We start from the raw sequence: 115,343 nt of genomic DNA, 5'->3' as shown, positions 1-115,343 counted from the left end.
ATGGGCAGCAACTTCGCTGTAGGTTTATAAGTTGGCTTTATTGCCCCAATTACCGCATCGGCCTGACCGGTACGTTTCAGGTTAAACCAACGGAAACCTTGCTCAACGAAAAACTCTTTGCGGTTTTCCAGTGCGATCTCCTCCAGCAAGGTATTCTGCACCGTGCTGGTGCTCAATGCAGCCTGGGCGCGGCTGCGGATCACATTCATGTCATCCCTCGCACCGCTGAGGTTTGTTCCAATTCTGGCCCTGGCTTCGGCACGAATCAGGTATTGCTCTGCAAGGCGCAGGATCAGGGTTTGCTCAGCCACGTTGGCCGCTAGTGCAAGCGCATTGGTGCGGTATTTGTACTTAAAAGGGAGGCTATAAACCTCTGTTCCGATTGTCACATTGTTCATCCAGCGCAGGTAACGCAGGTCTGTCAGCGCAAAGCGGTCAGTTAAATCTTTACTTATCCTGTACTGAATATTTGCTACAGTATAAGTAGAGGGCAACAGTGTACCTGCTTCAGCAGTGTACTGGTTGGTAGCAGTCAATGGCGGCGACAATTGCCAGATGCATTCCGTACTATTTTTTATGAAAACCTTCGTACCCATATCTGCGGCTTCTACAACCTTGTAAAGACTGGAAGCAATCACTTCCGAAGCACTGGCTTCGGCATCTGCATAGCGGCCCACAAACAGGTACACCCTGGCCAATAAAGCACTGCAGGCAAACTGATTGACACCACTGCGGTCGCCAGAGGATGCACTGTAATCTGGTAAAAGCCCTGATTTAGCTTCTGTAAGATCCTTCAGCATTTGTTGGTAAATATTTGCTACAGTCTCTCTGGGCTGAAATGCAGTCTTGGTCACGTCTGTTTCCAGTATCAAAGGGACGTCGCCAAACATGTTTACTAAATTGAAGTAGGAATAGGCACGCACAAACTTAGCCTCGGCAATTAATCGGGTTTTTAAAGCCGGTGTAACAGTGCTTGATTTTTCCAGCCCGATGACGATCAGATTCGCCTGATAAATGATGTTGTACCAGGTACTCCAATGATCATTAGACAAGCTGCTTATGCGGGTATAGCTGTTGTTCATGATTTCCAGAGGTTGGGTACTTACACCAAGATAGCGCAGGTCATCTGCCTGCAGCGAGGGCTGCACGGTTAGATTGATGTTCTGAGCAGCACTTTGTGCCAGGGTAGCAAACATACCCGCTATGGTACTTTTCGCACTATTGTCTGTTGCAAAAGCCAGTGTAGAAGAGGTTTCATTCAAAGGCGGATCAATTTCTATTAACTTTTCGCAACCTGTACTCATCAGTGTTGCGGTAAATAAACAGAAGACAGTCAAGTTATATATAATCTTTTTCATGGAATTCCTGGTTAAAATGAAAGTTGAAGACCGGCTACGATAGTACGCAAGGGAGGAGTTGCCAGACCTTGCGATTCAGGATCAATGCCTTTATAATTGGTGATTGTTAACAGATTCTGTGCCTGTGCGTACACCCTTAGGTTCTGCGCTTTAATCTTGGACAACCAGCTTGTCGGCAAAGTATAAGACAGACTTACGTTCTTCAACCTGATAAACGAAGCATCTATTACCGAAGCATCTGAGAAGCTGTAATTAGAGTAGGCAGTATAAGCTGCCGCATATCCCGTGGTCGCCAGTTTCTCCAAAGAACTCAAAGCAAGATATTCTTCTGTTACGTTTGCAGCCGTGTTGGACATAAAACCCGGAGGGTAGAATGAAGATGCGATCAAACTACGTCCTTTCTGTTTAACGAACTGAAATGTAAAATCAAGGTTGATCTTTTTATAGGTAATTGAGTTGTTTACACCACCGAAAAATTTAGGATATCCTGTACCCACGTAGTAACGGTCGCCTGCACCAGTAGGTAAAAAACCACTGTTCAGTGCACCGCTGTTGTTGAGATCGGCAAACTGAGGTAAGCCTGTGGTCGGATTAATGCCATCATATTTGTAATAATAGAAAGCACTCATTGGTGAGCCTACAACGTACCTGGTGTAATAAGGTGATTTCTCGATATTAGGGAAAGAAACCAATTTGTTGCGGTTCTGAGTAATGTTAAATGAGGATGTCCAACTCAAGTCCTTATTCCTGATATTGGTGCTGGTGGCACTGAACTCCCATCCGGAATTTTGTATAGTAGCCGGAAGGTTGGCTTGATAACTGGAGAACCCAGCCTGCGCACTGATTCCGAAATCAAGCAATTGGTTACTGGTTCTGTTTCTATAGGTTGAAGCGGTCAGGGATAGCCTGTCCTCGAAAAACCCAAGTTCCAGGGCAAGCTCAAGCTTGCGTGTAGATTCCCATTTATAATCATTGTTTGCAATTCGGCTAGGTACCAGGCCGGAGCTACCATTGTATACATAAGTATTTGTCCTGTAGCTATCATAATACTGGTAATTTCCAATCTCATCACTACCGATAACACCATAACTGCCCCTCAGTTTACCGAAGCTAAACCATTTAAACTTGTCTTTCAGGAAACGCTCTTCCGAGAAAACCCATGCACCCGCTACTGAACCAAAATTACCAAAGCGGTTGTTGGGGCCGAAACGGGATGAACCGTCGCGCCGGAACGTGAAATTTGTAATGTATTTATTTTGAACATTATAAGTAGCTCTGGCAAATACAGAGGTGTATTTATAATCGGTAGATGCCGTGGATATTGACCGGTCAGAAGCTGCAGAGATATTGGTCAGGAACTCGTCTGAAACGAATCCGGATGCACTGATGTAATACGGTTGTCTGGACTGTCTGTATTGCCATGTTCCACCCGCCAAAAAGTCGAGGCTCCCTTTCCAGATGTCGCGTTTGTAGGTCAGCTGAGGCTCTATAATGTAGTTGGTTGAAAAGTTGTAGGCACTATTTACCGTTCCTGTAGTTGGAGCAGGTGCGCCATACATCGGTGTTGGGTTCATGGACGACAATGGACGTATGTACATTTGCTCCATATCTGTTTTGCTATAACCAAAGGTGGCTTTCACATCCAGTCCCTTAGCCAGGGTATATTTAGGGGTCAGACTACTGAGCAGGTTCGAAGTTTTATTGTCGTTTGTCTGGAGCAGATATCCGAGTGGATTATTTAACGCGGTAGACCAGTTCAAAGTACCATCTGCCTTATACAGGGCATAATTTGGTGGTAAACTGTATGCCCAGCTGGCCATATCCGTACCCGATATGTTGTTTTTATCACCAGAATAGATGGTCGAAAAAGCCAGTGAAAAACGTTGATCTGCAGAGCTATGGTTCAAACTGAAGTTTGCAGCTCCGCGGTGATAACCTTGTTTACCCGGAAACACATTATACTCCTTATGATAGGTTCCACTCAGGTAAAAATTGGTCCTTTGGTCCCCTCCCGAAAGGTTCACATTGGCATCATAGGTGCGGGCAGTATTCCCCAGAAATTCTTTTTGAAAGTCGGTATTCAGGTTCTGATCCCAAACGGTTAAGTCCGGGGCATTCGCGGCAGTCGGTACGATGTTGTCATTGATAAAAGCTTGTCTGCGAATCTCCAGATAACGTTCTGTACTGAGCGTTTTTAAGAATCTGGTCACCCTGGAAGCACCCGTTGAAACATTGGCACCAAAGGTCGTTTTACCAGCTTTGCCTTTTTTGGTGGTGATGAGTACCACACCATTTGCACCTCTTGAGCCATAAATAGCGGTGGCATCCGCATCTTTCAGGATGTCTATGCTTTCAATATCGGCCGGATTAATCGAGTTCATTGGACTCGTACTACCTTCTGCGGAAGGTAGTGTAGCTCCCGGAGTTGCGGTATTGATCGGCGTAGAAAGAAAAGGAACCCCATCGATCACAAACAAAGGTAAATTACTCTTGGCTAATGAATTGGCACCCCTGATCTGTACAGTAATGCCCGCACCAGGTAAGCCATTGCTTTGCACAACGGAAACCCCTGGCAATCGGCCTTGCAAAGTCGACAATACATTGGTAACCGGTTGGTTTTCGATATCTTTGGCAGTAATCCCAGCTTGGGAACCGGTCGACAACCGTCTTGTAGTAGTACCGTAACCGATCACCATCACTTCATCCAATTTCGCGGGATCGAGTGCCATGCTCACATCGAGCTTTGCTTCTGCGACCACTTCCTTAGTTTTATAACCTACATAACTGAACACCAAAATCGGATTCTTATCGTCAGTACGGATATAATAGCGTCCGCTGAGACCTGTGGTAGTAGATTTATTGCTGCCTTTGACCTTCACGTTTACACCCGGCATCGGCTGACCGTTTTCATCCAGTACGGTACCAATGACCTCAATATCCTGAAAGTAGCTAGCCACATCGTCCAGAAAGGACTTTTCTTTTATAATAACGGTCTTGTCTTCGATCGTATAGGTAAATGCCTGATTGGCAAAACAACGCTTCAATGTTTCGGCAAGACTAGCCTCGGTAACATTAAGACTTACGGGCTTCGCTGTCTCCATCAGCTTCATATCGAACACGAAATCGTAGCCACTCTGGGCACGGATAGACTTAAATATAGACCTCAGGTCCGCATTGCGTTCACTGATCGTAATCTTCTGTGCTACTGAAGCAGCGGTTACCTGCATCATCACGCCAAATAGTAGAATGGTTATTAAACGCATAGCACGAAGAATTAATTGGACATGACCCGAAGGCCCATCCGGTTTGATGGTATAAATTTTGTACATTTGAATGGTTTAAGTTGAATAGTTTGTCAATTAATGGCTTTAAACCAAACTCAGCCAGAGGTGTTCCCGCACTTCTGGTTTTTTAGTTTAAGCCGGTATATGATGTAGTAGTTATTTACTTACAGTCACCCTCCTTCCTTCCAGCTTAAAGTGGACTTTACCAGTTTCCTGCATGATATTTAAAACCGAAGAGATGTTCTTAGTTCTGGAAATCCATCCGCCCAGGTTTTTGACCCGCTCCGGTGCGGTTTCATCATAGACAATTTCAACATCATACCAGCGTGCGATTTTACGCATCACCGTTCTGAAATCTCCACTGTTCAGGTTGAATTCACCGGATTTCCAGTCGACATAATCCGAGGCCACAACATTTCTAAGCCTGATCTCAGTACCCTCGCCCCTGGCCTGTTGCCCGGGAATCAATTTGAATCGACCATTGACCTCCACACTTCCTTCTAATAACGTAGTGGCTGTGCTGCGTTCGTCTTCGTAGGCGTTTACATTGAAATGCGTACCCAAAACCCGTATTTCCTGATCTGTCGTCTTTACAATAAACGGAATATGTCTAGCAGCACTCTGCAATTTCGCCACTTCGAAATAACCTTCCCCTTTCAATTCCACCGTACGGAAATCTGCATTGGCAAACGAAGTAGGATAGGTAAGTGAGGAGGATGCATTCAGCCAGACCTGCGTGCTGTCTTGCAAAACGACTTTATATTTCCCTCCGGCGGGGGTACGAATGGTATTGTAGCGTGTTACCTGCTGAGCGGTTGTTTCGGTATCTGACAATTCATAAGTCAGTTCGCCATTTGCAGACTTGGTGATCTTCAGACCTGTCTGTTCAGCCGACAACTGTCCATCTGCCGCATTCGTCAGGTCTATTTCCTTTCCATTAGCCAGGATCAGTGTTGCACGGTCTGCACCAGCCTTTATATCTTTGGTGCCCGCGACAATTTCAATATGCTGGTCTGTTTTAAACTGATCTATAAATAGCCAGCTCAACAAAGAGACGAGCAGCAATACCGCAGCTGCAGTGCTGATCCTGGTCCAGATTCCCATTGCCGGTCTTGGTTTGGTTGCCGACATCACCTGCTGGCGGATCGCAATCAAGGCGGGATTCAATACCTCATCCGAAGGAACTACACGTTCATCTTCATTCCAGTTCAGGTAAGCACGCTCCAGCCAGGCTTCCTCATCAGGACTGGCTATTCCTTGCGTATACTTTTCTAAAATTTCTTTAAAGTCCTGATCTTGCATTTTTCCCTCGGTATATGTGTAATACAACGCTGAACTATAGATTGGGGATAGCCTTTGAATCTTTTTCTAAAAACAAAATACAAACAACTGATTTACAAATATATAAAATCAAAGAACCAGGTTCATCCCCAGCTTCGACCGCAGTATTTTCAAGGCCTTTTTCATTTGATCTGCAGCAGTAGATTCGGTAATCTCCAGGCGTTCTGCCACTTCTTTATTGGATAGGTGTTCATTTCTGCGCAATTCAAAAACCGCCCGCATGCGGGGAGGCAGTGCAGAAATTTCGGCTTCAATAAATGCTTTGAGCTGCTTCTCCCGGATGAGGTGATCCGTACCCCCGGACTGATAAGGAACCCGACTAAAAGCATCGGCGTAATTCGTTATCACCTTTTTATGCTTCAACAGGTTGAAGATCCCGTTCATGACCGATCTGTATAAATAACCAGAAAGGTTGTTTCCTTCATCTATCAGCGTCCGTTTGTCCCACAATCGAATGAACATCTCCTGCACCACATCACGGGCCTCGGTATCATTCCTCAGTTTATTATAGGCATGAAGATAAAGCAAATTGGTATAACGATTGAAGATTTCAGTAAACGCAGCATGGTCACCCTGCTTCATTAAAGCACTCAGTTGCTCATCCTGAAATTCGCTATAATTTGTTTCCTTCACCAATCCGGCCGATATGCTAGTAACAATCGTGATACCTACTCAAAAATACGAAGTTGTTTAGCTAATTACAATTTTCGGCCAATTTAGTTATGCAAACCGAACAATCACTGCTTATAAATCATGATCTGATCCAGAATCATCCCTTCATCCAATGTGCTGACTTCAACGCTGATTTTATGGCCGCTTACCTTTTCCAAAATGCTCCTTACAGTACGATTAGTCAATACATTTTTCTTCCATTCTTCCGTTCGGCCTTCGGTATAGATATTTAAGAGCTGTTCTTTTTTCCCATCAATAGTGACTTTGCAGCGCAACTGCTTGCCAGATACCGGATGACTGGGTATAAAGGCCAGGTCGATTCTGATGCGATCACCAGGACTGACCGCGAATTCATAACTCAGCGTACCAGCTGGTGACAGACTGACCGCCCCATTCTGATAACCGAGGCCATGTCTCAAGGGCTCCGTACCGCTAAAGCTTTTATAAGCTACCCCATCCTGAATCTGAAGCGGTTGCTCATCGGCAATCATCTCCGCCCCTGTCGTATCTTTCGGCAGCTGCTGAAACACAGCCAGGTCCCTGGGCTTATCATTCATGATCCCTTTCCACTTTCCATTGTTCATGGTATTGTAACGCGCCGTCAATTCCCTGATCGACTCAAATGCGCGCTCACTGAGTTCCCAATCTGCTTTGCCATGCCGCGCCAACTGGGCATACAAAAGTTTTTTATTCATTTCCGCAGCAGCACTGACCGGATACTCCAGCAACTGAAAAAAGGCATCCCGTTTCGAGAGGGGAATTTTCACCGAGATGGCGCCAATTTGATCTTCCAGTTTGCCATAGTCCGACAGGCGCTTCCTGATCTCCCTTTCAGTCCAGGGCAGATCCGACACCATTTTATATTTCGGGTCTTTCTCTTCAGTCCGGGAATTGCCCATAAACTCGGGCTTCCGGATAAAAGCCAGTCGGTAGTGCTCCTGCATCACCTTTAACAACTGGGCCGCATTCACTTTTCCAAATTCCCGCTCCAGCCAATTGCCCAGGTGTCCTGAGCTTCCCTTTCGCCTGACATCGTCGATGTCCCAGGCCATATCCAGGAACAGTTCCATCTGGTATTCTGTAGGCTTGATGTCGCCCACGTTTACGATCCATTGTTTGCGCGCCCCCTTTTCATAGGCAAGTTGCATCTGCTGTGCTAATAATGCCGGACTTACAGTCCCCAGCCAAAGGTAATCATGGGGCCTGCCCCAATAGGACAAATGATAGTAAATCCCATTACCACCACTGCGCTTCCGCTCATTTTCGTCAGGGAAATGGGTAAGGTAGCCGTAATTGTCGTCGCACCAGATCAGGGTTACGTCATCCGGCACCTGGAGACCATTATTGTACACATCCAGGACCTCCTTATAGGGGATAAATACCTGTGGAACTTTAGTTAGGTCTTTGTTGACGTAAGTAGCCAGCAAATCACGCTGATCTTTGATGACCCGGGCCAATACCTCCTGATGTTCTTTCAGTCCCTTTACACCCTGCATCATGCCATCATGCTTTCCACGGAGCCCAATGGTGTAAATGTTCTCCGAACCTTTCAGTTCTTTCAGACGCTCGGTCCAGTAAGAAAGGATCGCATCCTTATTGCTCTTGTAGTTATAGTCCCCTTTTCCGGCGATGTCCCATTCTGTTGCACTGTTCCGCATCAGCGGCTCACAATGTGAGGTACCCACAACGATCCCATATTGATCAGCCATTTCTTTGTTGCCCTTAGAAAAATAAAAAGGTACCGTCACTTCATGCATCGCCGGCCAGATGGTATTTGCACGAAGCCGCAACAGCAGTTCAAAAATCTTTGCGTAGCTCTTCGGGCCTATTGCCCCTTTTGTTTTTCCTACAGTAGCCAAACCAGGCTCATAGGTTTTACTGCTCCAGGGCATCAGCCCCCAGTCTTCATCATTTAAGAATATACCCCGGTATTGAACCGAGGGCGATCTGCTAAGCAGCGCTTTCGGAAAAGCGAAAAATGCTCGTTTTTCCGGTGTGGCATCAGCCCACCATTCCCAGGGTGATACACCAAGGAGCCTCGACAGTTCCATCAGTCCGTAAGCTGTGCCCCGACTATCACTTCCAATGATCAGCAATTTCTTCCGTCCCTGATCTGTTATGGTTTTCAGGATAAAGGATTCCCATTTGCCCCGGATTCCGGACACGGTTATGTTTCCCGAGCGAACCAGCCGGTCAATTGCTTCATTCCGGCCGAGGGTCCCGGCTATGATGGTTGCCTCTTTAGCTCCATTTTCGGGTTGGAGTTCCGCGTCAAATACCGCCCGAACATCTTTTTGCAACAGCGATAAAGCAGTTTTCAGCACTGCAGCTTCAGTGCGGTCGACATTGATCCGGACGGTAAGCCCAGGTCTGAACAAAACTTCCTCACCAGACTTTAGTCCTTGTTTCGATGTCTCCGATTGTGCCATTGATGTAGTGCTGATCAACAGCAAACACAATACGACAAACCTGTAACTTCTCCATGCCTTCATCATCATTATACGCCGCTTGATGTAGAAAAACCACCGTCGATGTTGATGATGGTACCCGTGACAAACCTGGATTCCTCGCCCAGCAACCAAAGTAATGCACCATTGAGTTCTTCAGGTATTCCAAAACGCTTCATGGGTGTATGACCGATTACCAGATTTCCGCGCTGTGTATAGCTGTTGTCTTCATTGGTCAGTAAAGTCCTGTTTTGTTCCGTCAGGAAAAAGCCGGGCGCAATGGCATTCATGCGGATTTTGTCGCCATAACGGTTAGCAAGCTCCACAGCAAACCACTTTGTGTAACAATCGATTCCGGCCTTACCCAGGCTATAGCCCAATACTTTAGTGATCGCCCGTTGCGAACTCATGGAAGAAATGTTTACGATGCTTCCTCCCCCGGCATCAACGATGGCCTTCCCGAAAACCTGGGTGGGCAGGAGTGTACCCCAAAGGTTCAGTTCAGCTACCCGCTGCATACCGCTTAAGTTCATCTCAAAGATATTTTCATCAGGTTGCAGAATGCCCTCAGGCATGTTGCCGCCAGCAGCGTTGACCAGCCCGTGGACAGCGCCGAACTCCTGCAGTATTTTTTCTCTGGCCGCAACCAATTGAGCTTCGTCCAGTACATCTGCTACAAGGGCAAGCGCCGATCCACCTTTCTTGTTGATTTCCGCAGCACGTTGCGCTGCGACCGATGCATTCCTGCCCAAAATGCCCACTTTAGCCTCTGCGCCGCAAATGGCATCAATAAAAGATCCTCCGAGGATCCCCGTTCCACCTGTCACTACAATTACTTTTCCTTTTAAACTCATATGTTGAATTTTACGAATTACGCGATTAATGTTCTTTTGATCCCCATCTCCAGTCCCCTGAGTTCTGCAAGGCCCTTCATCCTGCCGATCAGAGAATATCCCGGATAGGTATTGAAATTCCTGTCGGTCCAGAGCAAGTGCCCGTGATCCGGACGCATTGGGATCGCAATGTCTTCCCTGCCCTGGTCTTTTCTCCTCTGTTGTTCCAGGATAATGGCTTTCATAACGAGGTACATATCCGTGCTTCCCGCCAGATGCTCCGCTTCATAGAAACTGCCATCCGGTTCCCTGCATACGTTTCTCAGGTGCAGGAAGTGGATGTGTGAACCCAGGCGCTCAACGATTCCCGGAAGATCATTCGCAGGGTTTGCCCCGAGGGAGCCTGTGCACAAGGTAATTCCATTTGAAGGAGAAGGGCACATGTTCAGCACCTCCAGCAAATCCTGTTCCGTGCAGACTACCCTGGGCAGGCCAAGAATTGGAAAAGGAGGATCATCGGGATGGATACACATGTTGATGCCAAGGGCTTCGGCAACCGGGATAATGGCACGCAGAAAATACTGAAGGTTGGCTTTTAGCGCTGCCGCACCTATAGATTGATACCGCTCTAAATGCGCCCTGAACTGATCGATGGTAAACACCTCATCTGTTCCGGGCAAACCTGCTAATATCGTACTGACGAGCTGATCTTTCTCATCTGCAGATAGCCCTTCCAGATAAATTTTCGCCGCCAACTGCGCTGCTTCGCTGAAATCCTGAAATGCTCCCGGCCGGGCAAGGATAAACAGATCGAAGGCAGCAAGAGCCGGAGCATCATAACGCAGGGCCGAAGCCCCGTTTGACAAGCCGTAATCCAGGTGTGTCCGGGTCCAGTCGAGCACCGGCATAAAATTGTAGCATACCGTACGGATCCCAGAGGCAGCGAGGTGTTTTAGGGTGGCTATATAGTGTTGAATTTTCTCCTCCCTGAGGGGGCCGGCTGTTTTGATGTCTTCATGAATATTTACACTTTCCACGACTGACCATTTTAAACCTGCATTTTCAATCAGGGCTTTGCGTTCTTTGATGGCTTCAAGTGGCCATACTTCCCCACAGGGGATGTCGTGAAGTGCAGTCACGATTCCGGTAGCCCCAGTCTGCGCAATGGCATTCAGCGTAACAGCATCATTGGGGCCAAACCACCTGAAAGTTTGTTCAAGATTGTCGATCATTCAGTTTTTATTATTTGGTTGTACAAAACAATATTAGCCATTTCCGGAGCAGATCTGTTTTCCTAAATTTGCCAATAACAGTTCTATATTTGCAAATAGCCAACCTGCACTGCGATGAAGAAGACCAGCCCACAGATCAAGAATATCATGAATGAGCAGCTGTCCATTTCAGCATCCTATCCGCTCAAAGCCAGGCATTACGACTACAAACACTTCAGCTATCCCTGGCATTTCCATCCGGAATATGAGATCATTTATGTAAAAGAAAGCACCGGAACCAGATTTGTGGGCGACAGTATAGACCGCTACGGTTCCGGTGATGTGCTCTTGCTGGGTTCAAACTTGCCGCATTACCTGAGCAGCGACGATTGTTATATGAATCCTGAGGAAAGCCGCCGCGTGAAGGGAACGATCATTCAATTTGAACAGGACTTCATGTACTATTCCATCAGGAATTATCCGCATTTCCTCAAGATCAGGAAATTGCTCGAAGAGTCGCAGCATGGAATTTATTTTCCGGAAGGCGGTTCTGAAACGCTGATCGGCCTGCTCGAGTCCCTGCCCTCCAAGGCAGGCATCGACCAGATCATTACCTTGCTGCAGGTACTGCACGAACTATCAGAAATCCCTTCGCGGCAGGTCATCTCCAGTCCGGGCTTTGAACGGCAGACGATAACCGAAAGCTCCAGGATCGACAAAATCATTTCCTACCTCAACCAGCATTATACGCGACTGGTACCCCTGGAAGAGATTGCTTCTTTCTCTGCCATGAACCCATCGGCATTTTGTCGTTTTTTTAAGAGCAAAACCGGCAAATCATTTAAGCATTATATCCTGGATATGCGGATTGCCTATGCCTGCAAATTGTTGCTGATGAACGACCTTCCCATTTCAAAAATCAGTTCCGAATGCGGATTTGATACCCTGTCGCATTTCAACAAATGCTTCAGAAAGAATACTGGTCAGAGCCCAACGGAATACAAGCGTCTCATGCTAAATATTTGAGGGATATGGTCCCTGATGATAGCAAATTGCATGTTAGTTCGACGAAATGTGCATTTCGCCGAACCAACATGCAATTGGATCAGAACAGAAATTCAAGATAGGGGCTTTACATCCCCGGACTTAACGAGACAAGTCTATCATAGTAGAAAGCTCCTCAACAGCGGCTTCGTCCGGCAACACCAATCCACTCGCCTTAAAGCGGATTTTCCCACTGCCGTCAATGACAAACTTTGCCGGGATTCCATCTACACCAAATGAAGATACCGCGGGATTCTTTTTCGTATCCGGATTTTTAAGGTCCATGTACAAAGGCAAATCCAGCTTGTGGGTCAGTAAGTAGTTCACAGCATCCGATGTAGGGTCTGAAACAGTTTCCCAGGTATGTATAAACAGAAACTTTACATTCGGGTCTTTCCGATACTTGTTGACGAGCATCTGCATCGCCGGAAGAGATTTCTTACAAGGTCCACACCATGTGGCCCAAAAATCAAGAACAACGACTTTACCCTTAAAATCTGACAGAGACACTTTCTTACCTTTAATATCCGTAACATTAAAATTCGGTGCCTGTTCGTCGAGCATTTTAGCTGCTATAGCGGTCCTGTATTTCCCTTCAAACTGACTAATTAGTGCTGCCAGATAAGCATTTGAATCTTTACCAGGGTTTACTTTTGCATAAGCGCTCTTTAATTCGGCCTTATAGTTATCATCAGCTAAACCTGCTAATACTGCTTTCTCCAGCTCTGGAAGTGCTTCCTTGTATCCACCTGTTTTGCTCATGAGGTAGTAATATTCAGCAGTCAAACCAGTAGTCTTTCTTACTGCATGTTCGTAACATTCTTTGATGGCCGCAAAGGCTTTTTTGTAGTCTCCTTGCTTAGCCATCACCTGACTATAAAGATGCAACAGGAACTGTCGGTCTTCCGGAGCATTCGTTGAATTACTCAGTTCTTGCTCGACTAAATTTTCTGCAGCTTTCAAATCGAAAGCCATGATTCCCGTCGCCACCGATCCTACATACATGATCCTTGCGGTTTCTGCAATCTGATTGAAATGAAATAAAGCTTTCGCCGAGTTTTTCGCGATGACAAAGTTATCTACAAGTGTCGCTCTGTATTGGTCAAAACTATCTCGTGGATGGTTTTTCACTAGTCGTTCAAGAATTGCTTCCTTTTTCAAAGGATCAATGAAGATCTTCAAAGAATCAAGGCTTGCTTTATAGGCCGGTACTTCCTGCTGACTGTATCCTGATAGCCCTATGAGCAGAATCGGAGTAAGCAATATTATTTTTCTCATTTTGATTAGCTATTATTGATGTTCTTTAAATTAAAGTAAAATCTACAGATTTTGTCTGGCGGCGGCAACTTGTACAATTTCCCCGAAGCCGGTAAACTTCTTAGCATAGGTCCCATTGTTAAATTCCCCCTGAGCGTTGATGTCGAAATAATAAACTTCACCTGCTGCACCATTATTCACACCGATCACCAATCGTTTACTGGTGCTCCGTTGCATTTCAATATCCTTAATTACATACCCAGCCGGGAAAGTGTAGATAAGTCTTGCTGATTGCGCAAGCATGTCGTATAAATACACCCTGTTGCCAACGGTATAATAAAGTTGTTTTAAAATTGATGATGTTGCAAAGTTAGTTGCGCTACCAATTTCCGGGCTATTTGTCATTTGTTGATTCACTCCAGGAAGGGTGCTACCGAATCTATCATAGGTCAACGACATTAAATAGCGGCCGTTATTGTCTTGCATGACGAAATACCATTCGATTTCTTCCTCAAACAATGTCGATATGCCACGATCATACGCAATCATTTTTCTGCCCACACTTGCCATATCAAAAGAGCCTGTTGTTCTAGGTGCATCTTCCAGAACCCTTGAAAATATAGCCATTCGCATAAAGCGCATGTTGGCGTTATCATAAAAATAGGTTAGGTCATAAGTGTTAGGAAACACGCCGGGAAACAAGTCATAATTGCCAGGAATGCGTTGGGTAAATGGTTTGATGTTATCTGAAGTCGAGCCTGAAATACCAGCATATAAGCCGCCGTCTGCAACAATAAACTGATCAAATTTCGAGGCGTTCATGATAAATGCCGGCGCAGCTTTAAAAGGAAGCGGTGTAGCCAAGTTTGGAAGTATCGAACTTTTGTCGCCGAGCTCAATCCAATCGTTCATGTTAAACCGATATACATTCACATCGGTGAAATAGTAGAAGAAACCGCCTTTCCCAAAGTTATATAAGGCTAGTGGCTTTCCTGAATAGGTTTTATTATTAGCCACTTCCATAGGATTGTCAAAAATCACATCATCCGTCCTGATCAGAGAAACTTTGCCCTTTGCATCCTTGCTATTGACTACATACCATCCGTCCGGGTAAATTCCGGTTACCGTAATGACATAACGCTGGAGCGTGTAAATAGCATTTATCTTACTTGTGACCTTATATGTCATGGTGTAGGTACCGGGACTTAAGGTTACCTGAATCCTCAAATTTTTGGATTCAGCGATTACCTTCGAATCAATCGTCCAGCTGTAGGTAAATGAATCGCCAGCAGGCATGGTTTCTACCAATGTTGGCGTAATGATCAGCGAATCCCGCTGAGCTACCGTGAAGGCAGTAGTTGCGTCAGTAATCTTGATGTCATTGATCTGTTTATATTTAAAGAGTTGATTATCTTTAGTGCAAGCAAGTGTTAGCATGATTGCGATAATCAGGCTAAGCTTAAAAAAATGTTTTAAATGCATAATATCTAAATTAAGGGAAAGAAATCTTGTTACGGTTCTCATCCAACAATGGACCATTTGCAGCTTCATAAGCGGCCAGTGCATTCCTCAGTGTCACCGGGAAATTGATAAAACCGTCGAACCCGATATTATCATAAGAGAAATCTGTTATACCCAATACCTTAACCATGAACTTGTACTTTTCAGCACTAAATTCTCCAAAATCTTCATCAAGAAGATTCCAATAAGCAGGTCTGACATACATACCGGATACATCGATCTTCAGGTATCTAAAGTTCTCCTCCGTACCCAGATTAGCCGTGGTAGCGGGTGTCTGTCCTAACGTGCCCAAAGTAAAGTCCTTGGTTTCCGCTGGTTCCAACACGATTCGATAAACATTACTCGCCATTCCAGCAGAATTGATCAGCACAAGGGGATAATTAAACATAGAAACCCCTGGCGGAATGGTCACTTCTTTTAGCTCGAAATCTACACCCGCGGTTGCCGTAGTTCCTTCGGCAACCTTTAGCAGTACCGTGCGCGGTTGATCCGATAACTTGCCTGTAAGTCTCAAAGGGATATACATGGTGTCCCTTGCTTTTACCTTACTCTGAAAAGCAAAAGAGTAACTTCTCGTTGCTGTGGCATGTAATTGTTGATAGGTATAAGCAAAAAAACTAATGCCATTTTTTCCTTGATACGTTTCTACCGCTTCTTTCTTACAAGAAAAAAGGGAGAAGACCATCGTCACATATAATAAGTATTTCATAACAGGAGTGTGATTAATTTCCATAATTCGGATTAAATTGAAGTTCAGCATCTGGGATTGGCAGTACATATTGTTCCGGTGCCACGTCGATATTACGGAATTGCATTCTCAGTGCTTTAGTACGTTTATAGTAGAAGAACAATTGGCCTTCCGCATAAAATTCCTTTTGGTACTCCTTCGTGATCGCCGCTGTGAGCGCCGTAGCTGTAATCGTTGTTGCCAGATTAGAAAGCCCTCTATTTTGGCGAACCATATTTAGATATCCAACACCGATCGCAGGACTCTCCGCAGTTTCAGCGAGGATGTAATACATTTCGGCGAGGCGAATACCAGGTACATATTGGTCCAGTAGATTGTCTGTAATTGTCGTTGTAGCGGTTGAGGTCTGCCAGAACTTAGATGGGAACAAATTTCCGCCATCTTGTTCCAGGCGGTAAAGGAACCTAAAGTCCGTACCGCCACCCGATGCGGTTTCATACAGCGTAGCAAAATTAGTCGCGGTACGTGTCAGGGTTTGTCCTACAGCACCCCTAAATCTAAAATAACGTTGTGCAGTTGGCAATATGTCCCTAACCCTGATCATAAACACCTGTTCATTAAAATATAAGCGGTCGCGTACCAGTAATCCTGTGCTGACCGCTCCTGCCGCCGCTTGGGTAACAAACGTATATTTTGCAGAGTTGATCACTACATTTGCTGCTGCAGCAGCACCGGCTTTATCTCCGCTGTATAGTTTGATTCTTGCTTCCAGTGCTTTTACACCATAGTAATTCAGCTTGTTCCGTCTGGTACGTAAATCGCTGGTCACAATCGGATCAACGGGCAACAGCAAACTCTCCGCTTCCTTCAGGTCAGCTAATGCAAATTTGACTACATCTGCAGTTGTAGATGGGATTTCTGCATTTTCATTGACTTCTTTTTTGTAAGGGATGGCCTTTAAATTGGCACCTGCAGTATATTCAGGGCCGAACATCCGTAATAGATCAAAATGTATGAAGGCCCTTAAGGCTAAAGCCTCACCACGCAATAGTGCATACGAATTGTTGCTCAGCACAGACCTATTTGTCTCCGCATTCTGAATGATTTTATTGGCTGCGGCAATCGCACTGTAACTTGAAGACCAAATGGCATTGGTATACCCTTTGACTTCTGTTGAGGCATAGTTCAAGACTTGTGATTGTTGCAGTGAAACATCTGCGTTGGTATTGAGTGTTGAATAATTCTGTGCCAGCGCAGATACAAAACCCATAGAAAGGTTATCTCCGTAAAGACTGCTACTCGCCATCTGGCCGTATACTCCCGACAAGGCTTGTTGAAAACCAACTTCTGAAGTAAACAACTGTTCCTCAGATAAATTTGTTTTGGGCTGTACATCCAAAAACTTTTTACAACTGGAAAACATCGCAACTATTGCAAGAATTCCTATAATTAATGTTGTTCTTTTCATTGGGGTATGAATTTGTCTTTTCAATTTAAAATCTTGCATTCAGACCAAATGTGTATTCTCTGGCAAATGGGTTATCTGTACCACGTTCAACTCGAATGGTGCTTAATGTGACCACATTGTTTGTTGTTGCACTAACGCTCAAGTTCTGCAAGCCTAACTTTTTAACGAATGGCATTTTGAACTGGTAGCTTAAGTTAACTGAGCTGAGCTGAATGTTATTGTCACGCTGAACAAAACGTGAGGTAAGCTTCGTGAGCGTTGGTGAACCTGTAATCCTTCGATAAGGACTGATGCTACCTGGTCCGGTCCAACCCAGGTCATAGGCTCTTCGGTCAACATTGTTGCGTGCATCGACACCTTCCACCCGATTCAACAACGTACTGTTGTACAGATCCGCACCGTAGTTATAGGCAATGCTAAAGCTGAAGGTAAAACCTGCATATACTAAATTCGAATTCACAGCACCGGTCCAGACTGGACGACTATCACCAACGTAAGTCTTATCGTTCACATCCCAGACAAAAGTTGGAGTGCCATCCGATTTTAAATAAACTTCCTGACCAGTAATGGGATCAATACCGAGGGATCTGACGGCATAAATTCCAGTTGTTGATCTCCCTTCAATAAACTGGGCATTTTCAACAGTTTGATTGGCGTTATTGGTATTTAGCGCTGCATTAAAGGCCCTAAGTTTATCAGAAAGTTCCTTTAAGACAGATTTATTAGTAGCCGCATTCACTGCAAGATTCCATTTTAAGCCCTTACGGGGTTCAGATAATATAGTGTAACCCAAATCGAGCTGTAATCCTTTGTTCTGAATTTTGCCTAGATTTTCGGTATACGACGGAAAGCCAGTACTAGGTGCCAGGGAAACTGTAGTCAAAGCATTCTGGGTTACTTCGTTATAGAACTCCGCATTGAAAGTTAGACGGCTATTAAAAAATGCGGAAGCAATACCAAGATTTGACTTCAACACCTGCTGCCAGCTCAAATTGGGGTTTCCTAATCCGCCGGGGAATGCACCCACTTCACCGAAGTAGCCCGTATTTGTCCCCAGATTATACCTGAACTGTGCTGCGTAAGGATTCTGTACAGATGTACCAGTAGAACCGTAGCTGCCACGAAGCCTCAGCAGGTTGATCGTTTCGCTATCCCTCAGAAAATGTTCGTTATTGATATTCCATCCCAATCCTGCAGACCAGAAATTGCCAAATTTGTTATTTTCTCCATAGGCCGAGGAGCCATCCCTGGTGTAAGTGAAATCCGTAAAATACCGGTTATCATAAGAATAGTTGGCGCTTCCGGTGTACGAAAGGTTATTGATTGTACTCTCGCTACCTGTAGGCCTGCTGTTTAAATACTGCGCGGCAAACAGGATGTTATCTAAACGGTCAAAAGGGAAACCCTGTGTAGAGACCGCATAAGAATTGACTTGTGCACTCGCTAGCCTGAAGCCTGCATATACGGTAACACCGTGCGCTCCGAAATTCTTGTTGTAATTTACAGATCCTGTCCCATCCATAGCAAAAGAAGAACTGTTATCAATAGAATAGCTACCCTTAGCACTCAAATCTGCGACACCATTGAAACGGCTGTCTAGTGCAGAATAGAAATTATCTATCGTACCGTTTACTTTTGTGATTCCCAGAGCCCCGTTGAACCACAAAGAATTATTGACATCGTAACGAACAGTCGTATTATTCCTTAGATTGAAATTCTTGTTTCTGTTATTAATGGTGTTATATGTGATGTCCATCAATGGATTCAATACAACTGAACTACCTACTCCGAAGCCCATGTTGATATTCTCCAGGTATTGATTAACATTACCATTTTCATCATAAGGCTTCCAATAAGGATTCAAATCCAGGTACTGACCAAATTCTCCATAAGGCGAGTCATTAGAAATGACCTGTGTTGCAATACTATTGTTTTGAAATGTTAGTTTATTCGTCCTATAACTCAGCGTAAAACTTCCAGCATAATTTTTTCTGTCCTGACCTTTCATGACCCCCTGTAAAAGGTTTCCACTAAATGTGAGGTTAAAGGTCAGCGACTGGTCACCGCCCCTTAAAGACAGATTAGTTCTATTGTTGATACCCGTTTGAACAGGAATAGATTTCCAGTCGGTGTTCACTCCACTTACCACCGCTTTATACCTTTCCGAATTGATGAAATCACCTCTATAGCTATTGGTGAATCCTACACGCCGTTCAAAATCCAGCTTTTCTGCTGAATTCAGCATGTTGTAGACAGACAGGTCTGGCGAGGCTAAGGTAAAATTGTTGTTTAGGGATACTTCTACTTTCCCTCTTGGCGGCAGGATTGTGGCTACAACCATAACCCCATTACCCCCACGGGAACCATACATCGCCGTAGCCGAAGCATCCTTTAACAAAGTTACCGAAGCAATCTGATTCATGTCCAGGTCTACAATTGCCTGCAATGAAACCTGAAATCCGTCGAGAATAAATAAAGGCATATTTGGGTTCCCAGCGAGTTCCGCTCCAAGAGTCGGATATGAAGTCTGCCCACGCATGGTAACCTCCGGAAGTACGTTAATATTCCCTCCGATTTTGTTATTGGGAATTATTCGGAAAGATGGATCTAGAGCAGCAATACCAGCGAAAACATTTACAGGATTTACAGCCTTAAGTTCGGCAGCAGTCATGGTCTTCGCAGCTCCCGTATAGGTACTGACTTTTCTATCGACCATCCCCGTAATCACAGTCTCGTTCAGTACCAGCTGCTCTTGTGTCATGTAGATTGTATAATTCGAGTTTGCTGAGATGGGTACTTCAACTGTTTTATAACCCAAAAATCTAAATTCTAAAGATTCAGCACCTTTGGATATACTGATGGTAAATTTGCCATTTTTGTCGGTCTGTACCGCAGATTTCGTTCCTTTGATAGATACCGTAACGCCAGGGATACCCAAGCGATCATTAGCATCACCTACAAAACCAGAAATCACGTCCTGTTTCTGAGATTTAGATGCCTTGACGACGACGGTTTTGTCCCGAATCAAATAGTCAAGGTTCTGTCCTTCAAAAATCAGATTGAGCACATCTGCCAATTCTGAGTTTTTGACATTAATACTTACGTCCTGGGTATTTTCCAATAAATTATCGGTATAAAAGAAGTTATAACCGGTTTGCGCCTTCAGCGCTTTAAAAATTGACTTCAAAGGTGCACTTGTTTTAGACAAAGTTATTCTCTGGGCGAGGCTGGAAGCACTGACCTGCATGAAGCATGCTATTAATATTACGATGGTTAAGCGCATAGTTAGCAATAATTTTAGGTACAGCCGTTTAGGCTTACCAAATTTCCTGGAATTTTGATACATTAGTGGTTGGTTTGGTTGAGCAGGTTCCCTCTCTTTCGACGGTGTGGGAGCTTGCGGTTTTAACGTTTGATTTTTAAATTGAATGTTCCAAACTGTAACCAGGTCCTGATTTCAGGTTAGGATCTGGTTTCGTATATATGGTCTTCCTTTATTGTAACTTTATTCTCATATGTTTTAGTTAAGGGTAAATATTCCTGTTAGTTATCGGTTTAGGCATTTCTATTTAGAGACGTATATTTTCCTTCCTTTAATTTCAAAATGGGCTTCTCCGGTAGATTCCACAATGTCCAGCACTTTAGATATCTTGTCGAAACGTGATACCCCACCACTAAATCTTTCATTTGTCTGAGGACCTACATAGATCACCTCAACATTATACCAGCGTTCTACCATTTTCATGATGTTTTCTATAGGCTCACTTTCCACTACAAACTCATTGTTTTTCCAGGCCACAGCTACATCAGTGTCTACTTCCGCAATCCGGATTTTACCTACACCCAATCTGGCTTGCTGACCGGGTTTCAATATCCTGGTCAAACCAAAAGCACTCAACTTCACGCTTCCCTCCAGGAGCGTGGTTTTGGTTACGTCATCATCTACATAGCTGTTGATGTTAAAATGAGTACCCAGTACCTCTACATCCTCTTTATCTGTTTTTACTATGAATGGGTGAACTTTATCCTTTGCAATCTCGAAATAGCCCTCGCCACTCAGTTTAACTACACGCTTTCCATTTTCAATTAATGAAGTATTATAAGTTAGACTCGAAGCGGCATTTAAATAAACAAGAGAGCCATCCGGTAAATGGATCTGGTAAGTTTCTCCTCTCGCTGTGCTTAGTGTATTTACATGACCTATCTCTGAACCATTTCCCTCGATATGATAAATCAACTGTCCATTTTCAGATTTAGTGATCACCACACCAGCTTCTTTGGCCAGTTGCCCTTTTGCCACGTCAGCCAGCCTGATTTTCTTACCATTTGCTAAAGTCAGGGTCGCCCCAACTTTTCCTGGTATGATCTCTTCCTTTTTCGCAATCTGCGAACCGTTATCTTGTCCGATTTCAGGAGCGTTGAAGAAATATACTCCTATTACAATAAAGGCTACAGCAGCAGCAACGGCTGCCAGATAGCTATAAAGTGACTTACTGGCTGGAGGCTGCTTCAACTCCAGTGATAAACGCGACCATATCGCCGCCTTCGCCGAACTCATATCATGATCAACAGCTTGTTTCAGTTCCGCCTTAGTAATGTGATTGTACCATTCGTCAACGATCAGTCTTTCTTCCTTGGTAGCGGTTCCATCCTGATATTTTGCAATTAACTGTTTGACACTTTCATTATCCATTTTACGCGATTTTCTTGGAGTATATTGGTAAGACACCTGCTTATCGGCAAAGGACTAGTCTAAGAGAAAAAATATTTTAAAAAATTCAGCTTAGTGGGAAAGGCATTCGAAAAGAAGCAAATTTTTTATTGGCATTCGAGATTCAGGGCCTTAATAGAAATAGAATCAACAATGAAGGCAGGTCTAATCTGTCCCGCAAGATATCTTTAGCTCTTTTAATTTGATTTTTGACAGTAGACTCTGATTTATTCAGCTCCAGCGCGATTTCGGCATTACTCAAATGCAGTTTCCGGCTCATTTCGAATACTTTTCGTATTTCGTCAGGCAGATTCTGGATCTCCTGCTCGATCAATGCCTGCAATTCTTTCAAATGCATGAGCTCATCTGTAGAGGTGGTACCCTCTTCATAGAAACGTTTCAAATCATTGAGGTAGTTGGCGGCAACCCGCTCATGGCGGATGTCATTCAAGATTGCGTTTTTAACTGCACGGTATAAATAAGAGTTGAGGCTGGTAGTCAGTTCGAAATCCGCTGCTTTTCTCCAGAGTGTTGCAAATACATCATGCACAGCATCCTGAGCCAGATCGTCATCATGTAGAAGACGTTTTGCGTGCAGGTACAGAACCGACCAATAGCGCTCATAGATTTCCGTAAAAGCATGATCATCTTTACTCTTTAGTAAAGTAACCAATTGCTGATCCGTGTAATTGCTATAATCTTTCATGAGATTCACCTGACTCTAAAATACAAATATAAAATCAAATATAGCTGGACACTACTTCTATCATTCTATTTCATCCCAATTTTGACCTGATTACGCGTTTATTTACTGAATCCAATCCCCATTCCCTTTAAGGCACTCAAAACTTCTTTTGCGATAATCGCGTTCCCCTTATCGGAGGGGTGTAAACCATCATAAGTCATATTGATGGCCGCGCTGGGATAAGGATATTCATCATTTATGGGATCGAAAGGCAAATCTATAGATTTGGGATAAATGTGGTTTTTGTACTTATGGGTTTTCGGATCTTTAAGCCGTTTTAAATTAACAAGGTTTTCCATTTTCAGTAATGGATGATGATACAAATCTACCACCGGAAAACCTTCACAAATTACCAGCCTGGATTTTGTTGTTTTCCACCTGCGGAGGTCATCATAGCGAGCCCCTCCAGCGCCAGTTCAACCATTCTTTCAAAGTACCATCTGCCGGAACCACCGACTGGATGCATAATGAAAGCGCAAACTAATATAGGGACTTATTTAATGCTAGCTGAACTCCTGCTTTATTAGGTTTTGAAACGGGAATTTTATCTCCTGTAACGAGTAATAAGGCTCCTCCGTCTTCTTTAATCCAGCTTTTTACATAGCTGATATTGACCATATGGCTTTGATGGGTGCGCAAAAAACCGATAGGCTTTAAAAGATCCGTGTATTCTTTGATCGATCTGGAGACTACGATCCGATCACCGTTAATCAAGTAGAAAGACGTATAGGAATTGTCGGCTTCACACCGCACAATGTCGGCCACCTCTACGTACCGTATTTCGTGCAGTTGCTGTAACGCAATTTTACTGGGTTTTGATCCGTCATTATTGATATGACTTAATAAAAAAGTCAGCTGTTGATTTCTCTCCCGAGCCAGCATTTTCTCTTCTGCCTTATTCACTGCAACGATCAATTCAGGTATAGCAACGGGCTTAAGCAAATAATCAAGGGCGGCGAACTTTATGGCCTCAATCCCGTATTTGTCAAATGCGGTTATAAAAACCACCTCGAAATTCTTCATCGGTAATAGTCGAAGTAATTCAAAGCCAGAGCGATTGCCTAACTGTATATCAAGGAATAAAACATCTGGCCTATGTAGCGTGATTAACTCAACAGCAGTATCAATTTCCGTGGCGGTGCCAAGCAAATTTACTTGTGGACAATACTTTTGGATGAGCAATGCCAGATTTTCGATGTTTGTTTGCTCGTCGTCAACTATTATTGCTTTCATGAATTATAACCATTGAGCTAATGTGATTTTTACTGTCGTATTTCCGGGGTCTGAAGCTATTGACAACGTAATAGGACACTCGATATATATTTTATTTAATAAAGCTATTCTTTTTTTACTCAACTTCAATCCCAAGCCAGGATTTTCGTGTGAAACATCAAATCCGTCTCCATTATCACTCACTATTAAAATAAGGTCTTTAGCATTTTTCAAAAGCCGGACAATAATCCTCCCATCGCTCTTTACAGATGCCATCCCATGTTTTACTGCATTTTCCACAAAAGGCTGCAAAAGCATCGCCGGAATTTCTACATTACTAAAATTTAAACTCTCTTCTACTTGTATATCAAAGTCAAAAGAAAAACGCAATTGCTCCATTGAAAGATAGTCCTGAAGTAGTTCAACTTCCGCATTTACACTAATCAAAGCATCGTCATCCAAAACATTCCGTGTGAGTCTTGCGAATTTATTAAGATAACCGTTTGCTTTTTCAATCTCATTCTTATTCATTAAACTCTGGATTCCGCTCAAAGCATTGAACACAAAATGGGGATTGAGTTGAGACCTAACCACGTTCAGTTCACTCTGAGAGATCTCTGTCTGTAGATTGGCAAGTAATAACTTATTTCTGCTCTTCTTTTTTACTGAATAAATAACGACAACAGCTACAATGCTTAAAAAACCGAATCCAGCGAGACCAATTAGAAATACTTCCTTACCAGTGTAGGTTCTGGGAGAAGTTAAAACATTGAAGGAGAACCTGGCTGTGTTGCGGTTAGCGTCCTTTGTGGCCTCAAGATAGCTGGAATGAGGAGAAACAATCACCTCGTACTCCCCCGGCTTCTGGAAATAATCTGCGTCAATAGTATAATTAGGAATCCCCCCGTAAGAGTTATAAGACCAATTGTTTGAATGCAGCAAAGGACTTCTCCCATCTTTATCTTTGTATATCAAGTAGATGAAATATGCAAAATCGAGGTCTGTTTTATCCATAGAAATATACACCCCTTTATTTTTCCTGCTGATCTTAAACTCTGCATCTTTCTTTAAATCAATTATATCATGGCGATAGGCTTTGAGATTCTTATTGAAATCACCCTGCTTCACTAATGCCTTCTCGATGATCTTAGCGGCAATCAAAGGTTTATTATAGATAATAATCGTTGTCACCTGGCTTGCGTCCGGCAACCTATATATCTTAACCGTCAGCTTTTTGTTGGCTATGTTTTCGATCCCAAAGTCCATGGTTAAATAGCCCGGCCAGCTACTTCGATTATTCCATATGAAATTAATTTTTGTGAGTAAACCATTTGATACAATTGTATTAGTATCATTTTCTACAACCGTATATCGGTAATAGCTAAGACTGTCTTTTCTTAGTCGGGTAGTAAGCAGAATTTTACTGGCCCCTTCCAGGTAAACAACAGTTCCCAAAGGGTCGTTTGTTATGGGGTTAAAAGGACTGATCGATTTTGTGTTAGGATCAACTTGCAGTGTCACCACAATCTTCGAGTTTAAGGAATTTACCCCGTAATTAGCGGGTGTTCCGGTTTCAGTATCTATAACTGGTAACTTTCGCTGTGCCGAAGAACTAGCCGAAAGCAAGAAAAAAAGGAATATAAAAAACTTTGTTTTCATCTCTAATAGGAATTGCGGTATTACTGTTTTATAAGTTCTTGAAATCTTTTTCTTAAACTCTCAGGATCAGTCTGTCGGACATTAGCATCAATCACATTTCCTTTTTTATCAATCAAAGCAGCATGCGGAATACCGCCAACCTTGAATTTACTGCTCAAAATATTCCATTCATCGGTACTAATCCTAAAATGTTCACCTTTTATAGCGGGTATCCTATTGTTGTAGGTGGTCAAGGGCGAAGTTTGATTTGTGACATAAACAAAGGCGATTTTTTCATTTTCAAATTCCTTCTTCAAGGGTTCAATACGTTCTATACCATCAATGCAGGGAGCGCACCATGTAGCCCAAAAATCCAGGTACACCACTTTACCTTCAAACTTCCGCATCATTTTTTCATATAGGCTGTCGGCTGGGTTTTTGCCCGTTTGGTTGACCACAAATCCTTTTTTTATCAGGCTATTTTCTTCAATCTTTTTCTTTACCCGTTCGTTTGACCGGATAATATAAGCATAAAAGTAAGGTTCATCCATGTAGATTTTTATCTGATTTAGCCGATCCTTATTGTACGGAAGAAAAAAGTCTTCCATATTTTGTAAAATATCCTGTGTTTTCATGATATCTATAGCCAAACCATCCGGGACGTTCAAAAGTTGTTTTAGCCTTGAATATCTCTGTTTCTGATTATACTCCCAGGCTACCGCAATCATTTGCTGCTCATATTTTTCCAGGAATTTCTTTTGTTTGTCCCCGATGTTTATAGCCTTACCGATTCTACTTGCTTCATCAAGAAAATCGATGGTCTCTGGAAAGCCGGCCATCACTTTCAGTTCCTCCTGTGTAAACGACAGGTATGTCTTCAATTTATTTAAAAGCGAGGAAGTGGAAATCGTCTGAAACTTTTCGAAGCCAGGTAGATCAATAAATTTCAGCCGATTTATAAAGAATCGAAAGAATGTTGATTCACAGTTGTAAGGATCATTGATGTTTAAGTCTTTTAAGAATTCCCGGTAATAATTCGCGTCTGGGGAAATAACTGGATGACCATGTCGCGTACAGTAGTCCTTATATTCAAACAACTGCATAGCGATTTTAAAAACAATTGTCGATTTGAGTAGCCGGTAAGCCTTATCGCTGATATGAGCACTATCACGGAACTTATCTAAAGCACTGATCTGTAACGACATCAACTTTTGATAGTATTGCTTGTACTCATCGGGACTGAAATTTTCGCGGTAAGCTACCTGATAATTGATGTCTTCTAAATGCCTGGCGGAAGCAAGTTCATGATTAATTGAAGCTAAATCTCCCATCGTCTTAGGCTTTTCATTCTTATCTTTAAGATTAAATACCTGAAATACAGACTTGCCTGGTTCACAGTAAATATTGCTGGCAGCTCCGTTCATTCTGACAAATACTTCCTGAGGATAGTGCATGGGAAACTTTGCGGAAAATGTCCCGTCAGGATGGATATTGATTAAGTAGCTTTCCTGCAAACCAGTGATGATGTTATTGACGATAACATTTCCTGTAGTAAAGCCAAGCTCAGCAGAATATCCTTTCAGATATCCGCTATAGCTGACCGAATCGTTTTTGAAGATGGTGTTTACCGGAAGGACGGTTTTTTGCTGGCCGAGGCAAACGCTGGACAATAAGCAAAGTAAAAGCGCGTAAAATAGTTTCATAGCCTGATTTTTCCATAAAACTGCAGCAAATAGCCATCAGCATCAAGGATAAAGTTGAAAGGAATTGCTTCCGGCTTGTATCAGCTCTGTTTCAAGTTGAATTTCAAACTAAGTTCCTTCTATAAATACACTGGCAGGATGACCTTTTGCGATGGCAAATTTTATTTGAAATTGTAATTTTCCAAGTGTGTTATCTTGAACAGAGGCACTTAGAAATGCAATGGTCAGAAAAGACAACAGGCAGTTTAGTTTGAGTATCCTCATATTAGTTCGGTCTAGCTGACTATTGGACTATTAAGGTGATAAAACTCAGGCAATCTATCTCAGCGCTAAGATGTGAGTGCTATAAAAATGGTGATACCAATTCTATGACTTCGAAAGCCGTCTCCGCCATCTTGTTTCCTTTATTATCCAGCAAAGGATTTACTTCTGCGACTTCCAGGCAGACTACTTTTCCGGATGCGAGAATTGCCCTAATCAGCTCAATAACTTCATACTGATCAAATCCTTTAGCAACCGGAGTGCCGGTTCCAGAGGATATCAGGTCACAGTCCATACTGTCCACATCGAAAGAGATGTAAATCATTGCACAGCCGGACAATCTGGACAGCGTTTCTTCCACACAAGCAGGCATTCCACGGAACCTGATTTCATCGACCTTGTAGTTCCTGATTCCCAGGCGACTGATCAATTGATCTTCCGCATCCTCTGTATCCCTTACTCCAAAATAGACCAGGTGTTCAGCATCCAGTTTAGGCAGGTCAGTCCCGATGGTTTTTAATCCATCCCAATAGGCCAGGGTCTCTCCTTCCACTGGGTTGATCTGGCAATCCAGGTTATCATTGGCAAGGGCCGCCGCAAGGGGCATCCCATGAATGTTGCCAGAAGGAGAAGTATAGGGCGAATGCAGGTCCGCATGGGCGTCTATCCACACCACACCCAGGCTCTGGTCCGGAAAGGCAGCTTTTATACCGCTGATGGTCCCCAATGCAGAAGAATGGTCCCCCGAGAACACCAATGGAAAATAACCCGAGGATAAGGTTTCTTTTACGGATTCCGACAAACGTGTGCATTGCTGCAGCACCTGACCTATTCGTTTTGCAAAAGTATTGCGGTCTTTGTCGTAGATGCTTTCATTGTGCGTCTTTACATCTACAAAAGGATAACTATTGAAATAGTCACTGCCTTTGTTGATCGCAGCGATCTCAATTGCATCTATTCCCATATCAGAACCACGCGTGCCCGCTCCGATATCAGACCTGTTTTTTACCAGTTTGACCAATTTTTTCATGATGCGGATACAAAATCGGTTAAGGATTTTTCGATAATCTGCAGACATGCTATGATCTGCGTTTCTGTGATCACCAAAGGTGGGGCCAGCCTGATCTTATTGCCATGAGTTGGCTTGGCCAGTAGCCCGTTCTCCTTAAAGCGCATGCAGATCTCCCAGGCCAGATCCGAATGCTCATCACAGTCGATCACAATCGCGTTCAGTAAACCTTTCCCCCTTACCAACCTGATCAGTTTGATCCGTTTGGCCATCTCTTCCAGTCCTGCCCTGAACAGTACACCCAACCTGGCTGCATTTTCTGCAAGCTTTTCGTCCAGCACCACCTGCATGGCCTCCATCGCAACTGCACAGGCCAGTGGATTTCCTCCATAGGTCGAACCATGTTCCCCTGGCTGTATCGTCAGCATCACTTCATCATCGGCAAGCACGGCCGAGACTGGAAGTACACCTCCGGAAATTGCTTTGCCCAGGATCAGTACATCCGGACGATCTAATTTCTCCGTCGAGCCAACTTCATAAGATGCCAGCATGCTTCCCGTACGGGCGATCCCAGTCTGAATCTCATCCGCAATGTAAAGCACATTGTATTTTTTACACAGCGCATGCACACCCGGGAGGTAGTTTTCGTCCGGTAATACCACCCCTGCTTCACCCTGGATCGGTTCCACAATAAATCCGGCAATACCAGGATCTTCTGCAAAAAGCTGTTCCAGAGCAGCAAGATCATTATAAGGCACCTGGACGATCCCTGGTACAAATGGTCCAAAATCTTTTTTTGCACTGTCATCATCCGAAGCCGAAATCACAGAAATCGTCCTGCCATGGAAGTTACCTTTCGCAAAAACTATTTTTGCTCCTTCGCCAGAAATACCCTTTACCTTATAGGCCCATTTCCTGCAGAGTTTCATGGCACTTTCTACTGCTTCCACCCCTGAATTCATGACCAGTGCTTTATCATATCCAAATAAACTACATAGGTATGCTTCGAAAGCACCCAGCTGATCATTATAGAACGCACGGGAAGTGAGGGTCAGTTTTTCCGCCTGCCGCTTTAGGGCGGCGATGATCCTTGGATGGCAATGCCCCTGATTTACCGCAGAATAAGCCGAGAGAAAATCGTAGTACTGCTTACCTTCCACATCCCAGAGCAATACACCCTCTCCTTTTTCCAGCACTACCGGCAGCGGGTGGTAGTTGTGTGCCCCATACTGGTTTTCCTTTTCAATCAGTAATTCAGTTTTGCCAGATTGTACAGTTGATTGCATAATTCTTATATTTGGTTAGACGCACAAAAATAGATAAATTTAAACTTATTACCTGACATAAAAGTCAATTTAACTTTAAAACAAAGATTAAAAATCAATTTTCAACACCCATGGAACGGATCGACGATTTTGACATACAGATTTTAAACTTCCTGGAGCAGGATGGCAGGATGGCTTATTCTGCTATAGCCGCGGAACTGGGGGTATCCAATACGATGGTCCACCAAAGAATAAACAGGCTCACAGAACAGGGTATTTTAACAGGAATTAAACCTGTTCTTGACGAAAAGAAACTGGGCTATGACTGGGGTGCATTTACGGGGATTAGCCTGGAAAAAGACCATGACTCTGACCGCATCATCGAAGAACTCAAGAAAATACCTGAAGTAACCGAGTGTTATTACATCACCGGAACCTACACGCTGTACCTCAAAATTGCAGCAAAAAACCACCAGCACATGCGGAGTATCCTGTATGATCAAATTGACAACATCCCTGGAATTGCCAAAACCGATTCTATCATTGAAATGGGCTGTGCATTTAAAAGGAATATTATCTTATAGCTGCATTACGTCTTTGCATGCTATGGTATTGATAAAGCGTTAATTTTAAAAGACATTCGCTCTACATGTCAATAAATTTCAGCTCGGGTGTAGCGTTTCCTGTACCAAAACCGTTTGCACTATCGAAGAACCATTTTATTGCTAAACTTGAATTTAATTAACGTCTTATGACTACTTCATCAACTCTTGGAAAGGCCCTTTTATTTTTAGCGGTCATTGGATTAGCTGGCTGTAAAAAAGAAAATGAACAGCAGCTCCGTTTCACTTTAGCCAGTGGATATTCTATTTCGGTCAATAATGGCAACGTCCTTGTCAACGGCTTTAAGAATGACAACAATACGTTTAGCACGAAATATTGGGTTAACGCTAAGGTTTCCAGTCCATCCGGATTTACAGCACTCGTTAAAAACCAAACCGGTTACCGTCAGTCGGTTGACGATCAATTCCGAGCGGTTTATTCCTATAAAGACCTTAACGGACAACTACAAAATTACCAATTCGACCAGGGTAGTCTTGCAAAGGGGGGCAAGATGTTCTATTATAAAAACGATGCCTTAGTCAATATGGATACTGACAGCATTGGAACCATATCATGCGTAGCTTTTTACAATGGGCAATCCTATTTTGCTGGCGCACTAGGAAAAATCACATCCAGCGAAGCAGGCAATTATCTGCGTCCATTAACCCCATTCGTATGGGATGGTCACTCCTCCATGATCTTACTTCCACTCCCCAAACAAACTTTTAATTTCCAGGGTGTCAGTAGTATCTATATACCAGGTCCAAATGAAATCTATGTTGGAGGACGTTGCAGTGTACCCATGTATTGGAAGAATACAGAGCCTGTTGTACTGGACGAACGTTATGGAGAAGTTTGGCAGATCACTAAATCCGGATCTGATGTTTATGCAGTTGGCCTGATCAATAAACGCAATTCCAACAGCACGGGGCATACCGCATGCTATTGGAAGAATGGAAAACTCCAGGAACTGGAAGATCTTGCCCAGGCTTATGGAATATTCATTAATGGCGAGGATGTTTATGTGACCGGATCGGTTGGAAATGTGCCAATTGATTACAAACCCTGCTATTGGAAAAATGGGGTAAGGGTTGACTTACCAATGTAAGCAACCTTAATAGCCAGCCCTTAAGACTATACGAACTCACCAAAGTGCCAAAGTATTCCAGAAGGATCATGTAGAAAACATTCTTTTCCCCAATTTTCTGTTCGGATTGGGACGAGTCTGACTTCCGGGTATTTTGCTGTAAGTTCCATACCACTCAAAGCATCCCAGATTTCCGCTACACTTTCAACCTGAAAAAATACCATGGTATTGTCTATCCAGTCTTTTATATAGGCATGCTGCAAATAAAAACCCAGGTCGCCCCATTTAAACAAGGATAAAGACGAATTTAAGACAGTTTCGCTAAAGCCCAAGTCCTTATAAAAATCCCTTGACCGCTCAAAATCCTTAGCACCGATAAAGGGCCGAATGGAGGTCGCTTTTTTTTGACTTAAATCGTTCATTTTTTTGCATATTTAGTACTTCTAATACCGTTCCAGGTCAAATATAAGAAAAACTTACTGGCGGTCAGTTCTAGTGAAAATTGACTCCAGCCTTTTTTGTAGCTCGCCGTTTGGCTGAAAACCAATCTCTTTCATCAGAATTTCGCCATCCGGGCTGATCAGGTAAGTCGTAGGCACTCCTACTATCGCAAATATTTTCCGTGCCAGGTTCTGGTTATCCAATACCTGCACCCAGGGCAAGGCTTGCTTTGGCAACTCATCCAGCCAGGCTTGTTTATTTTGATCTAAAGAGATTCCCAATATCTCAAGCCGATCGCCCTTATACTTCGCATATTGAGTTTTCAGATGAGGAAAGGATGCCTTGCATGGGCCGCACCAACTGGCCCAAAAGTCGATCAGAACATACTTACCGCGCAAACTGCTAAAACTGATTTCCTTGCCATCGGGATTGGGCAGGCTAAAATCCTCCACTTTATTGCCTATCGCCGAACGCTTCATTCCCCCGATCAGCGTGGCCATTGCCTTCCCTTCTTCTGTCTGCTTTTGCCGGGTCGACAAACATTCGAAAATAGATGAAATTTCTCTTTTTTCCAGGTGAACACTATAGCTCCGCATGGCCGCAACTGCCGCATATGAATCCGGATGCTGTGCTACGAATTGACTTACCAACCTGGTCATTACTACAGTCATCATGGAATCTGACTGAAGATCTTGCTTTTTTTGCTGCGTGTATTGCTTGTGAAGTGTTAAAAAATCTACAGCTGCCTTTTCACCACTGATCTTTCCTGAATGAAGCCCTTCCACGATATTTGCATCTTTCAGCAGCAGCTCCCCGGGTCCGTCGGTAATCACCACAAAGGGAAATACCCTTTGTCGAACCTTGATGTCGTATTCCATATAAAGAGTTGCTGTTATACCGGGGCTATACGCGTAACTGTATTTAAACCTACCATCAGGTCCAACGAAGGTGGAGTCTTCCGGCAGGCCCTTATTAAAATAGATAATCACTTTGTTATTTCCCTTGTTATCGCCAATTACATTACCCCTGAGGACTACATTTCCCTGGGCAAATGCTGCTGTTGCCCCAAAAAGGGACAACAGCAGCAGGATAATTTTGCTTTTCATAGTGTTTTAATTAAAGGGCCTGGTATCGAGAGGCCGACCCCAACCCGGATTAAACTGAAGAACAGTATTCACAATATTGAAAACGAAATCCGGCGAGTCTACCCTGCCCGTATAGTTGTTGTTTCCGATCGTATGCACCACCTGGGCTTTGCTCCAGGGCTTTCCTGTGTCCAGTACCAGTCGTTTTAGGTCCAGAAAACGCTTCAGTCCGCCAATCGGCAGTTCACGTCTCCGCTCGTCCAGCACTTGCTGTATGACCTGATCCTGTGTCCCGACAGTCAGGGCCGGTGTCCCGGTCACATAACGGCGCTGGCGCAGGGCATTCAGATCAGCTATTGCCAGGTCCAGCCTGTTGGTACGGGCATAACCTTCCGCACGCATCAGCAATACTTCCGGATAGGTGAAACCATCAGTCATTTTTGTTTTGTTAAAGCGATAATTACTGATACGAGTTCCATCATTATAGCCACCACCCAGCGTTGTATTGTAACCAGGAGAATTGATAAAAAACAACTTAAATCGGAGGTCGCTAGTCTGGTTATACAAACCAATCAATTCTGCGGAAGGATAAGACAATGAAGTACCGATGCCGGCATTATTGTCTGTCCCCCTGTAAAACAACATCTCCCGGTGGTTGACCAAATTATGTAAATTATCTTGCGTTGTTCTCAATGCAGCAGTCCATTCATTGGTATTTGGTGTTACTACCGAAAACGTGTTGTAATCATAAATCAGTTTCGATGCCTCTCCACCAGCATTGTCCCAGGCTAAATTGGCATAGTAGGCTACGCTGTCATATCTCTTGGTAAAAAGATGATAATTGGCCAGCATCGCATAACCTGTACCTTTATTGGCGCGCGAGGGCCAGCCAGATGCTGACGGTAAATTGGGCAATGCTGCATATAAATCTTTTGCTACATGCTTCATCATTTCTTCAGAAGTAGAAAGTTGCGGGATAGCGGTACCAAGATCCGGACTGGTTACATAAGGGACTGTTTTAGTGTCATTGTTCTCGCCTGGTTTATACACGGGGCCATAAATAAGGTTCAAATTGAAATAGCACCAGGCTCTTCCTACCAATGCCTGTGCCGTAGCAGTTTTTGCCAGTGTTTCTTCAGTAGGTGTTTTTTTATCTACGCCGCGAATTCCTTCAATTATATTATTGAAATAAGATACCTGTGGGTAAGCTCCGGCATTCGAATTGGCACTCCAGAAATAATCGTATGTTCTTGGATCATTATAAGGCTGTCGGAAAATAAAAGAATAATACCTGCCAATATTCGGATGGTTATTCAGGATAAAACCCACCTTAGCTTGTCCCTCAGATATGGCAAGGTTATCGGTGAGATAAGAAAGATTGCTTCCTCTACCAGCATCCACGAAATTCAACTCAAGCCCTGTAGAAAAATCAAGCAGGTGATCATAATCCGCAACACTAGTTGGAATAAGGGTGCCTTTAGGCTTTACATCCAGGAATTTCTTGCAGGAACTAAGTGAAACAATCCCTGCAACACATATATATATAAATAAATTTCTCATGTTGTAATGTTTAGAAATTAACAGAAAGACCAAAGTAAAATTCCGGACGTAGCGGCAAATTGCGAACGATTGTACCACCTGTAGTATTGGTCATGGTTTCTGGGTCAATGTTGTCGTTATTGGCAGTAGCCATCCATAGGTTCCTTCCCTGGAAATACAACTTTATATTATTGAAACCACTCTTGCCCCAAACCCGGTTATTAAACGTGTAGCCCAATGTCAAATCCCTTAATTTTATATAATTGCCACGTTCGACCAAGATATCACTGTAAGGATAATACCATCCATCAGCACTGGAAGTAGATAATCTTGGATAAATTGTATTGGCTTCATCACCTGCTTTTCTCCAACGCTCAGCTACGTATTTGTTTTCGATATTAGATCCAAAATAGGTATCACGACGGAACACAAATCCCAATTGGGAAACCAGCATAAACGATAAATCAAAGTTTCTATAACTGAAAGTATTGGTTACATTCAGCGAATATTTCGGACGAGTGGTTCCTGAATAAACCATATCGTTTACACTGATAGCACCACCAAGTATTTTGGCATCGCTGCTGTTGTAAAAAGTTGGCGTACCAGTATCGTTTAATCCTGCAAAGCGATTTGAAAATACAGCATCAATTGGGTAGCCTGCCCTCAGGGCACCCAAGCCAGCATTGCCACCAAAGTTGGAAGCAGCGGAGCCCAGAGTTAAATAGGTGCCGAACTGGTAATTGTAATTAAAATCTATTACTTTATTGGTGTTATAACTGCCGTTAAAATAGGTATTCCAGGTAAATCCAGCCGCCTTTATGACATATGCATCCAAGGATAGTTCAATGCCTTTATTCACCGCAGTTCCAGCATTTCTTGTAATCGTTTCACGGCCGTAAGTCGCATCCATCATATCTGGAGCCAGCAAATCTTTACTTAGCTTTTTATAATAATCTAATGTTGCATTTAACCTCCCTTTTAAGAAAGATAAATCAGCACCGATGTTGGTAATATGCGTACGTTCCCAACGTAAATCAGCATTTGGGGGTGTTGCAATAGAATAGGATACACCTCCGGAAGTTGGAGAGAAACCTCCTACATTCAACAACAGATATGGACCCTGGGTTAGGGAAATATTTCCATTGATACCATACGATCCGCGCAGGTTCAGCTTGTCGATCCAGCTAACATCAAAAAAATGCTCATTTGATAATTTATAGGTACCGCCTGCAGACCAGTTTGGTTTATACCGATATTTAGGATTGGTACCAAAAAAGTTGGCCTGATCAATACGTGCGCTACCGCTAATCAAAAATCTGTTATCATATTCGTAGGAACCATTTGCATACATCGAAACATAACGGTTGTCACGCAGGGCATAGCCGCCGTTTGAAAGCGGAACATAGGTTTGACTGGTAAATAAAAGGTAATCGGAACTATAAGCACCACTGCCAAAGTCAGCATAATTGAACGGTACGGATGAGCCAGCCTGCTCATTATAGCCGTAGCGCGTTGGATAGGTATTGTTATCGAAGAAATCTTTATTGACCTCAGCACCCGCGATTGCAGTAATGCGATGTTTATCCGTAAAGGTTTTGTTGAAATTCAGTTGACCACGAAAAGTATAAGCTTCATTGATGTTACGTGCTTCATTTACAATAGATCCATCTGCCACATAATGCTTGCTGTTTGTGGTCCTTGATGTTGCGCCGTTATACATAGCCCTTACCCGGTAAGCATCAACATTAAAAAGCGTACGGTTAAGCAAACTGCCCCTTGTCCATATTCCACCAACTTCAGCAGATAAACCGCTGATGATGTTTAGTCCCAGGCTGCCGCCTAAACGTGCCTGATAGCTTTCTGTAGTATTGGTTTCTAACAAGAGGTCACGTAATGGCTCATAGGTCATCGGTTTAAGTCCCTGGATCCCGGCATAAAGTGGTATCAAATCAGGTCTTGTCACCGGAACACTTGCTGCTGCACCAGCTGCGTCTGCTATTGAACTATATGGTGTAAGCATTCCAGTATTAACAGAAGGCGTAAATGTTCTTTTATAATCCGTTAAATTCGCAGCCGTTCTAAAAGGAGCGCTTCCATTTGAAAAGTTGATGTTTGTAAATAAGCGAATGGTTACATCTTTAACGGGCTTCCAGTCGTTCTTTAAATCCACAATAACGCGGTTATCTTTATTGCCAATCATGTTATTGCGATTGGCGATATAACGAATGGCCGCATTTGTCATATTTTTATCGTTACCAGCTGAGAAGGAGAGATTATGCTGTTGGGTCAACTTTGAACGAAATACATATTTCTCCAACTGGCCCAAGCCATCATTTTGTCTCAACTGGACCAACTCTGCGTCTACCTGGGCCTGTGTCATTAAGTTACGATCGCGCTGCACAAGCAATTGTGTAACGCGGGGTGCCATACCGTAATAATCATAGTCAAAAAGTACCGCAGTCGGGCTGATGTTGTAGGCGGCGATTTCAGCCTCGATGTAATCCGATGCTCCCGTCCTGTTCATGTAAGATAAATCTGGACGCAGCGTTACGCCGGTACTCCCTTTATAGCTCATTTGAAAACTGCCTGCCCGACCGCTCTTTGTGGTAATTACAATTACACCATTCGAAGAGCGTGCACCATAAATAGAAGCCGCTACTGCATCTTTTAAGATCGTAATGCTTTCTACATTATCAATATTCACAGTTTCCAATCCACCGGAAATAGGGAAACCATCTACCACCACTAAGGGCTCTGAATTTGCCAGAAATGTAGACCTTCCACGAATTTCTAATTTGCCCTCTTTAGTAACCACCATACCAGCAGCCTGGCCTTCCAATGCGGTTAATAAGCTAGGCTGAAGTTTATTTTCCAGACGCTTAACCTGTACGCTGGAAAATGAACCGGTCATCCTTTCCCGTGGCAGCGACTGGTAACCCGTGCTTACAATGGCGACCTCATCGAGTTTGCTTTCCGATATGGTCATGCTTATTGTAATGCTTTCAGTTCCGGAAACCAGGACTTCCTGGTCTTCATACCCCAGATAGGATATGAGCAGAACATCACCAATGTTGACATCCAGCAGGCTAAAGCGTCCGTTTTCGTTCGTAACCACCATCTTCTTGCTGCCCCTGACCTTCACGGTGGCTCCCGCCAAAGGATTGCCACTCTTATCCAGCACTTTTCCATCGAGGTCTATCTTATTAAGATATACGTTGAGCTCATCCAAAAAGGAAACAGGTTTGTCTTTCAATGTAATTGTACTGCTGTTGATTTCGTAGGTAAGGGGTTGCAGGGAAAAGATCATTTTCAGCACCTCTTTCAGATCCTGGCCCTCAACTTTGATGCTGACAGGTTTTGCCCGTTTCAACTGGCTATCGGTATAGAAAAAGTTATACCCACTCTGAGCCCTGAGTTCATTGAAAACTGATTTCAGTGTGGCGTTTGATTTGTTGAGGCTGATTTTCTGAGCAATGCCGGAAGCGCTGACCTGTAGCAGTGAGATGATTAATATTACGGTGGTTAGTCGCATGATTAACATGATTTTATGGTATAGCAATCTAGGTATACCAAGTTTCCTAGTATTTTTTTGATACATTCGTGTACGGTTTGTTTGGGCAGATACCTTTGCTTTCGACGGTCCAGGGATCTGCGGTTAAATAGTTGATTTTTTCAATTTTTTTTCGTCAAACTGTGACCAGGTCCTAATTCTTGTTGGGATCTGGTTGTTTTTTCCGGGATTGCTATTGTAGTTTTCTTTTCATGTTTTCTATTAATGGTGAATATTTCTGTTATTTAGTCACATAGATCGTTCTTCCCTGAATATCGAAATGGACGTAGCCTGTAGATTCCACAACCCGGAGCAGTTCCGAGACATTTTGAAACCTTGAAACCCTTCCGCTGAATTTCTCTGTAGTCTTTTCACCCGCATACACAACCTGCACATTGTACCATCGCTCTACCATCTTCATCAATGTTTCAATGCTTTCACTTTCGAAGTTGAATTCATTGTTCTTCCAGGCAATGGCCAAATCCGTATCGGCCTTGCCAACCTTTAAGCTAGTGCCATTGTTCAGTACCTGTTCCCCTGGCTTGAGCACAACCTGCTGCCGGGTCGAGGAAACGGCTACACTACCTTCCAGCAATGTGGTTTTGATATTAGCCTCATCCATATAGGCATTGACATTGAAATGCGTACCCAAAACTCTGAGTTGCTGCCCCCCTGTCTTCAGCACAAATGGATGCGCTTTGTCCTTTGCAATTTCAAAATAACCTTCTCCCTTCAGCTCTACTTCACGTGAACTTTTGTTGGCGAAACCAGTAGGGAATCTTAAACTTGATGCGGCATTCAGCCATACTTTGGAACCGTCTGGCAAAGTAATGGTGTAGGTCTGGCCCCTGGCTGTAGAGGCAGTCATCATTAGCGTTCCCTGGCCGTTCTGGATCACCTGGGTATTGTCATCATAGGTTAATGATGTAGGGCTTATAATTATTCCGGTTTTATTACTGCTCAACGGTATAACCTGTCCGGTAGAAAGGGTTATGGTCGCACCATTTTTTCCGGGAGCAATGTCATTGGCATATCTGAGATGATCCCTGGAAGCGCGGGATGACAAATCATTACGATGAGGCTGAACAAGGTGAGTGAAAAACCATACCCCAAGAACGATGGTCGCAACTGCTGCTGCAATACCAGCGGCGCTCCTGAACCTTTTCCATATCATCAGGTTTTCCGGTTGAGCCGTCTGAACCTCATTTAGAATAGCCTGAAGCAGTTCATTTGCGATGGCTTTTTCCAGCTGAAATTTCAGCAGATCTTCGCGTTCAAAAACACCATCCACCAGCTCATCAATAGCATTCTTGTGTTTAGGATCAGTCAAGACTTCTAACCATTCTGCTTGCTCCCTTTCTGAAAGCTGGCTGCCCAAATACCGATTGAATAAATACTTTAATCTTTGATCCTCCATTCTGTTATGGCTTCCCCTTTTAATGTAAGTCGCGCAACCTCGAAAAATGGGGTAATGGGAAATGAAAAAAAGTTATAATAATTTAAAAAACACCAAAAGTATAGCTATATCATTGTTGTTTTTGATGTGTTCACGCAAAAACCGCATCGCCAGCTTCAGATGGGTTTTTACGGTTCCTGTCGAAATTCCCATTTGCTGGGCCGCCTCTTCGTACTTGAGCCCCTCCTGCTGACAAAGTTGATAGACCTGCCGTTGCTGCTTCGGAAGGAGCTGAATGCCCTCTTCCAGAATCTTGCGCCCCTCCCGCAACAGTATCGCTTCTTCCGTGTCATTATGGTCCTCTGTCCAGGTACTACCAAGAATACGCTCTGCCTTTAACGCTACAGCACGGTGACGCAGGAGGTCAACCGCCCTTCTCCTTGCAAATACCTTAAGATAGCTTTCCAGATTATTGACCTTTTCCAATTGCCTCCCTAACTTCCAAATGTGCAACATGCTTTCCTGCACAATATCAAGTGCCAATTCCTCACTGTGCAAAAGGTGGCGCGCAAAGCCGAAAATCACTGGATAATAGGCATTATAGAACAGCGTAAAAGCATGCCGGTCTCCCCTGGCTATTTTAGCCTGCAATTCTTTTTCGGTTTGGAGGGGTCGGATGGCCATTGAATATTCGTTAAATGTACGCAACCAATTGATTGATGGGAACATTATGAGGGATTTTTTTGTCAATACAAGAATTCAAATCAAGTATTCGGGACCATGTGTTTATTTTTCTCCATTCGTTTAAGCGTAGCTTATAATTACTTTTGTAAATTGACCTAATTTACCAATTAGCTGCCCATGTCACTCCTCAAAACATTTCTAGTTGCATTCATCCTTCTTTTTGCCAGCGATCTTTCTTTCGCTCAGCAAAAGCAAACACCTGCTGCAGACAGCTCTGCACTCAACGAAGCCTTGCTGATCAAAGATGAACAGCAGAAAAAAGTTGATTCGCTGGTGAAGCAGCAGCTTGAGCAGGAACTTCTAAAAGTTACCGGAAACGTGGTTCGAACCAGGGAACTTGAAGCCCAGTTGAGGAATATTACCGCTGCAGATTCGCTAAGAAACATCAATCAGATGAAAAAGCTGAGCGCTTTGAAGAAAACTACAAAAGGCCATCCGGTAAAACTGAACATTGACACATTATTCTACATTTATACCCGCACCGGGTCATTTAACCCTAAGGAACGTGCCAAAGCCATATCTTCGAAAATAGAGAACCTATACAAAGCGGCGATCTTTAAGTCAGACTCCCTGGTTGTTGTCGAGAACGAAGGCAATTACGACCTGATCTATAACAACGATGATGTGCTGATCAGTGTTGGCAACCTTGATGGACTATGGGTCGGTAAGACAAATGCCCAGCTTGCCAAAGAATACCAGGGCATCATCAAACAAAGTATCATCCGGGAGCGTGATGAGCATAGCCTGACAAATTTAATGAAACGCCTCGGACTGGTTGTTTTAATCATCTTTTTCCTCGTAGTTATTGTTGTCGTCATCAATAGACTGTTCCGACGCATATCCAAATATGTTTCAGCCCATAAAGAAAAATACCTAAACACGCTGCGCCTAAAACAGATGAAGGTGATCACAGCAGAACACCTGGAATCTGGCCTTTTGAAGTTTATTGCAGTCTTGAAACTGCTGGTCGTCCTATTCATCATTTACTTGTCCCTGCCGCTGCTTTTCAGCCTTTTCCCGGAAACGGAAGGTTGGACCTGGACACTGCTGGGATGGATTCTCGGGCCATTGCGCTCCGCAGGAAAAGCCGTAGTCGATTATTTGCCTGATTTTTTCAAAGTGATCGTCATTGTACTGCTCTTCAGGTTTTTGCTCAAGGGCATCAGGTATTTGTTTTATGAGGTCAAACGGGGCAACATGCAGTTCCGCGGATTCCATGCCGACTGGGCTATTCCTACCTTCAATATACTCCGGTTTATCCTATATGCATTTATGCTGGTACTCATCTTCCCGTTCTTACCGGGATCCAGTTCCCCTGCATTCCAGGGTGTGTCGGTATTCCTGGGAATTCTGATCTCCCTGGGTTCTTCAAGTGCGATTACAAATATCGTAGCAGGCCTGGTCATCACGTACATGCGCCCTTTTCGCATAGGTGATCGTGTAAAGATCGGAGAGGTTGTAGGTGATGTGATGGAAAAATCCATGTTGGTCACCAGAATTAAGACCATTAAAAATGAGGACATCACCGTACCCAATTCCCTGGTACTGTCCAGCTCCACGATTAACTATTCCAGTCATACCAAAAACGAACGTCAGGGCTTAATCGTTCATTACACTGTAACCATCGGCTATGATGTACCTTGGCAGCAGGTATATGCGTTGCTCATTGACGCTGCCTTAAAAACAAAGCATATCCAGGCTGAACCGAAACCCTTCGTATTGCAAACCAGTTTAGATGATTTTTATATTTCTTACCAGATTAACGCATATACAAAGGAAGCCAACAAGCAGGCATCCATCTACAGCAACCTTTTAGAAAACATCCAGGATGTCTTCCGTGGAGCTGATATAGAAATCATGTCACCCGGCTACCATGTGATCCGAGATGGCGGCAAAGAGGTATCAGCGCAGAAATGATTAAATTTCTTCTAAAGTAAAGGACAGTTTTGGCTTTAAAACGCTTCGCCCAGATTGAACAACACCGCGCTGTAACCTTTACTGACGCCATAATCGATGCCGATATTGGTATTGGAAGCTTTATTGAATTTGATGCGCAACCCCGTTCCACCTGCTGGCTTCCAGGAGCTAAATAAGGATCCAGATCCACTGACTGTATTGACATTGGCAAAAACCACAAAACCCAGCAGCCCATTTGCAGTGATGTCCCGGCGGTACTCACTCTCGGCATAAAACAGTGTCCTCCCGCGGTACCTGTTCTGATCTATCCCCCTGGCCGACCTGTTGTAAGGGTCCCAGCCGGTACTCGGTAAATCCAGGTAAGGGGTTTTGTTATTCAATACCGTCCAGAAATAAGACCATAACGCAAGTGTATTTTGCTGGCTGCGTTTTTCAGGATTCAAGGAAATGTATTTCCGTACATCCAGGTAAACCGAACTCCAGTTGTTGTTACTTCCTAGAAAGGTTGGGTTTACCCTGTAAACAAGATTCCCGTACATCCCCGGTAATGGGTTAATAGAGTTGCTCCTGGAGTCGTAAACCAGGTTCAGACTGATTCCTGATGAGAAGGAATTTTTGCCTGTGCCGTATTTGTAACCTGAATATTCAGGCAGTTCAGGCGAGTTATCTTCGGTATTGATGTTAAACCGGTAATCCAAATTGTAACCCAAGCCTGCGTATAAATAGGGCTTGATCCGTTTTAAGGCATTTTGATAGAATCTGATGTATTTATAACTCAACAAAGTCTTTTCCTCATTTCCCTTTGAATTGCCTAAACCCCAGGTATATTGTGGATAAACCAGAAAGCGCGTATCTCCTTGGATCAGCCAGGTATTGTCAGGAAGCCAAATGTTGGTCCGGACCGGCAATCCGAAGCGGCTGCCGAGGTTCCAGTAGGGTGTAAAGGTCGCAGTCGACAAATTTGTTGTCTTTTTAGAACCCAGGTACATTGCGGCTGAAGTACTGGTGATGAGTGCATTTCCGGTTCCTCCAGGTACAGTACCACCAATGGGGAGGATGGAAAAATATAGTTTTTTGTCTTTTTCTTCCCGGATTTTTCCCGGACGTATTCTAAAAATCGCCTTACCGATATCAATAAGGTCGGTTTGCCTGGCGGTATCCAGACTTTTTTTATTCTGGATGATGGCATCACCCGCATTTTGTCCAAAAGAGAAAGCCCAACAACATACCAGCAGATTGGTCAGGCATAATTTCATTACTAATTTCGATTGCATATGGACAGGATAGGCTTTGTAAATTGCAATAAGCCTGCCAGAGTTTGCAAAAAAATCCGGATTACTCAGACGGCACAGTAATGACTGGTATTTACCTGGGCCAAAACTTCCCTGACCTTCACCACATCACCTATAATAATTATTGCAGGATTACTCAAGCCCGCTCTGAATGCAGCTTTTGGCAATTCCCCAACTGTAGATACCACCTGCTTCTGCTGAGGTAGTGTGGCATGCTGAATAATTGCCGCAGGGGTACCGCCCCTGCCTGCGGCTTCATAAGCGGCGGCAATTTCTGCGAGCTTCTTCATTCCCATATAGATCACTACAGTAGCCGAACTTTTCATGGCGCATTTCAGGTCATTTGACAAGCTTCCGTCCTTTTTGGTACCTGTAATCATCCACACACTTTCACTAATCCCCCTATGTGTCAATGGAATATCTATAAAACCTGCCCCCTGCATACTGCTGATTCCCGGAATGTATTCTACCTGTATGCCCTGAGACTCAGCAAAAAGCAATTCCTCAAAACCCCTACCGAAAATAAAAGGATCACCTCCCTTTAAACGTATAACCACCTGATAACTTCGGGCATAATCGACAATCAGCTCATTGATTTTTTCCTGAGGAGTACAGGCTTGGTAGGGTTTTTTACCAACGTATACCATAATACACGTTTTCGGAGCAATATTAAGCAGTTCCTGGCTACTTAAATTGTCATAAAGCACCACATCTGCTCTTTTTAGCACATTATATGCCCTAATCGTGAGCAATTCCGGGTCACCAGGGCCAGAACCCATCAAATAAACCTCTTTTTTCATTATTTTATTAGACATAAATTCCTTTTTTATGATTTACACCTATAAATGTGAACAAAAAACACCACATTATTATTTATTTTATGATAAAAATCATATTTAATTGATTTTTTTGTATTCAAAAAACATATATTTGACTAACAAAAATCACATAAAACAAAAATACACAAACAAAAAATCCAAAAACACAACAAAAACTCATATTATTTCAAAAAACACCAATCAAAAAACCAAAAAACACAAATAAAATTCACGATTTATGAAAGAACCACAAATAATCATAATTGGAAATGGAATGGTGGGATATAAGTTTTGCGAAAAACTTCGGGCAAAATCGGCCGCCTTTAAGCTTACCGTTTTTGGAGAAGAATCACGCAGAGCCTATGACCGGGTTCATTTAAGTGAATATTTCAATGGAAAAACAGCTGAGGACCTTTCTTTATGTAGCCCGGAATGGTACGATGAACAGAACATCAGCCTCTACCTGAATACCCAGATATTGGAGATCGACCGGGAGAAAAAAACTGTGTATGCTGCAAATGGCCTTAGTTACGCCTACGATTACCTGGTATTCGCGACAGGTTCTGGCGCTTTCGTACCAAACATTGCCGGAGTTGAAAAGGACGGGGTATTTGTTTACCGGACGATAGAAGATCTCGACCTGATCAGCGACTATGCAAAAAAGGCTAAAACAGCTGCGGTAATCGGAGGTGGTCTCCTGGGACTGGAAGCTGCGAAAGCACTCATCGATTTGGGCATCGGAAACACAAGTATTGTGGAATTTGCACCTAGATTGATGCCCAGACAAATAGACGCTGCAGGAAGCGATATGCTGAATGCAAAACTCCAGGACCTGGGACTGCAAATACTTTTAAATAAAAACACCAGTAGCATAGAAGGTGAAAAGCAGATCACTGCGCTAAAATTCAGCGACGACACGCTGCTGGAGACTGATATGCTTGTCATATCGGCAGGAATAAAGCCCCGTGACGAACTGGCTAAAGCCTGCGGTATAGCAGTTGGGCCACGTGGCGGAATTCTGGTGGATGATAAAATGCAAACCAGTGACCCTGCTGTGTTTGCCATTGGTGAATGTGCATTGTATGATGGCATGATCTATGGCTTGATCGCACCAGGTTACGAAATGGCAGAAGTACTGGCTGCTAATCTTTGCGAAAGCAATAAGTCTTTCCAGGGATTCGACATGAGCACGAAATTGAAATTGATCGGAATAGACGTAGCCAGCTTTGGTGATCATTTCATTGACACACCCGCCTGCCGCACCATCATTTTCGAAGACAAACATAAAGGCGTATATAAACGCATCAACATTAGTAATGACGGGCAATACCTTTTAGGAGGTATATTAATTGGAGATGCAACAGCATATAACCTGCTGTTGCAAACCTCCAGCAACAGGATTGCACTACCGGAGCATCCTGAAGAGATCCTCTTGGGCGCACGCGGGGGAAGCGAACCTGCTGGCGCGGGAATTACCGGATTGCCTGATTCTGCTTTAATCTGCAGCTGCGAAGGCATCACTAAAGGCGACATCTGTTCTGCAGTCTCCACCGGAGGCTGTGAAAACCTGGACGACATCAAGAAATGTACAAAAGCGGGAACCGGTTGCGGAGGCTGTGTGCCAATGCTGAAAGACCTGATGGCTTACACCTTGAAATCACAGGGCAAATACATCAAGAATGTGATCTGCGAACATTTTAATTACAGCAGACAGGAACTGATGGACCTCATCCACATTCATCAGTTAAAAAGTTACGACGAAGTACTTGATGCATTAGGCAAAAACGATGGCTGTGAAGTTTGCAAACCACTCGTATCCTCGCTCCTGGCCAGCCTATGGAACGAAATGATCCTCAAAAAAGGAAATGATGTTGCCCAGGACAGCAACGACCGTTTCCTGGCCAATATCCAAAAAGGAGGATCCTATTCGGTAGTACCAAGGATTCCGGGTGGTGAAATCACTCCTGACAAACTAATTGTAATTGGTGAAGTCGCAAAAAAATACAACCTATATACCAAAATCACCGGAGGACAAAGGATCGACCTCTTTGGCGCACACCTGAATGATCTTCCCGTAATATGGGAGGAATTGATTGCAGCTGGTTTCGAAAGCGGCCATGCTTACGGCAAAGGATTGAGAACCGTAAAAAGCTGTGTAGGTAGTACCTGGTGCCGATTTGGACTGCATGACAGTGTGAGTTTTGCCATCAGAATAGAAGAACGTTACCGGGGGATAAGGGCACCACATAAATTCAAATCTGCAGTGAGTGGCTGCATCAGAGAATGTGCCGAAGCCCAGAGTAAGGATTTTGGCATCATTGCCACAGAGAAGGGCTGGAACCTCTACGTATGCGGTAACGGAGGCAGCAAACCGCAGCATGCTTTGCTGCTGGCTACCGATCTGGACAGCGAAACCTGTATCCAATATATTGACCGCTTCCTGATGTTTTACATCCGTACCGCCGATCCCCTGACCAGAACGGCAACCTGGCTCAATAAAATGGAAGGCGGAATAGATTATCTGAGGAATGTGATCGTCAACGATAGTCTGGGAATGGCAGCAGCATGGGAAACAGAAATTGAAAAGCTCATCAGCAATTACCACTGCGAATGGAAAGAAGCTGTTGAAAATCCGGCCATCAGAAAGCGTTTTTCACATTTCGTGAACGCGCCTGAAGAAAAAGACCCCTCGATCGCATTTACAGAAATGCGCGGACAAAAAAGAACTGCAGAATGGAATGTAACTCAAAAATTATGAACGAACAATCAAATTGGCTTGCAGCCTGTCGCGTCGAGGATGCGGTAGAAAATGGCGGCGTCTGTGTAAAACATGGGGATGAGCAGATCGCCCTGTTTTATTTCACCAGGAGAAATGAGTGGTATGCCACGCAAAATGAATGCCCGCACCGTAAACAAATGGCGCTAAGCCGGGGAATGATCGGATCTGTTACTGATGAACCTAAAGTAGCCTGTCCCTTCCACAAAAAGACATTCTCCCTGAGCACCGGGGAATGCCTGACCGGCGATGAATGCGCATTGAAGACCTACCCGGTAAAAATTGAAAACGGGATGGTTTTCATCGGCACCATACCCAAATCCTGTTGAAAGGATCCAAATGAAGTAACCTAAACAACCTAAAACCAAATCCACATGAGAACTCAAAATGCAATAGCCTTTCTTGGCTGTCTGACCCTCCTTTTGCTTGTTTTTCCGCTAAAATCGCAAACCAAAGCGCAGCTATTCGATGGAACCATCGTCGCCGGATATGTCGATCATGGCGCGTTCATTAACTGTACTGGACCAAGTATAAAATTCAGCAAAAAACCCTTTGCACTCGTTGCCGGACTGTTGCCAAGTCTGAGGATCAAGGAAGACAAAGCAGCAGCAGGCTCAACAAAGAACTCCATAGTAACACCCAACTTGGGTTTTGGACTGACCGCTGTATTGAACCACATTGCACTACAGGTTCCATTGTATTACAATACAAAAACAGCTGCTAAAAATGGGGAATGGAACCTTGGTATCGGCTTGGGTTATAAATTTTAAAAGCGACCAATATGAACACGACGAACGCTAATAAGCCGCTGGAAACGCTACGCATCTTTTCCTTGAAGGGCCTGCAAATGAAAACCTTTCACATCACCTGGCTGACTTTCTTTTTTTGCTTTTTTGCCTGGTTTGGTATGGCACCGCTGATGCAAATTGCAAGGGAACAACTGCAGTTGACAAAAGACCAGGTGGGCAACATTCAGATTGCCTCGGTTTCCGCTACAATCGTAGCCCGGCTCTTAATCGGAAGGCTGATTGACAAATATGGACCAAAACTGATCTATACCTGGCTGCTGGTACTTTGTGCCATCCCCGTTTTGCTGATCGGCACCAGTCATTCTTACACTTCATTTCTACTATTCCGTTTGGCCATTGGCGTCATTGGGGCATCCTTTGTCATTACCCAGTTCCACACATCGGTCATGTTTGCTCCAGCTATAAAAGGCACAGCCAATGCTACTGCGGGCGGATTTGGAAATGCTGGCGGAGGTGCGGCAAACGTTTTTATGCCGCTAATCGCTTCCGGCCTTACCGCAGTTGGCCTATGTAGTACAGAAGACAGCTGGCGCTATGCAATGATCTTTCCTGGTATTATGCTCCTGGTATGTGCTTTTTTATATCACAGGTATACAATGGATAGCCCACAGGGCGATTTCAAGGACCTGAAGCATGAAAGTGCCGCAAGGGGCAAAAATACATTCCTAATTGCAGCCAAAGATTACCGCACCTGGATACTGACCATTGCCTACGCTGCCTGCTTCGGTGTGGAGATTACTGTCGACAACTTCGCACCGATATTTTTCACAGATTCATTTGACGCAAGCATTGCTGTAGCCGGCCTGGTAGCCGGGATATTTGGCTGGATCAATATTTTTGCAAGGCCGCTTGGAGGCATTGTTGCTGATAAAATCGGAAAAACATGGGGCTTTGATGGCAAGACCCTCCTGCTCGCAGTCTTGCTGCTCATTGAGGGCATCGGACTCATCTGGTTTGCCAAATCCGGCAACATTGGTATGGCCATATTTATGATGTTTGTTTTCGGCCTGAGCCTTAAAATGGCGAATGGTGCAACCTATAGTCTTGTCCCTTTCATCAACCCTCTGGCAGTGGGTAGCGTCGCTGGAATTGTTGGTGCAGGAGGAAATATCGGCGCCATGCTGATCGCTTTTCTATTTAAGGCTAAAGCCAGTCATGCGAGTAAACATGTAATTGAAAAGGGAATCGAAGTGGAAAAAAGCCTCATTGATTATACAAATGCATTCACACTGCTGGGCTTCATCATTCTCGGCATAGGCATAGCCGTATTGATATTCAGAACGGTTATGGCACAAAAAACTTCCGAAATCAATGATTTGGCACTAACACCTGGTAAATAACCATAGCAGCAACGTCTTGAAAAACACCGATCACGTGGCATCAACTCATACGACTACCTGCTGCTACTGCGGCGTAGGCTGTGGCATAGTAGCCCGTAAGGATGAACATGAACGCATTACTGTTGAGGGCGATAAAAGCCATCCGGTGAATAAAGGCATGTTGTGCAGTAAAGCCATGAACCTGCATTATACGGCAAATGACAAGACAGACCGCCTGCTGTACCCTGAAATGCGGTACAATAAAAATATGCCGCTGCAAAGGGTCAGTTGGGACACCGCACTGGAAAGAACAGCAGCGGTATTTATAGCGCTGATTGCGCAGTATGGCCCCGACAGTGTTGCTTTTTATGCGAGCGGACAGTGCCTGACCGAGGAATACTATGTGGTCAATAAACTGATCAAAGGATTTATCGGGAGCAACAACATCGACACCAACAGCCGTCTTTGCATGAGCAGCGCAGTGGTCGGCTACAAAATGAGTTTAGGTGAAGATGCGGTTCCGATCAGCTATGACGACCTGGAACTGGCAGATTGCATTTTCGTTGCCGGGGCTAACCCGGCCTGGTGCCACCCGATCATCTGGCGACGCATAGAAGCCGCCAAGGAACAAAACCCAAACCTTAAAATCATTGTCAGCGACCCCAGGAAAACACAGACCTGCGCTATCGCCGATGTACACCTCCAAATCCATCCCGGCACAGACATTACCCTGCACCATGCAATTGGCCGATGCCTGATTGAGGACGGGAAGTTAGCCCATGACTTCATCAGCAATCATACCAACGGATTTGAGGAATACCGCGACACTGTTTTTAAAACAAGCCTGACTGAAGCCGCTGAAATCTGCGGCATCAGGGAAAGCGCCATCCGGCTGGCCGCAACTTACATCGGAGCGGCCAAAGGGTTCATTTCCATGTGGACCATGGGCCTGAACCAAAGTGTTGTCGGCACCAACAAAAACCTTTCTCTGATCAACCTGAACCTCATCACCGGACACATCGGCAAGCCTGGCAGCGGACCATTTTCACTGACTGGTCAGCCCAATGCTATGGGAGGACGAGAAGTGGGAGGCCTGAGCAACCTGCTTCCGGCGCATCGCAATCTGGCGAATGAAGCAGACAGAAAGGAAGTCGAGGAGTTCTGGCAAATCCCAATTGGAAAGATCCAGTCAAAGCCTGGATTAACAGCAACGGAGATGTTTGATGAACTACAGACAGGCAAACTGAAAGCAATCTGGATCCTCTGTACCAATCCATTGGTTAGTTTGCCTGACGTTCGCAAAGCAGAATCAGGCTTAGCAAAGGCAAAATTTGTGGTGGTGCAAGACATCAGCAATAAAGTCGAAACCCTGAAGTATGCGGATGTGGTACTACCCGCTGCAGCCTGGATAGAAAAGGAAGGCAGCATGACCAACGCGGGCAGGTACATCTCTTACCTGGGTAAACTCACAGATCCCCCGGGAGAAGCCCTTGCAGACGCAGAGATCATTTGTCGTTTTGCCAGAAAAATGGGCTTCTCGGGCTTCGACTTCAAAACTGCAGCGGACATTTACAAGGAGCATGCTGCGCTTACAGCAGGCACAAACATCGATATCAGCGGACTGGACCACGAAATCCTGAAAGCAAAACGCGCGGTTCAATGGCCATACGCCAAAACAGAAGGCAAAGGAACCAGCAGGCTCTTTACCGACCATCAGTTTTATACAGCCGACCGAAAAGCCAACATCGTATCTGTCAGCGACCAAAATCACTCAGAAGCGCTAAGCCCTGAGCATCCGCTCATCCTCACAACAGGCAGAATACGGGACCAATGGCACACCCGTAGTAAAACAGGGAAAGTCAACAAATTAAATCAGCACATCAGCGAATCCTTCCTGGAGATTCATCCCAGCGATGCAGCGCAGCGGAAGATTAAAGACAAGGACCTTGTGGAAATCCTGAGCAGAAGGGGAAATGTCCGGGTAAAGGTCAAGTACACACCAGATATCAAACCAGGGGTAGTATTCATGCCCATGCATTGGGGATTGATCGCGAAGAGCGACCTAAATAGAGTGAACAACCTGACCAACAACCTGGTGGATCCGCTCAGTAAAGAACCGGACTTCAAATTCAGCGCAGTAGAGGTCAGGTTATATCAAAAACCGAAACAAAAAATCATCGTTGTCGGCGCAGGTGCAGGTGCCTGCGGATTCGTCAGAAGTCATCGCGCATTGAACACAGAGGATGACATTGAGATTTTCAGTAGAGAGAATTTGCCTTTTTATAATCGGGTACTGCTTCCGGACTATATCATCGGAACCCTTGCCTGGGACAAGCTCATTAAAATGGATGAGACAGAGGAACAGGATTATCGGATTCAACTGCACCGGGGACTGGGAATTTCAAAAATCAACAAAGAAAACAAGACCGTAACGGATGACCATGGGAAGATCCATCATTATGATGTACTGATAATGGCCACCGGCAGCAGGGCCTTTATGCTTAAAGACCTACCAAAACTAAAAGGGATATTTACCATGCGCAGCCGCCCCGACGCTGATGATTTCATGAGGCATGTGACAGTCAATAGTGGGAAAATCGTGATCATAGGCGGAGGACTACTGGGAATCGAACTCGCAGCATCACTCCGGGAAAAAGGCGCTGAAGTGGCCATTATACAAAGGATTTCAAGATTGATGGGGCGCCAGCTTGATGCTTTGGGCAGTCAGCTGCTGCATGAAGAGCTGACTGGAAAAGGCATTGAAATCTTTTACAATGATGAGCTGGACCGCGTTCTGGGTGAAAAAAGCATTTCCGGAATCCGGCTAAAAAGCGGCCTGCTCATCCAATGCACTGCGCTGGTTATTGCGATAGGCACGGTACCCAATATTGAACTGATCAAAGCCGCAGGGATCGACTGTCAAAGGGGTGTCCTGGTTGACGAGTACCTTCGAACCAGCGAAAAAGACATCTACGCCATTGGTGAAATTGCAGAATTCAAGGGTCAGATGTATGGCATCACCGCAGCTGCAGAGCAACAGGCAGAAATTGTATCCAGAATGCTCTGCGGAGACATTTCAAGATTTTACGAGGGGAGTCTCCTGATGAATATCTTAAAAATGCATAGCCTGGAGCTGTGTTCATTGGGATTGACAGAAGTGCCCAACAATGATCCAACTTATGAAGAGATCGTATTCATAGATAAAGCGAAGCGCTATTACAAAAAATGTATTGTGCATCAGGACAGACTTGTTGGGGCCATATTAATTGGCGACAAAAATGAATTCCTCGAATTCAGAAATCTGATTGAGCAAAAGATGGAGCTAAGTGAAAAAAGGCTCCAATTGCTGAGAAGCGGAAAAGCAACCGAACCACTGATCGGCAAGACAGTTTGCAGTTGTAATAATGTGGGAGAAGGTAACCTCATCAATAAAATACAGGAGGGCTGCAAAGATCACCTGCAACTTTGCCAGCTGACCGGTGCCGGAATGGGCTGTGGAAGTTGCCGCCCGGAAGTCAAGGCCATCTTAGATGCTTTCATTAATGTTCCGAAAAAAGGAACCGAAGTAATAATGACAAATCCCCTTTAAATTTAAAGACAATGATGAAAACCAAACCCAGCCCTTCTGAATTTAAAAATCTCCGGGGCATTGAATATTTCCAGTTTGAAGAAGACTTTATGGAGGAGAACATCCGTTGCATCCCTATGATTGTACGTCTGAAAATGGATGAAACAGGCATCAAACTGAAACTTTCCGAATGGAGCAAGTTTCACCCGGATGAACGGATACAGTTGGCCCTCCTACCCTTAATAACTCCCCAGGACAAACTCAACTACAAACACTTCCTCACCGGATTGATTAGCAAATACACCAGGAATGAGGCCACAGCACTTGATATAGACCCTATGCCCGCCTGGAGGAACCTTCAAAATATTCCGCTCATACTACGCGAGAAATTAGCAGAACTTCATCTGAATATGTCCATTCGCCAATGGCAACATCTGTCCGATACACAACGCTTTGCTTTATTGAAACTATGCCGACCAGGACATGAGAACAAAAATTTCCCGATAGCTATAGCTGAATTTGGACTATTAAAGGGCTAAATATGGAGCAAACTATCGCCATCAACTTTAAAGGGGGGATCATTTCACCGGGGATTTTATACAACATCCTTGTTGCCGCCACAAAAGCAAACGTTCGCACTGTACGCTTTGGTTTGAGGCAACAGCTATTAGTCGATGTCGCTTCTTATCATATCGATACATTTACAGGAGAATTAGATCAACTGGCTATTCCTTACGAAAGAGGCCATAATACCTGTCCTAATATCGTGAGCTCCTATCCTGCTGAGGGTATTTTCATAAGTAATACCTGGCTGACAGAAGGGGTCTACAAAGACGTGTTGGATGCCATCGATTTTGAGCCTGCTGTAAAAGTGAACATCTCCGACAGCGATCAGAGTTTTACGCCTATGCTGACCGGTAACATCAATTGGATCGCTTCTTCAGTAAATGAGCATTACTGGCACCTCATTATTCGTTTTCCAAAAACAAATGTAACCTATGAGTGGGATCAGTTGTGTTATACCAATCATATTGCAACTGTGACCCAATTGCTGGAGCAGATCATTACAAACAATGCAGAGCAATTTATAGACAATGAAATGGCCAGTGGAGCGTCACTGTTTAGTATGCTGGAGCAGAATGATTTCATACTCAAAAGCGCAGAAAACCCTGTCGCTTTATCCTCTTTTAATCTTCCGTATTACGAAGGGCTCAACCCCTACAACAACAAGTATTGGTTGGGCATTTATCGGCGGGATGAATTGTTTGACATTGCATTTTTAAAGAAATTATGCCAGTTGTGTCTGGAAACTAAACTTGGGCAGCTTTGCTGCACACCATGGAAAAGCATCATCATCAAAGGAATTGATGAAAAAGACAAAGCACATTGGAATAAATTACTGGAAGAATTCAAGCTCAACATGCGCCATGCAGCCAATGAACTCAATTTTCAAGTGGAGGACAATTGTCTCGAAGGCCTGGCATTAAAAAGCTTTTTGGTGAAACACCTAAGCATAGACGATACCCGGACATTCGGGATCTGCTTCGGGATCAAAACACGTAAAAAAAGTGAGGTATTCAGCAGCATCCTCATTCAGCAGCGTTACCTTCTAAATTGCTTTGGTCTTAAGCTATTTCCGGTATACGACATCCTCTGCGCGAAAGATTTTAATCCCAACGAACGTACAGGCGAAATATTCAGCCGCAGTAATCCGAAAACGATCTTGCCCGAGCAGTTGCGGCGTGCGATACTCCGCTTCCATCAGTATAGGTCAGCTACCATTAAACTTCATAACCAATCACCGATCTCCCCACAAAGGGAAACAGCCCCACCCGCTGTTGCTATGGTCCATCAATGCAGCATTTGTTTAACAGTTTACCATCCGGAGATCGGAGAACCAGAGAACGACATTCAGCCAGGCACTATTTTTGAAAATTTGTCAGAGAATTACGGCTGCAGCCTGTGCGGTGGAGCTAAAAGTAGCTTCAAGCCTGTAGCAATAGCTGCTTTGCAGACACTATAAGCACCTGAGCTCTTCAGGAGAGTTGAAATTTCTGAAGCAATGCTGATCATCGGTGCTGAGGGGAATTTCGCATACCTGAAGTTGATTCAACATCAATTTCATGCTGTATTTGGCAATGCCATTTTCTCTTAAAAGACTTAAGATTTTTTTAAGCCCTCCCGCCCTGTAAATACCACACAAAGGTTCCTGCTGACCGTCATTATTAAACAAATAGGCATCAAATGCATCTTCATTTCGCAGCGAAACATCCATAAGCTGACCTAAAAGTTTTTTTTCCATTAGTAGAAGATCGCAGGCAAGGAGCAATACGTCCGACTGAGGATAAGCCACGTGTGCCGACAATAAGCCCAGCAAAGGACCTTTAACAGCCAAAGCATCCAAATCAGAAAGCAGATTTTCGGCTCCAAAATGACCAGCGTATGTCACTTGCTGGACCACATTAACAGAACATTTCGGTTGAATACCCAGTTCATGTAGTTTTTGCATCGCCAAGGCAGCCCAAAACTGTCCGCCATAGGTCATCAGTCCCTTGTCCATTCCCATTCTCAGACTTTGTCCACCACATAAGACAATTCCCAGCATCAGTCTTTTTCTTTCAATAATTCCTTCAATCCCGGTTCGTTTGCAATGCCTATCAGTTTCCCTGTAAGTGTGATCAACCCTTCTGCCTGCAATTCATTCATTGTTCTAAACACAGTCTCATAAGTTGCTCCGGTATAGGCTGCTAGATCCTGCCTGCTTAGTGTTAATTTTAAAAATCCAGCCTCATCCTGTCCAAATTGATCTCTGAGACCCAAAATAGCCACCGCCAATCGGCTCTTCACAGACATCAGTGCCAATTCTCTCATTTTCTTTTCAGAAGTATGCAATTCGTCGGCATAGAACATCAACAGTCCATAGGCGAATTCCTGGTTCACTTTAATGGTTGCCCTGAAAAATTCGATATCTACGAAACAGAGTTCTGTAGTTTCCAATGCAGTCGCGGATATGGGGTACACATCAGTGGTACTGGTAATTCCCCGGTGTCCGAAAATAGCTCCGTCGTTTGCAAAGCGCAGGATCAGCTCTTTATCGCCCCAGTGCTTATGCACCTTCACATTTCCGGAAGTCACAAAATACACACCCCTGACGGGATCTCCTTCCTGAATAATTACTTCTCCTTTTTTAGCCGTAAAATTCTTTCTGTGATTTGCAATAGCCGAATGCCATTCCTTCAAAGACAGCCTGCACATGAAACAACTATCAAGATTACAAGCACTATTTTTTTTCATCAGCTGCTATGTTCATTTCAACAAAAATAGCATTAAAAGCGTAAAAATCTGGGCTCTGACATCCGATTGTCAAGATGATTTTATTATATGGCCATATCGAGGGTCGCAGTTTGAAGAACATCAGCCGAAGCCCCTTTCGCCTCCAGCGATTTGTCAATTGCCAAATATTCCCGCATCTGTTCCAACACCTTATTCTTAAGTAAACCCGAAAGATGGCGCTCCCAGTCCCTGTCCTCTTTAAATGATTTGGTCTGCAAAAGGTCGATAAAAATAGACTGGACAATGGCACATGCCTGATCTTTATTTTTCAGGAATTTAAAAGCTTTGATGTATAGGTGCTGCCAATGCGCTTCAAAAAAAAGCTCAAATAATGCCAATTCCTGTTGTCTTTAATGTCTGTTCATCTGTGAATAAGATTGATTTGTCGTTCTGGATGACAAATATAATAATGTATACTAAATTAGTAGTATTTGTTTATATTTGCACAAATGATATGATAAAAAATGGAAGACCCAGTGTGTTTTGGTACTGCAGGTATCCTTGCATTTTACAAATACAGAAGGCCAGAATTTAGCCATTGAGTGTATGCTAAAATCCAGAGGCGGTATCATTCCCCCTGGGGTCGGCACCTGTCTCCAGTATTCCCCCCGGCTTCACCAAAATTGCATCCACTCTTCCAATAGGTCCACGCGCGGTGAATCGGTAGCCTTTGGCTGTCAGTCTTTGTTTCGTGGGTTCATCGATCGCGCCCTGCTCGAACGCAACTTCATCCGGAAGCCATTGGTGATGAAAACGTGGTGCAGCAACGGCCGACTGCATATCCATACCAAAAGCCAGCACATTGAGGATCGTCTGGTAAACAGAAGTAATGATCGTTGAGCCTCCGGGGGTTCCCACTACCATAAGAAGCTTCCCTCCTTTCTCCACAATTGTTGGGGTCATGGAACTGAGCATGCGCTTACCTGGGGCAATCGCATTGGCCAGACCACCGACCAGACCATACATATTGGCTACTCCGGGCTTGACCGAAAAATCGTCCATTTCGTTATTTAACAAAAATCCTGCGCCCTCTACTACAACCATAGATCCATAAGAGCCATTTAATGTAGTTGTGGCAGCTACTGCATTTCCTTCCGTATCCACAATAGAATAATGAGTCGTCTGTTCGCTTTCGTAAGGCAGTTGTCCTGCTTTAACTGCCGAACTGGGTGTAGCCGCAGAAAAACTCATGTCCCGAATCCTGCTCTTCATATAAGTGGTATCCAACAGGGCTTTTTGCGGAACTTTAAAATAGTCCGGATCACCCAAATAGCTGGCCCGGTCTGCGTAAGCCCTCCGTTCTGCCTCTACCATAACCTGTACAGTTGAATCCTTCTGGAATCCCCAACGGGAAAGTGGATATTGTTCCGCTTGTTTTAAAAGTGTTAAAAGCGCAATTCCTCCGCTTGAAGGTGCCGGCATAGAGATGATGCGATAGTCCTTGTAATTTCCCGATAGCGGCTTTCTCCAAACCGAACGGTAGTTTTTAAGGTCATCTTTGGAAATAATCCCTCCGGTATGGGCCATCGACTGCACAATTGCATTAGCCAGGGTTCCACTGTAAAATCCGGCCCTACCTTTGTCCCTGATGAGTTTCAGCGTACGGGCCAGTTCAGACTGGATCAACAAATCTCCGGCGAGCCAAAGACTATCTTTTGTAAAGGCGACACTCCTTTTGTTGTAATTCAGAAACTGTGATTTACGCGCATTGAGTTCGTCGGCTTGCTGCCTGGTAATTGGAAAGCCTTTTTCCGCCAGTTCAATGGCTGGTTGAAGAACCGTTTTCCAAGGTAGCCTGGCGTATTTCCTGTGCAGGCGTACCATGCCGTCTACCGTACCGGGAACACCCGAGGCCAAAGCACCAAAAAGGCTTTTGTCTGTAATGGCATTACCCTTCGCATCCAGATACATATCCTTCGTTGCGGCTGCCGGTGCGGTTTCACGATAATCAAGGGAATTGATCTGGCCCTCTTTACTTCGGTAAACCAGGAAACCACCACCTCCAATATTTCCGGCATTGGGATATACCACTGCCAGGGCAAACTGTACCGCTACGGCTGCATCAACCGCATTTCCTCCGGCCTTCATGATGCTAACTCCAACATGAGTGGCTTCAGGATGTGCGCTAACGACCGCGGCCTGCGGATAATGCTGTGCTTCCTGTGCAGTTGCACATAAGGTGGTACACAACAGAAAGAACATAGAAATCGAAAGGTATATTTTCATTCCTGGGAGTTTAAATCATAGGGGCTAAATAGCGTCCCAAATGCCATTCATGTGGGTCAGGATTACCGGCCGCCCCTCAGTCACGAGGATCGTGTGCTCATGCTGAACTACATGACCGCCTTTATTTCCCACCAGGGTCCAGCCGTCTTCCAATTGTTCAGCAATATCAGATTTCGTTGAGATGAATGTTTCAATCGCGACCACAGAATGCTTTTTAAAACGCTCCCGATTGGATTTATCGTAATAATTGAGAATATGGTGCGGAGCTTCGTGGAGACTTCTGCCAATACCATGTCCGGCCAGGTTCTCAATGACCTTATAGCCTCTTTTTTTGGCTTCCGATTCGATAATTCTTCCAACTTCAGCAATTTTCAGTCCTGCGCTGATCTGGTTAATGGCCTTTTGCAGGATCAGTTTAGAAGCAGTTACCAATGGCTGCAACTGATAAAGATCTTCACCGAGTATAAATGAGCCCCCATTGTCTGACCAAAATCCACCGAGCTCAGCAGACACATCAATATTAATCAAGTCCCCTACTTCCATGACCCTGCCAGAAGGAATTCCATGCGCCACCTCATTGTTCACACTGATGCAGGTCCAGCCGGGAAAGCCATAAGTCAGAAAGGGTGCCGATCGGGCTCCATAGCTGATCAAAACTTCCTTTCCGAAGTCATCAAGCTGCTTGGTCGTGATGCCCGGCCTGGCGAAATTCCTCATTTCCTTAAGCGTCAGCGCTACTGCCTCGCTAACCTTCTCCATTCCTTGTCTTTCTGCTACTGATGTGATCGACATATTACTTAGATTTGGGCAGTAAAAATAAGCATAACGCGTAGCCTTTAAAAATCCCTGTTCATTTCCACTTCCTCTATAGTAATCGCCAATGGTTTGCCCAACATCCGGGAACCAGTATCGGTGACCACAAAATCATCTTCTACGCGGATGCCACCGAAGTCCCGGTAAGCAGCAACCTGATCATAATTGATGTAGTCCGGGAATCTCTTTTCCGCTCCCCATCGGTCAATAAGTTCAGGAATGAAATAGAGTCCGGGCTCTACAGTGAGCACATAACCGCGCTCCAACTCTTTACCCAATCGCAATGATTTTAGCCCGAACTGATCCGTATTTTTAAGCAGGCCATCTGCATAGCCTACATACTGCTCGCCAAGATCTTCCATATCATGAACATCCAAGCCCATCATGTGTCCGGTTCCACACTGAAAAAAGAGTGCATGCGCACCTTGCTCAACAGCTTCCTGCATATTACCTTTTATTAAGCCGAGCGCTTTCAGTCCCTCTGCCAATGCCAGGCAGGCCTGAAAATGCACATCAAGATAGCGGGTTCCCGGCTTTAACGCTGCCACAGCCTGCCGATAGGAATTCAAAACGATATTGTATACCTCTGTTTGTTTTGTACTGAAACGCTTCCCCGCGGGAAAAGTACGTGTCAAATCTCCGGCATATCCCATAGCAGTTTCTGCACCAGAATCATTCAGTACCAAATCTCCCTCTTTCAGCGTATTTCCATGGTAGTGGTTGTGCAGGATCTGGCCATTGACGGTCAGTATGATCGGATAGGCAATATTGCCACCTCCCAGCAGTGCCCTTTGATGGATGGCAGCGGCGATCTCACTTTCTTTCATCTCGGGACGAGCCATTTGCATGGCCAGCAACTGCATATCTGCCGAAATTGAAGCTGCTTTATCCAGTTCAACAAGCTCCAGATCTGATTTTATTGACCGCTGTGCCACTACAGTTTTAATAAAAGGCACAGAAACATGCGCATGTACATCTGCTATTGGCAATTGTAAGAATTCAGCTAATTTAATGGTATTGTCAGCCCGATAGGGCGGCAGAAAATGAACAAGAGTTCCTTTATTCCTGGCCGTTTTAATATAGCGTTCAAGTTCCCCTGCCGGTTTTACCTCAACAATACCAGAGTCGTTTGCCTTTTCCTCCAATGTCTTTTGCCTGCCCATCCAAACGATGTCGTCGATGCTCATTTCATCTCCAAAAAGGATGACTTTATCCGCATCAATATCAATCACCGCCGCGAGTCCGGGTTCCTGAATACCAAAATAATAAAGGAATGTACTGTCCTGTCTGAAATGATAGGTATTGTGCAGGTAGTTCATCGGACTTTCCGAATTGCCCATAAATAATAGCAGTCCTGAATTAAACTGCTTCGCAACTGTAGTTCTTCTATTGATGTATTCTATCTGCTGGAACATATGATATTGGTGGATATAGAGCAAATTTGACAAGAAATCCGGAAAAAAAGAAGCCTTTAGCCCAAGTGGTTAAAATTAGGGATGCATTAAACAAATTACGACCATGGACCGCTAAAAGTCCAACCGGAATTAATTTAGCTTATTGACCGCCCAGCCGATTTCAGGTTTCACATTGAAGGATTTTGGATCTTGTTTTACGCCCATAAAACCGGCCCAAAACTCCATCCTATAGGTCGCGACAATTTTTTGATCACCACTTTGAACCTCAAACAAAAAAGGCACATTGGCAATTTCTTTTGGCAGCAGACCGACACTCTTGATCTCTTTGAAGTCTGATCTTCTCAAATATATTGGCCGGCTTTTCCAGCCGGGGTCATCGGTATTAGCGACAGGGAAATTAACCAGAGCTTCTGAACTGCCCGCTGTTGCCGCAGCAGCCTTCATAGGCGGGGCTCCACCCTCCAAATAGGGATAAAACTTCAGCAACCAGCCATCTATCCCGTCATATGATCCATAGACACCTGTTTTGTGGTATTTGACCATATTCATCCAGAAATCCTTATCAAGCTTCCCTTTTTTAGTGTCGATGATCTTCTGAATGACAGGTTTCAGTTCTGATGTCCACCATTCCAACTCATAATCTGCCAGGTAATCCAGTCGCGTTAAAATCTTCTCCCAATCCTTAACTGTTCCCTCGACTGTAACATCTGGAATACCGCAGCCCATCATGATCACTTTATAGTTGAAAAATTCTTTCATAGATTCCATGATGGTAATTTGTCCTGCTATGACTGAAGTTGGAGTGCTGGTTGTGAAATCTGCCGACAAATTATCGATCAGCTTTTGTCCTGTGTAGCACGCAATCTGTTGAGCGAATTCCGGGAAAACCGTCTCCCATGGGAAAACTGCTAAGCCTTCCGTTCCTTTCATGTCACGTTGTACGGTCAGCATTTTTTTACCTTCGAAATTGACAAATTTTGACCTTAGTTTTTCCGGGTTCTGGTTGATATGGTGGGAAAAGCCCTGACAAATGAGGAGCCAGGCAATATCTGGGCTGATGGTGACGGGATAGTGGTTCTGGTAAGCCCTGAGGTAACCTGTGATGACTGGACGGGTACCTAAATCGACCAGGCTTTCGCTGACCGAAAGCTTCAGAAAGTTTTTATCGACATTATCAAACAGGCGACTTGCATGCACAGTTGGCAACAATTTTTCGGGCTTGGTCAGGTCTTCAATGTGATAGGTCTTTGATTGAGCGAAGAGTCCCTCTACCGAAAGGATCAATAAGAGGAAGAGCAGGTTTAATTTGGTCATATTTAAAAGATTAAAAGCGTTTCCCTAAGATAGGCATTATCTTAGTATCTCCAACAGCAGCTATCGCAAAGTAACAGGAAAACGTACAAAGCTATTGCTAAAACATAGCCGACTGTCCTTGGGCAGAAAGGCCCCAGAATCACATCTGCGTCGGGTCTTCTTCGCAAAAAGGTACCCAAAACCCGACCCAGACCCAGCGCAGGCCCCAAGGAGGAGCGATTCAGGTAAGCAGCACAGTGGTATTTCCCAACCAGTGAAAATACCTGGGCTAAAACTATTTTTGGTAAACGCGCAGGTAATCCACTTCAAATCGGTTTGGAAAAACAGTACGTCCCAGTTCGCCGCCATTCAATCCCCCCATGGCGAGGTCCAGCAACATATAATGGGGCTGTTTGAAGGGATGTGTACCGCTGACATCTTTATTGTACAATTTATCCATGTCTACTTTGATCATCAATTCATCATCTACAAAAAGAGAAATCTCCTTTTCCGTCCAGTCCATTCGCCATTCATGGAATTTGGACGCCCATTCTTTGCCACCCAGCTCCTGCACTGCTTTTGTTTCGCTAAACCAAAGGGCATTGTATCGCTTTGACGTACCGATCGCAATATTCGCCAGAATCTTTCCCTTATAATACTCCATGATGTCAATCTCTCCGTTAGAAGGCCACTCGCCGGTTAGGCCCAATGTCCACCAGGCTGGCCAAAGTCCGGCACTTACATCAATCCTTCCCCGCATTACAAAGCGACCGTACTGCCAGCTGTATTTACCGGACGTATTGATGCTGGAAGAAGTGTATTCAATATGTTCACGACTGTTGCGCCATTGGCGGCTATCTTTTCTGTACAAAGGGTTTGCCCGTTTTTCTTTTCTGCCTTCGATGATCAACATTCCATTTTCGCACCAGGCATTGTCCTCCTGATACCATTGGATTTCCTCATTGCGTACAAATCCTTTTTCATATCTCCAGCGTGTAGAATCGGGCTTTCCATTTTCATTAAACTCCTCTGCCCAAACCAATTTATAACCCTCTTTTAAATAGCGAGAGGAAGGATTGTCTTTTTGCGCGATAGCCTTCGTGGTGATCCCCAGAATGAGGAAAAAGAGGATGTGGTTGATGCGGTTTAAGATTTTCATCTATATATAGCTTGTTTTTCTTATCTATTCTACGAATCGTCATGCTGAATTTATTTTAGCATCCCATTTAAGCTGGTTTTGAATAGCTATTGTGAGATGCTGAAATAAATTCAGCATGACGAACGTACCTTTTTCAGGCGGCTTCTTTTCAAATTAAAACCTATTTATCGATTAAGCTAATGGTGTAACTATAGCTGTACTTTTTATCCAGCAAAAGATACTGCCGATGAGGATAAGCACCCCAACTGTCATCGCCACCTACCCCGCGCTGCTTGAGGTCGATGTTCAGAAAGACCTGATTGCGTGGCGGCAGGTCAGTGGGATGCTGCTGTTTCTTGGTGATGCCAGGATCAAGGTCCTCTGTGCTGTGGTTGATCGCAGTAAAGGCAATGGGCTGAATACCCCTTACCTTGATGCCCTTTCCGCTAGCATCAGTCAATGTAAACCAACGGACATCTGTTTTGTTGCCGCTCTCCTGCGGACGGATGTAACCTTTGAAATATTGGTTTTCGACCTTGTCATTGTAGATGCCAATGAAAGAACCGAGGTTCCGGTCGACGTAATTTTCATGTGGCCCCCTGCCATAGTAACTCAAATTATTATAAGCGCCCGGTAATGTGGTCCGCATACCAAAGCGTGGCATTTCAGGCAACTCTTTTCCAGTCATATCTATGCTGGCTGTTACCTGTACATCACCATTGTTGTGGATGAAATAACTAACCTGATAGGGCACGTCGATGCCCGCCAATTGCCATTCCACTTTGATCGCTAATCCTGCAGCGGTCTGTTCTGTTACCTGAATGGCCTTCAGTTTCTTTTGCTCATGAGCCATCCTCCAAATCCCCAATCTTGAAGGCATTTCATTCCCGAAGTCATTGTCGGTAGGTGCTCTCCAGAAATAAGGTTCGGGGAAGTTGTTGAACCAGCTGTTTCCTTTATTGTAACGCATCATTCTACCGGCTTTCAGGTCAAACTCCCCCTTTACCTCCCCTGCTGTAAAACTTAGTTTTTTATCGTCTTTGGTGATGGTCAGCTTTGTTGATCCCGCAGCTTCCATTGCAAAGTAATCACCGGCATACAGAAACTGCTCTTTCGCAACCTCGAATCCTGAGGGCAACATTTCCGTCCCTGTTTTTGTATAGGCATACACGTTAAGGAAATACTCTGAACCTGCGCTGGACTTGTATTTAGGAAGTTTCAGTGTAAGGTCTTTGGATTGATGAGGAGCTAGTTGTACCTCAAATTTACCTTCATTGACCTTTTCTCCGTTTCTGAGCAACTCCCATTTGAAATTGTATTGGTTCAGGTTGCTAAAGTCGAAAATATTCTCAACATTGATGATGCCTTTGTTCAGGTCTTTCGCCGTAAAGATCACGTTCTGGTATACTTTCTTTACTTCATACGCTCCGGGATCAGGTGTACGGTCTGAGCTGATGATCCCATCGGCCACTCCGTTTTCATCATGTTGCCAGTAGAAAGCACCAAGGTCGCCACCATAGGCCCAGAAAGGTTTTCCTGTAGCATCTTTGGTTTTGATGCCCTGATCTACCCAGTCCCAAATGAAGCCACCCTGCATGTTTTTACTCTTGCGGATCATGTCGAAATACTCCTGAAAGTTGCCGTTGCTATTGCCCATGGCATGCGCATACTCACACATGATATACGGTCTTTTTTTAGTCGTATCTGAACCGTAGCGTTTCATACTCCCGATACTGGGGTACATTGGACAAACAATATCCGTATTCCAGTCTTCACCGGCCTGTTCAAACTGAACAGGTCTGCTGTTGTCCCTGCTTTTGATCCATTTGTAGGTATCGTGAAATACCGGTCCGTTACCGCACTCATTTCCGAGAGACCAGATGATGATCGATGCATGGTTCTTATCGCGTTCGACCATCCTTACGGTACGGTCGACATGCGCAGCTGCCCATTCCGGCATATAAGCAGGGTGTTTGCTCTTATCGAACCAGGCCTGGAATTCTGCACCCATGCCATGCGTTTCAATATTGGCCTCATCTACCAGGTACAAGCCGTACTGATCGCAGAGTTTATACCAAAGCGGATCATTGGGGTAATGCGAAAGTCTTACGGAATTGATGTTCAGTTCCTTCATCAGCTTGATATCCTTTAACATCAAAGCTTTGGTTGTGGTATGACCAGTTACATCATCGTGCTCGTGCCTGTTGACCCCATGAACGGAGATTGCCATTCCGTTGACCAATAGCCTGGCATTTTTGATTTCAACTTTGCGGAAGCCGACTTTTGAAGCTGTGACGCCAAGAACAGCACCTTTATCGTCTTTCAAGGTAAGCACACAATCATAAAGGTTTGGAGTTTCTGCATTCCATTTCAAAGGGTTTTTGATGGTCTCTCTGAAGCTAACTGTTTGAATGCTATCGGCAGTGACACTGAACTTCTCCTGTTTGTTATAGATTGATTTTCCGGATTTGTCCAACAGGCTAAGTGATAAAGTACCCGCTTTCAGGTTGTTTCCTTTGAACTTGCGGATAGCTACATCGGCACTAAACAGACCGTCTGCATATTTAGTATCCAAATCTCCTTTGATGAAAAAATCCCAAACTGCCAGTTTGGGCAGCGCATAAAGGTATACATCGCGTTCTATACCACTCAAACGCCAGAAATCCTGATCTTCCAGGTAGCTACCGTCGTGCCAGCGGAATACCTGTACTGCGATCAGGTTTTGTCCTTTTTTGAGGTATTTCGTAATGTTGAATTCCGCAGGTGTTTTGGAGGCCTTCGTCATGCCCACCTTATTGCCGTTTACATAGACAAAGGCACATCCGGAAATGGAACCGAAATGAACCAATACTTCTTTTTCGTCCCAGTCTTCTGGAATGGTAAAAGACTTTCTGTAGGTACCGACCGGGTTATTGGCACCTATGAAAGGTGGATTTTTAGGATGTGGGTAAACGATATTGGTGTAGATTGGGATACCAAAGCCGTTCAACTCCCAATTGGAGGGAACGTTGAGATTGGCCCAGCCTGAATCGTCTACATTGGTCTGATAAAAATCTGTACGCCTGTCTTTATACTGGTCTACATAATTGAATTTCCACTGTCCGTTCAGCGATTTAAAATATGCAGACTTCGAATAATCGTCAGCAAGAGCCTCCTGCTGACGATCGAAGGGTACAAAAGTGACGTGTGGCTTTTCTTTACCCTGATCAACGATTTTGGGATTTTCCCAGTCGTTGTTTTGCGCCCTAACCGACGCGGTAGTTATTAGTGCAATTCCTGCAATGAAGGATAGTGTTTTGTTCATTGTGTGTGATTGAAATAAGAGGAATTAAGGAGTGTAGGCTCCGCTATATTGCGTTAGTCCATCTTTTCGCATTGCTTCTATAATCAAGCAGTTATATACATAATCCCAGCTGGAAGTGACTTCAGAGTTTTGATTAAGACCATATGGCCACCAGTGCTGGCTATCTCCGCTAAGTTGTACATCGACGCTGCTATTTTGTATTTTTTTCAGCATGGCACTTACATTTGGTGCCTGAAGCTTTCCTCCGACGATTTTTCCGCTCCACCAGCTTGATGTTCCAGTTCCAAATGTATGATTCATTTCGTGGAGCACGGTCCTGATATTGTGAAAATCTGAGCTACTTCCAAATCGCATCCAGCCTTCATTATTTGCATCAGCCGTTGGTGTACCAGGCTCATAGTTCATATATACATGTTTTGTTGCGGAGGTGAAATTATTAAGGTACCATACAGCGCTATCTAAAGGCATCTGCAACCTATTATAAGCTGCCAATTGATCTGCACTAGGATTATTAACTTTATTAAACTGGTAAGTTACTTTCCCTTTTGCTATGGTCCTGAAAGTGATATCGGCACTATAGCTTACACCTTTAGAATTAACGGCATAGCCACGTACATGATAGTCGGTTTTTTCGTCCAAACCTCTGATCATCATACGGAATTTACCTGTTCCAGTACTGTTGTGCTTCAATTTATTATTGGCAACTGTGGGATTAGCTGAAGTTCCCCAAACAATACCTTTTTCAGTAACTGCATTTCCACCATCCGAGAGCACTTCGACATCAGTCGCAGCCAGTGTAGAACCAATGATAAACATAGGTGTAAAGGCAAAAGTTGCGCTGACAATATCAGCGGTGACGAGTTCAATTTCATTGCCGTATGCTGTACCGGCCTTATTGGTGGCAAATGCCCGAAGATAATATTTTGTCGAAGCCGTCAAGCCTCCTATTTGTGTCACGAAACTGCCCGATCCTGAAACACTTGTAGGAATAGCAATTAAATTAGCTATTGTAGGGTTTGGTGTAAGACTGTAACAAACACCCCTCTCTGTAACAGCAGCTCCGCCATTACTGGTTACAGCTCCACCTGTCACAGCGGACGTAGTTGTAATTGAACTAAGAACAGTGGTAGTTAATGTTGCTAAAGTTGCAGGAGTGGAGGTAGACCCCTCCTCATCTTTAATTACAGGCTTCGATTTCGAGCAGGATAAGACGAACCATGCAGACATTACAACTGTGCATAGTTTCAAGTAATAGAATTTATTCATGTATTTGGGAGGCTTAGTTAATTGAAATAGTGCCAGGCTTAAAGCCTGGCACTTCCGAGAGCAGATATCTAATGCTACAAGTATTGTATTGTGTACAATCTCACAGACTTTATTTTAGTATAAAATCCGGCACTTCCCGAACCTCCGGTCATATTGGCTGCAAATCCAATACTAACTTGGGTCGGTTGCGTCAATGTAAACTCCAATTTGGTCTGTGTAGTTGCTGTCGTAGCGGCCAAAGGGGCAAAGGCTAATGCTGTACTTGGGATATTCACAACGTTTGGCATCGTCGTACCAGGAGCAACCACAATGTATCTTGTACCACCAGCGTTCTGTTCCAATCCATTGGCTTCAAACGAATAGGTTGCAGCAGGTAACGTAATGGTTTGGTAAATGAATCCATTGGTAATATCCGGCAGCCCCCATCCTGCCTCCAATGACATCGTAGCAACACCAGAACGCATTTCCAGACCTCCATTGGAACCACTTGCATTCTTAACCGAAGCACTGGTTGTCCAATCAGTCAAAACACCCCAGCGGGAAACTGTCGCGACAGGCGTAAATGGAGATCCTGTATTTTTTAAATAGGTATTAGTAACGTTGATTTTTATAAATGCAGGGGCTACAATTTGCCTTGTTGTCACCGCAGAATAGAAGGTATCGATACTTACTGTATCTGGCAAGAACAATGTTTTGTAGCTGATGGTAGAACCGTATTTGAAATTTGCTAAAGCAACCCTCGAAGAATCTATCGGCACTCTAATTTTGACAGACTGGTTATTTTGTTTGGTATAAGTAATATCCGTAGCAAAAACTCCTGTCAAACGGTCCATTCCGAGGAAGTTTACGCTTGTAATACCAGTTGTTTCATCCGTCCTGGCTTCTGATATATCTCTATTAACCAATGTGGCCTGGTACCTGGCTCCATACGTTCTACCTGCAACATTTACCGGAATTGAACGATTCCCAGCAGCGTCATAGGTGTATATTACAAAGTTTTGCACACCTTCATTTGCTATAGCTATTGACTTTTTTAAAGTGTCTACAGTGCTTGAGCGGGTAATTGGAATACTGGTAGAATCTGCCATATTATTCCAAAATATACGGCACTCTACTATCTTGGGATCAGCGGATAACAATCCTCTAACAAATACCCTATTATTTCCAGACAGTACCTTTACAGAATCCAATTTTCCTGTGTAAGTAATTTCACCGTCTGAAACATATTTTTTATAATCGTCCATTTTTTTACAGGATCCTAAGAAAACCGCAAAAAGAACGCTAAGTACAAAGCACACTTGCTTTTTATACTGATCTTTTACAATGTCTTTCATGCTTGTTAATTTTAATATTTAACGCTATTTATCTAGGATCTCCATAAACCTGAACTTCTGCAACGGACATAAACGTGGTACCTTGCCAGTTCTTGTTATTCTTTATCCTTATATACCTCATTTTAGGCACATCTACCCTGAAACTATAGCTGAACCCTGCATTAGCAGCCGTATAGTCTTCGCTGGTTTGAATGCCATAAGCACTTCCGGAAGGTTTTTTAGCCTGGTAGGTGCCGAGCAATGTCCAGTTGTTGAAACTTCCGTCACTTGGAGGATTGTTGCTTCCCCAAATTTCAAACTGGAAGATATTCCCACCATAATAATAAGTCCGGCCGGCGTTTAGATATTCAGGATAATCCCAGATCACAATACGACTTAAAGCGGCAGCAGCCCCAATATCAAAGGTCACCCACTGAGGAGTAGTAATAGTGGTTTTAGTCAATGAAATTCTTGGCCAGTCGATAATATTTCCGTCCCACATATATGTCAGATTCGTAGAAGTATATTCCTGAGCCACATCAGTAGGCAATATTACTGCACGATAGGCAGACTTTGACAAAGCCGTTTCATATAAAGGCTTGAGCGTAGTGTACAACGTATCGGTGTAATTCAACCAACGATCACGTATCGTAACAGCAAACTTCTGAGAAACAGTGTCCAGGCCCCTGATACTTTGATCTATATCAGCAGCAGCGGTATAAATGTTCTTGGCGCTGGGAACGTATTTACCTTCTTTTTGAACCAAAATTTCTATCGCCAATTCCGCCTTATTCAAGTTGCTTGCTGCAATTTTTATCCCACCAAAATCTGCGATAGCTCTCAAGCTCCTAAACACACCCCAAATTGGATTCTCGAGAGGTTTAATTTTTACTTCTACTGGCGCAGAGGCTACCTCACTCCTGTTCACAGCATAAACTTTTATGATATGCTCATTGGTATCCCCGAAGCCTTCAACAGTGAGTGAACTATTGTAGTAGGAAGATTTTACTTCGTACTCTTTGCCATTTGTTAATGTATAGACCGCCTTTACATAAAGTAAATCCTGGTCCTTGGGAAGTGCATAACTTAGTTGAGCTTTACCAGGCCCGTTAACAACACTTATATTGGAAACGGTTCCCGGAGCGTTAGCATTCTCTGACAATGGCTTTATTTTATCCTCTTTACAGGCATTTAATGTGGCTAGACTCAAAAACGCCAAGCCTAACATACTATAATATTTTATCTTCATCTTGCAAGTATTAAATGTGACAACTACCATCCTGGGTTTTGTACCAGTTTTGGATTAACTGTTAAATCATAAGTCCTGATCGGCCATAGATAATCTCTTGGAGCGATAAAGCTCTGAGGGAAAATGCTACGAACTTTATAGTATTCTTGCGTGGTACCCTGGAATACACTCCAACCCGTAATATTTTGGTTAAACATTTCCGATGCCCTTTTCCACCTCAGAATATCCCAGTACCTACTACCTTCGAAAGCCAATTCAATCAATCTTTCTTGCTGGATAATGCTACGCATGCCGTCTGTCGTCGTATATTTTCCAGGACTCGATGAGTAAGCTGTCCACGATTCCTGAACACCAAGTAATCCTGCACGCCTACGTACTTTATTCACGTATTCGTAAACATCTGCGCTTGGAGCAGCCAGGGATTCATTCAGTGCTTCTGCATACATCAAATACAAATCGGCCAATCTAATTTGCGGCCAGGGGTAGTTTCTATAAGAAACCCCAGAAGAACTGCTGGACATGTTCCAGTCTACTACTTTTTTTATGAAATATCCTGTTTCGTTATACCAACCGTAATTGTTTGCACCTGCAAGCTGTACAGATTTCCCTTCCAGAAAGTAAGTAGCAGAATCAGAGTTGGTTTTACTATCGTATTTGTACCATACTCCGCCGTCAAATCCAAGATCTGCGTAAAATCTCGGCTCGCGGTCGAAATTCAGGCGCGCGGTCTGATAACCTTGTGAAATATAGAATCGCTCGCGTCTGATGGCTGTCCTGACTGTGTATTTATTAGAGAAATCTAAAGTCTTATCTTCAGTAATCGGCACGCCATTTTTTGTGTAAAACTGCTCAGCAATTTTAATCGGAACGCTCAATTGTTGTCTAGCCGTGCCTACTCCGATATCGGCGTGTATTCTTGCCATCGCATTACGCTGCAGGCCTTCCGCTGCCATTGAATTTGGATTTGCCCAAACATGTTCGCTGTTCCATCTTTCTGTCAACGCGTTTCTTATTGACAATTGACGCATCGTTGTATCAGACAATTTGAATGTCGTTTCCTTAAACTCATAGAGCTTAAATCCTGCAAGTTCGGATGCATCTATTGCTGCCTTTGCTGCCTTCGCCGCTAAATCCCATTTTGAAGCATCATAAGCACTACTAAAAAGCTTTACTCCATCTTGATCTGCGAAAGAAGCGTAATCGGGGTTTCCGTTAAATAATGGACTCGCTGATAACAGTAATAGTTTTGCTTTTACTGCAAGCGCAATAGGTTTAGTTACACGTCCCAATTCAGATCCACGATCGCTGATCATATTCGGTAGCACTGAAGATGCCGAGTCCAATAAACTGGAAATGTAGCTTACACACTCGTCGAAAGGCACTCTCTTGATTCTAACATCGCCTTCAGGGGCACTCACGTCGATATTCTCTTTTATCAACGGGATTGGGCCATACATTCTAAGCAGGTAGTAATGATAATAAGCCTTCAAAAATTGTACTTCGGCAATCCATCTTTCCCTTTCGTCTTGCCTTAAATCAAGCACCTTGGTTGGATCTTTCAGATTGGTTAAAAATATATTACAGTTTCTGATTCCGTCGAATAATCCATAAAATCCAACACCACTGCTATTCTGAGGTCCACCACCACCACGGCGTGAGCTCCAGGCATCAGAATAAGGCGATGCTGCATTTTGGGAACCACGTGCGATCTGCCATGCAGACGGCCCAAATTCCCGCTGATCATAAGGAATCCAAACTTCATCACCAGCCATAAACCCTATATTGTAAGAAGGGTCTCCGTCTTTTGGCAAGTAAGAATAGCAAGTAAATAAAAATTTCTCTGCTTCATTTCTCAGCGTAAATGCATTATCAATGGTTGCCACGTTATCAGGAATGATATCCAGGTACTTTTTACAAGAGGATATCAAGACCATCATCGATGCAGCTAAAAGTACCAGCTGACCACGAGAAATCCTGCCTCCGGCTATTTTAGTGCTCATATTTTTTTGTTTATTTTTCATCATTAATAGGTTAGAATTCAACATTGAAACCAATATTATATACACTTTGAACAGGATAACCTAACCCTGAACCACCCATTTCCGGATCCCAAAGTTTGAAACTGCTTAGGGCCGCTAAATTGGACGAATTGGCATAAACCCTTAGACTAGCCAGTCCTAAGCGTTTAGCAGTCTGAGCTTTTAGCGTATAACCTAGCTCAACATTCTTAAGCCTCAAGAAGGCTCCATTTCTCATCCACCAGGTGGAGGTTCTGTTGTTATTACTGATAAATGTCTGACTTAGCCTCGGCCATAGGGCATAACTGTTACGATTTTCTTCCGACCAGTGGCTGTCCGCGATTACCTTTAACAGACCATTCTGACTTCCACCATTCAGTACAAAAGGGGAAATATTTTCCGAGTTGATGAAGAAAGAAGACCTAGCAGAGCCTTGGAAAAATGCACTGATATCAAAGCCTTTGAATCCAAAGGTTCCACCAAAACCATAAATGATTTCAGGAGATGTTGGGTTTCCAATCGGCACCATATCCGCATCGTCAATCAATCCATCTTTATTGACATCGCGGTATTTGATGTCTCCACCCCTATAGTCAATGCCTGCCCGCGCACCAAACTGCTGTGGGGAGTTCATTGCTTCTTTATCATCTACGAATAGCCGTTCAGCAATATAACCATAGGATTGAGTTGTAGAGTTTCCCACACGATATCTATAGGCCTCGGAGTCTTTGTAAGAAGGTTCATCATAAATCAGGATCTTATTTGTCGCGTAGGTAAGGTTACCTCTTGATTGAATATACATCCCGTTACCAAAGGATTTGTTGTAAGTCAATGCCAGGTCGATACCTTTGCTTTCAGCTTTATTGGTATTGGCTTGGACTGCTGCCTGAAGCCCCATACTTTCAGGGATATATGTCCTTGAAGTCAATATATTCGACCTCGTGTTTTTGTAGATATCGAAAGTAATATCCAGTGCGTTTTTGATGTTTAAATCCAGACCTAAATTGATCTGCTTTGAACGCTCCCAGGTAATTAAAGGATTTGCATAACGTGAAATAGATATACCAGACCTGTAATAGTTATATAATTCTCCAAATGTAGAACCATAAGTAGCGTTGGTCATATTCACTTCAGACAAGTAGAAAAATCTGTCTCCTGACGCACCGATTTGGTCATTACCAACTAAACCATAAGTTGCTCTAAGTTTCAAACTGTTAATTACTGACTTCAGCGGCTCAAAAAACTTCTCATTTGAAACCACATAACCTAAACCAAAGGATGGGAAGAATCCAAAACGATTGTTATCGGCAAATCTCTCTGATCCATTATATCCGAAGTTGAACTCTGCAAGATATCTATTGTCATATCCGTACGTTGCACGTCCAGAAACACCCTGGTTTCTAGAAGGTAAAGACAACTGTAGGCTACCTGCATTACCAGCAAGATAATTTCTCAGTGTTGTGATCAACATACCCGTTACCGCATGCTTTTCACTGAAAGTCCGGTTGTAATTTACCGCAGCTTCGACATAAAAGGTCGAATTTAGATCTTTGGATCCTTCTGAATAATTCAGGTACTCAGTTCCAACTGTTCCAACTGAGCTCAGTCCGCCATCATTCAGTGTAGTTAAAGCAATGCTTCCATCCGGCTGCAAATTGGATGAATAATAAAATGGATTGTACTGTCTGGAAATATTGAAGAAAGAATACCTTCTTGCATAAGTCATGAGACGCGCATTTAGTCCATTTGTAAGAAAATTCAGATCTTGCTTGATCTCGATCTGTGTTTGCAAAGTTGAAGCATTTCGATCTTCATATCCACGAACCATCTCGGCATAAGGGTTGATGTAGAGACCGTCTGTTGGGGTTCTTGCATTACCAAATAGCGGGTGCTTAGTAAAGGGAGATAAACTTGCCGGATATACAGCAGGAAACATTACCGGATTAGACCAAATAGCCTGATTGAATATCTTCTGACCACCATTTATTCTATTTCCGTTTCCATCAACACCTCCCACGGGTCCGCTGTAATCATCAAACTGACCATAAACTCTAATTGCAGCCTGAGTTGTTGCCGTTAGATTGACATCGACATTTGACCGGACTGAATAATTCTTTAATTTGATGTTGCTGTTAAAGTTATTTAGATTGTCAACTTTCAAAACACCATTGTCAATATTATAAGTTCCTGCAATGTAATATCTGGCTTTAACACCACCGCCCGACATACTCATGTTATACCTATTATTGATCGTATAATTTTTGATCAATTTTTCAATCCAATTGTTATTGGGATACAGCAATTCATTTTCTCCTGCTGCTGTAGCATCTATTTTCGACTGCACATATGGAAGAATAGCCAGGGAATTCCGAGTCAGAGCCGCTTCATTTGCTAATGTCATGTAAGAGATATTATCAGCGAATTGAAAGTTTTTCGTATTTCCCGACAAAGAAGTTTCGTTTCTGAATTGGAACTTAGTTTTTCCATCAACACCCGACTTTGTAATTACGAGAATCACTCCATTGGCACCACGGGCACCATAAACGGCAGACGCCGTAGCATCTTTTAAAACATTAAAAGAAGAAATGTCATCCGGTTGAAGTCGTGCCAGGTCGGTGTTGCTGGATTCGATACCATCAATTAATATAAGCGGATCTTGTTTTCCTGCACCGAAACTTCCCAGACCCCGAATGAAAAAGTTAGCATTATCACCACCAGGTTCACCGCTTCGCTGATAAGCAATCATACCCGCGACCCTGCCCGCCATCATTGTAGTTAGGTTACTTGTAGGTCCTTTCAACTCTTTTGGATTGATAGATGTTATAGAACTGATTACACTTGTTTTCTTTTGAGTACCAAAACCTACAACTGTAACTTCCTCCAAAGAGCTATCGTCCGATTCCATAGTAATGGTAATAGAGTAAACTCCTTCTGCATTAGGTTTATAATCTGAAACTGATACCGTTCTAGGTTTATATCCAACAACAGAGAACAACAACTTCGAAGTCCTTGGTACTTTGATTGTATATCTACCATCGCCGTCTGTAGAAACCCCGGTCTTTGTACCTGGAATACTCACCGTTGCAGAAGGAATGCCGCCTATGCTGTCCTTTACTACCCCTCTAACGGTTACCTCTGTTTGAGCAGAGGCCTGGAAACTAACTGTAACTAGAAAGCAGCATAATAGTATTTTATATACTGTTCCCATATTACAAGAAAGAGAATAAGCCTTATACTTATCAAGTAGCTTTTTATTCATGTCTATTTTGTTTTAATTGTTTAGCTAAATCGTTGTTTGCCTTGCATAATGTCTTTTCCTTGAAACAGTAGGTCCAATGTTTCAATCCGAAAGACTCGTCTTTGGGTTTAGTTCGAATCATATTTGATTATTTGGTAGTTTGGTTTATTTATTATTAGTTATTGTCATGTGTCCCCGAATGACATCTAAGATATTTTGATAGCACCCTAATTAAACGTCAACATAACATTTATAAAACTAGGTTAAAAAAATATAGCAGTATCGCCATATTTTAGCTTATTATAACAGGTTATTATCCTTCCATACCTGACTGGTTATATGGCAATAAACGTGATGAATTGTGCTAAAATGAGATGAGCTGCGCTGCTGAATGTTCATATCTTTATAATTTGGTTTGAGCAAATCTAACTACGACATCAGCACATTTATGAGGGGCATTATGGTAAAATAGAAGGGGTGAAATCGTATATTTGAACCAGTTCGATCTAACCAAATCCTGGGGTACCTGTTTATTCATGAAAAGATATTGTTATCTGATTCTCTTTGTTTTCAGCTTTCTTCATTCAAAAGCCATTGATCCACCTTATTTGTATTATTTAGGAATCGAAAATGGCTTATCCAATAATGCAGTAACCAGCATTTATCAGGATCGATATGGTTTCATGTGGTTCGGAACTTATGAGGGTTTAAATCGATATGATGGCTATAAATTTCAGCTATTTAAAAATGATCCCAATGATCAATTCTCCCTGCCAGACAATCGTATTGTGGCTATTCAAGAAGATACCCGGCACAACATCATTGTTGGCACGAAAAAAGGACTGAGTCTTTATGAGAGCCGGACAGGTAAGTTTAGGATGATCCAATTTCAGAATAATGGTAAAAATGAAATCGCATCTCATGCAGTCAATGATCTTGCCAGAGATAAGGCTGGAAACGTTTACATAGCGACTGACGGACAAGGGTTACTCATCTATGGAGCAGACAGCCAGTTGGCAACCAGTATTTTCTACACGGAAGGAAAAGAACGCTCAAACAGATATCCGGTACTATCTGTAAAAATAGATCATAAGGATAACGTCTGGCTTTATATCCAGGGAAAGGGGCTTTGTCGTTATGAGCCGACGAGTAAGCGAATAATACCTGTCAACAAGCTTCACATGAATGTGACTTGTATGGAACCAGATCAACTGGGAAACATTTGGATTGGAAACGAATCTGGCCTATATAAATATGAGATCGCCAGCAAAAAGCTATATTCCTACCGTGATCGTGGAAATACGCTGTTCAGCGCAAATATATTTGACTTGCAAGTGGATAAAGCCAACAGGCTGTGGATCGGAACCGATGGTGATGGAATCGGCACCTACAATCTTATCGATGAAAGTTCTGATTACCTGCGCCCGGGTAAAGAGGCCGGATTGCTGACCAGTGGAGCAGTGAATACCATTTTTCAAGATAAAGACCAACGCATGTGGATCGGTACGCTGCGAGGAGGAATAAATGTGATAGACCAGCACAGGGCCCGGTTTAAAACCATCACTTCTAATCCACTTAAACCGAACCAATTGATCAGCAATTTCATTTTATCTTTTTGTGAAGATGAGCATAGGAATGTATGGGTAGGTACAGATGGAGAAGGCCTCAGTTACTGGAATAGGAAAAATGGCAATTTCAACAGTTACAGTCATAAATCTTCCGATCCTGGTTCATTGAGCAATAATAACGTGGCGGGCATCCTTCGAGATAAGGACAACAACATTTGGCTGGCCACTTATGGAGGTGGGATTAATAAGTTCAATGCATCCAAAGGTAACTTTAGTCATTATACCTGTTTTAATGAAAAAAGCAGAATTACAGATAGAAATACATGGAGTATCTATCAGGACAAACAAAACAACATCTGGGTAGGTACTTGCACTGATGGAGGAACCTATAAATTTAACCGGCAATTGGATAAGTTTGAGCTTTTTGATGCCGGCCTCAAAAATGTAATCACAATTCGGGAAGACAGGCAAGGCGTATTGTGGATGGGGACTTTTTCTTCGCTGATCCGGATCGATCCAACTGGAAGAAATCATAAGGTCTTTAAAATGAATGCTGCAGTCAGGGCCATATACGAAGACAAAAATGGTAATTTCTGGATAGGAACTGAGGGTGCAGGACTGTTACGTTTCGACAGAAAAACCGGCCGCTCCGAGGTGCTAACCCAAAGAGATGGATTGTCCGGAAATTCAATACTTAACATTTTGGAAGATGAGCCAGGGAACCTATGGATTTCCACATTTAGCGGTTTGAGTCGACTGAGCCCTTCCAGCAAACAGATCAAAAATTTCCATGAGACTGACGGACTTCAGAGTAAACAGTTTAACTACAATGCTGCATTGAAGCTTACCTCAGGGGAATTTCTCTTCGGCGGTATTAAAGGATTCAACCTATTCAGACCTGAGCAAATTGAGTCGCATGTACTCAAACCACAATTGTTGATTACTGGACTTCGGATAAATAATATCCCTTACGAGCAAGATGAGGACTTTGAGGAAAAAGAAAATATATACGACACCCAAAAGATTACTTTGCCCTACGACAAAGCTGTGCTTTCCGTTGATTTTGCTGCTTTGGAATATTCTTCTCCCAACAAAATCGCCTATGCGTATTTCCTGGAAGGATGGGACGAAAACTGGAACGAGTCTGGCAACAACAGAACAATAAACTATTCCAGATTGAGAGAAGGCAATTACACGTTGAGAATAAAGTCTACCGATGCGGAGGGCAAATGGCTTGACAATGAACGTACCCTTCTCGTCAAGGTGTTGCCACCATGGTGGAGGTCTTACTGGGCCTACCTATTTTATGTAACCGTCGCCGCTGGTCTGATCTACATTTATCTGAATTACCAAAAACGTCAAACGACATTGCGGTACCAGATCGATTTGGCAAATTTAAAGGTAGCTCAGGAGCAGGAACTCAACGAAAAGAAACTGGCTTTTTTCACCAATGTGTCTCACGAATTCCGTACCCCACTTACCCTGATCATTAATCCACTTAAAGAACTCTTAAACAATAGCGGTCAGGTCGACTCCAAAGAATTAACTGTAGTGTACAGGAATGCCAGGAGGCTGTTGAGCCTGGTAGATCAATTGCTCTTATTCAGAAAATCTGACGCCGACAACCTGAAGATCGTAAAGACCGACCTCGTTGTCTTTTGTAAAGAGGTTTATTTTTGCTTCAGTCAGCAAGCCAAGGCCAGGCAGATCAATTTCACGTTTAGCAGCAGCGCAGAACATATAGATCTCTATATCGATAAGGAGAAAATTGAGATTGCCTTATTCAATCTTATTGCCAATGCATTTAAGTTCACACCGGATGGAGGTGCCATTGGAATTTCAATTGAAGAAACAGCTGATGAGGTATCAATTCACATCACTGATACGGGAATCGGTATCCCCAAAGAGGTGGGTACCAAACTATTTGATCGTTTCTATCAGGTATTTGAACAAAACCCGGGAGCGAAAACTGGCTTCGGAATTGGTCTTTATTTGGTAAATAAGTTCATCAGCCTCCATTCTGGTCAGGTGAGTTACTCCAGCAATCCGGGCGAAGGGACAGATTTCTTAGTCAGGTTATCCAAAGGAAAAACACAGTTTTCAAATCAGGCGATCTATGAAGATGTAAATGAAAGTCCAGTATTTATAAATGAACTAATTGCTGAGCTACATGAAACCGAAGCCGTTGCATCGGAAAATGGACTTACTGCTGACTTCACTACAGACAAGCCCGGTATCCTCGTTGTAGATGATAACGAAGAAATCCGTAAATACATCAAGCAGTTGTTTGCCACGAAATATACTGTATATGAAGCAAAATGCGGAGAAGAAGGTTTATTGATGGTAAGACAACATATGCCAGATATCGTCGTAACAGATGTGGTAATGCAAGAGTTAAGCGGAGTAGAACTATGCACCAAAATTAAGGAAGATCCTACCTTAAGCCACATACCGGTGATCCTGCTGACATCAAGCTCCTCCCCGGAAATCAAACTAAAAGGCATAGAGGGTGGAGCAGACGACTACATTACCAAACCCTTTGATAAGGATATGTTACTGGCGAGAGTCGCGAACTTGCTGAAGAGCAAAAACACCTTGCAGAACTATTTCTATGATAAGATCACTTTGAAATCAGACAATTCCAAGGTGTCTCAAGAGAATAAAGACTTTCTAGAAAAATGTATTTCCATTACAGAAAGAAACCTCAATAATCCTGATTTCAGCATTAAGACTTTGGCTGATGAAATAGGAATGAGCCATTCGGCATTATATAAAAAAGTGAAGGCAATTTCAGGCAAAACGATCAATGAATTTATCCGTTATATAAAGCTCAGAAATGCCGCCCAGTTGTTTATCAATACGGAACATAACGTGAATGAAGTTGCATTGGAATCTGGTTTTACGGACATCAAATACTTCAGGGAGCAGTTTCAAAAGTTATTTGGCTTACGGCCTTCTGAATACATCAAAAAATATAGAAAATCATTTGGCAAAGGGTATAAGTTAAGTTAGAAATAAACAAGGCTGCCTCAAAATATTCTGAAGCAGCCTTGTTTATGATCAAATGTACAAATCCTTAGTTGACAGCAGGTAATTGCTTTAATCTTACCTGACTGATCCTCCAGAAAGTACCATCTCCACCACCCTTATTGGGGAGGTTACCCACAAAGCCTAGAGATACTTTCTTGGCCGTTGCTAACGTAAAAGTGATTCTGTGTGTTCCAGGAGAATTGGTCTTTGCGAAAGCCAGAGATGCATTGATATTTTCCGTGTTCGGAATGCCATCACCTTCCGCAGCAACCGTATAAAAATCACCCCCGGAGGTACAATCTGGTATGTCCATTTCAAGGGTGTATAAACCTGCAGGCAAAGTTGGGCTTTGGTAAATTTTACCATTGGTAATGGTCACCATATTATCTGTGGACCATCCCGCTTCCATTGCGAGCTGAGGACCACCGAACCAAGCATCCACACCACCATATTTTGTGCTGCTATTTAGCGTAAAGTTTTTCACCGCTGAATTGGTAATCCAATCTGTGGGGTTACCCCATCTGTCTCCCTTAGCAGAAGTTGTAAAAGGAATCCTGGTATTTAATAAATATTGAGAAGTGACCTCTTTGAAAATTCCCACTTGGGCAAATTCAGTATAGAAAGTATCTATACTTGCTTTAGTAGGTAAGAATAAAGTTCTGTAACTTAATGTTGAGGCTGATGCAGCAACATCTCTCAGAACAGTTCTTTCGTCCGCAACAGGCACTCTCAAAGTCTTAACACCTGTGGATGATGTATACCGGATTTCCGTAGCAAAGGGCCCTGCAGAAAGATCTATAGGAAGCCAATCAACAGTGGTTGCACCATTAGCCTGAGCAACACTGCTGATTACGCGATTATTCAAGGAACCAGCATACCGAGGACCGTATATCCTCCCCACAGCATTCACTCCTACCGATCTATTTCCATCAGCGTCATAGGTGTATACCAGAAAACTCCGGATACCTTCTTCTACAGCAAAAGTTTTAGCGAATTTCCGAGGATCCGTGTTCATGTTTACTGGATATTCGATAGAATCCTTTTTATCATTCCAGAAAATCTTAATCTTGTTAATTTTCGGATCTGCTTTCAAAATACCTGTCAACTGAACCCGGTTATTACCAGGGTTAATCTTTACCGAATCCAACTTACCCGAGTAAAGGATGTCGCCATCTGCTTGATATTTTTTGTAATCATCTGACTTTGAACAGCCAAATAATAATATTGCTACAAACGATACCGCAATGGTCTTCTTTATATTATTTTGAATTCTACACTTCATGTCCTTAGTTCTAATTAATGAATCAAATTGCTTACTGTGCTGCACCATACACTTCAATTTCATTGATACTTTGCGCAGTACCACCAGCCCAGTTCTCCAAACATCTAATTCTGAGGTAACGCACTTTTGGTGCCGCTAAATCAACGTCCCAGCTAAAGCCAGCTGCTGCTGTCGCCTGATCTTCAGCGTTGTCATTTCCGTAAGGAAGACCTGAAGGTTTAACCACCGTATAACTTCCCAGCAATATCCAGCTGGCATCCAATGCACCGTTGAGATTTGGACTTGATGAACCGTAAATTTCAAATCTCTTCATCGTCGACAAGTAGTAGTATCTTGTACCTTCAGGAAAAGGCCTGATCCAAACTCTGCTTAATTTTGCAGAAACACCTGTATCAAAAGTAACCATATGAGGCACATCTCCACCGTTAATCTGATGTGTAAAACTCGTGTACGGCCAGCCCAGTCTACCGTCCCAAGCGTAAACGAGGGCGGCACCATTTGTCACCTGAGGCGCATCTCCCGGCAACACTAAAGCTCTGAAGAGCTGAGGATCTAACTTTGCCTCAAAAATCGGATTAATATCAGTATAGAGTGTATCTGAACTATTGCCCCATTTGTCTTTTACAAATATAGCCAGTTCCTGCTTGGTGGTACTTAAGCCTCTAATTTTAGAAAGAACGGCATCAGTTCGCGTGAATATACTTTTGAAGTTATCTACTTCAAATTCATTGAATGCATTTCTTCTCATCACAATAATAGAGATGTTGTCTCGTGTAGGGTTGGTAGCAGTCAAGTTGTAGCCCCCGAACGCATCTAATACACGTATGCTCTTAAATACTTTTTGAAAAGGTGCCTCCAAAGGCTTTACCTTAACAATGGTGGGTTCTGACAGGACTTCACTCCTGCTCACTGAGTAGAGTTTTACTTCATGTTCCTGAGTATCTGCAAAACCTTCTACCACCACGGTATCTTTATAAAAGGAAGATTTTGCCTCGAAATTTGTACCGTTGGCCAATGTGAAGACAGCCTTTACATACAACAAATTTTTATCATTTGGCAATTTATAGGTAATTCTGGCCTTACCACTTAGGTTTTCGACCTTCACATTACTCACCAATTGTGGAACAGTGGTGTCATTTTCTGCTGGTTGCCTTAACTCCTCTTCCTTGCAGGAAAATAGTATACAGAGAAGTGTAAATAACAGCAAGCATTTTGTTATAGTTTCCGATTTCATAATCTTAGTACTTAATGTATAAACTACCATCCTGGATTCTGTACCAGTTTTGGATTCTTTCTAATTTCCGTATCTCCTATCGGCCAGAAATAATCTCGAGGTGCAATGAACGTCTGGCTGAATATCGTTCGCTCAATATTATAACTTTCAGTTGTTTTACCTAGAATACTCAGGCCCGTAATGTCCTTATTCAGTTCTTCAGCAGATAGCTTCCATCTGCGAAGGTCCCAGAGCCGTTGTCCCTCGAAAGCGAGCTCTATAAGGCGCTCACGACGAATGATCTCACGCAGGCCAGCCTGGGTCGTATGTTTTGACGGATTTTTAGCATAGGTTGTCCAGGATTCCACGATCCCTTTTAGTCCGGCTCTTGTCCTTACGCGATCAACATACGTGATAGCTGTAGCAGATGCAGGCTCTGCTTCGTTTAATGCTTCTGCGTACATCAAGTATAAATCTGCCAATCTGATTTCCGGCCAAGGATAGGTTTTCCAGCTAGGCGCATTGTTTGTGTTTGTGGTAGACTCCCAATGAACAAGTTTTTTGATGAAGTATCCGGTTTCATTCCAATTGGTGAAGTGACCAAATCCCGATCGTTGCGCATTCTTCGATTGGACATAAACAGAGTTTACGTCGCTGCCAGTAGTGGTTGCGTCTTTCATATACCATTTACCGCCATCAAAGCCAAGATCAGCATAGAACCTAGGCTCGCGATCATAGTTGAGCCTCGCGGTAGCAAATCCCGGCTCAACCAGAAAGCGTTCTGCAGTAGTGGCCACCCTTGTTTGCATGTAGTTAACAAAATCCAGCGTTTTATCCTCATCAATAGGAACACCATTCTTGGTATAGAACATTTTTGCAATTTTCAATGGTGCAGCCCATACTCCCTGTAGCTGGAATCGGTCCACATTTGCAATACCTGCCATCGGAGGCATACACAATGCTTCGTTAACAAAGTAACTATTAGATAGACCCCAAACATGTTCCGCGCTCCACCTTGTAGTTATCGCATTACGAATGTTCAATTGGGTTTTGGTCTCCGCATTTAGCCCATAGGAATCGTTAGTATAAGTATACAATACCGCACCATTCAATTCGGCCGATTCAATCGCAGCTTTTGCCGCGTTTTTTGCCTTTTCCCATTTTTGAGGATCAAAAGTTGGATTGAAAAACACCGTATTTTCCTTGTCCTTGAAGCCAGCATAATCAGAGTTGCCATTAAATAATGGGCTGGCCGCCATCAGTAGCAGTTTAGCTTTTACAGCTAAAGCGATCGGCTTGGTGATTCGCCCGAGTTCCCTGTTTTCATCTGATATTCTCTGCGGAAGTTTTTCTACAGCCGCATCTAAAAGACCTGAAAGATAATTCACTGTTTCATCTATAGGTGCACGCTTATAATACAAGGCCTCAGGAGCAGAAGACTCTGGAACATTTACATCGATAATTGGAATAGGGCCATACATTCTCATCAAATAATAGTGATAATAAGCCTTTAAAAACTCCACCTCCCCGATCCAGCGCTCACGCTCGGCAATACCCAAATCAGGTGCCTTAGTAGGGTCTTTAATATTTTCAAGAAACACGTTGCAATGGCGAATCGCCACAAACATATTTAAGTAGTTGAAGCGTCCATCACCACCTTTTCGATCGCCTCCCCATTCATCGAACCATGGAGCATTCCTATTTTGTTCACCTTGAGCGATGCGAAATGCCGGGTGCCAGGTCGCCTGGTCAGTTTGCGGCATCCAAATCTCATCTCCAGACATCATTCCGGCATTAAACCAGCCATCGCCATTTTTCGGTAAAAAAGAATAGCACGTAAAAAGGTATTTTTCTGCTTCTATTCGAAGTTTAAATGCATTATCGATCACAGCAACATTGTCCGGAACGATATCCAGAAACTTCTTGCAAGAGGTCACAATACAAAGCACTGTGAAAACGAATGCGGTTGCGATTATTTTTTTCTTATTCATTTCTAATAGGTATTTATATTATAAATTAACCTGTAAGCCAATATTGTATAGAGATTGGAGCGGGTAATTCATCCCATTTCCTCTCATCTCCGGATCCCAAAGCTTGAAGTTGCTCAAAACAAATAGGTTTGTAGCTGCAAAGAATATTCTTGCACTCTTTACGTTAAGCTTCTTTATCGAGGCAGTGTATCCGAGCTCCACATTTTTCAGCCTGAGGAAATCCCCTCTTCTCATCCACCAAGTAGAGGTTACGTTATTACTTGGCACTCTCCAGGTACTGAGTCTGGGCCAGAAGGCATATAAATTACCATTGGTTTCTGACCAGTAGTCATCCGCCACTGCCTTAAGCAAGCCTGTTTGAGAACCGCCACTCTGATAGAAGGGCTGTATTTGATTTGAGTTGATGAAGAAAGAAAAGCGTGCTGAACCCTGGAAGTAAAAACTGAAATCGAATTTTTTATAGCCAAAACTAGAACCAAAGCCATAAGTGATTTCCGGTTCAGTAGGATAACCAATAGCCACCTGATCATCACTATTCACCAATCCATCATTATTGATATCACGGTATTTGATGTCACCAGCTCTCAATCCCCTATCTCCGAATTGGATAGGTGAATTCGCTACTTCCTCGTCATCTACAAAAAGGCGTTCAGCAATATATCCATAGGCCTGATTAATTGCAGCACCTTTCCTGGACAGATAGGATAATTCAGCAGGGTAAGGCAATTCATCAACCTTTACAGTTTTAGTAGTAGCATAGGTAAAGGTTCCTCTGGCGTTAATCCATAGATCCTTAGATAAAGTTTTACGGTAGCTACCCGAAAGATCTATACCTTTAGAATTCGCCTCTCCAAAATTAGAAAATGGTATAGTCATCAAACCTGCAGCACGATCTATGTTCTGTGCAGACTGTAAAATGTTGGTTCGCTTTTGTTTAAAAACATCCACGATTAACTCTACCGAGTTAGCTATGGTCAAGTCCATACCAAGATTTAACTGCTTCGAGCGCTCCCAGGTAATGTCTGCATTTTCGTACCTATCAATTGATACTCCTGGCCGATTGTATATAGCGGCACCGTCATTGCGTCCAAACGAAGCACCATAAGCTGCATTTTGCAAATTAACCCTGGACATGTAGAAAAACCTTTGAAGACTTGTTCCGATAGCATCATTACCCGAGATTCCATAAGTCGCTCTAAACTTCAAATTTGAAATCACGTTGCGTAAAGGCTCAAAGAACTTCTCATTGGAAATCCGATAACCAATACCACCTGAAGGGAAAAAGCCCCAGCGATTTCTCACGTCGAACCGCTCTGAACCATTATAACCGAAATTAAATTCTGCCAGATAGCGGTCGTCATAACCATAAGAAAAACGGCCAGATATACCAGCATTCCTTGCAGGCAGCGATTGTATGAGATCGTTTGTATTTATATTTTCATAATCCGACATGTAGGAAACCAACATGCCCCCGACTGAATGCTTTTGATCAAAGACGCGGTTGTAATTCACCGAACCTTCCAACCACATTCTTGAGTCGATTTCTTTAGCATCTTGTTGAAAGTCTAAATTTTCACGACCTACCGGACTTAAGGAAGTTTGTCCCCCATCATTCAATGCTACTAAATTATAAGACTGATCTTGCGGGTTTATGATCGCAGAATAGTAGAATGGCAAATAAGCCCTATTGGCGCGGTAGAAGGATACCCTTCTTAGATATCCCATAGCACGGGCAGATAGACCCTCTGTCAAGCCATTCAAATCCTGCTTCAATTCTATTTGAGGTTGCAAATTTGAAGTTTTGTAAACTTGATAACCTTTCACCATCTCTGCATAAGGATTTAAATACATCGTAGGGGTAAGACTCAAATCAGTATTCCTTGTCTGCGCAGAGCCAAAGAGTGGGTGCTCTATAAAGGGTAGTTTGGAAGCAGGGTAAACCGCGGGAAACATGACAGGATTTGCATTCAAGGCATTCCTAAACGTAGTTTCACCTCCAGATATCCGCTCTCCACGCTCGTTGAAACCACCAATCGGTCCCTGATAATCATCAAATTGTCCGTACATCCTGACAATCAGCACAGTTGATTTGGTCACATTAAAATCAATGTTAGTACGGATGGAATAATTCTTTAAATTGACGTTAGTGTTGAAATCATTTATTGGATCAATTTTTAGATTGCCATTGTCTTTATTTAAGGTACCGGCTATGTAGTACCTTGCGCGATTAGAACCTCCAGAGATATTTAAGTTATAGCCCTGATTCATGGTATAGTTTTTAACCAGCTGATCCAACCAGTTATTATTTGGATAGAGATAAGGATCTGCACCTGCTGCTGTACTATTGATCTTGTTCTGAGAGTAAGGCTCTATCCCATTAGGAGTTCTGGTCAAGGCTGCTTCATTAGCCATACTCATGTATTTAATGTTATCTGCGAACTCATAATCCCTGGTATTTTTGGAGATTCTGTTTTGCACAGTAAAATTGAACTGAGGCTTACTATCCATACCCATTTTTGTATTGATCAAGACTACTCCATTTGCACCTCTTGCACCATAAATAGAGGAAGCAGCTGCATCCTTTAAAACAGAGAAATCCGAAATGTCATCGGGCTGTAGTCGGGCCATATCGGTAGGTGTTGATTCTACACCATCAATCAAGATCAATGGATCGCGTTTTCCAGTTCCAAAAGTAGAAAGACCCCGGATATAAAAAGTCGAATTGTCCGTCCCTAAACCTGGCTCCCCACTACTTTGAAAGGCTATGATGCCCGCGACCCTACCTGCTAAAGCATTGGTAAGGTTGGATGAAGGAGTTTTAAGGTCTTTAACACTTACACTGGTAATTGAACTGACCATACTGGCCTTTTTCTGGGTATTACCGAAACCCGTAATGGCCACCTCTTCGAGATCTGTTGTACTGTTCTCCAGCCGGATATCGAGATTGATGACATTATCTGCACTTACACGTTGATCTGCCAGTTGGATTTGTCTTGGTTTGAATCCAATACAATTGATAATTAAGGTTGAATTTTTACTAGCACTTATCGTAAAACGGCCGAAATTATCTGTGGCCGTGCCTTGGTTACTTGCCTGCTGAATTTTGATCACAGCACCTGGCAGCCCACCCACGGAATCTCTGATGATCCCTTTGACAGTTACCTGACCCTGGGCCATTGCTCCCGTACCTAAGAAGCATAGCGAAACCAGCACCGACAGTGCCCCGATTTTGCTATATAAACCTTGTATAATTTTATTCATATAATGCGATAATGGAAAAGTGAACTTGAAATACAATTGATTTGGAATAGTACCAGAGCCCCTTCCGGGAGATTTCGAATTTTAGGATTTAATCCCTTTCTAGTGTTCATACTTGGTTTTTATGTTATAAATGGTTTGGATATTAGAATTCCAGCACGCATCAACGATGCATGTAAATTTAAATGTCAGTTTAACGTTTATTTATTTTGTGAAATAAATATGGCCAAAGAGCTACCTCATGCCATACGATTGACAGAACCATCGGGCTTTACCCGCCGGATGTCTCATTTGAAACTCAAATTAAAAGAGTTCTACAGAAAAAATGTGGAGTCTGTTCATACGCTATATTTGGTTTTAAAATTTGGTTAGTGATCCATTTTTTCCCTAACAAAAAAACGGTGAACACTTTTAATAATCGTCTAATTGACGTTTATTAAAAGTATCCACTATTAAATCAAAATGATAACTATATTTTAACACATAATCACCATATTTTAACCCTAAATAACGAAAATTGGTATAAATCCTTGATTATTGTAAAATTCACCCTCAGTTGAGGACAATCGTAGTGATAGAGCGCGGTGGCGTGGATATGCCCTTCAACTTAGCTTCAATCTTCATTGGGATCATATCTTTCCCTTGCTCTGCAGTTGTTAAATACTTGATCCCGCTGGTATATGTACGACCAGCTCCTTTTAGATCTATATTTAGCGCTACCGTTTCCGCTCCATAATTTGTGGCTACCACAACCAATTTTCCATCATCTCCCACATACGAAGACACCAATAAATTGTTTATAGCGTTATAGGCATCATCCTGAAGGATATCAACTGCTACACGCGTCATTCCGGGGCGGATAAACCTACTATAATGCCCTAGAGCCCATAAATTTTTAGTGACTTTAAATTCTCCATCTTGATAATCGGCATTTGGCTGTAATGCTATGAGGTAATATCTTGTGTTGAAATCTGCAGATCCAGGTTCATATGCATTCCAGAATTGCCAGGCAGTAGCATTTCCGATACTAAGATCGGAATGGATGACTTTCGACAAAAACAAAGCGCAATCCATAGCAGTTCTCTGCCCCCTTGAGCCATCTCTGAATCCATCTGCCAGCATCGAGTACTCGGATTGCCAATAACGAAGGCCATAAGCTTTTGAAGTATCTGCCAGTTTTTTCCGGGTATTCACTAAAACCGTATCATTTGATTCCGAAAAATAACTGTGCCCTGCTATAATTTTAGGTACTTTCTCAAAATCACCCATATAATTTGGGCTTTTTGGATCAAAGAAACGCTGGATCTGTCGAGAAGCTGGCCCCGTACTACCATACAGGTAATCCAGCATCCCCGCCTCCGTTACCAAGATCTCGCTATTGATTTTCTGATTGACCAACTCGGTATTCAATAGATTAGTAATTTTAAAAATCTCTTCATTCGTCCAGGGGCTACCCTCCTGATCTGCTTCCATGTATTTTTTCGACCAGTCCCATTGCGGTTCATTCACCGGACTGACATAACTGAATCGCAGTCCTTTCATTTCAAAGTGCTTCAAGACATTCGTCAGGAATTTTGCATAGGCACCATAAGCATCCTCACGCAAATTAGACTTATAGTCCTTTTCGGTCTTAAACCCTAGTCCATTCTTGGTAAACTGCACTGGCGGAGAATTGGAGAAAGCAATCAGCGTTTCTACGCCATAATCTTTAGCCTTTTGCAGGAAAAAGCGATAACCAGCTTGTTTCGTCCAGTCATAAGTTCCATCCTTGTTAAGAAAAGAATCTGACCGCTTTCTGAAGTCCTTGATTCCGCTACTATCTCCCTGCTCAAGAGTTCCCGCACCAATATTGAATCGCCAGGAAGAAAGACCAATTCCGAGCGGCTGCCCTTCTTTATTGAATTGCTTACTAAAAAGCAACTCAGCAATGCTCTCTCTTTTTTCCGCAGGCCAGTATTTGCCAATTCCTTCGGAAAACCAACAACCTGAAGAACCAATGTTTTCTATAGTCTGTGCCCGTTTTTTCAAATCGATCCTGATGTTGACGATAGAATCTTTAAGGGGGAATGTCCAGTCGGCTTTCCACTCGACACTAACCTGATCGTCTTTCAACTGAATGGGTAGAAAAACATACCTGCTGTCCATCAGATTTTTGGGGTTCCATTGATCTGCAATAAATATAAACCCACCATCCTTACCTCCTAAAGGAAGGACATAAGTTGATTGTGCACCGAATGTTTTCTCCGCACCAGGCCCTTTCATTGGGTCACCTTTAAATTCCCAGGGGCCAAAAAGACTGTTCGCAACATGTAAACTCGCGCGGTTTGGTGCCCATCCCGTACATCCGCTGGTGATCAGAAAATACTTCCCGTTCTTCTTAAATAAGGCCGGTGCTTCTCTTTGGTTTCGGAATAGTTTTACGTCTTCAGTTGTTGCTTCGAGGTAATCATCGCTAAGTTTTACGATCCTAAGATCCATATTTTCGTCTGAAGAATAAATATGATAGGCGGAGCCATCGTCATCTACAAACAGGTTCATGTCCCGGGACATGTTTCCATTGGGCCTGAAACTTTTTAGATAAACATAAGGACCCGTAACTTTATCACTGATCGCGACACCGGCTCTGGCAGCACTATATCCTTTCCCATTCAGCTCTAAATGGAACCACATTACATATTTTTTTGTTTTTTTGTTGTAAATGACCTTGGGTCGCTCCATCAGACAGCCCTTAGTAATGTCACTCGCCGGATCATCAGACTGTGCCAGAGCCAGTCCCTCAGCCTTCCAATTATAAAGATCTTTTGATGAATAAACATTCACTCCTTCCGAGCGGTGTGTACCTCTTTTTTCACCAAACCAATAATAAGTTTTGTTGATTAAAATGATTCCACCAGCATGAGCATTGATCAATTTACCTTCAGTATCATACCAAGGTTTACCTGAGGTAAATGATTTGACTTTTACGTACTTCGTTAGCGAAGTATCCTGAATGTCTTTTTTAAGGTGCTTAGCCGCATTGACGGTCTGAGAAAGCAACAACAGGGCGAGACCAAACCAAAAGTTTTTAAGTTTCATGGCTTTAATTAGAGTTGAATAATTCTGGTTAATTTGTGTAATGTAAATTAAGCCATTAAAGCCCTTATATTTTCCTACATAATTAGCTATATCCGACTATATTTTAACTAAGAACGGGAGGCTTTAAGGCTTCCACTGCAATACCTGAACAGCCGTTGGCCTAGTATTCGCTCGCCCCTCTCCATCTATTTGTTCTACTTTCTGCAAAAAAAGATCTAACCGATGCTTTTCAGTCCACAACTCCGTATCGTAGCTGGGCTCCCAGTCGCCCACTGATCCGTCGCTAAGATCAGTTACATTCCAGATATTTTTAACCAAATCTTTACAGACAGCAATTGAGGCTTTACTTCCCCGCTCTGCATCTCTAAAAATTAAGGCTGCACTCAAAAGACCTTTGCTTTTCCAGGCTACGAGCTGGGGCCTTGATATAGGTATACGTTTTGTACCGCTACCACTAAGCGTAAACGCTGTCGAGCGAAAACCCAGGTTACGTTCTCGCCAGACATTACCATCATAATAAACCAAATGATACTGAGGGATCAGAGAATTCTGGTCTCTCCAGTATCCTGCGATGTATAGATTACCGCGATCATCTGCAAACATAGCGGTCTGATTGATCAATTCACTTTTCTGCGGAATCATCGCAGCATATTCTGCATTTTTTTGATGTATTGGCAATTGATACGTTACTCCCTGAGAATTTTCCCAGGTTAGCCCCCCGTCTTTAGAACGGGCGTAACAAAGGTCGTGGTTGCTCGCTACATCCGGACTCTCCCTCCACACCCAGGATAGATGTATGGTTCCATTCTTGTCCATTGCGGTCTGCCAGTAAGCATTTCGCCGACCTTCCCCATCAATCAGGTTATCCTGCACCCTTTCCCATCTGCCGGTCTTCATGTCATACCTGTTAATCATCATATTCCCATTTCCGGATCCTCCATCGCGGTACATAAATAGAATGTCTCCACTAGCGAGTCTATAAAACTCAGGGTAAGACACTTTGCTTTCTTTCAAACCTAACATGGTTTCCTTTTCTCCTAGATTCAGCGAACCCGGAGCCAGGGATTTCACATAATTAAGTGGATTGTTGTGTTGGCCCCAGGCGACATGAAGGTATCCCTTTCCATCCACCATAATGCTGATGGACTTATGTGCATCTGCGGCATCTCCCTTATAGGCGCTCCGTAAAACTTCCCATTTCAAATCATTGATTCTGCGTTTGGCAACCACCAAATACTGTTCAGCATCATAATAACCAACATATTGCGTGTTTTTAAAAGTAACCAGGGAATTTTTCCGGAACACTACAGTATTCACTGAATTACTGGCCCATCCATTTTCCGCGATGGTGCTGATAACCGAATTCGACTGCGCATACAAGCCCATACTCAACAGGTTATAAAAAATCATGAATATGAATTTCCTGCTCATCTTTATCATTTTAAACTGGATGCGTGATCATTTGGTACATCCTCTCCTGTCCATACCTTTTGAGCAGTCCATTTTTGCGCAGGATCGGCCCAGAAGGGATCTTTTTCAGAAAGCCCCAATGGCAGAAACAATGCGGTGCAAAGATAGGGACTACCTTGATTGTTGTAAAAATCCCCGATATTGGGTTGCGAACCATACAAGCCTAAAGTCAACCAACCATCCTTATAGGTCGTCGGACTCTCCAGCGTCTTTTTTAATACTGCCGTCAGCACAGACCTAACCTGGGCTGGCTTCAATTCCTTTGGTAAAGCCCTTCTCCATGCCATATCTGCTAAATGATGAAAAGCTGCCCCCCTGTAGATCAGCGATCTGCCTGTAGCAGCATAGGTTCCGTCTATATTGATCTGCCGTTCCTGAATCACCGCATAGCGTTCATTCCTCTTTCTTATTTTATCGAACATTGCCTGGTAAGCATTCGTTTTCTTTCCGATGACTCCCGAGATTGCGGCAAGGTAAGGATGGATTACAAAACTGTTGTAGTAATCGAATGCAAAAGACTGACCATCCATATACATCCCGTCGCCCACATACCATTGTTCCATCTGTTGTAAAGCATAGTCCACCCGCATCGGGTCCCATTCCAGATCTTGCTTTGCCAGGAATGCTTCATTGATTGCGGAAAAAAGAAGCCAGTTGGAAAATACCGGCTTGAACCTTCTTGTAGTTTTTATGGATGCGATCAGTCGATCTTGCTCCTGTTTTGCCAGATTTTCATAGATCCAGGGCGCCCTCAATATGGCTATCGATAGAAATGAAGCGTCTACAAGCTGCTGTCCGCCAATATCAAAACGCATGAAGTCCCTGGCATTGGAATCCAGCGCATGACCAAGCCCGCTGATCACCCATTTCCTGTACTGTTTCCGCATGGCTACCTCATCCTGATCGCCGTCTTCCAGTTGAATCCAGGGCGCTATTCCAGAAAGTACCCTCCCTAAAACTTCCAGGTATTGCACTTCTATGCGATGGGCTTTATTGTCTACGTGAATGGAAGTAACTTTGGGCATGATAATTTTCAGGCTATCTGCAGCCAGACCTTTCAATACCGGCTTTACCATTCTATCCATTTCTGCAAGCCAGTATTTGCGATCACTCATTACCTGAGCTTTTTTGGCAGAACTTCGCCTTTGCGAAAAGCAAAGTGTGTTGATCTGCAAAAGCAAAAGGACAAATGTGATGATTTTATAATTTCTCATTTTTTACTATTGTTATCCAGATATCTATACATTTCAGCTGCTGCAAGTAAAAACGCACCGACACCAAAATTGGCGGTCGATTTGGCGTCTACTACCTGACCGGGAATTGCTTTTTCCCCTATCGGCTGCACATAGCCAACACGACCATCCTGCTGCAAAGCTACTTCAGATAAATACTTCCAACCTTTCTCTGCCGCTCCTAAATAGACCTTTTCTTTCAAATATCCATTGTTGATTCCCCATAATAACCCATAGGTAAAAAATGATGTGCCACTGGTTTCCGGCCCGGGTGCATGATCTTTATCCAGCATACTCCTGGTCCAGTAACCTTCCGGCTGCTGGCTTTTCAAAATCGCCTTTGCCAGTTTTTTATATTTGCTCAGGTATACTTCGCGGTGCGGATCATCCGAAGGCAGATCCTTCAGCACTTTGGCCAGGCCTGCGAAAACCCAACCATCGCCTCTGGCCCAAAAATCTTTTTTACCATTTACGCTTTTATGTTTAGGATACACATATTTCGCGTCTCTATAATATAAACCGGTCTTCTGATCGTACATGATGCTGTTGGCGTACTCGAAATATTCATACAATTTTTCGAGATATAGCTTGTTTCCGGTTACCTTATACAGTTTAGTCATCACCGGCATCACCATATATAACCCATCGGCCCACCACCAGTAATCGTTTGCAGAAGTGCTCATCTGATACTCCATGACTTCCTTAGCACGTGCAATTTTATGTGCTTCCGGATTCAAATGATATAAATCTATATAGGTCTGGAAACAGATCTGCCAATCGCCAAAAAGCACATAATCATCCTTCTCCCCGTATTTATATTTCCATTCCGATCTATCTTTAGACTTCGCACCCATCCATTGGTTATGCCCGGCCCAGCGTTCCGAATAATCTTTGTACTTTTCCTCAGCGGTAATCGAAAATGCTTCCATATTACCGGTATGATAAGCTGCCTCATCCCAAAAAGCGCGGACCTCCGGTTTATGGTTAGCCTGCCAATAATCATTCGCCTTTTTGATGGTCTCCAGTATTTGCGTTTTACTGACTTGCGCTTGTGCAGACACGCTCAGCAAAGATGCAGTAAGACATATCGCGATCAGGTAGTGCTTCATTTCTTCGACAGCTTAATTCCCTTAAGGGTTGGTTTCACAATCTTGATATTGCCCGCGGCATCAAATTCCATTTTGTCGATACATACTTCGCGGTTATAGCCTGCTGACTGGCCCATACTTATACCGGCCGGCCGGGTAAAACGATGGTAAACAATGTACCATTCATCTTTTCCAGGCACTTGTATTACGGAATTATGGCCAGTGGCATAAATAGCTTGCGACACATCCTTTGATAGGATCAGGTTATTTTCAGGAATACTGATCTTCCCAGTCGGAGTATCTGATGTACCATACCTCACGCCATAATCTGCATCACGGGTATCGTTCTGCGACCATAAGAAATAATATTTACCATTACGGAAAAACACTTCTGTACCTTCCCTAAAAGTTTTATCAGGAGTGATGACCTTAACCGTTGCAGAATCTATGGAGATCATATCTTCATTTAGCGCAGCCACGGCCAGATATCCATTACCCCAATACAAATAGCTCTTGCCTGTTTTAGGGTCTGTAAATACATCCGGATCAATCTCTTGCCCTCCTTTTATCCCTGCAGGCTTGCCAGCAATCAGCGCTCTGCCACTGTCCTTGAAAGGACCGGATGGATCGTCTGATACAGCTACACCAATTTTCTGGGCGGCGGTAAAATAATAGTAATACTTATAACCGTCACCAACTTTCTTTTCCGCTATCGTAGGCGCCCATGCATTTTTCTTTGCCCAGCTTACGTCTTTTGGTAAGTCGATAATCACCCCTTCGTCTTTCCATTCTGCCAGGTCTGGCGAAGAGAATGTCTTGAAATAGGTTCCTGACCAACCGTTAAAACCATCACTGGTAGGATATAAATGATACTTTTTGGTCTTATTGGAATAGAGGATTTCCGGATCAGCATAATAACCGTTCAGCACTGGATTCAGATCTACGGAAGCACTTAGCTCATAAATAACCTCCTCATGACCAGGTAATTTAATTTTTATTTTCACAGGTCCTTTTGTGAAGTCATATGGTCCCCTTGGACTAATACTCATACCTGGAAAGACGACAAATCCTGGATCAAAAGATTTCAATGAAGTACCCATTTTTACCGGCAGATAAACCTTTTTGCTTGCCGTATCGATCACCACATTATTTTTTTTTATGGCTGGAGATTGTGCAGAGCCAACTACATCTGGTCCTGTATACCATTTTTTCAGTAAGGCTGTTACTTCTGCAGTCGTAATTGGCAACACTGTGCCGTGGCGTGGGTGAAAGTTCATTTTCACATCATGATCTACGACTGTAAAGTTTTTTAAATCTTTTGTCTTCGTAAACTGGTAGCGTCCTTTCGTATACACATCATACATCAGGATGTATCCTTCACCATTATTGAGTTTAAATACGCCTGCTCCTTCTACGGGATCTTTGGTCTGCTGTACAGTGCCCGGACGCATCACATATCCTTCCTTCAACTTGTCGGATACTGCTACTCGAATTCCCTTTTCACTGTCTTCTGTTTTATAGAATAAATGGTATTTTCCCTGATCGAAGATGATATCGCCATCGATACAAGGGCCGTTTGTCGGGCTAAAGAAAAGCTGCTTCGGCTCTGTTTCCAGATCTGTAAAATCTTTATTAGCATAAGCCCAGTAGATGATATCTGGGCTTGATCCATGTTTCATAGACCAATAGATCATATACTTACCTGCTTCTTTATCATATATTGTCTGAGGTGCCCAGACCCGGAGTAAGTTCTCCTGATTCGGGAAACGTTTTTGGATATTGACGATGCTTGAAGTCCAATTGACCAGGTCAGTAGATTTCAATAAGACCATTGCCCGGTTAGAATCCCAGCCTTTGGCCGATACCATGTCAGTAACCACCATATAAAATGTCTTTCCATCCGCACCGCGTAAAATGTGTGGATCGCGCACGCCGCCAGTGGAACTGATTACCGAAGAACTGATCACAGGTTGATCACCATTCAAGGCGCGATAGGTATAGCCGTCGCTGCTCAGGGCAAACCTAATGGCTTCTTCTGCTCCGGTATTTCCCGTAAAATAAGTGAAAAGGTAAGCCGTATTTTTCGTTTTTTGTGCAAATGTAGGCTTTCCACTTAAGCTAAAAAAGAGGACGCTTAGTAATATAAAGCGTAGGTAATTGATTTGTGTATTCATTTGTGGTTCATTTATGTCATTTTCTCAACAGGCGAAGTTCATAGACCCCGGCTGTTTCTGAGCCATCCTCTGCAACAAACTTAACAGTTAACTTTGAAGATGCCATTTTTAGTATTTCCTGAGGGATGGTATAATCGACCTCAAAAAATTTATCGCCCATGCGACCATCCAAACTCACCGCAGCAAGCAGCTGCTCATTCATCAATATCTTAAATTTGCGGTTCTTATCCCTTCCATAGTAGGTTAGCCGCAAGCTGTAAGCTTCTTTTTTTGCATCCGTCAACTCATAACTAAACCAGGCTTTGGCTGTACGCCAATGCCGGTCCTGGAACACCCCGTTACTGGATTGCTCTGCCTTGAAAAAATGGTCAGACTCTGGTTGCTGTTCACCGGGAAAAACCATATCTATCGTGATCCGGGCCAGGTCATCCGCAATACGCTGCTGTTCCGCCATCTTCACTTTTAAAGCCTGTAATCCGGCTGTAGTTTCTTCCTGCCAATAGACAACATATCTGGAATCATGCAGCTTATAAAAGGGTGTCAACTCCAATCCTTTGTAGCGTGCTGGATGAATAAGTCCTGAGGCGGTATAAGTTAGCGCTTTACCTTTGACCGGCTGGATGAATGAAGTGATGTCCTGCTCATCATGTATAAACATCGGCATGTCCTGCAGGGGATATTGTTTTCCTGAAGCAATGTGTCCCATCCGGCTTTCATCAGCAAACAAACCCTTCATATTTGCCGTATCTGTTTTGGCAGCAAGGAGAACGGGGCCATGAAGCACCGCTACGTAGTTTGATCCGTCAGGCATCTTTTCTGTATAGGTCTTCATTGGAAGTACGATTTCTACACGATCGCCCTTTTTCCAAAGTCTGGTGATCGACGCGTAGGAGCCCGGTTTTGCTTCAAAGCTTGTCGCTTTTCCATTCAGCAAAATCTTCATCGCTCCCGCTGAAACCCAAACAGGATACCGGACGTTCAGTGTAAAGCGACTTGCTTTACCGCCAGTCATTATAAAAGTTGTTTTTTCTGATTCTGGAAATTGCGTTTGCTGTTCAAAACTCAGCCCTTTTTCCTTCCAGTTTAAGCTTGACGGTATGAAAAGATTTAGGTAAAGTTCATTACCCCGATGCGCATAGATCAGTTCATTATATTTCGCATGATTTTCCAATCCTGAGCCAACGCAACACCAGAAACTGGTTTCTGGCTGGGAATATGTGCGATAATGCCCTGGCCTCATTGGTGTGAAATAGACGAATCCACCTTTACCGGGATGTTGGGACGACAATATATGATTGTAAACGGTACGTTCGTAATAATCAATATAACTGCATAAGCCCTCTGACTCATAAAATAGTTTTGTGAGTTTCAGCATATTGTAGCTGTTACAGGTCTCAGGCCCTTCTACACTGTTGATCATCCCTGAAAAGTCATTTAGCGGGTTAAAATGCTCCCTGACGCTGTTACCTCCATTTGCCACAGTCCGGTGCCGGACTACTTCATTCCAAAAGAACGAAGCAGCTTTCTGGTAGGTACTGTCCTTATTTACGTCTGCGATACGCTTAAATCCAATAACCTTAGGTATCTGTGTATTGGCATGAATGCCATTTAATTGATCTTTGCCCTGAGCCAGGGGATCCAAGATGGCATGATGAGAAAACTGATAAGCCAGCTTCAGGTATTTTTGATCTCCGGTTATTTCATAGACATCCGCCAGTACTTCATTGATCCCACCGTGTTCAGATTTCAACATTTGCTGAATCTGCCCATCGTTCAATTTAGCCGTTAACCAAACAAACCAATTGCTGTATTTGATCAGCATCTCTTTTGCCTGAACATTGCCTGTATATAGATAAGCATCCCGCAAACCCGCAAATACCTTATGGATATTATAAAGTGGTACCCATTTGCTGTTGAGGCTAAAAGTTCCTGCATCAATCTTTCCATCTGCTACCTCCTCCCACAACTTTACGCTCCCTGGTACCCCACCAATGTAACCTGTTTTACCCGCATCCTGGCATCTCTTCAATTCAGCGAGCACATATTTTAGCCGCTTCTCTATTCTGGCATCACCGGTAGCTGCATACATGAGTGACAATGCTGTAAGGTAATGTCCCCCTATATGTCCATCCAGACCGGTATTCTCCCAGTTGGGATAACTTTGCGCAAGTGGCTTTAACCCTGCTTCCCTCAGGTAGGGTGCCAGTAGTCGATCGGCATCCAATGCAAGCATATAGCCGAGATCGGTTTGCTGGGCTGTTTTAAACACCCCATCCAGCAACTTCACCTCCTGTGACTGAAACAACTCAAAGGGATATTTTTGCTGCGCCGGCAACAGTCCCCAACAAATGCTGAGCGGCAAGATGAGCACATATTTTATCGCCTTATCAATGAGTTTAGCAAGCGTCATGGTTATTTATAACTAACTTTCAGCATGACCAATGAATTTGCAGGCAATTTCAAGGCGGCAGTTTTACCTTTCAGTTTTAGCTTTGCTTCTGCCGGAACGATGGCTGATGGACTGTCCATTGAATTTTGATCTGTCAAACCACCCTGAAGTATCGTCAATTGGGCTTCAGCAGCCAACTTCAATCCTTCCAGAGAAACTTGCTTTTTCTGTTCTGTATCCTTGGTATTTACGAGTTTCACAATTAGCTCTTTTTTTACATTGTCGACTACAGCCGAAACATACAGACCATCCTGACCGGAAAGTGATTTTCCTTCTGCTAGTACAGAAGCGACCTGGGTTCCTTTATTGGTAGAAAACAGCTTTTGAACATAATAATTCGGTGTTCCATAAATATTCATGTTGTCTACCCAGATCAAGTCGGGTGCCCATTGCCAGCCTTCTGTATTGGCAAACAAAGGAGCATAGGATGCCATATTCACTACCGCCGCGTTCCGCTCAAGCCCGGTCATAAAAGCGGCTTCAGCGATAGCTGCCTGCCAGGTATTGCGCTTCGTACCAACTGTTTTATCCACATGGGCTGCATATTCGCCGGCGAATACTTTTGCACCTTTACGATCGTAGCTGTCATAACGTGCAGCATTTTTCAGGAACCAATCGGGTGACCGGTAGTAGTGCTCATCGATAATATCAGCATCCATCGCACGTAACTCTTTGTCCAGGTAGTGGAAGCGCTCGCTATCCGGGTCAGTACCCGAACTAAAGATCAGGTTGATCTTCGGATATTTGGCCTTTATCGCTTTTTGGAATGCTTTTGCACGCTCTATATATTGAGGTCCCCAGTTTTCATTCCCTACACCCAGATATTTCAAGTTAAATGGTGCAGCATGTCCCATAGACGCCCTTACTTTACCCCAATCTGAAGAAGCATCGCCATTGGCAAACTCAATCAGATCCAAAGCGTCTTGGACATAAGGATCTAACTGATCTAGAGGCACTACCTCCGCAGTGTTGAACTGGCAGGCCATGCCGCAGTTTAAAATTGGAAGGGGCTCAGCACCGATATCCTCGGACAACTGGAAATACTCGAAAAAACCCAGACCAAAAGTCTGGAAATAGTCAGGCGCAGGTCGGTGTGCAAATTCTACATTCCAGCGGTTCATGATCAATTGGCGCTCTTCCAAAGGGCCTATCGTTTTTTTCCATTGATACCTATTGGCCAAATCAATTCCTTCTACGATACAACCTCCGGGAAAGCGAATAAAACCAGGTTTCATATCGGCCAGCATTTGGATCATATCTGCACGCATGCCTTTCTTACGACCTTTCCAGGTATCAGAAGGGAACAGAGAGATCATGTCCATATCCAATACACCGCTACCCTCAAACCAAATATTCAGTTTACCTTTCGCGGAACTGGCTTTAGCGTTCAAACTAACTTCCTGTTTTGCCCACTGCCCCGATGCATCAGTCGGTTTCAAAACGGCAGTGCCCAGAACGTTATTCTGCTCATCCAGAAGTTCCACATGCAGACTGAGACCTGGCGTTTGCTGACGATACATCAAAGAGAAATCATATCGCAGATCTTTTTTAATGCCCATTCCACCTTTAAAACCTTCATTACTCATTCCAGCCTCTCCTTTGTCGGCCCCTTTAATATTGGCCCGCACAAATCTCGGATTGGCAAGATTGGCGCCTTGTCTATTTAAAATCAATATATCGCCTTCTGTGATCTTATTTCCTTTTACAGACCAGCCCATCAACGGTTTCAAGAACTCGAAGGAACGGTTCTTTACCATTTCGGCATAAATTCCACCATCCGCCCCCATATTAATATCTTCAAAGAAAACACCCCACATGGTAGGTGATACTGTGCCTTGAGATTGGGCGGCATTGACGACAATTAGATCTTTATGCTGTGATTTAGCGGTTTGGCATATCCCTGTAAGGAGTAATACAAGGAAGTAATTTTTATAATTCATCTTGTTCATTTTAATATACATTTGGTCAGCGCATGAAACAACGTAATCCTGCGAGCCCTAAATGTAATAATTATTCAATAAACGTCAAATTAACATTTATTATTCTTGGATATTTGATGCATTTGTTACGTTCTACTACACCACATGGGTTTTGCATCCAGGGTAAAGAACGTAAGATTCCCTAATATTTTGCAAACCTTATTTAGCTACATCAAACAATATTTTAACTAAACCTTCCGATATGCACACATCCAAAAAGAAAAAGCTGTTTATCCTATAATTTAAGCTTCCAGACCTCGATTATTATTTTTGTACCTTTGACTTTTATTTTTATAAATTGCTCTCCTTATTCAGAGAACCAAATACATACTTCTTGAAAAACGATACTACCAGCATGATAACTTATTCTGACCAAACACGGGTTCTGGTTGCAGTAGACTGCATTATTTTTGGATTTGATGGCGACCAACTAAAAATTCTATTGATCAAAAGAGGTTTTGAGCCGGCTAAAGATCAATGGAGTCTGATGGGAGGCTTTGTAAGTCCTACAGAAAATCTGTATGGTGCGGCAGAGCGCATCCTTCATGAACTCACTGGCCTCAAAGATGTTTACCTGGAACAACTGAAAGCATACGGAAGTCCCGACCGCGATCCCATCGAGCGTACAATATCTATCGCTTATTTTGCACTGATAGATATCAATAAGTATAAGACTCAGATCAGCGATCAATTTCACGCGGAATGGTTTCTTGTTAACGAAGCACCATCACTGATCTTTGACCATAACAGTATGGTAGAGAAAGCGAAAAAAAGAATTCGTTACAAAGCAGCGCTCCACCCCATTCTCTTTGAGCTACTGCCCAAAAAATTCACCATCCCTCAATTACAGAATTTATATGAGCAAGTATATAACACGAAAATCGACAACAGGAATTTTATACGCAAAGTAAACTCAACGGATCTGCTCATCAAACTTACCGAAAAAGACAAGTCTAATTCCAAACGTGGGGCTTTTTATTACACCCTGGATAAAAATAAATACAAAGCAAAATTCCAATCCTTCCTCAACTTCATCCCCAATCCTGAGAATCTGATCAGCTAACATCATTTTTTTTTGAAAGAAATTTCATAATAATTTTCATTTGTTAAAAAAATAAACGTTAATTAGACGTTTATTGTAATAACCATGAATTTAACCAAATATGTCATCGGTATAGATTACGGCTCTGATTCTGTGCGCTCTGTAATTGTAAATACCGAAAATGGGGCCGAAGTCTCCTCTTCAGTCTATTATTATCAACGTTGGCAAAAAGGCCTATACTGTGAAGCCACCCTCAACCAATTCAGACAACATCCGCTGGATTATATCGAAGGTCTGGAGCATACCATCAAAGATTGTATCGCAAAATCGGGCATTCCTGATATCGCTTCTGCAATAAAGGGTATTGCTGTAGACACCACTGGATCTACACCGGTAGCAGTTGATAAAACCGGAACACCTCTTGCACTTACTTCAGGTTTTGAGGAAAATCCGAATGCCATGTTTGTACTTTGGAAAGACCATACAGGTATTAAAGAGGCAGCGCAAATCAATGAACACGCGGCTAAATTCGAAATCAATTACCTCAAATACGTTGGCGGAATTTATTCCTCTGAATGGTTTTGGGCCAAATTGCTCCATGTACTTAGAGCAGATGATGCCGTTCGCGATGCCACCCATTCCTGGGTAGAGCACTGTGATTGGATCCCCTTCTTACTCAGCGGGGGAACCGACGCTTCACAAATGAAAAGGAGTCGTTGCGCTGCCGGGCACAAAGCCCTCTGGGCTGAGGAATTTGATGGGCTCCCACCGGAAACCTTCTTCAGTAGCCTGGATCCACTTTTGGCTGGATTTAGGGAAAGGCTATTCGAGCACACGTATACATCAGATGAATCAGCAGGTAATTTAAGTGAAGAATGGGCCGAGCGCCTTGGACTTTCCACCGATGTCGTAATAGGTGTTGGTGCTTTTGATGCACATATGGGTGCTGTAGGCGGGCAAATTGAACCTTATCACCTCTGTAAAATCATGGGTACCAGTACCTGTGACATCCTGGTAGCACCAACGCAAGAATTGGATGGGAAATTAGTTAAAGGAATTTGCGGACAGGTAAACGGATCAGTGATCCCTGGCACGCTGGGTCTGGAAGCTGGTCAGTCGGCATTCGGCGACGTGTATGCCTGGTTCAAAAAAGTATTGAGCTGGCCTTTGACCAGTATCCTGGCAAACACCACACTGGTAGATTCCGCTACTGCTACGGCACTCATCGAAGAAATTGAAAACAAGATCATCGTCGAGCTCAGTCAGCAAGCGGCCCGGTTACCGGAAAGCAAAAACGCGGAGCTTGCACTAGATTGGCTCAACGGCCGTCGTACGCCCGACGCCAATCAGGAACTCAAAGGTGCCATTACCGGTTTAAACCTGGGTTCAGATGCGCCACGCATTTTTAGGGCTTTGGCAGAAGCGACCTGCTTTGGAGCCAAAAGTATTGTTGACCGCTTCATCGCGCAGGGCGTTCCCGTAAAGGGGGTGATCGGTATAGGTGGAGTAGCAAAAAAATCCCCTTATATCATGCAAATGATGGCCGATATACTGGAGATGCCAATCAGGATTCACCGTTTCGAACATACTTGCGCATTGGGTGCAGCTATGTTTGCCGCTACCGCAGCCAAGATATACCCTACAGTAGAAGAAGCTATGGTTGCTATGGGCACCGGATTCGAACGGACATACGAACCAAATCCTGCAAAACAAGGATTATACCGTGCGCATTACGCACACTACAAATCACTGGGCGGCTTTATCGAAGAACAAACTGCTGCCAGATTATCGACCAAATCCACTGAAAACCATGGGCAATTACAGGAACATTAGAGAAACGGCATATGAGGCCAATATGGAACTGCCAAAGCTAAACCTCGTCTTGTTTACCTTTGGCAATGTCAGTGCAGCCGACAGAGACCTTGGCGTTTTCGCCATCAAACCTAGTGGTGTGCCTTATAAAGACCTGAGTCCGGACAAAATGGTGATCGTAGATTTCGAAGGAAATACTGTAGAAGGCTCATTACGACCATCTTCCGACACTAAAACCCATGCCGTGTTGTACAAGCATTGGGAAGGGATCAATGGAATTGTACATACCCACTCCACTTTCGCCACTTCATGGGCCCAGGCGCAACTAGATATTCCCATCTTCGGAACCACGCATGCAGATCACCTGACGGTAGATATCCCCTGCGCACCTCCAATGAGCGACGAAATGATCAAAGGAAACTATGAATACGAAACCGGATTTCAGATCATCAACCATTTCAAAGAACTCGGCTACAGCCATCATGAGGTAGAAATGATCCTTGTTGGCAATCATGCTCCATTCACCTGGGGCAAAACTGCTGAAAAAGCAGTGTACAATAGCGCTGTACTTGAGTCAGTTGCTCAAATGGCACTCCTGACACGACAGATCAATCCGGATGCGCCCAAACTGAAAGATGCTTTGATCAAAAAACACTTCGAGCGCAAACACGGACCTGATTCGTACTACGGACAATAAGATACTTAATATTAAAATTAAACAATCCCATTTCAATAATGATCAATTTAAAAACATTGGAAGTATGGTTCATCACCGGAACCCAACACCTTTACGGAGAAGAAACACTAAAACAAGTCGCTGCGCATGCACAGCAGGTGGCCGAATCGCTTGACGGCGCAGAAGCAATCCCTGTACGCGTAGTATATAAACCTATCGTAAAAACTGCAGAGGAGATTTTCGAGACCTTGCAGCAGGCTAATTTGAGTGCCAATTGTATTGGCGTAATCACTTGGATGCATACCTTCTCTCCCGCCAAAATGTGGATCAGAGGACTTAATATCCTTCAAAAACCTTTATTGCATTTACATACCCAATTCAATCGTGACATTCCATGGGATACGATCGACATGGATTTCATGAACCTGAACCAAAGTGCCCATGGCGACCGCGAATTTGGATTTATGGTGACCAGGATGCGCAAAGACCGTAAAGTAGTTGTAGGTCATTGGCAGGACGAAGAGGTTGTCAAAGAAATTGACACCTGGACCCGTGCAGCTGCTGGCTGGCATGATTGGCAAGGCGCTAAATTTGCACGCTTTGGCGACAATATGCGCTATGTAGCCGTAACTGATGGGGATAAAGTAGAGGCTGAGCTGAAGTTTGGATTCGAGGTGAACACCTACGGAATTGGCGATCTTGTAGCCATCATTAACAGCATCCCTGAAGAGGCCATACAAGAATTATTGACTGAGTACGAAGCTACTTATACCATGACTGACGACTTGCTTCGCGGTGGCGAAAGACATTCTTCAGTATACGAAGCTGCTAAAATCGAACTGGGACTGAAAAAGTTCCTGGAAGACGGTGGTTTTAAAGGTTTCAGCGATACCTTTGAAGATCTTCATGGCATGATCCAGCTGCCCGGTATAGCAGCACAACGCTTAATGGCTGCCGGTTACGGATTTGCCGGAGAAGGCGACTGGAAAACTGCCGCCTTGGTACGTGCCTGCAAAGTCATGGGTGCCGGTCTGCCAGGAGCGAATGCCTTTATGGAAGATTATACCTATCACTTTGATCCGGCCAATTCAATGGTACTGGGTTCACACATGCTGGAAGTAGATGCTTCACTGGCCAATGGAAAACCAAGACTTGAAGTGCATCCGCTTGGCATCGGTGGCAAGGCTGATCCGGCAAGGCTGATTTTCAGTGTAGCGGGTGGAAACGCACTGAATGCTTCCATCATCGATATGGGCAATCGCTTCCGTTTACTGGTCAATGAAGTAGAAGCAGTTGAGCCGGAACATGAATTGCCAAAACTTCCTGTAGCGCAGGTATTATGGAAACCACTTCCAGATATGAAAACCGGATGTGCAGCCTGGATTTACGCAGGTGGTGCACACCATACCGCTTACAGCCAGAACCTCAGTACCGCCCATTTATTGGATTTTGCCAACATCGCAGGAATAGAATATGTGAATATCGGAGCAGATACAAAGATCAATCAGTTCAGAAATGAACTTCAGTGGAACGAAATCTTTTATAAATAACAAAAATGTGCCGGATAAAATTTATTTTACCGGCACAAAAATTTATTTTACTTAAAACTACCAAATAAACCACTATGAACAATAGTTTAGTAACTACAGATTATGTAGTTTTCATCATCTATTTCCTGGTCGTCTCTGGTTACGGATATTACATCTACCGGCAACGAAAAAGAGATGAGCATGATGCCAAAGCATTTTTTCTGGCCGAAGGTACCTTAACCTGGTGGGCCATTGGCGCTTCCTTAATTGCGTCTAACATTTCTGCCGAGCAGTTTATTGGCATGAGCGGAGAAGGGTTTTTCCTGGGTATTGCAGTAGCAGCCTATGAATGGATCGCGGCAATTGCGCTGATCATTGTAGCTGTCTGGTTCATCCCAGTCTACCTCAAGAACAAGATCTATACGATGCCTCAGTTCCTGAAAACCAGATATAATGAGTCTGTAGCACTGATCATGGCTGTTTTTTGGTTGTTCTTATATGTTTTTGTCAACCTGACCTCGATACTCTATCTGGGTGCTGTTGCCATCAACGGGCTTACTGGTGGCGATTATCTGCATGTAATCATGATCGGATTGGCTGTATTTGCCCTCATCATTTCTTTGGGTGGTATGAAAGTAGTCGCTTATACTGACGTGATACAGGTAGCAGTATTGATCTTCGGAGGTCTGGTCACCACTTATATTGCCTTGACAGTAGTTGGGGAGAAATTTGGGGTTGGGGCAAATGCCATTGCAGGTTTTAATGTTTTGATGGAACAAGCACCGGAACACTTCAAAATGATCATTCCAAAACCTACTGCAGAATCTACACAGAACGAGATCAGCAAATACCTGACCTTCCCGGGTATGGCATCTTACGTAGCAGGTATCTGGATCATAAACCTGAATTACTGGGGATGTAACCAGTACATCACTCAACGCGCGCTGGGTGCTGATCTGCATACTGCCAGAACCGGTATCCTGTTTGCAGGCTTCCTGAAACTGATGATGCCTTTAATTGTAATGCTTCCGGGTATTGCTGCTTTTGTACTGTATAAAGGCGGACACTTACCTCAATTGATCGGCGGTAAAGACGGGGCCTACTCGGCAATGTTGACCTTCCTGCCAACGGGGCTGAAAGGTCTTTCTGTAGCAGCACTTACCGCAGCCATCGTGGCTTCCCTGGCGGGTAAAGTAAACAGTATCTCGACGATCTTTACATTGGATGTATATGCCAAATATTTCACTAAAGGTACCGAAGAGAAAAATCTCGTCCTGGTCGGTAGAGCTACGGTATTTGTAGGGATGATCCTGGCTGTACTCTTCACCTGGGATGATCTTTTGGGTATCGGCGGAGAAGGTGGTTTCACCTTTATTCAGAAGTATACCGGCTTCATTAGCCCTGGTGTATTTGCCATGTTTATCCTGGGTATGTTCTGGAAAAGAACTACTGGCAGTGCCGCAATTGTCGGCGTACTGGCAGGTTTCCTTTTGTCTGTATTCTTCAACGAAATGGCACCGGGTTTATTGGGCAACGATACCCTGCTGTATACCGCCTATCCAAATGGAAAAGGTGGCTTCGAAATTCCATTCCATATCTGCATGGGACTTTCGTTCTTCTTTACCATGGCCATCATGATTGCCATGAGTTTGGCTGGACCAAAAGTGAATCCTAAAGCTTTCGAACTCGACAAATCAATGTTCAAAGTCGCACCATCTACTATGGCGCTGATTGTGGTTACACTACTCATCATCGCGGCATTGTATGTGAAGTTCTGGTAAGAGAGATACTTCGGTATTAAAATCACTCAAGTCATTTAGACTGCCCCCAAAAAGTTAGACACTATTTGGGGGCTTTTTCTTTTAAAACAGCAGCACAGACGGGTTAAGATATAGCTTTATTGCGTTAACATATGACTACACCAGAGCTTATAAATACAGTAAATTAGCTATAAACCAAATAGATAACAATCATTCTTAACCCTAAATCAATTTTCATGAAAACCAATTCAATCCTCTCAAAATTGGCCGGCTTCAGTTTGCTGGCCCTGACCTTCTGTGTTTCCAGCTGTCGAAAAGACACCGTAGCAAGCAAAGATTCAAGCACTACAATCGACACCCTCTCCAAAAGAGAAAGAACAAGTGCAATACCACCTACTGAAGTACCACAAACTGTAGGCAATGGCACTTTTTACATCGTAAACCGCAAAAGTGGAAAAACGCTGGATGTGGCTGGATTTTCCTCATCCGACGGAGCAAATGTTGCACAGTATGGTGGTACCGGCGGTACCAATCAACGATGGACGCTAACTCAACTCAGTGGCGGCTATTATTCTGTAATCGGTGTACACAGTACCAAAGGACTGCAGGTCGACCAGGCCGGAACCGCCGACGGTGCTAACGTAAACATTTCCACCTACACAGGAGCAAACCATCAGCAATGGCAATTTACCTCTCTGGGTAATGGATACTACCGTATTACCAACAGAAACAGTGGCAAAGATCTTGATGTAGCGGGACAATCTATTAACGACAATGCCAACGTGGCCCAATGGGGCTATTGGGCTGGAGAAAACCAACAGTGGTCCTTGCTCACGGTTAATGCCGGCGGACAACTCACATGGACGCTCACCAGTACCGGGCTGCCTGCTGATGTGCAGACACGCATCACCAATGCCATGAATGATGCCTGCGCGCGCTACAATGCTGGTGCAAATTGGCCAGCAAGAACGCTCACCGTAGAATACAATACAGGTGTTGCAACAGCAGATGCGACTTCCGGAGGACACATTCGCTTTGGTCCTAGTGCAAGTTACCAGAATACGCGTACAGCGATGCATGAAATCGGCCACACCTGGGGCGTTGGACAAACCGGGGGCTGGTATTCCAATACCTCTACTGGAGATTTTCTGGGCACCAATACCGTTAACCTGATCAAAATCTTTGATGGTAGTGCCGGAGCTGTACATGCTGGCGGTGGACATTTTTGGCCTTATGGTTTAAACTACGATAACGAATGGTCTGAAGCTAACGCCTTCAGGCATGTGAAATTGGTATATACTATGCGTGCCGACGGCATATAGTGTACTTTCCCACCTGAAGTTCCAAGAGGGGGTTCAGGTGGGAATTCCTAAGAAAGCCAGGCTATTCAACCTTAATTTTTCTTTTGAAAAATCCGAGGTTGCCGTTCATATCACTCCCCTCTACTACCACAGTATAAGTTCCCGCGACATCTGTCGTGTAGAAGAAAAACGAAGCCTTTCCTTCAGCATCAGTCAGTATATTGGGATTCCAATAAACAGTAGGCCTGAGATCAGGTGCTTCTGTTTCTGCTTTCTGTCTATGGTATTTAGGTACGTAAAATTCCTTCAAAGGCAAAGAGAAAGGTAAGGATCGATACAAATACATTCCTCTTGCGGGCTTGGCAAAAGGTCCTTTTTTAGCTCTGGTAGTGATCTCTATGTAGCTTGGCCCTCCCTCAACATAACTGATCAAATGACTGTTCTCCTGATGCCTGAAGTTATACCTGGAGGTATATTTCATGTTGACAGCAACTTCCAGTCCGGTTATGTTTTCTATGCTATATCCCTGAAGCTCATTTCTCAGGTCAATGAAACTCAGGTTTTGACCGAATTCTAAATCCATTCCATCAAAAATAAACTTCAGTGGTTGTGTATTTATCCTGGCACCATTGGCCGTAAGCATAAAACCTTTGATCCGTTTTTCCAACACTTCCAGCAAAGTAACCCGTCCTTCCTTCTTAAGGTCGGCCTCATTCAGTACCTGATCTGCTTGGCCCGGACCATTAAGATTATCGGAATTATTCACCGTTTTTATGGCATTGATGTTTACCTCCTTTAGCATCGTTCCATCCAATTTCTGCTGGAAGGATTTTAACCTGGTCAATTCCTCATTTGGAACAAGCACCTGTTCAATGATTGGCTTTGGCTGGATATTTTTTATCTTAAAATCAGGGAACTGGGGTTCATCTATTTCAATATTCAGGTCAAAAGACTTATCCCTGGCATTGGAGGTTCTGATCTGAAACACCGGATACTCAAAAGGCGGAAGATTTTTAAAAATAAAGTACCCTCTTTCATCTGTCACTGTATCCTTTAAAAAAATAGGTTTCGTACCCAATAATGCAACCTTCTTACTGGACTTTGCCCCAAAGGCCCCAACTACCCGACCCTGAATCTCAAAAAAACGTTCTGCCTTGAACTTCATCTCCCGATTTGTAAACAGACCTTTCCAGTCAAAAGCAGTCCATCCCTGCGTAAGCAACAATACATCCAATCCTCCTGCTGCCTCAGCATGATTTTCCATATAGTAGGCAGCGTCTTCTATATCTCCCTTCACACCAGACCTCAATAGTATTTCCGTCAATATATTTCCATTGACCAGATTGTCGGCCACTTGGTTGTCATCTGTAACAGACATTGAAAAACTACCGACTATCGGGTTGCTTTGCGCATCTTTAACATTGATCGACAAACCGATACTATCACGTTTTCCATAAGTGTCTTTATCTGTCGCCACCTGCAAATTCAGGAAATCATGGTGATTGATAAATACCAGACGATCATTAAGGGGCACATATGCTTCATTTAAAAGACTGATGTGCAAGATGCCCGTAGGAAATTTTTTCTTACTGATCTGAATCATTTGCTCAGTATCCTTACTTAAATCGACATCTACGGCATATGTCCCGGCCCTGCAAGCCATGATCAGGTAGAAATGATTTGCTTTAAGGGATTCTGATCTGCGAACGAAAATACTCAGCTTGCTGCTATCGGGATGATTGTCTACATTCAGCACAGTACCGGAAGCACTGACTTCCGGAAAACTGTAGTTCGCATTTGTAGCACCGGCCAGGGCGACACTTGCTTTGTACTTTTCGCCGGCCTGTGCTTTAAATTTAAAGTTTGCCATTCCCCGTTCAGATGTCTGGAAGTCGGCTACAGATTCACCTTTACCGTTTAAAATCTTTCCTTTAAGGCTTATCCCTCTTCCCTCAGGCGACAGTACCTTACACCCAATGGTAGTCTCCACACCCGCCACCAGATAGCCTCCCTCCGGCATAAATTGAAGATCATAATTTTGCTGCGCTGATGCTGAACCGGCAACTTTTCTGTCCTTAGCACTTGTTGTTGAACTTGAGTTCCGGACCAGCGCAGTCGATGCATCTGCATTTTTGTCTGGCTTCACTTTAAAAACCTTGCTAAAGATAGCCCGGTCATCGAAATTCAGCATCCAATTGGTATATGCCTTTAAAGTATATTGGCCAGCGGAAAATCCAGCATCGCTCAGGGGAAGATACCCCCAGCCCAGACCCGCGACCAGCGGAACCAGGAAGCGCTTCACTACTGCATGCTCAGCATTCAATACATCAACATGAAGAATCCCACTTTTACCCGGGCTGGTCAAGCTGTTGGCGTCAAAGACATAGGCCTTATACCAAAGCGTATCGGAAGCCCCGTAAACTGTTTTATCAAACTGCACATACACGCTTTCTAAAGAATCGGTATTCTGTCGCGTACTCAAAGCCGATACGAGTTTCTTAATGCTTTCTGAAGAACCTCCTGATTGCGCAAAGGAAGATATGGATGCTGAAGAGATAAGGAACAGGAGCAGTAAGCACCGGCCAGTCAGGTTTAGTCGTGTGAGTTTCATAGCGTTTTTTAAAAATAAGTAAAATACTTTGTTAAGCTCCTTCTTACTAGCAGATTATTAATTCATTGCTACAATTTGTTAATTTACACACAGCATCGGTTCCCCTTTAGTTCTACATTTACCACTCATTATTTCCTTAACACAGATGAAATACTTCTTTACAGCATTAATCAGCACCATTGCGTTTTCTGCTTCAGCCCAACAAAGCTATCAACCTGGAAAGGATGAGCTGATTGCAGCCTACAAGCGCTCCGCGATGATGGATACCAGCGTTGCAAAATCAGTCGCACGGGCTACCGTAAAAGCCAACTGGGCTCCTGACGGCAAGTCGTTCTGGTATAAAGTAAATACACCAGGCGGTGAAAATGAAACGATAAGCGTCGACCCGACTTCCAGAAAAAAAAGTGTTGTAAAAGACCCCTCCACTTTAGCCGCATCCATACCTGAACGCAGTACTGAACGCAATCCCCGTCAACGAAATTTCGAGCGTAGCAATGAATCTCCCGACAAAAAATATACGGCAATCGTCAAAGATGGCAACATCTTCATCAAATCAATAAGTGATCAAAAAGAAACACAACTGACCACTGATGGTACTCCAGCGAAACCCTACGCAAGAATGACCTGGTCGCCAGACAGCAAAACATTGGTCGGCTATAAAACCGACCCTAAAGAGACTGAAAAAGTGTACTATCTTCTGAGTTCAGTTCCGGGTACTACCCGGGCGGAACTCAAATCCAACAACTACATGCAGCCAGGAGAGGATTTCACCAGTTTTGAAATGTTTGTATTTGACATTGCGAACAAAACCAATAAAAAAGTAGCAACTGAAAAGATAGATTTCTTTGGTCCGCCTCAACTGCACTGGAGAAAAGGCGACAATAACTACTTTACCTTTGAAAGAAGAGACCGCGGGCATCAACGCTTCCGTGTCATTGAAGTCAACACCAAAACCGCTCAGACCAAAGACATCATCGACGAAAAGACAAATACCTTCATTTATGAGCAGCGCATCTTTACCCAATATCTAGCCGATACTCATGAACTGATCTGGGCTACAGAAAAAGATGGTTACAGACATCTTTATTTAGTCGATGAGATCACAGGGAAAGAAAAAGCAATCACAAAGGGCAATTGGGTGGTTCGGAACATCGACAGCGTAGATGTAAAGAAAAGGGAGATTTGGTTCAGGGCAAGCGGCATGAACCCTGAGGAAGATCCCTATAATATACATTACTACCGCATTGGCTTTGACGGCAAAAAACTACAGCACCTGAGCCCAGCGATCGGCAACCACAGCATCGCCTACTCACCTGACAAAAAATACTTTCTAGACACCTATTCGCAAGTCAATGTAGCACCAGTAACTACTTTACATACTACTGCTGATGGCAAAAAACTGATGGACATCGAAAAAGCAGACCTCAGCGACTTCCATAAAAAAGGCATTCGATTGCCCGAGGTGTTTGTAGCCAAAGCACGCGACGGAAAAACCGACATCTGGGGCATCATGATGCGGCCTTCAAATATGGACAGCACAAAAACTTACCCCGTTATAGAATACATTTATGCAGGTCCACAGGATTCTTTTGTACCTAAAACCTTCCTGCCATATAGCGAAATGCAAAGCCTTGCTGAACTGGGTTTCATCGTCGTACAATGCGACGGAATGGGAACTGCCAACAGATCCAAAGCTTTCCATGACGTCTGCTGGAAAAACCTCGGCGATGCTGGTTTTGAAGACCGGATCCTATGGATCAAAGCACTGGCAAAAAAACACAGCTATCTGGATATTAGCAAGGTTGGCATCTATGGGACCTCTGCTGGCGGACAAAACGCAGGCGGAGCTGTGCTCTTTCATCCGGAATTTTATACCTCGGCAGTAGCGGCCTGCGGTTGTCACGACAACCGTGTAGATAAACAATGGTGGAATGAGCAATGGATGGGTTATCCTGTAGGTCCTCATTACGAAGCACAATCCAACATTACCAATGCAGCGAAGCTAAAAGGGAATCTAATGCTACTTGTCGGTGAAGCAGATACCAATGTACCTCCAGAATCGACTTATCGTTTTGCCGATGCACTGATCAAGGCCAACAAGACTTTTGAACTGATTGTAGTTCCTGGTCTTGGTCATAGCGATGGCGGTCCTTTCGGTAAAGCCAAGAAAAGAGATTTCTTTGTAAAAACATTGCTCGGTGTTGATCCTCCGAACAGAAATGCAGGAGAATTATAAAATAAAAGGCGGGCTCATAAAAAAGCCCGCCTTTATTATAAATTCCCTAATTGGCGGCAACGCCTCCCCTTATATACATCGGTGTAGGGACTGTAGTAACGATCTTTACTAAATCAAACTTCTGATCTTCATAATAAGGCAATGTCTCAGAGGTATGAACCTTAATGTTACGAACAAGATGTTCCCCCAATAAAAGCAATGGATCAGTAACCAATTTTTCGTTTACGAAGAATAAAGGATGCTCCAGTTTCCTTTTTATATGCTTACTCGCGATTTCCGCCATTGACAAAAACTTATAATTCAAGTCTTTTTTCAACTTGACATATATTTTTTCTTGTTCGCCACCTTTCTCCACATCAAAAGATTGAATGTCGTCAGGCTTTATGAAATCAAGTGTTTGTTGGGAAATCCGCTGACCATCTAAGTATATCACAGTCGATTTTACAGCCTGACTATCGGTAATCACTACCGAAACAGAATCAAGCTTCGTTTGTGCCCGCAAATGGCTAGTCGCAATTGCAAGAATCAGTAAGAAATAGTGTTGCTTTTTCATGTTGATTTATTTATTCATTTTTATGGATCCAATGCATACATCCCCCTCAGGTATTCCCCTCAACCACTGATTTAAGTTTCTTCTTCAATTTTGCAGCTTCTTTTTTAGACAACACCACTGCATTAAACACAACTGGACTCAGCGGCACGTCATTTTTATCTGTAGCTACAGAGTTGATCGCTTCTGCAACCTCCAAACCTTGCACGATCTCCCCAAACAAAGTGTAATCACCATCCAGATGAGGTACACCTCCGAGCGTTTTATAAATTTCCCTATGTTCCATAGGTATCTTCCTACCCGTTCTTTTTTCCACACGATCCAATAATGAATCCGTCCATTTCTTCCCAATCACAAAGTAAATCTGATTGAAATAGGATGCCTTCTCGGGATTATCGTCCCGACCGGCTCCAAAAGTACCACGCTTATGAATCAAATGTGGCTTGATCTCGGCCGGAAACCTGGGAGCACCCAATTCAGGATGACGCTTTTCGCGATTCAGAATGCTATCGTCCAATTCACCTCCCTGATTCACAAAGTCTTTAATCACCCTATTGAATTCCGCTTGCTTATAAGTACCTTTCTTGATTTGCTTCAGGAACATCGCCTTATGTCTCGGTATTTCATCGTACAACATCACCACGATATTGCCTTGTTTAGTCTCAAAACGGACATAAGTCGACTGCGCATACAGGCCAAAGGTCAGGAGCACAAACAAAAATGTAAAGGATATTCTTCTCATAAACGAAATTTAAACTGGTAGTTGATAAATATAGGCTAAAACAGACGTTTCAGTAGC

The 115,343-nt window shown here is 43.6% G+C and carries 76 protein-coding genes (2 of these 76 running past the window's edge); 19 read left to right on the top strand and 57 right to left on the bottom strand.

Annotation, left to right across the window (positions count from 1 at the left end; all coding sequences use genetic code 11):
- From WAE59_RS09785 to uxuA, 7 genes are all read right to left on the bottom strand, one after another.
- Nucleotides 1-1,358 carry the 5' portion of a RagB/SusD family nutrient uptake outer membrane protein gene (locus tag WAE59_RS09785; protein WP_337855771.1) on the bottom strand. 58 nt of this gene lie to the left of the window's left edge, so the window shows 1,358 of its 1,416 coding nt (coding positions 1-1,358); the start codon lies at nucleotides 1,356-1,358; the stop codon falls past the left edge of the window.
- An 11-nt stretch (nucleotides 1,359-1,369) separates the two neighbouring features.
- Complete coding sequence (locus WAE59_RS09780) at nucleotides 1,370-4,687, bottom strand: TonB-dependent receptor (protein ID WP_337855770.1); 3,318 nt, start codon at nucleotides 4,685-4,687, stop codon at nucleotides 1,370-1,372.
- 111 nt (nucleotides 4,688-4,798) lie between these two features.
- Nucleotides 4,799-5,944, bottom strand: coding sequence for a FecR family protein (locus WAE59_RS09775; protein WP_337855769.1), 1,146 nt, complete (start codon nucleotides 5,942-5,944; stop codon nucleotides 4,799-4,801).
- 108 nt (nucleotides 5,945-6,052) lie between these two features.
- Nucleotides 6,053-6,616: an RNA polymerase sigma factor gene (locus tag WAE59_RS09770; RefSeq protein WP_337855768.1), complete on the bottom strand. Its 564-nt coding sequence runs from the start codon at nucleotides 6,614-6,616 to the stop codon at nucleotides 6,053-6,055.
- Between the two features lie 104 nt (nucleotides 6,617-6,720).
- Nucleotides 6,721-9,153 (bottom strand): glycosyl hydrolase 115 family protein, encoded by a 2,433-nt coding sequence (locus WAE59_RS09765; RefSeq protein WP_337855767.1) that lies wholly within the window; start codon nucleotides 9,151-9,153, stop codon nucleotides 6,721-6,723.
- Nucleotides 9,153-9,956, bottom strand: coding sequence for an SDR family oxidoreductase (locus WAE59_RS09760; RefSeq protein ID WP_337855766.1), 804 nt, complete (start codon nucleotides 9,954-9,956; stop codon nucleotides 9,153-9,155). The genes WAE59_RS09765 and WAE59_RS09760 overlap by 1 nt, the downstream gene beginning before the upstream one ends.
- A gap of 17 nt (nucleotides 9,957-9,973) precedes the next feature.
- A complete protein-coding gene (gene uxuA, locus WAE59_RS09755) occupies nucleotides 9,974-11,167 on the bottom strand; it encodes a mannonate dehydratase (protein WP_337855765.1) in 1,194 nt (397 codons plus the stop codon).
- Nucleotides 11,168-11,281: 114 nt separating this feature from the next.
- On the opposite strand from uxuA, the gene WAE59_RS09750 reads away from it, so the two are divergent.
- Entirely contained in the window at nucleotides 11,282-12,172 is an 891-nt protein-coding gene (locus tag WAE59_RS09750; protein ID WP_337855764.1) for an AraC family transcriptional regulator, read from the top strand.
- A 120-nt stretch (nucleotides 12,173-12,292) separates the two neighbouring features.
- Here the strand turns inward: WAE59_RS09750 and WAE59_RS09745 are convergent, their stop codons facing one another.
- The 13 genes from WAE59_RS09745 to rocD all read right to left on the bottom strand — a co-directional run bounded on the left by WAE59_RS09745 (nucleotide 12,293) and on the right by rocD (nucleotide 29,689).
- On the bottom strand, nucleotides 12,293-13,468 hold the full coding sequence (locus WAE59_RS09745) for a redoxin domain-containing protein (protein ID WP_337855763.1): 1,176 nt from the start codon (nucleotides 13,466-13,468) through the stop codon (nucleotides 12,293-12,295).
- A gap of 42 nt (nucleotides 13,469-13,510) precedes the next feature.
- Entirely contained in the window at nucleotides 13,511-14,884 is a 1,374-nt protein-coding gene (locus tag WAE59_RS09740) for a PKD-like family lipoprotein (RefSeq protein WP_337855762.1), read from the bottom strand.
- A gap of 55 nt (nucleotides 14,885-14,939) precedes the next feature.
- Nucleotides 14,940-15,677 (bottom strand): DUF4843 domain-containing protein, encoded by a 738-nt coding sequence (locus tag WAE59_RS09735; RefSeq protein WP_337855761.1) that lies wholly within the window; start codon nucleotides 15,675-15,677, stop codon nucleotides 14,940-14,942.
- Nucleotides 15,678-15,690: 13 nt separating this feature from the next.
- Nucleotides 15,691-17,124, bottom strand: a complete 1,434-nt coding sequence (locus tag WAE59_RS09730) for a RagB/SusD family nutrient uptake outer membrane protein (RefSeq protein ID WP_337855760.1) — start codon at nucleotides 17,122-17,124, stop codon at nucleotides 15,691-15,693.
- Between the two features lie 25 nt (nucleotides 17,125-17,149).
- The gene (locus WAE59_RS09725; RefSeq protein ID WP_337855759.1) at nucleotides 17,150-20,311 is read right to left on the bottom strand and encodes a SusC/RagA family TonB-linked outer membrane protein; all 3,162 of its coding nucleotides are present in this window, start codon (nucleotides 20,309-20,311) and stop codon (nucleotides 17,150-17,152) included.
- A 378-nt stretch (nucleotides 20,312-20,689) separates the two neighbouring features.
- Nucleotides 20,690-21,817, bottom strand: coding sequence for a FecR family protein (locus tag WAE59_RS09720; protein WP_337855758.1), 1,128 nt, complete (start codon nucleotides 21,815-21,817; stop codon nucleotides 20,690-20,692).
- A gap of 142 nt (nucleotides 21,818-21,959) precedes the next feature.
- A complete protein-coding gene (locus WAE59_RS09715; protein WP_337855757.1) occupies nucleotides 21,960-22,541 on the bottom strand; it encodes an RNA polymerase sigma factor in 582 nt (193 codons plus the stop codon).
- A 98-nt stretch (nucleotides 22,542-22,639) separates the two neighbouring features.
- Nucleotides 22,640-22,879: a hypothetical protein gene (locus WAE59_RS09710; RefSeq protein WP_337855756.1), complete on the bottom strand. Its 240-nt coding sequence runs from the start codon at nucleotides 22,877-22,879 to the stop codon at nucleotides 22,640-22,642.
- 181 nt (nucleotides 22,880-23,060) lie between these two features.
- Entirely contained in the window at nucleotides 23,061-23,813 is a 753-nt protein-coding gene (locus WAE59_RS09705; protein WP_337855755.1) for a LytR/AlgR family response regulator transcription factor, read from the bottom strand.
- A gap of 3 nt (nucleotides 23,814-23,816) precedes the next feature.
- Complete coding sequence (locus WAE59_RS09700; protein ID WP_337855754.1) at nucleotides 23,817-25,451, bottom strand: sensor histidine kinase; 1,635 nt, start codon at nucleotides 25,449-25,451, stop codon at nucleotides 23,817-23,819.
- Nucleotides 25,452-25,471: 20 nt separating this feature from the next.
- Entirely contained in the window at nucleotides 25,472-27,133 is a 1,662-nt protein-coding gene (locus tag WAE59_RS09695) for a TlpA family protein disulfide reductase (RefSeq protein ID WP_337855753.1), read from the bottom strand.
- Nucleotides 27,134-27,476: 343 nt separating this feature from the next.
- Entirely contained in the window at nucleotides 27,477-28,424 is a 948-nt protein-coding gene (locus WAE59_RS09690; RefSeq protein WP_337855752.1) for an arginase, read from the bottom strand.
- Nucleotides 28,421-29,689, bottom strand: coding sequence for an ornithine--oxo-acid transaminase (gene rocD / locus WAE59_RS09685; RefSeq protein ID WP_337855751.1), 1,269 nt, complete (start codon nucleotides 29,687-29,689; stop codon nucleotides 28,421-28,423). Before rocD ends, WAE59_RS09690 begins: the two co-directional genes overlap by 4 nt.
- A 110-nt stretch (nucleotides 29,690-29,799) precedes the next feature.
- On the opposite strand from rocD, the gene WAE59_RS09680 reads away from it, so the two are divergent.
- Nucleotides 29,800-30,252 carry an Lrp/AsnC family transcriptional regulator gene (locus tag WAE59_RS09680; RefSeq protein ID WP_337855750.1) on the top strand — a complete coding sequence of 151 codons (453 nt, stop codon included), beginning with the start codon at nucleotides 29,800-29,802 and terminating at the stop codon, nucleotides 30,250-30,252.
- A gap of 167 nt (nucleotides 30,253-30,419) precedes the next feature.
- Nucleotides 30,420-31,379: a hypothetical protein gene (locus WAE59_RS09675; protein WP_337855749.1), complete on the top strand. Its 960-nt coding sequence runs from the start codon at nucleotides 30,420-30,422 to the stop codon at nucleotides 31,377-31,379.
- 26 nt (nucleotides 31,380-31,405) lie between these two features.
- On the opposite strand, the gene WAE59_RS09670 is transcribed toward WAE59_RS09675, so the two are convergent.
- The 6 genes from WAE59_RS09670 to WAE59_RS09645 form a co-directional block, all read right to left on the bottom strand.
- Entirely contained in the window at nucleotides 31,406-31,780 is a 375-nt protein-coding gene (locus tag WAE59_RS09670; RefSeq protein WP_337855748.1) for a glyoxalase, read from the bottom strand.
- 54 nt (nucleotides 31,781-31,834) lie between these two features.
- Complete coding sequence (locus WAE59_RS09665) at nucleotides 31,835-32,905, bottom strand: TlpA family protein disulfide reductase (protein WP_337855747.1); 1,071 nt, start codon at nucleotides 32,903-32,905, stop codon at nucleotides 31,835-31,837.
- A 6-nt stretch (nucleotides 32,906-32,911) separates the two neighbouring features.
- On the bottom strand, nucleotides 32,912-34,444 hold the full coding sequence (locus WAE59_RS09660; RefSeq protein WP_337855746.1) for a RagB/SusD family nutrient uptake outer membrane protein: 1,533 nt from the start codon (nucleotides 34,442-34,444) through the stop codon (nucleotides 32,912-32,914).
- A 10-nt stretch (nucleotides 34,445-34,454) separates the two neighbouring features.
- The gene (locus WAE59_RS09655) at nucleotides 34,455-37,955 is read right to left on the bottom strand and encodes a SusC/RagA family TonB-linked outer membrane protein (protein ID WP_337855745.1); all 3,501 of its coding nucleotides are present in this window, start codon (nucleotides 37,953-37,955) and stop codon (nucleotides 34,455-34,457) included.
- A gap of 259 nt (nucleotides 37,956-38,214) precedes the next feature.
- Complete coding sequence (locus tag WAE59_RS09650; protein ID WP_337855744.1) at nucleotides 38,215-39,390, bottom strand: FecR family protein; 1,176 nt, start codon at nucleotides 39,388-39,390, stop codon at nucleotides 38,215-38,217.
- Nucleotides 39,391-39,462: 72 nt separating this feature from the next.
- Nucleotides 39,463-40,053 (bottom strand): RNA polymerase sigma factor, encoded by a 591-nt coding sequence (locus tag WAE59_RS09645; RefSeq protein ID WP_337855743.1) that lies wholly within the window; start codon nucleotides 40,051-40,053, stop codon nucleotides 39,463-39,465.
- Nucleotides 40,054-40,230: 177 nt separating this feature from the next.
- Between WAE59_RS09645 and WAE59_RS09640 the strand changes: the two genes are divergently transcribed.
- Entirely contained in the window at nucleotides 40,231-42,030 is a 1,800-nt protein-coding gene (locus WAE59_RS09640; RefSeq protein ID WP_337855742.1) for a mechanosensitive ion channel family protein, read from the top strand.
- A 35-nt stretch (nucleotides 42,031-42,065) separates the two neighbouring features.
- Here the strand turns inward: WAE59_RS09640 and WAE59_RS09635 are convergent, their stop codons facing one another.
- Together WAE59_RS09635 and cobA are read right to left on the bottom strand one after the other, a co-directional pair.
- On the bottom strand, nucleotides 42,066-43,304 hold the full coding sequence (locus tag WAE59_RS09635; RefSeq protein WP_337855741.1) for a BamA/TamA family outer membrane protein: 1,239 nt from the start codon (nucleotides 43,302-43,304) through the stop codon (nucleotides 42,066-42,068).
- Between the two features lie 65 nt (nucleotides 43,305-43,369).
- Nucleotides 43,370-44,137 carry a uroporphyrinogen-III C-methyltransferase gene (cobA, locus tag WAE59_RS09630; RefSeq protein ID WP_337855740.1) on the bottom strand — a complete coding sequence of 256 codons (768 nt, stop codon included), beginning with the start codon at nucleotides 44,135-44,137 and terminating at the stop codon, nucleotides 43,370-43,372.
- A gap of 241 nt (nucleotides 44,138-44,378) precedes the next feature.
- Between cobA and nirB the strand changes: the two genes are divergently transcribed.
- The 7 genes from nirB to WAE59_RS09595 are packed head-to-tail and all read left to right on the top strand — an operon-like array spanning nucleotide 44,379 to nucleotide 54,635.
- On the top strand, nucleotides 44,379-46,898 hold the full coding sequence (gene nirB, locus WAE59_RS09625; protein WP_337855739.1) for a nitrite reductase large subunit NirB: 2,520 nt from the start codon (nucleotides 44,379-44,381) through the stop codon (nucleotides 46,896-46,898).
- A complete protein-coding gene (gene nirD / locus WAE59_RS09620; protein WP_337855738.1) occupies nucleotides 46,895-47,245 on the top strand; it encodes a nitrite reductase small subunit NirD in 351 nt (116 codons plus the stop codon). Before nirB ends, nirD begins: the two co-directional genes overlap by 4 nt.
- A 45-nt stretch (nucleotides 47,246-47,290) precedes the next feature.
- Complete coding sequence (locus WAE59_RS09615; protein ID WP_337855737.1) at nucleotides 47,291-47,686, top strand: hypothetical protein; 396 nt, start codon at nucleotides 47,291-47,293, stop codon at nucleotides 47,684-47,686.
- 11 nt (nucleotides 47,687-47,697) lie between these two features.
- Nucleotides 47,698-49,065: an MFS transporter gene (locus WAE59_RS09610; protein ID WP_337855736.1), complete on the top strand. Its 1,368-nt coding sequence runs from the start codon at nucleotides 47,698-47,700 to the stop codon at nucleotides 49,063-49,065.
- Nucleotides 49,066-49,099: 34 nt separating this feature from the next.
- The gene (locus WAE59_RS09605; protein ID WP_337855735.1) at nucleotides 49,100-52,633 is read left to right on the top strand and encodes a molybdopterin-dependent oxidoreductase; all 3,534 of its coding nucleotides are present in this window, start codon (nucleotides 49,100-49,102) and stop codon (nucleotides 52,631-52,633) included.
- An 11-nt stretch (nucleotides 52,634-52,644) separates the two neighbouring features.
- Nucleotides 52,645-53,151 (top strand): nitrate reductase associated protein, encoded by a 507-nt coding sequence (locus WAE59_RS09600; protein WP_337855734.1) that lies wholly within the window; start codon nucleotides 52,645-52,647, stop codon nucleotides 53,149-53,151.
- Between the two features lie 2 nt (nucleotides 53,152-53,153).
- The gene (locus tag WAE59_RS09595; RefSeq protein ID WP_337855733.1) at nucleotides 53,154-54,635 is read left to right on the top strand and encodes a rubredoxin; all 1,482 of its coding nucleotides are present in this window, start codon (nucleotides 53,154-53,156) and stop codon (nucleotides 54,633-54,635) included.
- Here the strand turns inward: WAE59_RS09595 and mobA are convergent.
- From mobA to WAE59_RS09525, 14 genes are all read right to left on the bottom strand, one after another.
- Entirely contained in the window at nucleotides 54,630-55,217 is a 588-nt protein-coding gene (gene mobA, locus WAE59_RS09590; RefSeq protein WP_337855732.1) for a molybdenum cofactor guanylyltransferase, read from the bottom strand. The genes WAE59_RS09595 and mobA overlap by 6 nt on opposite strands.
- Nucleotides 55,217-55,906 (bottom strand): Crp/Fnr family transcriptional regulator, encoded by a 690-nt coding sequence (locus tag WAE59_RS09585; RefSeq protein ID WP_337855731.1) that lies wholly within the window; start codon nucleotides 55,904-55,906, stop codon nucleotides 55,217-55,219. The genes mobA and WAE59_RS09585 overlap by 1 nt, the downstream gene beginning before the upstream one ends.
- Before the next feature lie 83 nt (nucleotides 55,907-55,989).
- Entirely contained in the window at nucleotides 55,990-56,283 is a 294-nt protein-coding gene (locus WAE59_RS09580) for a hypothetical protein (RefSeq protein ID WP_337855730.1), read from the bottom strand.
- 211 nt (nucleotides 56,284-56,494) lie between these two features.
- On the bottom strand, nucleotides 56,495-58,171 hold the full coding sequence (ggt, locus tag WAE59_RS09575) for a gamma-glutamyltransferase (RefSeq protein ID WP_337855729.1): 1,677 nt from the start codon (nucleotides 58,169-58,171) through the stop codon (nucleotides 56,495-56,497).
- Nucleotides 58,172-58,195: 24 nt separating this feature from the next.
- Entirely contained in the window at nucleotides 58,196-58,963 is a 768-nt protein-coding gene (gene map, locus WAE59_RS09570; protein WP_337855728.1) for a type I methionyl aminopeptidase, read from the bottom strand.
- A gap of 44 nt (nucleotides 58,964-59,007) precedes the next feature.
- A complete protein-coding gene (locus WAE59_RS09565) occupies nucleotides 59,008-60,399 on the bottom strand; it encodes an aminopeptidase P family protein (RefSeq protein ID WP_337855727.1) in 1,392 nt (463 codons plus the stop codon).
- A gap of 129 nt (nucleotides 60,400-60,528) precedes the next feature.
- A complete protein-coding gene (locus WAE59_RS09560; protein WP_337855726.1) occupies nucleotides 60,529-61,713 on the bottom strand; it encodes a DUF4419 domain-containing protein in 1,185 nt (394 codons plus the stop codon).
- 274 nt (nucleotides 61,714-61,987) lie between these two features.
- The gene (locus WAE59_RS09555; RefSeq protein WP_337855725.1) at nucleotides 61,988-62,851 is read right to left on the bottom strand and encodes a glycoside hydrolase family 16 protein; all 864 of its coding nucleotides are present in this window, start codon (nucleotides 62,849-62,851) and stop codon (nucleotides 61,988-61,990) included.
- Between the two features lie 160 nt (nucleotides 62,852-63,011).
- On the bottom strand, nucleotides 63,012-66,134 hold the full coding sequence (locus WAE59_RS09550) for a glycoside hydrolase family 2 TIM barrel-domain containing protein (RefSeq protein WP_337855724.1): 3,123 nt from the start codon (nucleotides 66,132-66,134) through the stop codon (nucleotides 63,012-63,014).
- Nucleotides 66,135-66,158: 24 nt separating this feature from the next.
- Entirely contained in the window at nucleotides 66,159-67,400 is a 1,242-nt protein-coding gene (locus WAE59_RS09545; RefSeq protein WP_337855723.1) for a hypothetical protein, read from the bottom strand.
- Nucleotides 67,401-67,474: 74 nt separating this feature from the next.
- On the bottom strand, nucleotides 67,475-68,734 hold the full coding sequence (locus tag WAE59_RS09540) for a DUF4998 domain-containing protein (protein WP_337855722.1): 1,260 nt from the start codon (nucleotides 68,732-68,734) through the stop codon (nucleotides 67,475-67,477).
- A 28-nt stretch (nucleotides 68,735-68,762) separates the two neighbouring features.
- Complete coding sequence (locus tag WAE59_RS09535; protein ID WP_337855721.1) at nucleotides 68,763-69,962, bottom strand: DUF5000 domain-containing lipoprotein; 1,200 nt, start codon at nucleotides 69,960-69,962, stop codon at nucleotides 68,763-68,765.
- Nucleotides 69,963-69,985: 23 nt separating this feature from the next.
- Nucleotides 69,986-71,962: a RagB/SusD family nutrient uptake outer membrane protein gene (locus WAE59_RS09530; RefSeq protein WP_337855720.1), complete on the bottom strand. Its 1,977-nt coding sequence runs from the start codon at nucleotides 71,960-71,962 to the stop codon at nucleotides 69,986-69,988.
- A 31-nt stretch (nucleotides 71,963-71,993) separates the two neighbouring features.
- On the bottom strand, nucleotides 71,994-75,239 hold the full coding sequence (locus WAE59_RS09525; protein WP_337855719.1) for a SusC/RagA family TonB-linked outer membrane protein: 3,246 nt from the start codon (nucleotides 75,237-75,239) through the stop codon (nucleotides 71,994-71,996).
- 515 nt (nucleotides 75,240-75,754) lie between these two features.
- Here WAE59_RS09525 and WAE59_RS09520 point away from each other — a divergent pair.
- On the top strand, nucleotides 75,755-79,798 hold the full coding sequence (locus WAE59_RS09520; RefSeq protein ID WP_337855718.1) for a hybrid sensor histidine kinase/response regulator transcription factor: 4,044 nt from the start codon (nucleotides 75,755-75,757) through the stop codon (nucleotides 79,796-79,798).
- Between the two features lie 64 nt (nucleotides 79,799-79,862).
- Here WAE59_RS09520 and WAE59_RS09515 read toward each other — a convergent pair whose 3' ends face one another.
- The 11 genes from WAE59_RS09515 to WAE59_RS09465 form a co-directional block, all read right to left on the bottom strand.
- Entirely contained in the window at nucleotides 79,863-81,098 is a 1,236-nt protein-coding gene (locus WAE59_RS09515; protein ID WP_337855717.1) for a DUF4998 domain-containing protein, read from the bottom strand.
- 31 nt (nucleotides 81,099-81,129) lie between these two features.
- Entirely contained in the window at nucleotides 81,130-82,332 is a 1,203-nt protein-coding gene (locus tag WAE59_RS09510; RefSeq protein WP_337855716.1) for a DUF4959 domain-containing protein, read from the bottom strand.
- Nucleotides 82,333-82,355: 23 nt separating this feature from the next.
- Nucleotides 82,356-84,302, bottom strand: coding sequence for a RagB/SusD family nutrient uptake outer membrane protein (locus tag WAE59_RS09505; protein ID WP_337855715.1), 1,947 nt, complete (start codon nucleotides 84,300-84,302; stop codon nucleotides 82,356-82,358).
- A gap of 18 nt (nucleotides 84,303-84,320) precedes the next feature.
- Nucleotides 84,321-87,563, bottom strand: coding sequence for a SusC/RagA family TonB-linked outer membrane protein (locus WAE59_RS09500; RefSeq protein ID WP_337855714.1), 3,243 nt, complete (start codon nucleotides 87,561-87,563; stop codon nucleotides 84,321-84,323).
- 549 nt (nucleotides 87,564-88,112) lie between these two features.
- Nucleotides 88,113-90,635: a glycoside hydrolase gene (locus tag WAE59_RS09495; protein ID WP_337855713.1), complete on the bottom strand. Its 2,523-nt coding sequence runs from the start codon at nucleotides 90,633-90,635 to the stop codon at nucleotides 88,113-88,115.
- Between the two features lie 123 nt (nucleotides 90,636-90,758).
- Nucleotides 90,759-92,066, bottom strand: coding sequence for a BNR repeat-containing protein (locus WAE59_RS09490; protein ID WP_337855712.1), 1,308 nt, complete (start codon nucleotides 92,064-92,066; stop codon nucleotides 90,759-90,761).
- Between the two features lie 5 nt (nucleotides 92,067-92,071).
- The gene (locus WAE59_RS09485) at nucleotides 92,072-93,319 is read right to left on the bottom strand and encodes a DUF2264 domain-containing protein (RefSeq protein ID WP_337855711.1); all 1,248 of its coding nucleotides are present in this window, start codon (nucleotides 93,317-93,319) and stop codon (nucleotides 92,072-92,074) included.
- The gene (locus WAE59_RS09480) at nucleotides 93,316-94,446 is read right to left on the bottom strand and encodes a glycoside hydrolase family 88/105 protein (protein ID WP_337855710.1); all 1,131 of its coding nucleotides are present in this window, start codon (nucleotides 94,444-94,446) and stop codon (nucleotides 93,316-93,318) included. The genes WAE59_RS09485 and WAE59_RS09480 overlap by 4 nt, the downstream gene beginning before the upstream one ends.
- On the bottom strand, nucleotides 94,443-96,599 hold the full coding sequence (locus WAE59_RS09475) for a family 43 glycosylhydrolase (RefSeq protein WP_337855709.1): 2,157 nt from the start codon (nucleotides 96,597-96,599) through the stop codon (nucleotides 94,443-94,445). Before WAE59_RS09475 ends, WAE59_RS09480 begins: the two co-directional genes overlap by 4 nt.
- A 16-nt stretch (nucleotides 96,600-96,615) precedes the next feature.
- Entirely contained in the window at nucleotides 96,616-99,009 is a 2,394-nt protein-coding gene (locus WAE59_RS09470) for a glycoside hydrolase family 127 protein (protein WP_337855708.1), read from the bottom strand.
- Between the two features lie 2 nt (nucleotides 99,010-99,011).
- Nucleotides 99,012-100,988, bottom strand: a complete 1,977-nt coding sequence (locus tag WAE59_RS09465; RefSeq protein WP_337855707.1) for an alpha-L-arabinofuranosidase C-terminal domain-containing protein — start codon at nucleotides 100,986-100,988, stop codon at nucleotides 99,012-99,014.
- A 394-nt stretch (nucleotides 100,989-101,382) separates the two neighbouring features.
- On the opposite strand from WAE59_RS09465, the gene WAE59_RS09460 reads away from it, so the two are divergent.
- The 6 genes from WAE59_RS09460 to WAE59_RS09435 all read left to right on the top strand — a co-directional run bounded on the left by WAE59_RS09460 (nucleotide 101,383) and on the right by WAE59_RS09435 (nucleotide 109,168).
- Nucleotides 101,383-102,090, top strand: coding sequence for an NUDIX hydrolase (locus tag WAE59_RS09460; RefSeq protein ID WP_337855706.1), 708 nt, complete (start codon nucleotides 101,383-101,385; stop codon nucleotides 102,088-102,090).
- 84 nt (nucleotides 102,091-102,174) lie between these two features.
- Complete coding sequence (locus WAE59_RS09455) at nucleotides 102,175-103,902, top strand: ribulokinase (protein WP_337855705.1); 1,728 nt, start codon at nucleotides 102,175-102,177, stop codon at nucleotides 103,900-103,902.
- Complete coding sequence (locus tag WAE59_RS09450) at nucleotides 103,880-104,578, top strand: L-ribulose-5-phosphate 4-epimerase (protein ID WP_337855704.1); 699 nt, start codon at nucleotides 103,880-103,882, stop codon at nucleotides 104,576-104,578. The genes WAE59_RS09455 and WAE59_RS09450 overlap by 23 nt, the downstream gene beginning before the upstream one ends.
- A 38-nt stretch (nucleotides 104,579-104,616) precedes the next feature.
- Entirely contained in the window at nucleotides 104,617-106,107 is a 1,491-nt protein-coding gene (araA, locus tag WAE59_RS09445) for an L-arabinose isomerase (protein ID WP_337855703.1), read from the top strand.
- 74 nt (nucleotides 106,108-106,181) lie between these two features.
- Nucleotides 106,182-107,867, top strand: a complete 1,686-nt coding sequence (locus tag WAE59_RS09440) for a sodium/sugar symporter (protein ID WP_337855702.1) — start codon at nucleotides 106,182-106,184, stop codon at nucleotides 107,865-107,867.
- A 215-nt stretch (nucleotides 107,868-108,082) separates the two neighbouring features.
- The gene (locus WAE59_RS09435; RefSeq protein WP_337855701.1) at nucleotides 108,083-109,168 is read left to right on the top strand and encodes an RICIN domain-containing protein; all 1,086 of its coding nucleotides are present in this window, start codon (nucleotides 108,083-108,085) and stop codon (nucleotides 109,166-109,168) included.
- 61 nt (nucleotides 109,169-109,229) lie between these two features.
- Here the strand turns inward: WAE59_RS09435 and WAE59_RS09430 are convergent, their stop codons facing one another.
- Nucleotides 109,230-111,758: a hypothetical protein gene (locus tag WAE59_RS09430; RefSeq protein WP_337855700.1), complete on the bottom strand. Its 2,529-nt coding sequence runs from the start codon at nucleotides 111,756-111,758 to the stop codon at nucleotides 109,230-109,232.
- Between the two features lie 145 nt (nucleotides 111,759-111,903).
- Between WAE59_RS09430 and WAE59_RS09425 the strand changes: the two genes are divergently transcribed.
- Nucleotides 111,904-113,994, top strand: a complete 2,091-nt coding sequence (locus WAE59_RS09425; protein ID WP_337855699.1) for a S9 family peptidase — start codon at nucleotides 111,904-111,906, stop codon at nucleotides 113,992-113,994.
- A 46-nt stretch (nucleotides 113,995-114,040) separates the two neighbouring features.
- Here WAE59_RS09425 and WAE59_RS09420 read toward each other — a convergent pair whose 3' ends face one another.
- The 3 genes in view from WAE59_RS09420 to WAE59_RS09410 are tightly spaced (at most 46 nt apart) and all read right to left on the bottom strand, a layout consistent with a single transcriptional unit that may run on beyond the window.
- Nucleotides 114,041-114,547 (bottom strand): hypothetical protein, encoded by a 507-nt coding sequence (locus WAE59_RS09420; protein ID WP_337855698.1) that lies wholly within the window; start codon nucleotides 114,545-114,547, stop codon nucleotides 114,041-114,043.
- Between the two features lie 46 nt (nucleotides 114,548-114,593).
- Nucleotides 114,594-115,286, bottom strand: coding sequence for a peptidylprolyl isomerase (locus WAE59_RS09415; protein ID WP_337855697.1), 693 nt, complete (start codon nucleotides 115,284-115,286; stop codon nucleotides 114,594-114,596).
- Between the two features lie 9 nt (nucleotides 115,287-115,295).
- Nucleotides 115,296-115,343: the final stretch of a putative sugar nucleotidyl transferase gene (locus tag WAE59_RS09410; protein WP_337855696.1), read on the bottom strand. The gene runs 1,101 nt beyond the window's last position; the window shows 48 of its 1,149 coding nt (coding positions 1,102-1,149); its start codon lies beyond the right edge, outside the window — the gene reads right to left on this strand; its stop codon occupies nucleotides 115,296-115,298.

The sequence above is a fragment of the Pedobacter sp. GR22-6 genome, from assembly GCF_037402555.1.
In the GTDB taxonomy this organism is placed as follows: Bacteria; Bacteroidota; Bacteroidia; order Sphingobacteriales; family Sphingobacteriaceae; genus Pedobacter.
Note: the sequence above shows the minus strand (reverse complement) of the source record. Positions and strands in the feature narration are given on the sequence as shown.

Coding starts and splice junctions, on each gene's coding strand:
- cobA (WP_337855740.1), bottom strand. CDS start 44,137: ATGTCTAATAAAATAATGAAAAAAGAGGTTTATTTGATGGGTTCTGGC.
- WAE59_RS09675 (WP_337855749.1), top strand. CDS start 30,420: ATGACTACTTCATCAACTCTTGGAAAGGCCCTTTTATTTTTAGCGGTC.
- WAE59_RS09500 (WP_337855714.1), bottom strand. CDS start 87,563: ATGAATAAAATTATACAAGGTTTATATAGCAAAATCGGGGCACTGTCG.
- WAE59_RS09610 (WP_337855736.1), top strand. CDS start 47,698: ATGAACACGACGAACGCTAATAAGCCGCTGGAAACGCTACGCATCTTT.
- WAE59_RS09415 (WP_337855697.1), bottom strand. CDS start 115,286: ATGAGAAGAATATCCTTTACATTTTTGTTTGTGCTCCTGACCTTTGGC.
- uxuA (WP_337855765.1), bottom strand. CDS start 11,167: ATGATCGACAATCTTGAACAAACTTTCAGGTGGTTTGGCCCCAATGAT.
- WAE59_RS09465 (WP_337855707.1), bottom strand. CDS start 100,988: ATGAATTATAAAAATTACTTCCTTGTATTACTCCTTACAGGGATATGC.
- WAE59_RS09650 (WP_337855744.1), bottom strand. CDS start 39,390: ATGGAGGATCAAAGATTAAAGTATTTATTCAATCGGTATTTGGGCAGC.
- WAE59_RS09645 (WP_337855743.1), bottom strand. CDS start 40,053: ATGGCCATCCGACCCCTCCAAACCGAAAAAGAATTGCAGGCTAAAATA.
- WAE59_RS09530 (WP_337855720.1), bottom strand. CDS start 71,962: ATGAGCACTAAAATAGCCGGAGGCAGGATTTCTCGTGGTCAGCTGGTA.
- WAE59_RS09765 (WP_337855767.1), bottom strand. CDS start 9,153: ATGATGATGAAGGCATGGAGAAGTTACAGGTTTGTCGTATTGTGTTTG.
- WAE59_RS09420 (WP_337855698.1), bottom strand. CDS start 114,547: ATGAAAAAGCAACACTATTTCTTACTGATTCTTGCAATTGCGACTAGC.
- WAE59_RS09615 (WP_337855737.1), top strand. CDS start 47,291: ATGAGAACTCAAAATGCAATAGCCTTTCTTGGCTGTCTGACCCTCCTT.
- WAE59_RS09665 (WP_337855747.1), bottom strand. CDS start 32,905: ATGAAAAGCAAAATTATCCTGCTGCTGTTGTCCCTTTTTGGGGCAACA.
- WAE59_RS09735 (WP_337855761.1), bottom strand. CDS start 15,677: ATGAAATACTTATTATATGTGACGATGGTCTTCTCCCTTTTTTCTTGT.
- WAE59_RS09750 (WP_337855764.1), top strand. CDS start 11,282: ATGAAGAAGACCAGCCCACAGATCAAGAATATCATGAATGAGCAGCTG.
- araA (WP_337855703.1), top strand. CDS start 104,617: ATGATCAATTTAAAAACATTGGAAGTATGGTTCATCACCGGAACCCAA.
- WAE59_RS09705 (WP_337855755.1), bottom strand. CDS start 23,813: ATGAAAGCAATAATAGTTGACGACGAGCAAACAAACATCGAAAATCTG.
- WAE59_RS09550 (WP_337855724.1), bottom strand. CDS start 66,134: ATGAACAAAACACTATCCTTCATTGCAGGAATTGCACTAATAACTACC.
- WAE59_RS09540 (WP_337855722.1), bottom strand. CDS start 68,734: ATGAAAGACATTGTAAAAGATCAGTATAAAAAGCAAGTGTGCTTTGTA.
- WAE59_RS09760 (WP_337855766.1), bottom strand. CDS start 9,956: ATGAGTTTAAAAGGAAAAGTAATTGTAGTGACAGGTGGAACGGGGATC.
- WAE59_RS09635 (WP_337855741.1), bottom strand. CDS start 43,304: ATGCAATCGAAATTAGTAATGAAATTATGCCTGACCAATCTGCTGGTA.
- WAE59_RS09585 (WP_337855731.1), bottom strand. CDS start 55,906: ATGAAAAAAAATAGTGCTTGTAATCTTGATAGTTGTTTCATGTGCAGG.
- WAE59_RS09775 (WP_337855769.1), bottom strand. CDS start 5,944: ATGCAAGATCAGGACTTTAAAGAAATTTTAGAAAAGTATACGCAAGGA.
- WAE59_RS09535 (WP_337855721.1), bottom strand. CDS start 69,962: ATGAAGATAAAATATTATAGTATGTTAGGCTTGGCGTTTTTGAGTCTA.
- WAE59_RS09710 (WP_337855756.1), bottom strand. CDS start 22,879: ATGGAAAACCTTGTTAATTTAAAACGGCTTAAAGATCCGAAAACCCAT.
- WAE59_RS09640 (WP_337855742.1), top strand. CDS start 40,231: ATGTCACTCCTCAAAACATTTCTAGTTGCATTCATCCTTCTTTTTGCC.
- WAE59_RS09460 (WP_337855706.1), top strand. CDS start 101,383: ATGATAACTTATTCTGACCAAACACGGGTTCTGGTTGCAGTAGACTGC.
- WAE59_RS09595 (WP_337855733.1), top strand. CDS start 53,154: ATGGAGCAAACTATCGCCATCAACTTTAAAGGGGGGATCATTTCACCG.
- nirD (WP_337855738.1), top strand. CDS start 46,895: ATGAACGAACAATCAAATTGGCTTGCAGCCTGTCGCGTCGAGGATGCG.
- WAE59_RS09690 (WP_337855752.1), bottom strand. CDS start 28,424: ATGAAAAAATTGGTCAAACTGGTAAAAAACAGGTCTGATATCGGAGCG.
- mobA (WP_337855732.1), bottom strand. CDS start 55,217: ATGCTGGGAATTGTCTTATGTGGTGGACAAAGTCTGAGAATGGGAATG.
- WAE59_RS09565 (WP_337855727.1), bottom strand. CDS start 60,399: ATGTTCCAGCAGATAGAATACATCAATAGAAGAACTACAGTTGCGAAG.
- WAE59_RS09455 (WP_337855705.1), top strand. CDS start 102,175: ATGAATTTAACCAAATATGTCATCGGTATAGATTACGGCTCTGATTCT.
- WAE59_RS09520 (WP_337855718.1), top strand. CDS start 75,755: ATGAAAAGATATTGTTATCTGATTCTCTTTGTTTTCAGCTTTCTTCAT.
- WAE59_RS09720 (WP_337855758.1), bottom strand. CDS start 21,817: ATGGATAATGAAAGTGTCAAACAGTTAATTGCAAAATATCAGGATGGA.
- map (WP_337855728.1), bottom strand. CDS start 58,963: ATGTCGATCACATCAGTAGCAGAAAGACAAGGAATGGAGAAGGTTAGC.
- WAE59_RS09440 (WP_337855702.1), top strand. CDS start 106,182: ATGAACAATAGTTTAGTAACTACAGATTATGTAGTTTTCATCATCTAT.
- WAE59_RS09430 (WP_337855700.1), bottom strand. CDS start 111,758: ATGAAACTCACACGACTAAACCTGACTGGCCGGTGCTTACTGCTCCTG.
- WAE59_RS09560 (WP_337855726.1), bottom strand. CDS start 61,713: ATGACCAAATTAAACCTGCTCTTCCTCTTATTGATCCTTTCGGTAGAG.
- WAE59_RS09680 (WP_337855750.1), top strand. CDS start 29,800: ATGGAACGGATCGACGATTTTGACATACAGATTTTAAACTTCCTGGAG.
- WAE59_RS09485 (WP_337855711.1), bottom strand. CDS start 93,319: ATGAGAAATTATAAAATCATCACATTTGTCCTTTTGCTTTTGCAGATC.
- WAE59_RS09475 (WP_337855709.1), bottom strand. CDS start 96,599: ATGAATACACAAATCAATTACCTACGCTTTATATTACTAAGCGTCCTC.
- WAE59_RS09525 (WP_337855719.1), bottom strand. CDS start 75,239: ATGAATAAAAAGCTACTTGATAAGTATAAGGCTTATTCTCTTTCTTGT.
- ggt (WP_337855729.1), bottom strand. CDS start 58,171: ATGAAAATATACCTTTCGATTTCTATGTTCTTTCTGTTGTGTACCACC.
- WAE59_RS09715 (WP_337855757.1), bottom strand. CDS start 22,541: ATGAAAGATTATAGCAATTACACGGATCAGCAATTGGTTACTTTACTA.
- WAE59_RS09545 (WP_337855723.1), bottom strand. CDS start 67,400: ATGAATAAATTCTATTACTTGAAACTATGCACAGTTGTAATGTCTGCA.
- WAE59_RS09745 (WP_337855763.1), bottom strand. CDS start 13,468: ATGAGAAAAATAATATTGCTTACTCCGATTCTGCTCATAGGGCTATCA.
- WAE59_RS09555 (WP_337855725.1), bottom strand. CDS start 62,851: ATGAAAATCTTAAACCGCATCAACCACATCCTCTTTTTCCTCATTCTG.
- WAE59_RS09670 (WP_337855748.1), bottom strand. CDS start 31,780: ATGAACGATTTAAGTCAAAAAAAAGCGACCTCCATTCGGCCCTTTATC.
- WAE59_RS09740 (WP_337855762.1), bottom strand. CDS start 14,884: ATGCTAACACTTGCTTGCACTAAAGATAATCAACTCTTTAAATATAAA.
- WAE59_RS09435 (WP_337855701.1), top strand. CDS start 108,083: ATGAAAACCAATTCAATCCTCTCAAAATTGGCCGGCTTCAGTTTGCTG.
- WAE59_RS09470 (WP_337855708.1), bottom strand. CDS start 99,009: ATGACGCTTGCTAAACTCATTGATAAGGCGATAAAATATGTGCTCATC.
- WAE59_RS09700 (WP_337855754.1), bottom strand. CDS start 25,451: ATGAAAACAAAGTTTTTTATATTCCTTTTTTTCTTGCTTTCGGCTAGT.
- WAE59_RS09450 (WP_337855704.1), top strand. CDS start 103,880: ATGGGCAATTACAGGAACATTAGAGAAACGGCATATGAGGCCAATATG.
- WAE59_RS09655 (WP_337855745.1), bottom strand. CDS start 37,955: ATGCGACTAACCACCGTAATATTAATCATCTCACTGCTACAGGTCAGC.
- WAE59_RS09425 (WP_337855699.1), top strand. CDS start 111,904: ATGAAATACTTCTTTACAGCATTAATCAGCACCATTGCGTTTTCTGCT.
- WAE59_RS09510 (WP_337855716.1), bottom strand. CDS start 82,332: ATGAAATCGGAAACTATAACAAAATGCTTGCTGTTATTTACACTTCTC.
- rocD (WP_337855751.1), bottom strand. CDS start 29,689: ATGCAATCAACTGTACAATCTGGCAAAACTGAATTACTGATTGAAAAG.
- WAE59_RS09695 (WP_337855753.1), bottom strand. CDS start 27,133: ATGAAACTATTTTACGCGCTTTTACTTTGCTTATTGTCCAGCGTTTGC.
- WAE59_RS09480 (WP_337855710.1), bottom strand. CDS start 94,446: ATGAAGCACTACCTGATCGCGATATGTCTTACTGCATCTTTGCTGAGC.
- WAE59_RS09660 (WP_337855746.1), bottom strand. CDS start 34,444: ATGAGAAATTTATTTATATATATATGTGTTGCAGGGATTGTTTCACTT.
- nirB (WP_337855739.1), top strand. CDS start 44,379: ATGAAAGAACCACAAATAATCATAATTGGAAATGGAATGGTGGGATAT.
- WAE59_RS09600 (WP_337855734.1), top strand. CDS start 52,645: ATGATGAAAACCAAACCCAGCCCTTCTGAATTTAAAAATCTCCGGGGC.
- WAE59_RS09730 (WP_337855760.1), bottom strand. CDS start 17,124: ATGAAAAGAACAACATTAATTATAGGAATTCTTGCAATAGTTGCGATG.
- WAE59_RS09505 (WP_337855715.1), bottom strand. CDS start 84,302: ATGAATAAGAAAAAAATAATCGCAACCGCATTCGTTTTCACAGTGCTT.
- WAE59_RS09495 (WP_337855713.1), bottom strand. CDS start 90,635: ATGAAACTTAAAAACTTTTGGTTTGGTCTCGCCCTGTTGTTGCTTTCT.
- WAE59_RS09780 (WP_337855770.1), bottom strand. CDS start 4,687: ATGTACAAAATTTATACCATCAAACCGGATGGGCCTTCGGGTCATGTC.
- WAE59_RS09515 (WP_337855717.1), bottom strand. CDS start 81,098: ATGAAGTGTAGAATTCAAAATAATATAAAGAAGACCATTGCGGTATCG.
- WAE59_RS09490 (WP_337855712.1), bottom strand. CDS start 92,066: ATGAGCAGGAAATTCATATTCATGATTTTTTATAACCTGTTGAGTATG.